This window comes from Pedobacter polysacchareus (genome assembly GCF_019802255.1).
In the GTDB taxonomy this organism is placed as follows: Bacteria; Bacteroidota; Bacteroidia; order Sphingobacteriales; family Sphingobacteriaceae; genus Pedobacter; species Pedobacter polysacchareus.
Genome location: NZ_JAHYSS010000002.1, coordinates 1 through 115,343 on the forward strand (window position 1 = coordinate 1; position 115,343 = coordinate 115,343).

Here is a 115,343-nt window from a genome sequence, read left to right on the forward strand (position 1 = left end):
GGTGGTGACATCAAAGTCGAGTAATACTAATCATCCGAAGCTTTCAAGAGCAATAAACTGTTGTTTGTTCTTCATAACTAACTTCTTTCAATAATATGTCAAGTTTGTGGGCCATAGGATATGGTTCGTGTATTTGGGATACCGATAGCTTGTGCTAGAGGTAGCTGATACGAAAAAGCAAACAATAAAAATATTTAGGTGCCTATATCGGCGGTGTCTACCTCTTCCCATTCCGAACAGAGAAGTCAAGCCCGCCAGAGCCGATGGTACTGCGGTAACACGTGGGAGAGTAGGTCGGTGCCAAATCTTAAAGAAAGCCTGTAGGAAACTACAGGCTTTTCTTGTATACAGCCTTTTTTTATATGCTGAAATGATTCCCATGCGCTGTATAGCTGCAATTCCACAAAGTAATTTAAATTGTATCTCTGTTTTAGTCTTTGGTCTGTATTCGTCCTAACTTTAGTTAATAATCAATTTAGGCTTAGAGTTCCATTGTGGACGTTTATCCTATGAGTATAGATTCCACTCAGAAGCTATTATCCTGAAAGCTAAGAATGGCTATTCTGAATATTGGTCATCACTTTTGTATTGAGCTTTATTCAATTGATTGTTATGATATTTCTATAACTTATTCATGTTTTCCTGAAATAGTAATCTCAAGGTATTAGGAAATTGGTTTAATTTCGATTCTTTTTAGGATTTTTTGTTAAGAACTAGGCATACCTGTAAGGAACAGCTCTTTGATATAAGCCAAATAATAATTTTTAAAAGGCAGCAGTGGCTTAAGGTACTATTATGAATCATGAAGATTTAATGGCTTTATGATTAAATATATAGGACTTCAAGAGATAGAATGTTGAAAAATGATGCTTATAGTAAATATACCCAATGGATTAAGGTATGAATTAACAACATTCCGGTTGAACTATGTAATATATTGAAATTAGGTACTAATGCGATTCTAGAGCAGTATTAGTCTTTAGGAGAGAACTGAGCGTATATAAAGGTATTTTTTGATGGTAGTGACAGTGGTACATTGTTAATTGCCTACAAAGCGCTAAAACTTGTCTGAATCTATTCAAACATAGATAAGGGCCAGGGATTTAATCATAATTGCTTTGGATTATTGACCAGGTGGGCTTAACTTATTTTGTGATTTGTGTTATAATGTACAAAAACTAATGTTGAGTGCTCATATGTGATATTATTTAGATTTTTATTCGTTGATTTTACTACATCTTTCTGTTGGGGTTATAGATTTGTTTTGTATTTATTTCCTTAAAATTTATCCAATGGTTATTGGAATCTGGATTGCTATTTAATTATTAATTTGCTTGTTGAATGTTTCACAAGATTCTGTCTTATTGGTCTAATTTTTTGAGCTAAACAAAGAATAAAATATTTTTAATTGACATCAAAATTTTGCTGAAATCCCTCTTAATTTTGTACAATATTTTGGTTATTACGAGATTTTTCTGGTCATAACGATCAAAAATAATTTTCAATTTTAGACTTAAGTGTCTAATTCCGTCTTGAAAACGCTCAGGTCTTGTCTTTTTTGGTTTAAGTAAATAAGGAGTTTTTTGAAGTGTTTTAGCTTTATTTGACGATAGGTATTGGCTAACTTTAGCGTAAAATGGAGAGTTTTTTTGAGCAAAAATCCACTAAAATTGCAATGAGATTTTTCGTAATTAACTGATAATAAATGGCTTTAAACATAGAAAAGCCCACATTTCTGTGAGCTTTTAACAGTAGCGGGGAGCAGGATCGAACTGCCGACCTCAGGGTTATGAATCCTGCGCTCTAACCATCTGAGCTACCCCGCCGGGCGATCTTCTTTTCTAAAGAGTTGCAAATATAGAAAAAAATACTTTCCTTTAGAAATAAATAAAAAAAAAATTGTCCATTAGTTCAGAATGTAAGGATCCATCGATGTCAGAAAAGAAAAAGTTTACGTTAGAATATGAATTGAGATCATCCCCACGAATTTTGTTTAGCTTTATTAGCGAGCCAAATGGCTTGTCTCAGTGGTTTGCCGACGATGTAATTTTCCGTGACCAGGTTTATACATTTACATGGGATGATGAAGTACAAAAAGCGAAGCTTTTAAGTATTAAAGAGAATAAATTGGTGAAATTTAAATGGCTTGATGATGAACCGCATTGTTATTTTGAAATGGAAATCGTTCAAGACGAATTAACGAACGATGTTGCACTTTCTATTACAGACTTTGCTACTGAAGATACACTTGCAGAACGTACCTTAATATGGGATAACCAGATAACCTATTTACATAGTGTGCTTGGAGCATAATTTTTCAGTTGCTTTGTTTACCTTTGCATATTGAAAAAGATTCATTTACTTCTGCTCAAAGCGTTTATTAGGCCTTTTTTCGTCACATTTTTTATTGTGATGTTTATATTATTGATGTTCTTTTTATTTAAGTACGTCGATGATTTAATTGGAAAAGGTTTTGAATGGTATGTAATTCTAGAGCTGATGTACTATGCATCAGCTGCTAATGTTTCCATGGCACTTCCACTTTCGATCCTATTGTCGTCTATAATGACTTTTGGAACTCTAGGGGAGAACTATGAGCTGGTTGCTATAAAGTCTGCTGGAGTATCACTTCAAAAGGCAATGATGCCTTTATTGGTATTAATTGTATTTATAGCCATTGGTTCTTTCTTGTTTTCAGACGTGATGCTTCCAAAGGCCAATTTAAAGTTTGGCTCTCTACTGTGGGATATACGAAATAAGAAGTTATCTTTTCTAATTAAGGAGGGGGTATTCAATAATAGTATTCCAGGGTATTCCATAAGAGTAGATAAAAAGGGTGAAGATGGTGTTACTTTAGAAGGGGTAATGATCTATGACCATACGAGTAATAGTGGAATAGCAAAAATCATCATCGCAAAAGAGGGGAAAATGGCTAGTGATGACAAGAACCTTCTTTTAAAGTTAAAGAATGGTGTAAGGTATGAGGAATCCAGTGGTGAAAATACTTCTTATAACCCAAGGCAGCAATTCACTCGTATGCGATTCAAAGAAACAGATCAAAAATTTGATATATCTAGTTTTAAAATGAACCGAACAGATGAGCAAGGTTTTAGAAATAATACCCAAATGCTCAATCTAAAAGGGTTAGTCAAAAAACAGGATTCTTTAACAAAAGAATTAGATAGTATCAATAAATTTGCTGGTATGACTGTCGCTAGTTACTTTAAACAGAATAACTATGTGAAGGGCTACACTAAGGTCAATACCCCTGAAAAGAAGATTACAGCGTCTGTATTGAAGGCTTTGCCGGATGGAGATCGATTACGGTCTATTCAGTCTGCAATAGATCAGGCTAAGATTATTAAAGAAACTGTATCAGGTAGATTAGCTGATCATTCGGATAAGGTTCGTAATATTATTAAAGTTGAGATTGAGTATCAAAAGAAATTCACTCTAGCGGTGTCATGCCTACTCTTGTTTTTCATTGGTGCACCATTAGGTGCAATTATTAGAAAGGGAGGATTAGGCTTACCTGTGGTGATGGCGATCGTATTCTTTTTAATTTATCATATCATCGCTACAGTGGCTGAGAAATCTGCGATAACAGGCACATTAGCTCCTTTCTTCGGACCTTGGCTTGCGATTATTATACTATCACCTGTAGGGGCATTTCTGACCTATAAAGCGACTGTTGATTCTGCCTTATTTGATATTAATGCGATTAAACAATCGATAACGGGTCTTTTTAAAAGGAAAAAACAGCGATCAAAATCCAAGGTGTAACGTAAGCTAACTATAAATTATACTGGCAAATATTCATTACTTATTTATGATATTTTAGCGAAGGATATTGAATAGGAAGGTTGTAACTTTGTACTTAATCTTAATAGTTAAACAAGCAGCTAATCTTAGTGTTTGTACATAGATATATTTCAAAAAATGGAAATCAAACTTAATGCAATAGAAGAAGCTATTGCTGAAATACAAGCTGGTAAAGTGGTTATTGTTGTTGATGATGAGGACAGAGAAAATGAAGGAGACTTCCTGACTGCTGCTGCAAATGCAACTCCTGAAGTAATTAACTTTATGGCGACCCATGGAAGAGGATTAATATGTGCTGCTTTAACAGAAGAGAGATGTGACGAACTTGGTTTGGAACTAATGGTAGGCAAAAATACGGCTGCTTACGAGACAAATTTCACTGTTTCTGTGGATTTAATTGGCTACGGCTGTACTACTGGTATCTCTGCATCAGATAGATCAAAGACGATTCAGGCATTGATTAACCCAAATACAAACCCTGATGAATTAGGTAAACCAGGACATATTTTTCCTTTGAGATCTAAAGATGGCGGAGTATTAAGAAGGTCAGGTCACACCGAGGCTTCAGTTGATTTAGCAAGATTGGCCGGTATGGAGCCAGCTGGAGTTTTAGTAGAAATTATGAAGGAGGATGGTGAGATGGCCAGGCTACCTGATCTTGTAAAGATTGCTGCACAGCATAACCTCAAAATCATTTCAATAAAAGATCTTATTGCTTATAGGTTGAGTAAAGAAAGTTTAATTCAAGAAGAGGTGACAGTTAATCTTCCTACTCAATGGGGAGATTTCAAGATGACGGCCTATACACAATTAGATACTGGTGCCACCCATTTGGCAATAAGTAAAGGAGAGTGGACGGCGGATGAACCTGTTATGGTGAGAGTCCATAGTTCCTGTGTTACAGGAGATATCTTTGGCTCTTGTCGCTGTGATTGCGGTCCACAGTTGCATAAGGCAATGGAAATGATCGATAAGGAAGGCAAAGGACTAATTGTATACATGAACCAGGAAGGAAGAGGTATTGGACTAGTTAACAAATTAAGGTCATACAACCTTCAGGATGCAGGATTTGATACTGTAGAAGCTAATATAAAATTAGGTTTTAAAGGAGATGAGAGAGACTATGGAGTTGGGGCGCAGATCCTAAGAGCTCAAGGTATTTCAAAGATGAGATTGATGTCGAATAATCCTACAAAACGTGCCGGTCTAACTGGATATGGATTAGAAATTTTAGAGAATATTTCGATAGAAATTGAAAGTAATATACATAATGAACAATATCTGAGAACCAAACGTGATAAAATGGGACATCAGATTATGAAAGGATAATCACCTATCTTTTCGGATTGTTTTTTTGCTGTTCATTAAGAATAGCCTCTTTATTAATTAATTGCCTGGTTTTTGGGGTTTCCCCATGCTGGGCTTTTTTCTTTTGTTCTCTTTTGTATTGTCCAGTGATCTTTTTCAAAAACTCTCTAAAACTGTCAAACTGCTGTGTGTAAACTAAGCCCAAAGCGGTTACATTGTTGTTCTGATTGATACCTGAAGTTGTAAAGATCGTTTGCTGCGTTGGAGGTTTATTAGATAATTTTCCCACCAGAGTCCCATCCTTTTTGATTAAACCAAGAATCTCGACCTCACCACCTACATTATTTCTGGAAAATCCATTTAATGACAAATCATTGGTGCTTCCTCTGTTTACTATACCTGCATTTAGGACCACGCGGTCATTAAACAATCTAAAGGAAGCATTCGCTTCAGTTAATGAGCGGACATTAAAATCAACAAAGTCGAGATTTAAAGAGGAGAGTACATTGTTAAGCTGATTAAACAATAACTCTGTTGCTGTACTGGTTACTCCACTGGTTAACTGTTTTCCTAAGTCCTCATTTCCTGTTCCTGGAGCAAAACTCCTTCTAATGATTAAGCTTAGTGCTTGTAGATTAAGGTTGTTTGAATCATTGAAATAAGCTTGCATTTCTTCTTTAATTGCCGGATTGGATGGAAAGAAGATATCCAGTTTGATGTCAGGTTTCAATAATAAGCCCGATAAGCCCATTTCTACTTCCGTTAACACACGTTCATCCTTATTATTACCATCTCTATTCGCTGCAGTATATAGATCTCTTAAACTTGTTCTAAGGGAATAAATGGCTTTCAATTGTATTTGGGCCATAGTTGGATTGCCTGTCCAGCGGATGGTACCACCTTGTCTTATGTTGAACTTTTTATTAATAACTTCCTGAGCAGTAAAATCGAAACTACCATTTTCAATGATGTAGTCTCCTGTCATATCGAAGTCACCCTGGCTATTAATTTTTAAAGTGAGGTCGGTTGCATTTCCTCGTCCACTCAGGTTACCTAGGCTGGTGAATATATTGGCGACACTATTAGGGTCTACATCCAGTTTTAAATTCATGGTAAGTCCATCAAAACTGTTTTGTTTTTTCACTATTTTAGTAGTGTCTTTACTTACAAAGGTGATGAAATCCTTACTGGAAACTGTCTCAGAGCTATTCAGCGGCAGATTAAATACCGTTCCTTTTTCTGTTTTGGCGTCAATATCGATGTACATACGATTAGTTGGACCTTTGAAAATGAAAGTTCCTGTACCGTAAGCCTGACCATAATAAACAGGATTATCTTTTTCTGTGGTATTTAATGCCATGAAGTTCGTCGCTTTGATAACAGCGTCAATAGTAGGATTATCCAAGTTGTTTAAATCTACAGTACCGTTGGCAATAGCCTGATTATTGTCTACATCTAAAAGTTTTAAATTATGTATTTTAATTATACTATTGTCGATGGTGACCTGATCATTTAGTGTATAGGCTGTTTGCAGATAATTAATCGTCATTTTCCCTTTATCAAATGATATTTCTCCATTGATAGCGGGTTTTTCGAATGGGCCTTTGACGGCGAGATCCGCAGAAATATTACCTTTTAATTTTGAAACAAGTTTCTTAACAAGGGGTTCTAATACGGCCATCTCAGTTTCATCTAGCTTAATATGTAGGTCTATCTCTTTCTTCTCCAGATCAAGACTCCCCCTTGCTTTTAAGGTTTCTTTATCGTGGCTCATAATACTAGTATAGATATTAGCCACATTTTCTGCCTGATGAAAAGATGAAGTATCTGTGAGACGTCCAATATAAGTGTCATTAAAACTTAAGGAATCAATTGTGATATGATCTGATATTTTAGGAGATTTTAAAACATGGTATAGTTTTGTTTCACCGTTTAATTTTCCTGCGAGTTTTACACCTAAAGTCTTTACAAAAGGGTTTATTGTTTTAAGGTCAAATTGGTTAAAACCGACCTGAAGTAAGTCTGTGGGATCATTGGATAGAATGCCATCTATGGTTAATAACTGCGATCCGTTACTAAGGTCAAAATTACTGATTTGAGTTTTTCCATCATGAAAACTGATTCTAACTTTCTCTTGAATTTTCCAGTCTTCATTATTTATTTTCAAAATAGAAGGTAAGATCGTGATACGACCTATAGTATCTGTCGCAAATTCAACCAGTCCGTTTAAATCCAATGAGTTGGCGTCATCCGCATTTGCGAGTTTAACATTCAGACTTAAGCTATCATTTCTAAGAATATTCGAAATATTCACATTTTTAATATACAAACTATCATTAAGATCAACGCGATCTGAGGTGATAATGGCCTGTAACTGATTTGTAGAGGTGTTTTCATCCACAATGATGTTATTGACTATTATACCTTTATACTTCAGTTTTTTTACAAATCCATTTATAGTGGCGACATTTTTTTGTGAGTCAAAGTTTCCAAGAAAAACTGCCTGATCTTCTATTTCCAGACCTGGCACTAAGAGTTGTGCAACAGGTTCAAATTTTTTGATTTTAAGGTCAAATTTGAAGATCTGATCTTTATAATTGACAATATCTGCTTTTAATGATGGAATATATGTTTTTGCGAGTGCTTTATAATAGGATGGAAGTGTATTTAGATCATACTGGCCCTTGATGCTTGCATCTAATATATCTGAATTGACAGTCAAGCTTCTATCTTTTCCCATTCCATTGGCACTCAATTGGATTGAATCGATATGGTATATACCTTTAACATTATTAAGTTGAACGTGTTGTAAAAGAAGATTTCCCTGAATATTATCTAAATTATTCCCTGTAAAATTAGTGCTGAATACCGCATCAATCTGAAGTGAATCCTTATAGAGTTTCAGTGCCTTTAGTCTGGCATTTTTAATGTTAGCTTTAAAGTTAAACTCCGGAAGTTTTCCATTTAAGTTTACTCCACCATCAAAAACCATCTTAAGATTTTTGTCATCAACTTTTAGACTGCCATCAAAATATTTTTTCTCAAAGGTCCCATCTATCTCAATATTTCTATACCTGTAATTGTTAAAATCAATGTAGTCAATGTTGCCATCTAATCGTTCAGTAAGATTTTTGATTTCTGTTCCTCTGCCTTTGATGTTTAGCGCTGCTGTAATTTTTCCCAGGCTCTTTTCATTGATCAGGTCACCTAAATTAAAATCATAGGTTTTTACATTGCCAGAATAGGAAGGAACTCCTTGTTTATCAATTTTCATATTGACATCGGAGACCAGGCGGCCTATTTTTGTTTTAAACTCCCCATAGGCGATAAAATCATTTTGGAAGCCAGTAAAGGAGCCATTAAAATTGACGTTACCAAATTTGGAAATGATTTCAGGGATTTTCTTCGCTTTTTTTCCTGTCACACTGGTAATTAAATCGTCCAGATCTTTTTTATTGGTTCCTGCCATCTCGATTTTAAGGTCCATAAAGGTCTCCTTAAGGATTGGTAAACCTTTAAGTGCAAAATCTCCCTTAATGTGGGTCGCTTTTCCTGCCTTTATTGATAGCTTTTTAGCACGTAGGTTTTTGACCAAACCCGTTATTTGTCCATCTACGTCTAGTTCTAAATTCATTTGATCTAGTTCAGAAGTAAAATAAGATACATCTCGGGAAGCAATATGACTATCCTTAAAACTGGCTTTCATTCTTACCTTGTTCACATAGTCTCTGAAGTCTCTGTATCGGCTAAAGCTCATTTTAAAGTAATCCTTTAACTTGGAATGATTGGTTTCCAATAACAAACGTTCCAACTCTATTTGATTAGAATCTACTGTAGCGAATGTGGTTAAGTTTTTAAGATAGAATCCGCTTTTCTCCTTAAATGTCAGATTTTTGATATTTGCTTGAAGAATGTGGTCTGTGGTATTTAATTTTTCAACAATGCCGTTCAAATTACTAAGCTGAACATCTTCAAAATTAACACCCCTCATTACAGTGTCGTATTTATAGTTTTTATACCTAAAACCAAAATTGTTGAGGATAACCCGATCGAAAGTGATTTTGAAAGGTTGCTTCTTTTTTACGGTTGGTGCCCCAGAGTCAAAGTAATCGATGATAAAATCTAGATTTGTAGTTCCGTCTTTATAGGTTTTAAGGAAAAAAGCGCCGTTATTTAACTGTACGGTATTGACGTCTACAATTCTTTTTTTGAGAGAAAATTGGTTTAGATCAACTAAAAATTTGGGGGTGTTTAACAGTGTATCCTTTTGCTGATCGAGTACTAATAAGTTTTCTAGTACAAGGGATTTAAATGGTTTGATGTAAATTCCCGATAAGGATATAGTTGTATTTAGTTCTTTAGATAAATAATCAGCTGCTTTTTTTGCGACAAAAGTCTGCACAGGCTTGAATTGAAGCGCGAATAATAGAATCGCAACTAGTAATAACACTGATGCAACAAACCAAAGAAGTATTTTTAATAGTTTTTTAATAGTTTTGTAGCTTAATAATAATAATCATTGTGCCAATAATCCTCGCTATAGAATCTTCTTGTGATGAAACTTCGGTTGCTATTTGTAACAACGGCAAAATTACTGCCAATGTTATTGCAAACCAAACAATTCATGAAAATTATGGTGGTGTAATCCCTGAACTTGCTTCAAGGGTGCACCAACAGAATATTGTCCCTGTTATACAGCAAGCCTTAATTAATGCTAATGTAGACAAAAAGGAGCTAAATGCTGTCGCTTTTACCCGTGGACCTGGCTTATTAGGTTCATTGTTAGTTGGCGTTTCGTTTGCAAAATCTTTCGCTTTGGCGTTAGATTTACCGCTAATTGCCGTAAATCATATGCACGCACATATTTTGGCTCATTTTATTGATGATCCAAAACCTGCTTTTCCTTTTTTATGTCTGACAGTTTCTGGCGGTCATACCCAGATTGTGTTGGTAAAGGATTATTTTGATATGGAAATTGTGGGCGAGACACTCGATGATGCTGCAGGAGAAGCGTTTGATAAAACTGCAAAAATTTTAAACCTTCCATATCCTGGTGGACCATTGATTGATCGACATGCAAAATCAGGAAATCCTCTGGCTTTTAAATTTCCAGAGCCTCAGATTAAGGATTTAGATTTTAGTTTTAGCGGTTTAAAAACATCGATCTTATATTTCATCCGAAAGCAAGAAAAGGAAAATCCTGACTTTATATCGGAACATTTAGATGATATTTGCGCTTCAGTTCAATATAGTATTGTTCATATTTTGTTGAACAAATTGAAGAAGGCTGCTCAGCAATATGGAATTAAGGAAATTGCAATTGCTGGTGGGGTTTCTGCAAATAGTGGCTTACGTGATGGGTTGGAAAAAACAGCTCTGGACTTAGGTTGGAATGTTTACATTCCAGCTTTCGAATATTGCACGGATAATGCAGCAATGATTGCTATTGCTGGTTATCAGAAATACTTAAATGCGGATTTTGTGGGACAGGATACTGCGCCATTATCCAGAATGAATTTTTAATATAAGAACAGCTAATTATGAGTGCTACGAGTTTTATTTTTTTCGGCTTAATGCTGATTCCCTTCATCATTTTTATCATTTGGTTGATAAAACAGGATAAACAGAAAAATTACCTTGGTTTAGCTGTTTTGCTAGCTGCAATTATTGTCGCTATTATTGTGGCTATTTATGTTGATGCAAAATACATGAAACTTCAGTAGTCAATCAAGATTCATTGGATGGATCCAGAAGATAAACATAAAAAAAGGGGTAATCAATTGATCACCCCTTTTTTATGTTACGCCCATTAAGCGCCCAGTATTATGCTTGTGCAGGAAGTTCTTCCAGTTTATCGCCGGTTACTTCTGCTCTGATTTTTGCTTCAATTTCTTCAGATAATTCAGGGTTATCCAATAACAATTGTTTTACCGCATCTCTTCCCTGACCAAGTTTCGTTTCTCCATAAGAGAACCAAGAACCTGCTTTTTTAATGATATTGAAATCAACACCTAAGTCGATAATCTCACCTACTTTAGAAATACCTTCTCCGAACATAATGTCGAATTCAGCAATCCTGAAAGGTGGAGCAACTTTATTTTTTACAATTTTCACTTTTACTCTATTTCCAGAAACTTCATCAGAATCTTTGATTTGAGAAGTTCTACGGATATCCAAACGTACTGACGCGTAGAATTTTAATGCATTACCACCAGTAGTAGTTTCCGGGTTACCGAACATCACACCAATTTTTTCACGTAATTGGTTGATGAAGATACAGCAACATCCTGTTTTTGCAATTGTTCCGGTTAGTTTACGCAATGCCTGAGACATTAAACGTGCTTGTAATCCCATTTTAGAATCACCCATTTCACCTTCAATCTCTGCCTTTGGTACCAATGCCGCAACCGAGTCAATTACAATGACATCAATAGCTCCTGATCTGATCAGGTTATCAGCGATTTCTAAAGCCTGCTCACCATTGTCTGGCTGAGAAATCAATAGGTTATCTACATCAACGCCTAATTTCTTTGCATAATTTTTATCAAATGCATGTTCTGCATCGATAAAAGCTGCAATTCCACCTTTTTTCTGCGCTTCTGCAATAATATGCGTTGCTAAAGTTGTTTTACCAGACGATTCAGGACCGTATATTTCTATTACTCTTCCTTTTGGAACACCGCCAATGCCTAAAGCAATGTCTAAACTGATAGATCCTGTGGAAATAGATTCAATAGGCTCTACAGCATTGTCGCCTAATTTCATTACGGTACCCTTACCATAAGACTTCTCTAACTTATCTAAAGTAAGTTGTAATGCTTTTAATTTGTCTGCGTTTACGCTCATATTGTTAAATTCTGGGAGTAAGATAAAATATTACCGTTGGAAGAACAAATAACTTTACTTACATGCTAATTATCTTAGCAAAGATAACGATTCTTTAATCTAAAGCAAGAAATAAAATAATTATTATTTGATCAAGCCTGTATGTCGCTAATTATTTTAGTTTTTTTATTATTTTGTTGAAAATATTTACAAATATTGGTGATCTCGCAAATGCTGCATTTCGGTGATCTGGCCAGGCAAACATATCTTCCATGTAAGATTAACCAGTGGTGAGCCACATGAATGGTGTGTTCAGGTAGGTTCTTTACCAGGTCTTTTTCTACAGCGAGCGGAGTTTTTCCTGCTGAAAGGCCGATTCTCCTGGAAACTCTATATACATGGGTATCCACAGCCATTGCAGGGGCATTGTAAATGACAGATGCGATTACGTTTGCCGTTTTGCGACCTACACCCGGCATCTTTTGTAATTGATCAATATCAGAAGGAACCACATTATTAAAATCATTTAATAACATCTGAGCCATTCCTACCAGGTGTTTTGCCTTGTTATTCGGGTAACTCACACTTCTAATGTAATCAAAAACAATATCAGGTGTAACCTCAGATAAAGCCTTTGCATTTGGAAAACGTTGAAAAAGTGCAGGTGTTACCTGATTGATTCGTTTATCTGTGCACTGAGCAGAAAGAATTACGGCCACTAATAATTGGTATGGATTATTGTAATGCAATTCCGTTTCAGCATTGGGCTGTTTGGCTGCAAAGTGTTCGACAAAAAGTTTATACCGGTCTTTTTTGAGCATGCGCAAATATAATGAGAAGAACTTAGGATGGATTCATAAATCCATAGGAAAAAGTAGCGGATTATAAATATTGGCTTACAGATGATATACCATTCAAAGTGGTCTCGGTGTTTTCCTCCAGAATAGTTGGAATTGCTAAAGAAAATAGAATAAACTGCTACCGAGTTGAAAGCAAGTAGCAAAGCCTTTAAAATGAAAAAGCTGCCAGTAAGTCTGGCAGCTTCAATTCGTTTTTAAATTACTTGGCTCTGGAGTAGGCTAAAATTTTCGCGATGGTTTCATCGGAAGGATTTTTCTTTAAACCATCCAATTGGTGCCTAATTTGGTCATAGAACATCATGTCGAGTTCTATAACTGCATCTGCAGCAGGTTTTTCCTGCTTTTGCATTGAGCAATTTAACTTGTTAAAAGAAGTAAAAGTTTCCATCATAAGCAACAATAAATGTTTGTTCACTAATATAAACGTTATTGTTATACATTTATTTTAACCTAAACTACATTTTATGTAACTAGTTTGTTGCATCTTTTCCGGTTCCTCACTCCGCTTTTTAAGAAGGGGAGTATTGCTGATTTAAAGGGCTAATTACAGCTCATTTAAGCCATAATTTCAACATTTATCAAATAATGATCAACGGTATGCGATATGGATTTATTAGGAAATTTCTTTCACTTTCATCATTTTTCTAAGATTACTCAAAGCATAGCGCATTCTTCCCAAGGCAGTATTGATACTTACGTCTGTAAGTTCAGCAATTTCTTTAAAACTCAGATCGGCATAATGGCGCATGATGAGCACTTCTTTCTGATCATCCGGCAATAAATGAATCATTGCGCGAAGGTCAAAATGTGTTTGTTCTCTCAGCATCTTTTCTTCTGCACTTTCTTCATGAATCTGAAGTAAGTTAAAGATGTCTGTACCATCGGCGCTAGTAATGATAGGTGCACGTTTTTCACGTCTAAAATAATCGATTACTAAATTATGTGCAATTCTCATTACCCAAGGTAAGAATTTACCTTCTTCATTGTATCGACCAGATCTAAGCGTATTGATCACCTTTATAAAAGCATCCTGAAAAATATCCTCTGCGAGGTATTGATCTTTTACTAAAAGATAGATGGAGGTGTATATTTTCGACTTGTGTCTTTTGAGAAGTTCTTCTAAAACCGATTCCTCACCGGTAAGATATGACTTCACCAAGTCCTGATCACTATATAATTCTAATTTCATAGGAGTATCCGTACTAATAAGTTCCCTGCTAATTGCTATAAAATACTTAGTAGATGTTTTAATCGATATCTTTCTCCTGTTAGTTAGTGGTTTAGTTTGTCTGTTAGTTCCCCAAAAGAACCAATTTTTTATCAGAATCCAATAGAAAAAATGTTAAAAAAAATTAAAACCGGATCGAAGGCCTTATTTTTGCATGATCTCAAAAACGGCAATATTGCTTTTTTTGGGTTATCTTAGCACTATTCTATCCATATTCAATGAATAACGAAATCGATAAAGATCCACATCAACATATAATCATAAAGGGTGCCAGAGTCCATAACCTGAAGAATATAGACGTCGCAATCCCTAAAAACAAACTGGTGGTCATCACCGGAATGTCGGGCTCAGGGAAGTCATCCCTGGCTTTTGATACGCTATATGCCGAAGGCCAAAGACGTTATGTAGAAAGTCTTTCCTCTTATGCCCGCCAATTTATGGGTAGAATGAACAAACCGGATGTAGATTATATTAAAGGGATCGCACCGGCAATTGCGATTGAGCAAAAGGTGATCACTTCAAATCCGAGGTCTACAGTAGGTACTTCTACAGAAATTTACGACTACCTGAAGTTATTGTTTTCCAGAATAGGCAAAACCTTTTCACCGGTATCGGGCGAAATCGTGAAAAAAGATACGGTGAGCACAGTGGTGGATTTTATTTCTGGTTTGGAGCCGGAAAGCGTAGTCACGATTTTCTGCCCATTATTTCCGCACAACAACAGGTCTATTAAAGAAGAATTGGCGGTATTACTGCAAAAAGGTTTTCTTAGAATCCTTTATAAAGGAGAGATTTTGAAAATAGAAGGCATTCTTGAGGATACTTCATTTGAAGATTTTGAATTGTCGGATGCCGATACGGTGCGAATTCTGATTGATCGGATTGTGGTCAATACCGATGAGGAGACCCTAAGTCGCGTAGCGGATTCCGTGCAAACCGGTTTTTTCGAAGGAAAAGGTGATTTATACGTAGAACATGATGGCAAATCGAATCATTTCTGTGATCGTTTTGAACTGGATGGCATTCGTTTCGATGAGCCAACTCCAAATTTCTTCAGTTTCAACAACCCTTATGGTGCCTGTAAAAAATGCGAAGGCTACGGAAATGTAATTGGAATTGACGAAGATCTCGTGATTCCTGACAAGAGTAAAAGCTTATATGACAATGCAATCGCTCCATGGCGAGGAGAAAAAATGCGCGAATGGCTGAATAAGCTCATCAAGAACGCAGATAAATTTAACTTCCCTATTCACCGTCCTTTTAATGAGCTTACTGAAGAGCAGCAAAGGTTGATCTGGACTGGAAATAAGTATTTTGCTGGATTAGATGCCTTTTTCAAGGAATTGGAAGAGCAGACCTTTAAAATTCAATACCGGGTGATGCTGTCCAGATATCGTGGAAAAACCGTTTGTCCCGATTGTAAGGGATCAAGATTACGCAAGGATGCTTCCTATGTGAAGATCAACGGCAAGTCGATTATTGATGTAGTTTTGATGCCTTTGGAAACTATTCTTGATTTTTTCAATCATTTGAAGCTATCTGATAATGATACAAAAATTGCAAAGCGACTATTGGCAGAAATCAGCAGTCGCGTACTGTTCCTAAATAACGTAGGGTTAGGCTATCTGACCTTAAACCGCTTATCTAATACCTTATCGGGTGGAGAATCGCAAAGAATTAACCTGGCCACTTCCTTAGGAAGTAGTTTGGTCGGTTCTATTTATGTTTTGGATGAGCCAAGTATCGGTTTACACCCAAGAGATACCAATAAACTGATTGAAGTACTCATCTCTTTGAGAAACGTTGGGAATACGGTTTTGGTGGTCGAGCATGAAGAGGAAATGATGAAAGCTGCAGACCATATTATAGATATAGGTCCTGAAGCGGGAACTCATGGTGGTCACCTGGTGTTCAGCGGGACTTATAAAGAAATTATAAAAGATAAAAACAGCCTTACTGGACGTTACCTTTCCGGAGCTGAAAAGATTGCAATTCCTACGATGAGAAGGGCGTGGAAGGACCATGTGCTGATTAAAGGTGCCAGGGAAAACAACCTAAAAAATATTGATGTGAAATTTCCTTTAGGTGTTTTCACAGTAGTGAGTGGTGTTTCTGGAAGTGGAAAAACCAGTTTAATCAAAAAGATCTTATATCCTGCTTTACAAAAGGCGATAGGTAACTATGCTGGTGAGCAAACCGGTGCTTATGATGGGATTTACGGGGATTATGAATTGGTTAGTCAGGTAGAAATGGTGGATCAGAATCCAATTGGAAGATCATCCAGATCCAATCCTGTAACCTATGTAAAGGCTTGGGATGATGTAAGGGCATTGTTTTCAGCTTTACCTGCTTCAAAAGCTGCTGGATTAAAGCCTGCGGCATTCTCCTTTAACGTAGAAGGTGGACGCTGTGATGTTTGTCAGGGGGAAGGCGAAGTGAAAATTGAAATGCAATTCATGGCCGACATTTATCTTCCTTGCGAAGCTTGTGGCGGAAGAAGGTTTAAACAACAGGTTCTCGACATCACTTATAATGATAAAAATGTAGCGGATATCCTGGATATGACCATTGATGAAGCCGTTGGGTTTTTCAAGGGAGAACCAAAAATATTAACTAAACTACAGCCCTTGGTAGATGTGGGCCTAGGTTATGTACACCTTGGTCAGTCTTCAAATACCTTATCTGGCGGAGAAGCACAGCGTATCAAACTCGCTTCATTTTTGATCAAAGGAAACAATGCAAACAAGACCTTGTTCATCTTTGATGAACCAACAACTGGTTTACATTTCCACGACATCAAGAAACTGCTGATCGCTTTGAATACTTTGATTGAACAAGGAAATACAATTCTGGTGATTGAGCACAATATGGACATGATTAAATCTGCGGATTGGATCATTGACATCGGTCCGGAAGGTGGCGATAAAGGTGGTCATGTTGTTTTTGAAGGTACGCCAGAGGATTTGGTGTCCGCTAATTCATCATATACTGCGAAGTATTTATCAGCACACATGAAATAATTGTATCTTCGCGCATGCTATTTTTAACACTCTTTTTAGGGATAATTTTGAATATGGTTGGATACATTCCTCCGGGAAATATCAACCTGACAGTAGTTCAGATTACGATTACCCGAGGAATCAGACAGGCACTTTATTTTATTGGCGCCTTTTCTGCAATAGAGATACTGTTCACTTTTGGGGTGATGAGATTTGTACAATGGCTTTCCAGTGAGATTCAATTGGGCAGTATTATTGACGTGGTGATGGTCTTCATGTTTGGGATTTTGGGAGTGATTACCTGGAGATCAAGAAAGGAGATGCCGAAGGCCGACTATTCAAAAAAAGACAGTATAAAATATGGAATGCTGCTTGGGGTAGTAAATCCTATGCAAATTCCATATTGGTTATTTGTTGGAACTTACCTGATTTCCAAAGAGTGGATCGACATTGGTTACCTTTCTTTAACGGTTTTTAGCATAGGATCAGGCATCGGTGCTGCCTTAGCATTATATGGTTTTGCGCGTTTTGCACAGTATATACAAGAGAAATTCACATTAAGCAGTTATGTAGTGAACAAAGGCATTGCCTTGTTGTTTTTTGCATTATCTGCTTATCACATTGTGAAAATCATCTACATCTATGGCTTCAAAAAATAGAAATGAACCTTTCTTTTGAAGCCAATAGGTATTCTTCAAGCCTTAATTATTGGGATTATAGAATGGATTCGACCTTCTTTATTGCTTAAGAAATTCGAGGTTCCATATCTTTTCCGCTTTTCTTCCGATGATCCAGAACGATGCTGCAAGCACACAAAAGAAAAGTGCTTTATGCCAGCTGTCCCAGAAATATTCGAAATAGCGGGTATAAAGATTGATGAAAAGAAAAGTAATACCGAATTCCCTTGCAATGTCATCTCTATATTTTAAGCCAATAAATATACTGATGACGCAGGCTGCTGCTGAAATTATGGCCCAATAGAATAAGCTCAGCTGTTTTACGCCATACCACTCCTCTAGTGTTCCGAAGTTTCCAAATACAGAAAGCAACCATAATGAGAAGAAAAGATACATCATCCCTATAATGTAAGTGATCTGAAAAAAGTGTCCCAGACTTCTATCAGAAGGGATGGCTGATGATTCTTTTGCAGTAAGGGATTCTCCTTCTTTTGTAGCTTCAGGTGATGTTCTATGCAATGCTGATGGTGGTGACGATGATGCTGTATCTAATGAATTGACCTCTGAAGCTGTTGCGTTTTCTGTTAGACTTGTTTCTGAGAATGTTCTTTTGCGAAATAAAGAAAAGCTTTTGATAGGTGTGGAAGCACCTTTCATCAGGAAGGAAGATGCGGTGAGTACCAAACCAAAGCATACAAAGCGTAAGGGGTAATTCATACCTATAAAGTACCAGTTTCCTCTGGATAGGTAGCCGCTTTCTGTCCCAAACCAGGCGCCTAAAGAAATCAAGGCAAAAGCCCAGATTAGTCTGGATTGAAAAATATAAGCGAGAATACCATAAATGAATACTGCAATGAGGAGTAACAAGGAAAAGTGTGTGCCGCTGGCATGAATCGCCTTTCCTAAATAAGCGATGGCATTGGCCGTGAGCATCACAGCAGTAAAGCCCAATGCTTCATTGCTAAATACTTCCTGCGACTTCGTTTTTTTTCTTTTGAAACTAAGGTAATACAGGTAACCTGCAGCAACTGCAGAAAGTAAACTGATCACACCATCAGAAGTCTGATACAAGCTTTCCAGATATTTGAGCACTTTATTGTCTACCAGTAATGCGCCAAGGGAAATAACCCCACAAGCCATTGCAATCCAGAACGAATATTGAGCTAACCTTCTCCAATCAAAATGCTTTGTTTCATAGCTGCTGCGTAGCTTTTCGACGTCTGCCGGACTCAATAATTTTTGTTCCTGCCAATGTTCGAGCATCTCCTCTAAAAATTCACTTTTCTCAGCGTCTATTTTCATTCAAATGTAGGGGTGATTTTTAAAAGCATAGCTCTAAATTAAGCTTATATATATGATTTATCGTATAATGATCCCGATTAATTCCTTTTTTTAGGAAAACTGTTTTGTGTATATCATTATGCATTAAAATATAAACACTGTAATCCTGGTACAGGTTTTCTGGTTTACGGAATAAATAGAATTAAGGATCTAACAGGCAAAGGATCCGTTATTCACCTGTTACTTTAAATGCCCTAAAAATAAAAAAGCCCCAAAAATATTTGAATTTTGGGGGCTGGGCATTATAAATTTTATCCGAACTGGAATTGCTTTGTCAGGTGATAGGTTTAAACTTACCTCAAGTTTGATAACAATTCTGGTACTTTCTTGCTGTTACCAACAATCCATACGATATCTTCATTTTCGAATACCAAATTAGAATCCGGATTTAATATCCTTTCTCCTTTTCGTTCTACGCCGACAACCAGTCCCTGGGTTTTTTCACGGATTCCAGAACTGCGGATACTTTGTCCATAGACAGGAGAACTGCTGTTAATGACAATTTTTTGTAATGTCATATCCTTTTTAGGGAAATGGGATTCTTCCAGTAACTCCTCTTTTGCTCCTTCAAATAACGGCTTGATGGTGGCCAGCTGGTCATCCGTACCAATCACCAATACCTTATCATTTGGATATAATCTTTCGTCCCTTCCTGGCGTTGGAATCATAATTTTTCCACGTTCAATCAAGGCAATATTGATCCCATATTTTTCTCTGATCGACAAGTCGATCAATGTTTTTCCAACCAATTCTGATTCCGGAGCCACTACCAATTCGGCAAGGTGGGTATCCCAAGGCAAAATTTCTGGCTGTTCATTTTGTTTCTCACGGGCATTCAGGTTCAACAGGAACCTGCTTTCCATCTTATTATAGAATCCCTGCAGCTTTCTGGAGAAGATAAACATGCCTAGAATGATCAATGCAATGGCCACTACTACAGCAATCCAATTGCTATAAAATTGATAAATCAGGAAGCCAACAAAAAATAGTGCCAATGAAATTCTCAGCACCTCTAACGCTACCAATGGACCGCGCGTATATTTTTTATTCAGCCATAAATGAGAATAGGCTTTTTTCTCTATTTTTCTAATCGCCAATGCCCATAGGAAAGGCGTCATCAGGATCAATGTCAGGATTAAACTGATGATAATTCCATTATGACCGTTGATGATGTTTTCCGTGATAAAAGGCTGCAGGTATTTTGAACCCAGAAAAACAATGGCAATAATGATCACTGAGTGAATAATTGTATTAAAAGTATAAGATTTCAAGAGTACTTTCCAGTCGCTCATGGTAGTAATACCAGCTGTACTTGAACTGTATCTATTGATCGCTTCCACCCATTTTTTAGGCAGCGTACGCTCCAGGAAATTGTAAAAAGGTTCAGAAGCCTGGATTAAATAAGGCGTGGTAAAAGTAGTGATTGCAGATACTGCTACCGCGATAGGGTATAGGAAGTCACTGGTCACTTTAAGTGTTAAGCCAAGTGTGGCGATAATAAATGAAAACTCTCCGATCTGTGCTAAACTTAAACCTGTTTGCACAGAAGTTTTTAAAGGCTGACCGGAAAGTAAAGCGCCCATACCAGAGCTCAGGAACTTTCCTAAGATCGTAGCGATGGTAATCACAAAAATTGGTACTGCATAATCGATCAGGATACTTGGATCAATCATCATCCCTACGGATACGAAAAATATCGCTGCAAAAAGATCTTTCACAGACTTCGTCAGGTGTTCTATACGTTCTGCCTGAGTAGTTTCTGCCAGGATGGAACCCATAATAAAAGCACCAAGAGCCGGAGAGAAACCGACTTTAACGGCCAGCAATACCATTAATAAACACAAAGCAATAGAGACGATCAGCATTGTCTCATCATTCATCAGTTTCTTCGTCGCCTTCAGGAAAGTAGGTACTAAGAAAATACCACCAATGAACCATAAAATCAGGAAGAAACTAAGTTTTAGAATAGAGATCAGCATGTCTGCACCTGCAAACTGCTGACTCACGGCGAGGGTAGAAAGTAATACTAATAACAAAATAGCAACTAAATCTTCTACAATCAGTACCCCGAAAACCAGTCCGGCGAACTTCTTATGTTTCACGCCAAGCTCTTCAAATGCACGGATAATGATCGTTGTAGAAGAAACAGAAAGAATACCTCCGAGAAAGATACTGTCCATCGTAGACCAGCCCATGACCTTACCAGCGGCAAAACCAATCAAGAGCATAAATACGACTTCCACAATTGCGGTAATAGAAGCGGAACCGCCTACCTTGACCAGCTTCTTGAAACTGAACTCCAGTCCTAAGCTAAATAGTAAGAAGATTACCCCGATTTCTGCCCAGATCGTGATGCTGGCATTGTCGGTAACAGTAGGGATGAAATTAATATGTGGGCCAACCAGAAGTCCGGCTAGGATGTATCCCAATACCAGTGGCTGTTTTATTTTTTTAAACAATAGGGTAGTGATCGCAGCTGCGGCAAGTATTAAACCTAAGTCGGTGATTAATACGGGTAAATGTATCATAGAAAGTATGTTTTTTTAAAGTTATAAAATAATATCGATGGGATTTCGACAATATTTAGCTACCAAAAAACATGTTTAGGATATAGAAAATTGAAAATATATGCATATCCAAAATTCTGAAATACGTGATACGTTCTGGTAATGACCAGTGGAATATAAATAGTTTTATCCGAATTCCTTAGAAAGAACCAAGGCGTGTAGGATTGTTTTTGTGTCGGATGACTGATATAGGAAATGTCCTCAAAAAAGACCTTCTTTAAAGAAGTACGTGCTTTAGAAAGTGGATTGAAATAGTGTTTCTTGGTGCTGAAATTGGATTTGCTCACATAAGGGCTCACCTGATCGACACCTTTTCCTTGTGCGGTTTGCAAGGAAATTACCTGGCTGAAAAATAAAAATATAGCAGATAATAAAAACCTCATTGCCGTAAATATAGCAAAAAAAAGCCTTTTTTAAGAGTAAAAAGGCTTTTAAATGTGGATTACTTCATTTTCTCGAAATAAGCCAAAGTGTCTAATTTATCCTGATGAAGCTGAATTTTAAGCGTCTCTAATCCTGTAAATTTCACATCATGACGTAAAAACTCCAGGAAAGTCATCGTGATATATTGACCGTAGATCTCTTTATTGAAATCAAAAATGTTGACTTCAATATTTCTGGTCATGCCGTTAATGGTTGGCCGCTGCCCGATATAGGCCATTCCTTTATAAGATTCATTGCCCATATCAATAGTTACGGCATAAATCCCGTCTGAAGGGATCAGTTTATAAGTCTCTTCGAGGAAGATGTTTGCTGTTGGAAAACCAATCGTCCTACCGATTTTATCGCCTTTAATTACGCGGCCATGGATAGAAAAATTATAACCTAAATAATTTGCAGCCAAGGCCACCTCACCATTCAGCAATGCTTTTCTGATTTTCGTAGAGCTTACTCCTACATCATCCACATCTTGTTCCGCGATCTCTTCAATTTTATAGTCGAATTGTTTGGATAACATTTCAAGTTCCTGCAATCCCCCTTTACGGTCCTTCCCAAAGCGATGGTCGTAACCTACAATCAGCTGTTTAATGCCTATGGTATCCACTAAAATGTTTTTAATGTATTCTGCTGGACTAAGGTTAGAAAAGTCTCTGGTAAAAGGAGTGATGATCAAATGATCAACGCCTAATTCAGAAAGGATCTTTATTTTCTCCGCGATCGTGTTGATCAGTTTCAAATCCTGGTTTTCAGGATCGATGATCATTCTTGGATGTGGAAAAAAGGTCAGGATTACACTCTCGCCACCAGTAGATTTTGCTAGTTCACAAAGTCTTTTGATGATTTTCTGATGTCCATAATGTACCCCGTCGAAAGTTCCTATTGTGGCAACGGCGTTGTCTAATTTTTTAAACTCAGAAAGATGGTGATATGTTTTCATCAGCTTGTTTTATGAATGTTGTTTTTGCTGCAGGTTTAATTGATGGTTCTGGTTTACTATGTGTTGTTCTTTACGATTACTTTGGTCTTATTTTTTATAAAGGAGCTTCATCTTTTTTGCATATGCCTTAGCGAGTATGCTGTGATTATCTATTGTGAATACGGCCTCAAATTAGTTAATGTAAAGACTGGCGTTTCAACACTACTCCACCTTTAATGTCTGCAATCTGCTGCTGGACTACAAAAGCATCCGGATCAATGTTCCTGATTTCTGTTTGCAGTTTTCCCATTTCCAGCTTGGTCAGTACGGTATATAAAATGTCTATGTCTTTCTTTACGCCGTAACCGCCTTCCCCTTTATAAATGGTAACGCCGCGTTTCATAGTTTCAATAATGTATTCTTTAATCTCATCACTCTTATCAGAAATGATCGTAACGCCCGTATATTGTTCCAGGCCGTTCACTACAAAATCAATGGTATTGGTGGCCGATAGATACGTTAAAATCGCATACATGGCCGTTTCCATACCTAGGAATATCGCGGCAAAAGAAAATATAATGATGTTTAATATCAGGATGATATTTCCTACGGTGAGCATGCTATTTCTACTGATGTACAAGGCCAATACTTCTGTTCCATCAATCACGCAGCCACCTCGCATGGCCATTCCAATTCCTCCTCCAAGAAAGAATCCCCCAAAAAAGGCGATCAGTAATGGAACATGGGTAACCGGCTGAAAAGGGAGTACCACCAGGAAAACCGCCAGTGCTGTAATTGCCAGGGCAGTTTTTAGGGCAAATGCTTTCCCGATTTGCTTATAACCGAGAAGAATAAAAGGAATATTGATCAGTATGATGAGGTAGGAGAGTTTCCAGCCGGTCAGTGTACTGATCAAAAGAGAAATACCTGTAACCCCACCATCAATGAAATGATTAGGTATCAAAAAGCTTTTCAAACCAAAACAGGCAGACACTACGCCACAAGTAATCAGTAAGAAGTCTTTTAGTGATCTTGCGTTTTTACTTTTAAAGTGGCTTTGCATCACATATTAGATTTGTGGCGCTGCTGGAGCGACCGGTAATTCTTTTTTACTACGTAGGTGAGCCACTAAATCTGCCACTTCATAAGCATTCTCTAAAGAGAAATTTCCGCTTCGTGTACGTGTTAAGGCAGATAGGTAAGCACCATTGTTTAAATGTTTTCCAAAATCAGAGATCAACGACCTGATATAGGTTCCCTTACTGCAAACAATCCTGAAGTCAACTTCCGGAAGCGCAATACGTGTGATTTCAAATTCAGAAACCGTCACAAAACGCAAACGAAGTTCTGTTTCTTCACCACGACGTGCTTTTACGTATAAGCGTTCACCATTTACTTTTACGGCAGAATGCGCCGGTGGGTATTGCTGAATATCGCCTGTGAAAGGTGCAGTAGCAGCATAGATCGCCTCCTCAGTGATTTCGTCCATAGGATATTCCTGATCCACTACAGTCTCCATATCGAAAGAAGGAGTAGAAGCCCCCAGGATCATTGTTCCTGTATATTCTTTATCTTCCGCTTGAAATGTATCAATTTGCTTGGTTAATTTTCCGGTGCAAAGGATTAGTAATCCTGTAGCCAGAGGATCCAATGTACCCGCATGACCCACCTTCACCTTTAAAGGTTTTAGCGAGTTTCTAATTTTTCCAACTACATCAAAGCTGGTCCACTGATAAGGCTTGTTGATGAGTAACAATTCACCTTCAGCAAAATTAAAGTCTGGAAAGGTCTTCGTATTTAAGTTATTTTCACTCTCTGTCATTGCAATACACGCTATTTTTTAATACGTTTTCTTTGTAATATTTTTTTGGTTGATCAGGGTTTTCAATTGAGCAACCCAGTAGGCAACCTGTTTGTCAAACTCGCTTGTCGCTTGGTCAAAGTTATCAAATGAGAAACCTACCAAGCAGCCTTTTTTGCAACAGGCAGATTTTTTTCAATCAAGTATGGATCTAGCCAGTTTTAACGCTCATTAAATCGCCAGGTCAATTCCCGAGAAATAAAGCGCGAGAATAACCACCCCAATAATAATTCTATAATAACCAAAAACTCTGAACCCATGTTTCGATAAAAATCCAATAAATGATTTTATCGCAATAATCGCTACAATAAAAGCAATCACGTTACCAAAAAGCAAAAGCTTGATGTTATCTCCATTTAACAAATGAGCACCTTTTAAAAGCTTATAACCTGTTGCTGCGCACATCGTTGGAACGGCTAAAAAGAAGGAGAATTCTGCGGCTGCATGTCTGGTTAATTTCTGCTGCATACCACCGATAATGGTAGCTGCACTTCTGCTTAAACCTGGAAATACGACTGCCAATACCTGGAAACAGCCAATTTTAAAGGCAGACATGTTGGTGATGTCGGCTTCATGATCAATCTCTGGATTTTTAAATACTTTGTCGATGAAGAGCAGCACAATACCACCTAACAACAAGATTACCGCAATAAAGATCGGGCTTCCCAGTTTATCATCAATAAAATCGTTCAGTAAATAGCCAAATCCCAACGCAGGAATGACGGCGATCAGGAGTTTCACATAAAATTGCCATTTGCTGAAGTCAAAAAACTTCTTCCAATACAGCACTACAACAGCTAGAATTGCGCCCAGTTGTATGGCAACTTCAAATAGTTTTACAAATTCATCATTTCCAATTCCCATTACGGCACTGGCAATCACCATGTGGCCGGTAGAAGAAACTGGCAAAAACTCCGTTAACCCCTCTATAATAGCGAGGATAAGGGCCTGTAAATAGTTCATAGAGGCAGGTTATTTTTTTAGAATGGCATAAACTCCGAAAGCAAATCCAAATAACACCGTCATTGGTGCTAAAGTGGTTTTTCTGAAGTCGTAAATATCAGTGGTCCCCATCATTAAGATAAAGCCCAATACTACAATTGCGATGCTGATCAACAGCAATTGATAGTTCTTTTTTGTAAAAACAAGTTCAGATTTGCTTTCCTGATTTACAGGAGCTGTTTTTTTCTCTGTCATTAGTTATAAAGGTCGTAAATTTTTAAACGTAAATATTTGCTGACTGCAAACGCAGTGCTGATGGCGGTAATAAAGATACCAATGCCTACTAAGCTCAGCAATACAATACCAAATTCTGTATAATTTCTTAGAATAATGATTTCAGGAATCTCTCTTTGTGCATAATATAAAATACCCAACAGAATTAAAATCGCAATAAATGCAGCGATTAAACCATGTAATGCGGCCAATAAAATGAAAGGCTTGCGGATAAAGTTTCTGGTAGCACCAACCAATTGCATGCTTTTTATTAAAAAGCGCTGCGAATAAATGGCCAGACGGATGGTGTTGTTAATTAAAGCAATGGAAATCACCAATAGAATTGCTGCAAAAGCAAGGATAATCAAACCAATCGTATTGATGTTCTTATTGACCATATCAATTAAAGAGCTTTGATAAATCACCTCTTTAACCACCGGATTTTTTGCAATGCTTGCTTTTAGTGCCTCAATACTTTTATTATTCGCATAATCTGCTTTCAAGTAAACATCCACAGTGGAAAGTAATGGGTTATACCCTAAAAAGTTTACGAAATCTTCGCCCAGATCGGTGGTCAGATTTTTTGCCGCCATCTCTTTATTCACATATTGTGTGTTTTTGATCGCTGGATTGGCATTCAACTCCTTTTGAAAAGCTAAAACATCCGCTTCTTTTGCGCCTTCATCCACAATGATGTTCAATACGATATTCTCTTTAACGTAGTTGGAAAGATTTTTTGCATGTACTAAAATCAAACCCAACATACCCAGCATCAATAGCACCAAAGCTATACTGAAAATCGTAGAAATATAAATGGTTTTTGTCTTCTTAGAAGCATCGCTATCTTCAAATTCTTCCATGTATGTGTTTTTATGTTGTGCGAAAATAAAAAAATATAAGCAACTAATTTAAAATTATAGCCTTTATCCCTTTTTAATCTTTAAAACTACAACGTCTGATCGCTTAAAATAGTTTAGAACACTTGGTTATATCCTTCCAATTTTAGAAAGAAAGCCCAGTCTACGCAAATCTTGTGTAACATTTTTGTACCAAAAGGGAGTTTTTAGCGTTATTTTCGTGTTGTCGATCAGATTGGAGCCCAATAATGAACAACATATTGTGTTCGGGATTAAATCTGAAAACCAATAAAAATTAATCCAACCTATTTAGTAAAATCATTTGAAAACAACAAAACCACCTATGAAGAAACAACTTACTTATGCTGCAATACTGCTATTTTTCATGGCAGGGATCGCCACGGGATGTAAAAAGGAAACGGGAGCAGACAGGCCATTAAAAAAGAAAATAGAAGGCAAATGGCAGGTCGCCAAAGTAGAAACAACAATTGAAGGAACAGCAATGACGACCTATACCGGCATCCCAACCGATTTTTTTGAATTCCGTACTGACGATAATGACCAGGTAGAAGTGAGTATCGGGGCGCAGCGGACACTTGGAACTTATGCTACTCTGGCAAATGGCGACCTGACCCTGTCTTTATCCGGAAAAATACTCAAAAGTGCAGTCAACACCATTACCGACAATAAGTTTGAATTCACAGCCACAGTGGAGGGTTCCAGCCCTAAAGAAGTTAGAAAATACTACTTGAGCAGATAAAATTAAAGACAATAGCATCCCTATTCGCTAAACGCTGCCCTTTTGTTTTCAAAAACAATATGGGCAGCTTTTTTTATATTTGCCTGAAGCCTTCCAATCTGAAAACCTCAAGGCTGGTATATGACGGAAAACAACGGCAACTTTTTAGGCGACTTACCCAGATTTCTTAACCAGAATACCATTTTTTGTTACCTGTTAAAATGGACCATCATCTGCATTTTGGTGGGTGCTGCTGCGGGAACACTGTCCGCCTTGTTCCTTAGCCTTTTAAATTTAGCAACAGATTTTAGAAACAGTCATCCTCAGATGGTCTATCTGCTGCCATTAGCTGGTTTTTTTATCGGCTTCATTTATTATCATAAAGGAAAGGGGGTAGAAAGAGGAAACAACCTTGTTTTTGATACGATCCACAATCCTAAAGATGTGATCCCATTTAAAATGACACCCTTAGTGTTATTTGGCACCATCATCACCCATTTGTTTGGTGGTTCTGCAGGAAGGGAAGGAACGGCTTTACAAATGGCTGCCGCAACCGCTGATCAATTACACGAGCCTTTTAAACTCAGTCCTTCCGACCGGAAAATCCTGCTGATTGCTGGATTAAGTGCCGGTTTTGCCTCCGTTTTTGGTACGCCATGGGCAGGTGCTGTATTTGGAATTGAAGTGTTACTGATGGGGAAAATTCCTCAGAAATCTATATTCCCTGCAATTGCAGCCGCATTTATTGGCGCCTATGTCACCGGATTATGGGGCGTAGGACATACCCATTATCACATCAACCTTGTGCCCAGAATATCCATGATGGGTGTGCTTTATAGCATGGTGGCCGGCCTTGCCTTCAGCATTGCTGCAGTTTCCTTTGTCAGGATCACCGATTTACTCTCCTCCATTTTTAAAAAAATAAAATATCCGGCAATTCGTCCCGTCATTGGCGGTTTTATTGTGCTTGGAATGGTGCTGCTGCTCGGTACTCATAAATACATCGGATTAGGAATTCCGGTTATTGTAGGTGCTTTTCAACAAGCTTCGCAACCAGCCGACTTTGCCTTGAAAATCTTACTCACCGCCATCACACTTGCCGCCGGATTTAAAGGCGGAGAGGTGACCCCATTGTTTTTCATTGGTGCCACACTTGGCAGCGCGCTTTCTGTTTTTCTACCTTTGCCAGTTGCTCTGCTTGCCGGAATGGGCTTTGTAGCCGTATTTGCCGGAGCTGCTAAAACGCCAATTGCCTGCTGTATCATGGCTTTCGAATTGTTTGGTATTTCCTGTGGATGGTACGTTGCCATTGCCTGTGTGATTGCTTTCCTCGCCTCTGGACACCATAGCATCTACAATGCGCCTGAAAATAAAAGCCCTAAACATTTACTTTTTGGCAGGCTTGGAATTTAATAAGGGCAATCCCGCCAGGAAATCCTTCAAAACGAAGCCCCTAAACGACCTATTTTAGAAAGCGTTTCTAATCCAACCTTTATTTCCTTATTTTCGCGCTATATATAAGGATATAAGGCAAAGCTGTAATGGATTATCAATTTAAAGAAATAGAACAAAAGTGGCAAGAGTTTTGGGCTAAAAATCAAACGTTTAAAGCAGAAGATCAGTCTGCGAAACCTAAGTTTTACGTACTGGATATGTTTCCTTACCCTTCGGGAGCAGGCTTACATGTGGGTCACCCGCTCGGTTATATTGCCTCCGATATATTTACCAGATATAAAAGGTTAAAAGGATACAATGTATTGCATCCGATGGGATATGATTCTTTTGGTTTGCCGGCAGAACAATATGCGATTCAAACCGGTCAGCATCCGGCATTAACTACGGAAACCAATATCAATACTTACAGAAGACAATTAGATCAGATCGGTTTCTCTTTTGATTGGAGTAAAGAAGTACGTACCAGTGACCCTGAATATTATAAATGGACACAGTGGATCTTTATGCAGCTGTTCAATTCCTGGTATAACAAGGAAACTGACCGCGCGGAAGACATCACCAGCTTAATAGAAAAATTTAATGCTTCGGGCAGCGCTGATGTAAAAGCAGTTTGCGATGAAGATACAAAATCGTTCCTGCCTAGCGACTGGGCCACAATGACCCCAGAAGAAAAACAGGAAGAACTGTTAAAGTACCGCTTAACTTATCTTAGAGAAAGTACGGTAAACTGGTGCCCGGCATTGGGAACAGTATTGGCAAATGATGAGGTGATTGGTGGTTACTCAGAACGTGGTGGCCATCCGGTAGAGCAAAAGAAAATGATGCAGTGGAGTATGCGTATTTCTGCGTATGCAGAGCGATTGCTGCAAGGCTTAAACACCATCGACTGGCCTGAACCGGTTAAAGAAATGCAGCGCAACTGGATTGGAAAAAGTGTGGGCGCAAGCGTTCGCTTTAAAATCGAAGGCGCAGCAGACCTAACTGGACTAACCCAGGATTATATTGAAGTTTTCACTACTCGTGTAGATACAATTTTTGGAGTTTCTTACCTGGTACTAGCGCCAGAACATGAATTGGTGACTGCCTTGACTAAGCCAGAACAACTGGATGGTGTAAATAACTACATCGCTCAAACGAAGAAAAAGTCTGAGCTAGACCGTATGTCTGATGTAAAAACTGTTTCTGGTGCATTTACAGGTTCGTATGTGATCAATCCGGTAAGCGGCGAACGCGTGCAATTGTGGATCGCTGATTACGTATTGGCAGGATATGGAACGGGTGCCGTAATGGGCGTACCTAGCGGTGATCAGCGCGACTGGCTATTTGCAACCCATTTCAATTTGCCGATTGTGCAGATCTTAGATAGTCAGAAAGACATCGAAACACAAGCAGATTCAACCAAAGAAGGTAAATACATCAACTCTGGTTTCATCAACGGAATGACTTATGCGGAGGCGACAGAAACCTTGAACAACTGGTTAGAAGCGGAAGGCGTAGGAAAAGCGAAAATTAATTACCGCATGCGTGATGCAATCTTTGGTCGCCAGCGCTATTGGGGAGAGCCAATTCCAGTATACTTTAAAAATGGATTGCCATACCTGATCAAGGAAGAAGAATTACCTTTATTGCTTCCTGAAATCGATAAATATTTACCTACAGAAAGCGGCGAACCACCATTGGGAAGAGCTGAAAACTGGAGCTACGATGACCAATACGAATATGAACTGAGTACTATGCCAGGTTGGGCAGGTTCCAGCTGGTACTGGTACCGCTACATGGACGCTAATAATAAATCTGCTTTTGCTTCGGAAGAAGCCATTGAATATTGGAAAGATGTAGATTTATATATTGGTGGTGCAGAACATGCTACCGGACACTTGTTATACAGTCGTTTCTGGAATAAGTTCCTGAAAGATCTTGGACACGTAAAAGCGGAAGAGCCTTTCAAGAAACTGATCAACCAGGGGATGATTCAGGGAAGATCTAACTTCGTATACCGTGTGGTAGATGAAGAAGGAAAAGGAACGAACACTTTGGTTTCTTACGGACTAAGAAAAGACTATAAAACTACGCCGCTGCATGTTGATGTAAACATCGTAGAAAATGAAATTTTAAATATTCCTGCTTTTAAATTGTTCAGACCTGAATTTGCTGATGCAGAATTTATCCTGGAAAATGGAAAATACATCTGTGGTGTAGAAGTAGAGAAAATGTCTAAATCTAAATTCAATGTTGTAAATCCTGATGTATTGATCGCCAGTTATGGTGCTGATACGTTGAGAATGTACGAAATGTTTTTAGGACCATTGGAGCAGAGCAAACCATGGAATACCAATGGGATTGAAGGCGTATTTAAATTCCTTCGTAAATTCTGGAGATTATTCCACAATGATGCATGGGTGTTCAATGTAAGTGATTCAGTTCCTGCAAAAGCAGAATTAAAAGCATTGCATAAAATCATTAAAAAAGTACAGGATGATGTGGAACGTTTCTCGTTCAATACTTCTGTTTCCAGCTTTATGATTGCTGTGAATGAGCTGACTGAGCTGAAATGTAAAAACCGTCAGGTATTAGAAGATCTGGTGGTGGTACTTTCTCCATATGCACCGCATATCTGTGAAGAACTTTGGGCAAATCTAGGCCATGATGCAGGAAGTTTATCTTATGCAAAATATCCGGAATTCAATCCTGCATATATGGTAGAAGATGAGTTCTCTTATCCGGTATCCGTAAATGGGAAAACTAGGTTGAACCTTAATCTAAGTCTGACTTTAGAAGCTAAAGAGATCGAAGAGATTGTATTGGCGGATGAGCAGGTGCAAAAATACCTGGAAGGTAAAACCCCTAAAAAGGTGATTATTGTGAAAGGACGTATTGTGAACCTTGTGATCTAATCAAATGATCCTATTTTGAATAAAAAGGCGCTGGGCATTATGTTCAGCGCCTTTCTGTTATAATAGTGTTTATATTTACCAGGGCTTCTATAAAGTTTTAGCAAAGCCGAGCGTCGGTCTTACTAGAGCATTGGGCCCTACAAGGCCCTACCAGCCCCCTGCAACACCCCTCTAAATACCCTGAAAAGATAAAAGTATATTAGTCGACTTTTAGGTTTCCTTTTCCTTTTTTCTTTCGGATTTTTTTTTGGATTCTTTTCACCGGTCAAAAAATGCGATTCACCGTAAAATAATTGCTAGAAATCTAAAATCTCTAGTCCTACATTGTAACAATAGATACCTTCGGTAGACTAATTAACAAACCGGAAAGCGAGTGGTGAACTGATTGATCTGCAAGCTTCAAAATTAACATCTAAAATGAAAAAACTAATACTCTTATTTTTTGGTCTGGCACTTACAATTGGGGCAAATGCTCAGTTTCCAATGGGCGGGGGAACTGCAAAAAAAATGGTTACGGGAAGGATCACCGCCTTAATACTGGACTCTCTAACTAAAAAGCCGATCGACTATGCCACCATTTCTTTAATTAAAAACAAAGACAATAAATCCGTTAACGGAGCGGTAACCGATGAGCGTGGGAAACTAACCATGTCCAATATCAGTCCGGAAGAATATAAATTGTCTATCGGATTTATGGGCTATAAAACAAAAATTATACCCGTTAAAACCACCCCGGAAAAACCGGATTTAAATGTGGGAACAATTTACCTGAGTCCAACAGCCAGCAACCTGAAAGAAGTAGCCATCACCGGTCAGCAGTCATTGATTGAAAACAAAGTAGATAAAATTGTTTACAATGCAGAGCAGGACATTAGCAATGCTGGTGGAGATGCAACCGATGTGATGCGTAAAGTACCTATGTTATCGGTAGACGTTAACGGAAACCTTCAAATGAGAGGAAGTGCGGTGCGCGTGCTGATCAATGGAAAACCATCAGGAACGATGGCAAACAGTGTAGCTGATGCTTTAAAAATGATTCCTGCAGAGCAGATTAAAAGTGTAGAAGTGATCACCAGCCCATCGGCAAAATATGATGCGGAAGGTTCTGGCGGAATTGTCAATATCATCACGAAAAAGAAATCCGCGGAAGGGACCAGTGGAAGTGTGAATGCTTCAGTAGGTACCCGTTCCAACAATGGGGCCTTCAACCTGAATGCAAAAACCGGACGTTTATCGCTCAATACAAGTCTTGGTGTAAACCATGCTTATCCTCAAAACTCACTGGTACGGTCTTTAAATAGTTCCACAAGACCTGACGGGAGCTTGAGTACAGTGTCTCAGGATGGCTTTTCAAAATGGTCACGTATAGGCTACAATGGAAGTGCAGGCCTGGATTACGACTTTAATAACTACCACAACATCAGCAGTACTGTTAAAATAAACAGATTTTCTAATGGTGGCCCAGGAAGTTCCGCAATTTTAACCAATGGTTACCCATCTACGAATATTAGAGATATGGATATGGGATTCAATAATTTGGATTGGAATATCGATTACAGGAAAACCAGTAAAAAAGAAGGAGAAGAGTTCAGTGTTTCTGCTCAGTTAACCACCGGAAGAAATACCAGCGAATATAGCAATAGAACTGTTTTCGACCAATTATTTTACCCGGCGAATGGTGATCCGGCATATATCCCTGCTGATATTGTGGACGCAGGATCAAATACCGGAAAAAACAATGAGTATACCTTACAATCGGATTACGTGTATCCCTTCAGTAAAACGACAATTCTTGAAACTGGTGTAAAAGGGATTTTTAGAAACATCCTGAGTACCTATGGAGAGTCGCTTCAGGATTTCGATTACGATCAGAATGTGGCTTCGGCTTATGCAGTATTGGGTTTTAAGCTGACTAAGAAAATCACTGCTAAAGCAGGGGTAAGAGGGGAATACACCAATATTAGTGCAGTTTCTGGTCATAAAGACAAGTTCAGTAATGACTATACCAACCTTTTTCCAAGTTTGATTTTATCACAAGCTTTAAAAGGTGGAAGTACCATCAAATTAAGTTATAACAAAAGAATTCAACGTCCGAGTTTATTTTATTTGAATCCATTTGAAAATAAAAGTGACCCATACAATACCTTACGTGGTAATCCGGAATTAGATCCTGAATTGACACATAATATGGAATTGGGCTACTCTACATTCATCAAAGGATCGGTGATCAATGCTTCTGTTTTTTATCGTACCACAGAAAATGTGATTGAAAGTGCCATTTTGCCAGTCGATGGAACATCGGCCACAGGCCAGCGTTTTTTAACCACTTATCTAAATATCGGAAAAAGTCAGTCTTATGGAGTGAATGTTTTTGCAAGTTATAATCCTAAGCCAAAATGGACTTTAATGACCAATCTTGGCTTGAATACCTATGAAGTAAACAACTCTTCCAGTAATATAAATACCGGAACATTTGTAAATTATACGGTCTTTGGACGTTCCGCTTATGCGCTTCCTGGTGGCTGGAATACGGAAGTCTGGGGAGTAATCAACTCTCCAAAAAGAACTTTTCAGGGTAAAACAGATGCGATGTATTTCTATGGTGCGGCACTGAAAAAGGAGATCATGAAGAAACAAGCCAGCATCGGACTAAATGTCTTGAACCCTTTCAGCCGTGATTTAGTGATCAATACCGTGAATAAAGGAGCTAACTACGAACAATCTACCAATATCCATTATCCATTGCGTTCTTTTGGCATCAATTTCAGCTATAAATTCGGTAAGTTGAAATTCACACAACCTAAAAAAGGAGTGAAAAATGATGATGTGAAAAAAGAAGAACAAGGAGGAATGGGCGGAGTTCAAAACTAAGCCTGTTCGGTTCCGGAATTCTTTTAAAAGATTTTGCTGTTAAGACGGCAGACCTGATGATTAAAATAAAAAGACCTTTCCCTGAAAAGCGGAAAGGTCTTTTTTATTGTTTTTTTACCCGCTTTAAAATCATCAGGTTTAAAGGATTCGAAGGGTACCCGCTAATGTTATTTTGCAGCATCACCAAAGATTGATCATAGAGGATGGGAACGATATTCGCATAAGTCATCACCATACTGTCCATCTTTTGATAAAGTTTAAACCTTTTCTGTGGATCACTTTCATAATAACTGCTTTCGAATAATTTGTCGTAGTCTTTATTGAAATATCCGGTATAGTTAGGGCCATCAGGTACCTTGTTTTTGGAATAAAATACTGCGAGGTAATTCTCGGCATCGCCATAATCTGCAATCCAGGAGCCCCTGAAAAAGTTAACCGCATTCTTCGACATCATATCCCTTAAACTGGCATTTGGATTGGCATCCACTTTTACTTTAATGCCAATTGCTGCCAATTCACCTTGTATAAATTCCATCAGGTCTTTATAAGTGGTAGAGGTGCTCAGGGTAATTGGCGGCATTCCTTTTCCATTCGGGAAGCCTGCTTCTGCCAATAACCTGGCTGCTTTTTCAGGCTCATAATGGTATCCTTTTACCACGGTGCTGTCAAAACCAGGCATGCCTTGTGGCATAAAACCTGCGGTAGCCGGAATGCCAATGCTGTTTCTAAGGTATTTGATCAGCTTGGGCTTGTCGATCGCATAATTAATCGCCTGCCTTACTTTTAAATACTTTACCGGAGAATTTTTTGAAATACTTTTAGAAGTGTCTACTAAGAATCCCAGGTACTCCGTGCAGAGGTAAGGACTTTTGATCATTTGAAACTTTCCTTTGTATTTGCGCGTCATATTTCCGCTTTTGCTGAGGATATCGTCACGATAGCTCCCATCCACTTTATCAAAAAAATCAAGGTCTTTTTTGATGAAATTCATGAAGGCGCTTTGCTTATCGCTGATAAAAGTAACTTTTACAGCATCCAGATAAGGCAGTTGGTGACCATTGTCTTTTTCCCAGTACTTTTCATTTTTTAAGAGCACCAGGATCTCATCTTCTTTCCAATATTTAAATTTAAAGGGTCCGGTGCCGATCGGATGGTTCCGAAAGTCTTTTCCGTAATGTTCTACCACTTCTTTGGGCACTACTGAGGCATATTGGGCGGTCAGCAGACTCAAAAAAGGAGGGAAGGGCTTGGTCAGTTTGATTTGAAAAGTAGAGTCGTTGAGGGCGATGAAACTATGCTGGTCTTTTACTTTATCGCTAAAAATCCAGCTTCCGGAAGAGGCCACTTTAGGGTCTATCAATCTGTAAAAGCTATAGGCAAAATCATCTGCCACTACTTTTCTGCCTTTTCCTCCAGCAAATATAGGATCGTCATGGAAATAGACATCGTCTCTCAAATGAAAAGTATAGCTCAAACCATCATCAGCAATTTCCCAGCTTTTTGCAATGCAGGGTACGGTATTCAACACACTGTCGATCTGCACCAGGCCATTGAAAACCTGGTTCACCATCCATAATGCATTCTGGTTGCGGGCAAAGGCAGGATCAAGGGAAGTCAGGTTTTGGTCCAGATTGATATTGAACACTTTTTTTTCCTGCTCTTCGGCCTTTCTGCCGCATGCTGTGAAGACAAACAGTAATAATCCGTAAAAAATATGGCTGATAATACGACGCATCGGTGTAGGAATACTAATTTTGCACAAAGTAATAAATAAAACAATATGTCTTTTTTAAATGCGGTTATAAATAAGGTGGAAGATGAAGCGCTTAATGAAATGCTTCAGGAGCGTGTGGATCTTGTCCAGCATAAAATAAAATTTATGGAGCAGGTATCTGTGGCCTGTCTGGATACCGAAAATCATTTAAACTGTGATCTGGAAGGCGTAATTAAGGATGCTGGCGGCATTTTGCAGGCAGATATGAATCAGGCAAGGGTGATCATCTATGTGGAACAAGGCGCAAGTATGCTGGGAATGATGGGTGTGGTTCCTTCTTTGCTTCAAAAAGAATGGCCTGCTGTAGAATACAACAGGGTTTATTTATTAGATGATCAGGCTGCAGCAGCTGCTACTCCGGAAGAATGGGTAGCCTTACTGGAAGACATTGCAGAAATGTTATACCCAGGTTATTTTGTTTTCGGTAATGAAGGCAAAAGCTGGAGCAGTTTCGGTGTATAACCGGATTCAAAACGATTTAAAACGCAATAAACTTATCCATTTGCTGGTTGGTGAACTTTAAGGTGTCTTCCTTGAAAATCTCATCCAGCTCATTCAGCTCGGTTTTGATAATGGAAATGTGGATCCTTAATGGCAGTACATTTAGGTGGAGGTAGCTGCAAACGCCGCCGAAATGATCAATGCCCCGGATATTCCCATATTTTCCAGAAGACAGCCCTACTAAAGCGGCTTTTTTATCGTAGAAACTGTCTGGAAACTGACAGGCATCAATGAATGTTTTTAGCACGCCTGGGAAACTCCCATTGTATTCCGGGATGACGAACAAAAATTTACTGGTCCTGGTCATCATTTCCTGGATGGGTTCAAACTCCGGACTGCGTTTTCCATACAGGTCGGAAGCGATCAAATTGTCTGGTAATTGTTCCAAGCTGAAAAGCTGGGTTTCTAATCCTTTTTCTGCCAGGACTTTTTGATAATATTTTGATACTTTCAGCGTATTACTTCCAGGTCTATTGGTTCCAGAGATGATGGTGATCATGTAAAAAATTGTTAATAAGATGTGTAAAACACTATATTGGCGCTATGCAGTAAGTGTCAAATTGTTTGTATCTTAGCTAATCGTTAAAATGTGCCTAAATCAATACAAAAATAGCATTTTTTATAGATTTAAATCGGGTAACAATAAGCCTTCAGTAAATAATTGGTAATTATTAGAAAGATAAATGAGTAAAATTATTGCATTGGCAAATCAAAAAGGTGGTGTAGGTAAAACGACTTCATCTATAAACTTAGCCGCAAGTTTAGCCGTACTGGAATACAGAACTTTACTGGTTGACGCAGATCCACAGGCTAACTCAACCTCAGGTATCGGCTTTGATCCGAGAAGTATTAAAAATAGCATCTATGAGTGTATCATTAATGATATCGAACCGATGGATGCCATTCAAAAAACAGAAACCCCTAATTTGGACCTGCTGCCGGCGCATATCGACCTGGTAGGAGCGGAAATAGAGATGATCAATCTCAATAACAGGGAATATAAAATGAAAGCGGTGCTGGAGAAGGTAAAGGATCAATACGATTTTATTATCGTGGATTGTTCTCCATCATTAGGTTTAATTACCATCAATGCGCTGACTGCTGCGGATTCGGTAATTATTCCGGTGCAATGCGAATATTTTGCATTGGAAGGATTAGGTAAGTTACTGAACACCATTAAGATCGTTCAAAACCGCCTGAATCCGGAGTTGGAAATTGAAGGGATTTTACTGACGATGTATGACGTGCGTTTACGCCTTTCAAACCAGGTGGTAGAAGAAGTGAGAACGCATTTTCAGGACTTAGTTTTTGAAACCATTATTCAAAGAAATACACGCCTGAGTGAGGCGCCAAGTTACGGTATATCTGTGATCATGCACGATGCCAACTGTAAAGGGGCGATCAACTATTTGAACCTGGCACGCGAAATCGTTCGTAAAAACGGATTGGTAACGGAAGTGCAGGATGTAAATAAAGCAATTATATAAAACTATTTTAATGACATCTTTTCAGCGAAAAACAGGTTTAGGTAAAGGATTAAGTGCGCTTTTAGATGACAGCGATTCGGTGAACCTACCGAAAAACGGAGTCAATCCTGTAAGCGAAAACAGGCAGGAAAATAGCAATAACAGCGCTATTGGACACATCAAAATCTCTGATATTGATACCAATCCTTACCAGCCGCGTACGGAGTTTGATCAGGTTGCTTTAATTGAACTTTCTGAGTCGATTAAGGTACAGGGTCTGATTCAGCCGATCACCGTAAGAAAGCAGGCAGGAAATCGTTTCCAGCTGATTTCAGGTGAACGCAGGTTAAGGGCATCGAAGCTGGCTGGCCTGACGGAAATCCCTGCCTATGTGCGCAATGCCAATGATCAGCAAATGCTGGAAATGGCTTTAATTGAGAACATTCAACGTGAAAACCTGAATGCAATTGAAGTGGCATTGTCTTTCCAAAGAATGCTGGAAGAATGTAATTTAAAACAAGACCAGCTGGGCGAACGTGTAGGTAAAAACCGGACTACGGTAACCAATTACTTAAGGCTGCTGAAATTGCCTCCATCGATTCAAATCTCGATCAGAGATCAGAAAATATCTATGGGTCACGCCCGCGCATTGATCAATGTGGAAGATGTCGAAAAACAACTTTACATCCACCACGAAATCCTGGATAAAGGCCTTTCTGTAAGGAAAGTGGAAGAATTGGTGAGAGGGATCAACAGTTTAGACCTGAATGCGAAGCGTCCTAAACAATCCAATGGCGTATCTTTTGAATACCAGAAATTGCAGAAAGACCTCGCTACAAAATTCTCAACGAAAGTGAAATTGAAAGTGGGAGAGAACGGTAAAGGTGCAATTGAAATTCCTTTTATGTCGGAAGACGACCTGAGCAGAATTTTAGAATTATTAGATTGGTAATGTCAAAGGCTTTTCTTTTGTCAGGATGCTTGTTTTTTGCTGCGATTGCAGTGAAGGCACAGGACGTGACACCGCTAAAAAAAGACAGTACCGCTGCAGTGGCAGCTCCGGTTAAAAGTAAAACAGATACTTTAAAGCCTAAATATATAAATCCTGGCAAAATTGCCGGTCGACAGGCCATGTTGCGTTCTGCAATGTTACCAGGTTTGGGGCAGATCAGAAGCGGTTTAAACGTGTATCGTGGGTTAAAAGTAGCTGGTATTTATACTGGCGCAACTTTACTGACCCTTTCTTATATTGACAATAACAATAGTTACCACATCTTTCTTACGGAATTACAAACGAGGGCAAAGATAGCAGCCTATAATCAGGCAGTGGCAGCAAATGGTGGAACCCCTCCACCGGGCCTTGTGAAGCCGGATGTAAAAGCAGATCCAAATTACGCGTCAGTGAGTGACGCCAATCTGGTGACTGCAAAAGATACTTATAGAAGAAATAAAGATGTCATTCTGTTCTCTTTTGTAGGATTGTATCTTTTAAATATCGTGGACGCCTATGTAGATGCCCGATTAAAATATTTTGATGTAGGTGATGTGTCTGTGAAGCTGGCTCCTACTATGATAAACAACAGCAGCATGTACGGCAGCAATAGCATCAATGGGTTAAACCTGCCTGTACCAGGAATTAAATTAGCCGTCCGTTTTTAATTGACCAGGACGATTACAGCATAAATTATTAATTGAACCAAAAAAAAATGAAAATAGCACTATTGGGTTATGGTAAAATGGGTCAGATTATTGAACGTTTTGCTCTGGAAAGAGGCCACGAGGTGGTTTTGAAAATCAGCTCATCCAATTTGGATGACCTCAACACCGCTAACTTATCTAAGGCAGATGTAGCCATAGATTTTAGTATTCCAGCTGCCACAATAGGAAATATTTACCGTTGTTTTGAAGCCAATGTACCTATTGTTGTAGGTTCTACAGGATGGTACGGACAATTGCAGGAAGTAAAAGATGAATGTTTAGCCAGTAACAATACGCTGCTGTATGGGTCAAACTTCAGTATTGGGGTAAATATATTTTTCCATATCAATCAGGTTTTAGCGAAAGTAATGAATAACTTCCCCGCCTATGACGTGCAGGTAGAAGAGATTCACCATACTCAGAAGCTGGATTCACCAAGCGGAACCGCCATGACAATTGCTGAGGGGATCATTGATGCCTTAGACAGCAAGAAAGAATGGGTAAATGAGTTGGTAGGAACTCCTTTTGAGGACGTGATTAAAAAAGATCAGGTGCTGATTGAGTCACACCGTATTGAACATGTTCCAGGAACACATACCGTAGTGTATAGTTCTGAAGTGGACGATATTGAGATTAAACACACCGCACACAACCGTGCTGGTTTTGCTTTGGGTGCTATAGTTGCAGCGGAGTGGTTGCAAAATAAACAAGGCTTTTATAACATAGCCGATATATTTAATTTTAAATAAAAAAGTATGAATTGGAAATTCTGGCAAAAGAATAAAGATGCCAAGCCAGGTAAGAAAAAAACTAAAAGCCGCGAATGGTTTGATGCCATTTTATTTGCGGTCATAGCAGCTACCATCATCAGGGTGTTTTTCATTGAAGCCTATACCATTCCTACCGCCTCGATGGAAAGGTCGCTTTTAGTAGGCGATTTCTTATTTGTGAGTAAAGTGAATTATGGTGCAAGGATTCCGATGACACCTGTTGCCTTTCCTTTTGCCCACCATACGATGCCAATTACCGGTACTAAAGCGTATTGGGATGGCGTACAATGGAAATTCCGTAGGCTACCAGGTCTTTCTGACATTAAAAGAAATGATGTAGTGGTATTCAATTACCCGCAGGGAGATACGGTTGCAGTAGAATATCAGGATCAGGATTACTACCAGATGGTACGTTCTTTAGGATGGAAACAGGTGAACAGCCAGTTTACCATCGTGAGCAGGCCAGTAGATAAAAGAGAGAATTATATCAAAAGATGTATCGGTATTGCCGGTGATACCATCAGCATGAAAGGCGGTTTGGTTTACCTGAATGGCAAGGCTGATCCACTAAAAAACACTGGACAGATTTCTTATGAAGTAGTTTTTAAAACTTCCGATGTGAACTTCAAAGTGTTTGAAGATATTGGATTTAATGTTTCTGACGAAATTTCTGCGATCGGTCAAAATAATTACCAGTTTACAGGTACTGCTGAGATGATGGATAAAGTGCGCAAACTGGATTTTGTACAGTCGGTAAAGGAGATTACTGAACCAGCAGGTAAAAGAGATCCGGACATTTTTCCGTTCGACCAGAACAGAGATTGGAATGTCGATAACTTCGGGCCAATTATTATCCCTAAAAGGGGCTGGACGGTTAAATTGGACAGTGTAACGATGCCGCTTTACGAAAGAAGCATTCGTATTTATGAAGGAAATAAAGTAGAAAAATCTGGTAAAGGATGGTTGATCAATGGCGTCGCTGCGGATAGCTATACTTTCAAAATGGATTACTATTGGATGATGGGGGATAACCGCCATAGGTCTGCGGATTCCCGCTACTGGGGCTTTGTGCCGGAAGATCATATCGTAGGAAAAGCATTGTTCATCTGGATGAGCTATGATACCAACGGATCTTTCTTCAGTAAAATCAGATGGAATAGGTTGTTCAGAGGAATCAACTAATTTTACTAAGCTATTTTTATGGACGGCTGATGCATTGCATCAGCCGTTTTTGTTTATAATCGATTTTCCAGCCAATAGCACCGGCTCTATACGCTTCATCGCTAAATCTTTATGTGATTTCAATTCAAGTTAGCTTTACTTTAAAAATAATTTAAAAAGTATGCTTGCTTTGTGATAAATATATTTTAAGTTTGAGCCATTAAACCATAAACTTTTGACAGCTAGTACCAAAAAATATCGTCAGTTGAGGACAGATGTGATTAAGCACTTGTATTACGGTAAGATGTTAACTCTTGCCGAATTGAGTCACCTTACACATAAAAGTCTGCCTTTGATTACCACCATGGTGAACAACCTGATGGCTGACGGATATGTGCTGGAATATGGCTTGGCACCTTCAACAGGGGGTAGAAGAGCATTGACTTTTCTTTTGAATAAAGAAAAACAAAGCTATATCATCGCTGTTGCCATGGATCAATTGGTGACTCAGGTAGTGATCTATGATTTACTGAATGAGGTACGTATAGCCGCTGAACTTTTTCCATTTGCACTGAATGGCGATCCGGCAAATACGGAAACTCTGATTGAATTCCTGAAAAATTACATCATCAGATCCGGCATTCCACTGGAGCAAATATTAGGTCTTGGCATTGGTATGCCAGGTTTTGTAAATGCGGCGGAAGGAGTGAACCATACTTTTTTTAAAATAGAAGGGCAGGGGAATCTAAAAGAACATTTGACGAAAGAATTGGGCCTGCCCGTATTTATCGACAATGATTCCAGTCTGATTGCATTGGCTGAACTGAAGTTTGGGGTGGCTAAAGAGCGGAAGGATGTGATGGTAGTGAATGTAGGCTGGGGGATTGGCCTGGGGATGATCATCAATGGCAGCTTGTTTAGGGGACATAGCGGTTATGCAGGTGAGTTTAGCCACATTCCATTGTCGCAGAGCAATAAATTGTGTGCTTGTGGTAAACAGGGCTGCCTGGAAGTTGATACCTCTTTATTGGTATTGGTGGAAAGGGCCAAATCGCAAATTGAAAATGGTATGAAATCTAGTCTGGAGTTAAGTTTTTTGGACGAAAGTAAACTCGCAGGAGATCATTTTCTGGAAGCAGCTAAAGCGGGGGATCCTTTAGCAGTTTCTATTATGGCAGATGCTGCTTTTCTAATCGGAAAAGGGCTGGCCACTTTAATCCACATCATTAATCCCGAATTAATTGTGTTGGGAGGACGAGGCGCAATCGCCGGCAAAATGATGATGGCGCCAATTGAGCAGGCCATTCATGAATTTTGCATCCCCAGACTGGCAGAACATACAGAGATCAAAGTATCCGCATTAAATACGGAATCTGCTCTGCTTGGCGCCGCAACGCTCGTTATTGAGAACTGTAATTTTAACTAAATATATGTGTAACCGCTTTTAGTGTAGGGATAGGCTAAAAGCATTTAACGTAACAGGATTAACAACTATTAACCAAATTTTAACAATTAAATCTTTATAAGATGAAACAGATGTACTTGAGGTGTATGGCCGTTTTGTTATTGAATGTAATAACAATAGCTGCTTATGCGCAACAAAAGGTTACTGGAACGGTAACGGAAAAATCAGGGCAACCCATCCCTGGTGTGAGTGTCACAGAAAAGGGAACAAAAAATGGAACCTCTACAAATGGAGAAGGAAAATTTAATATTTCTGTGAAGTCTGGTGCAGTATTGGTATTCTCTTCGATTGGTTTAACCACAAAAGAAGTAAGTGTTGGTACGTCAGCAACCTTAAATGTTGTGCTTCAGGATGAAGAAAATAAACTGAATGAAGTGGTAGTAACTGCCCTTGGTATTAAAAGAGAGAAAAAATCTTTAGGATATGCCATGCAGGAACTTAAAGGAGAATCTTTGGTAGAGGCTAGAGAACCTAACTTGGTAAACGCATTGTCAGGTAAGGTTGCTGGTTTACAAATTACCCGTTCTAGTAGTGGTCCGGCTGGTTCATCCAAAATTACGTTAAGAGGTAACAACTCACTTACGGGTGAGAACCAACCTTTAATTGTGGTAGACGGTGTGCCAATGGATAACTTTACAGGTGCTAAGAATAATGATTTTTCTAATCCTAGTTTGGATATGGGTAACGGTTTAGCTGATATCAATCCAGAAGATATCGAAAGCATGTCTGTTCTAAAAGGCCCAACGGCTTCGGCCCTTTATGGATCAAGAGCAGGTAATGGTGTGATTTTAATTACCACAAAATCAGGTAAAGCACAAACTGGTGTTGGAATCACGGTTACTTCCTCTTTGGGAGTGGAAAGTATTGCTACTGGTCCGAATCTTCAAAATTCATTTGGACAAGGAGCAAATAGCCTTTATGAAAAGATTTCAAATGGAAGTTGGGGTCCTAAAATTGAAGGCCAACTGGTTACAAAATGGAATGGTGAACAAGCACCACTTCAAAGTTTTGATAACATAGGGAATTACTTTCAAACTGGTATCTCATTAAATAACGGGATTTCATTCCAGCAACAATACAAAGGAACTTCTATTTATACTTCCCTAAATCGTACTGACGATAAAAGTATTATTCCTGGTGTTAAATTGACCAGAACAAATTTAACAGCAAGAGCCGTGAGTAAATTTGGAAAGGACGACCGTTGGACAACAGATACTAAAGTTCAGTACATCAATAGCAACGCAGAAAATAGACCTTTATTAGGTTCAAGAAGTGAAAATGCTTTTGCCGCAATTTATAACTTGCCAAGATCAATGGATATCCGTGATTTTAGTGCTGCGAAAAAAGCAGATGGCAATATGTTGTGGTACGGTGGAGGAAATCAGATCAACCCTTACTGGGCACGTCAATATAACTTGAATCAGGATGTTAGAGATCGTTTCTTAATGAATGGATCATTGAAATATCAATTCAATAATTGGTTAACTGCAGAAGTAAAAGGTGGTGCGGATATGTATACGACCAACACGGAGACTAAGGTGTATGGCGGTAGTCCAATTGTTACTACAGGAAGATATGGTGCAGGTAAAAATGTTTTCACTGAAACAAATTTCAGTACTTTAATTACTGCTAAACAAGATAATTTATTCAGCAAAGTTGGTGGTGCAATGACCTTGGGTGGCAATTTAATGTCAAGTAAAGCTACTGGCCTGGCGGCAAACTCAGGTGAATTAGTTGTGCCAGACTTTTTTTCGTTAAACAACGGTGTAAACAGAGCAACCATAGAAGAAGAGTTCAATACAAAAAAGATCAACTCGGTATATGGATCAGGTCAGCTTAATTGGGATCAGTATTTATTCCTGGATGTGACTTTTAGAAATGACTGGACGTCTACTTTGAACAATAGTAACCGTTCTTATTTCTATCCTTCTGTGAGTACCTCTCTCGTTTTTTCTGACATGATTACTAAAACAGGTGGAACATTGCCTTCTTGGGTGAGCTACGGTAAAGTGAGAGCTTCTTATGCTGAGGTAGGCAATGACCTTGGTGCTTATAAGCTATACAATACATATACTATCGGTAAGGATCCAAATGGAAATACAACAGCCTCAAGAGGTAAAGTTTTAAATGATCCAAATGTAAAAAGCGAGTTGATTAAAGCATTTGAAGTAGGTGCGGAGATGAGATTTTTCGATAGTAAGTTTGGTTTTGATATTGCTTATTATAAATCAAATGCAACGAGACAACTGCTTGAAATCTCGATGGACCCACTGAGTGGTTATGAGAAAAGAAGGGTAAATGCTGGTGATATTCAGAATACTGGATTTGAAGCAATGTTAGATGCAAAAATGATGTCAAATCAAAATGGTTTGAACTGGAATATGTTGCTGAACTTTTCAAGAAATAACAATACGGTTAAAGAAATAACACCTGATGTTCGTGAATATCAATTAGGAGGCTATGATGACGTATATGTTTTAGCAGTAACCAATCAAAAATATGGAGAGATTTATGGAAGTAAATACCTTAGAGTAGAAGATGCTGCCAGCCCTTTTAATGGTCAGTTGATTCTTGATGCAGATGGTTTGCCTCAAAGAGGTGTGCAAAAAACAAGATTGGGAAATCAGCAGGCAAACGCTTTACTAGGTTTAACCAATAGTTTTGCTTACAAAGGATTTGGATTGTCATTCCTTGTAGATGCACGTTTCGGCGGTCAGATCTTCTCTGGAACCAATGCTGCAATGCAGGAGAACGGAACTGCAGCAGTTACCGCACCTAATGGTTTAAGAGAAAACATGGTAGTGGGTGGCGTAATCTTAAATGGTAGTGGTCAATATGTTCAGAATAGCATCGCGGTAACCCCTGAAAGATATTGGGCCAAAGTTCATAGTTACGGAAACCTAGGAATTGGGGAAGAAAATATATATGATGCAACTAATATTCGCTTAAGAAATGTTCAGTTAAATTATTCTATTCCAGCCAAATTCCTTTCTAAAACACCTATTCAACGCGCAAAGATTGGTGTTTCCTGCAATAATGTATGGTTAATTTCAGGTGATATGAATGGTATTGACCCGGAATCTGTATATGCAACAAGAGGCAACGCTACTGGATTTGAAAATTTCAGTGCGCCAACTACACGTACATTTTTATTTAACTTAACACTGGGCTTCTAATTTTTTTAACAAAGGAGATTTCCTTTATAAATCAAGATTCTGATGAAAACAATTATAAAAACTTCATGCATGCTTTTAACAACAGCGTTGTTATTGGCATCATGTAAAAAATTCGAACAAATCAATGTGGATCCTTATGCTGCTACCGCTGACCAAGCGCAAACAGAGTATTTCATCAATGGCTCTATTATTGGTGCCCAGATGAACCCGGATATAGCAGAGCGTTCATTTATCCTTTACTGGAAAACGGCAGGACATCAGCACAGTAACGGGGGGCTTTCTTCAGGCTCTTATAATGACGGCTGGACCAGTGCTTATTATGATAAGATCGCTGCATGGTTAAATAGTGCCAATACAGCGATTCAAATTGGTGAGGGACAAATTGCAAATGGAACAGCGAAAGCTTATACCCCTAACTTGGTACAAGTGGCAAGAATCTGGAGAGCTTACTTAATGAGTGAAATGACAGATAATTTTGGACCAATTCCTGTTAAGGCCTTTAATGGTACTAACCCTGAATTCTCAGATGTAAAAACTATCTATTATTACCTGTTGACTGAATTAAAAGAAGCAGGCACTAAGCTTGATTTAACTGTTGCAAATACGGATGCATTGAAAAAACTGGATCCTGCATATGCCTACGACTATGCAAAATGGAAAAAGTATGCAAACTCTATGCGTATGCGTTTAGCGATGAGGTTATCCGAAGTAGATGCAGAAAAAGCAAAAACTGAATTTGAACTGGCAGCAGCAGGAAGTGATTTTATTAAAGCATCAGATGAGACTTTCCAGGTAGCGGAGAGACCAGGATGGGATGACCTTACTGGAGTAATGAGTAGAGAGTGGAATCCACAGTTTATTTCTGCGTCTTTAAATAATATTTATTTAGGCCTTGGTGGGATTAAAACAGAAACTCAGCTTGGAGCAAGTTATTTGTCAGCGATCAAACCTGCAGATTACCTGGGCTTAAAATTTGATGATCACTTTACCTCTAAAACCAATAACCCGTCTGCCGGATATTGGTTTGATGGTCTTCCAAATGTAATTGATCCACGTGCTTATAAAACGTTTATCATTCCTGGCGATTTCTCTAATGCTAATTTTAATTCATATCCTTCCTGGACTACTGATGCGAAAACGACTACCAGAAATCTAATGAGTGCAACAAATACAGTGGTAAAAACAATTGATGCTAAAAACACCTGGAATGCTTCCAATACTGGCGACTGGGGTGCAAAAGGAACAAAAAATGAGCTGAGAGCCTATGAAGGTACTATGCCGCGTCTGTCTAACCAATTTAGAGCAAGTACCAGCAAACGTATTTTCTTTGCACCATGGGAAACGTATTTCCTATTGGCCGAAGCGGCTGAGCGTGGATGGGCAACCCCAATGGGCGGAAAGGCTGCATATGAGGCTGGTATCCGAGCTAGTTTTGAGTATTGGGGTGTAAGCAACTCAGTTGGTAATTACTTGACATCAGATGACTTCAATAGAGTAGGTACATCAGTAAATTGGGATCACATCACTGAACCTCCTGCAAGCCATGCTATGAATTACATTAATGGATATACAAATGAAGCAGGAGTTGCTAATGTATTGTATCCGGTAAATAACCTATATAAAAATGGTACAGTTAAAAATGATCATTTAACAAAAATCATTACGCAGAAGTTTATTGCTCAAACTCCTTGGCTTCCATTAGAAGCTTGGAATGATCAAAGACGTTTAGGATTACCTTTCTTTGAAAATCCAGCAATCGAAAATGTATTACCTAATTTACCAGCTTTAAACAGCGGTAATTATATGACGAGCAACGTTAAGTTCTTCCCTCAACGTTTGAGATATCCTTCAAGTTTGCAAACTACAAACAAACCTGGTTACCAACAGGCAGTAGCTGCTTTAGGTGGTGCTGACGAAGTGTTGACTCCATTATGGTGGGCTAAGAAATAAGTTTTCTTATTCACGAAAAAAACCTGCAGATCTAAGATCTGCAGGTTTTTTTTGTACATGGGTATTTTTTATAATGATTTTATCCAGGTTACCAGCTCATCGCGGGTTTTGCCTGTTTTCTGTTGCAATTTGCCATACATTTCATCTTCTTTACCTTCTTCGTACTTCAAATCGTCGTCGGTTAAATCGGCGTAAGCTTGTTTTACTTTTCCCTTAACTTCGTTCCATTTTCCTTTTAATTCCAACTTATCCATAACTCTTTTTTTTTAATGATTAACAATAAATAGATACTTAAAGAACAGCCGTTAAAAATATTTGTTTGATTTTATGTAACCTTTTGCGCTTTTCGTTCATCTGCTGTATAGAGATTCCCTTATACTTAAACACCGCAACCAGATGAAAAAAATCATTTATTTCCTCTTATTTACCACTTGTATTACCCATACTTCCTGTACGATGATGATCAAAGGACTCGTCAAAAAGGTAGTCAAGCATTACGACGATCACATCGATTGGAATGTATCTTCCTTCCAGCTGATGGATAAAAAAGAAAAAGTACAGTCTTTCGCAGACCTATATTCCGGAAAGACCGTTTACTTATACACCTGGGCAGATACGAGCAGTCGCCCGCCGCATGATAAAGATTACAATAACCTGAAAGCACGTTTCGCTCCTTATCCGGATGTGGTGTTTGTAGACTTATTTATCGGATCAAATGAAAAGGCATGGCTGGATTTTGAAAAGAAAAAACCGGGTACCGATCAGTATTTTCTAGTTAAAAATGGGGCTTCCGAAGCATTCTTGTCGGATTTAGAGGGATCTACTGTTGTTCCATTTATTATTGGAAAAGATGGAAAAATGCTGGCCTTTAAGGCACCTAAGCCACAAGATAAGATCTTAGTTGATTACGTGCTTTTCGAGGCAAGGGAAGGTATTGATGGCACCACTTCAGCGAAGCAACTGATCAAAGGAGTGAACAGCCAGCAAAAGTTCAAAACTGAAGCGCTGAACAATTGGTATAAACAGCATTTTAAGGTGACTGAAATAGATAAATTGTCTTTTGGAGTCTCCTCCACTCAGTAAAATATTTAACTTAAAAAGGCCAGCTCAGATTTTTCTGAGCTGGCCTTTTTAATGGTGTTATTATTTAAGATCGAGCTGGTTATTTCTTAGACTTTTCGATGATCTCTTCTACAACTGTTGGATCCAGCAAGGTGCTGATGTCTCCAAGATTGCTGATGTCGCCTTCTGCGATTTTTCTTAAAATGCGTCGCATGATTTTACCTGATCTTGTTTTAGGTAATCCGCTTACAAAAAGAATTTTATCTGGTTTAGCAATGGCACCAATTACACGTGTTACGGTTTGTAAGATGTCTTTACGGGTAAGGTCCGCATCACTATGGATATTAGGAAAAATGACGAAAGCATAAATACCTTGTCCTTTTACTTCGTGTGGGAAGCCTACTACCGCACTTTCCACGACACCTGCATGCATATTGATGGCATTTTCAACTTCCGCAGTGCCGATACGGTGACCGGATACATTGATGACGTCATCTACTCTGCCCGTGATTCTATAATAACCATCTTCATCTCTTAAGCAGCCATCACCGGTGAAGTAAAGGTCTTCGTAAGTAGAAAAGTAAGTCAGTTTGCAGCGCGCATGGTCACCATAAGTGGTTCTGAGCATTCCTGGCCATGGGAACTTGATACAAAGGTTGCCATTCACGCCGTTTCCTTCAATTTCTTTCCCGTTTTCATCCACCAGGATCGGTTGGATACCCGGCAATGGTAAAGTAGCGAAACTAGGTTTTGTTGGGGTGACGAAGGCAATAGGAGAGATCATGATGCCACCGGTTTCTGTTTGCCACCAGGTATCTACAATCGGACATTCTCCTTTTCCAATGTTCTCATCAAACCAATGCCATGCTTCTTCATTGATGGGTTCTCCTACGGAGCCCAATACGCGAAGCGAACTCATGTCGATGCCGTTTAAAGGCTCCAGTCCGAAGCTCATTAAAGAACGGATCGCCGTTGGCGCAGTATATAAGATATTTACTTTATGTTTTTCTACCACCTGCCACATTCTGGAAGCATCAGGGTAAGTAGGGATGCCTTCAAACATCAGCGTAGTTGCGCCTTGAGAAAGCGGGCCATACACGATGTAAGAGTGACCAGTGATCCAACCAATATCAGCTGTACAGAAGAATACTTCGTCTTTCTGGTAGTTAAATACGTTAGAGAACGTATAACCAGCATACACCATATAACCGCCAATGGTATGTACTACCCCTTTTGGCTTACCGGTAGAACCGGAAGTATATAAGATGAACAGCAGGTCTTCGGCGTCCATTTCTTCTGCCGGACAGTTGGTATCTACCAGTTTAATTTCATCCTCCCACCAGATGTCACGGCCTTTCAGCATAGATACTGGAGTTCTGGTATGGGTTAAAACGATCACACGTTCTACGGTTGGGCATCCGATCAGGGCATCATCAATCACTTCTTTCAATTGAATCTGCTTGTTTCCTCTAAATGCACCATCCGCGGTGATGACCACTTTACATTCCGCATCATTGATCCTATCTGCAATAGATTTAGCAGAAAATCCACCAAAAACTACGGAGTGTACTGCACCAATTCGGGCACATGCCAATACAGCAACCGCAAGTTCCGGTACCATTGGCATGTAAATACAGACACGGTCGCCTTTTTTAACGCCATTCTTTTTCAGCACATTTGCGAAACGGCAAACTTGCTCATGCAGTATTTTATAACTTAGGGTAATGCTGTCTTTTGTAGGATCGTTAGGCTCCCAGATAATGGCTGGTTTATCTCCATTTTCTGCCAGATGACGGTCGAGACAGTTTTCTGTGATGTTTAATTTAGCGCCCTCGAACCATTTGATGTTTGGTTCTGAGAAGTTCCAGGATAGTACTTTATCCCATTTCTTTCTCCACAAGAAATTATCAGCGATCCCTGCCCAGAATTGTTCAGGTTGGTCCACGCTCAACTTATAAGTTTCTTGATACTCTTCAATCGAATTAATTTGCATGATTTGGTTTATGTCAACAACTAAAACTCAAATATAACTTTATTCAGCCCCTATCAAAATTTTAATATGATCTTTTAGTCTTGTTTTTTATATGATTTTTGTAAGAAAGGTGGAATATTGATGCTTTTATCGTAATTTATTGGGTATAAAGGGGAAATCTTTATGCTCCACATGTTCTCTCTGCATAATTTGTTCCGCCTGCTTTACAATATCCGGCTGAGCTCCAGCTAAATTGTTGTTTTCCTGTGGATCAACAGTCAGGTCATAGAGTTGAATCTGGGCATTTGGGTTTTTGATGACACCTTCTTTTATCGCTTTCCATTTTCCGATTCGTACCGCTTGACGGCCACCATCTTCATGAAATTCCCAATAAAGAAAAGAATGCTGGGGTTGTTTTCCCTTTTTTAATAGGGTAGGCAGGATAGAGATGCCATCGGTATTGGGAGGTGCCGGCTGTCCGGTGATTGCTGAAAAGGTAGGGAAGAAGTCCCAGAAGGCACCAATATGAGCTGATACTTGTCCGCTTTTAATTTTTCCAGGCCAGGAAATGATCATGGGTTCCCTGATGCCGCCTTCTGTAAGCTGTCTTTTGATTCCTTTAAATCCAGCGCTGCTGTTAAAAAACTCCGGTTCATTTCCTCCTTCGCGGTGCGGGCCATTATCGCTGGTAAAGACCACCAATGTATTTTTATCTAAGCCCAGGGCTTTTAGTTTCGACAATACTGCGCCTACATAGTTGTCCAGGCGAGTCACCATTGCAGCATAAGCGGCATGAGGATAGGCTTGTGGCTGGTATCCAATACCATTCCAATCTTTTTTAACTCCTTTGGGCTGTTCATTGAATTTTTTCTTATAGTATTCAAGTGAGGGATCACCATCTGGTAATTGGAGTGCGGCATGTGGCAGGGTATAGGACAAATACATGAAGAATGGCTTGGATTGATTGGCTTCCATGAAGGATAGGGCACGCTGCTGTATCATTTCCGGCGCATAATCATTTTGCTGGCTGGCTGTATTGTTGAGCTCCACGCATTTTTCATTGTCCCATAGGTGATCGGGGAAGAAGTTGTGCGATTGACGCTGGCAGTTATAACCATAAAACTGATCTATTCCCTGTTTTATAGGATCCCCTTCTGAACCTGGAAATCCCATTCCCCATTTTCCAAAGCAGCCGGTGGTATAACCTGCCTTTTTGAACATTTCCGGCATAATGAAAGTCGCGTCGGGCAATGGCAGCTGACCTTCCGGTTTAATTTCATAGTTTCCTCTGATCGGGGTATGTCCGGTATGTAAGCCGGTCATTAAAGAGGCTCTTGAAGGCGCGCAAACAGATGTTCCCGCGTAAAACTGGGTAAAGCGCATGCCATCGGCTGCCAGTCGGTCGATATTTGGCGTTTCAATCAGCTGCTGTCCATATACACCGATATCTCCATAACCCATATCATCCGCCAGTATAAAAATCACATTTGGCTTTTGCTGCGCTGCTGCCAACAGGGAAAAGGTGCTGATCAGTATTGTAAAAAATGATCTTTTCATATTTTTGCTTTCTTTGTAAGGGAACAGCATTGCTGCTGCTCCCTTAGTATAAATTAATAACCTGGATTCTGTTTCAAGGCTGGGTCTGCTAATATTTCTTTTAATGGGATGGCGTATAAATACATTTTTGGCGCCGTAAAACTCAGCTGATCTACAACAATTGGGGTATAGGTAAAGGTGTTGCCTTGTTTTACAATCCTCATTCCCCTTACGGAAGCGTTTCCTACCTGTTCAGCAATTTTCCAGCGCCGGATATCCCAGAAACGCTGTTCTTCAAAAGCCATTTCAATCCTTCTTTCGTTTTGAATCGCTTTGCGCATTTCTGCCTGATTCAGGTCTGTTCTTAAGCCATGAGCATAACCGGTAACTGCTCCAAGCGGTATTCCTGCACGGTTTCTGAGGAGTTTCAATTGTGTTAAAGCTTCCGCCTGATTTCCTGTTTCGTTGATGGCTTCCGCATAGTTGAGCAGAATTTCTGCATACCTGAAAATAGGGAAATTATGTGTTTGATCCTGATAGGCAGTTGCGGTACCGAAAAGGCCAAGGAACTTACGCATATAATAACCGGTTCGGGTTTGTAAACGCATTCCTCCGGGCCTGTCTAAACCTCCATCAAATGTTTCGACTGCTCTGTTCAGCCAGCTGGCGCCGTTGAAGAAAACGGTTAAGCCTAACCTTGGATCTCTATTGGCATAGGGATTTTGTGGATCATAAGGCAGTGTAGGAGCGGTCGCATCAATCGCTCTGCCATCACTCATAGGGAAAGCATCTACTAAATTTTGCGAAGGATTAACATAGCCATTACTGGCATTAGGTTCGGCAAAGCCGATAGGCGCATTTGCTGTTTCTAATGTTCTGTTTTGTCCTTTCTGGTAGGCCAGGATGACTTCCGAATTTTTCCTGTTCAGGAATGCGCTGGTAAAGGCAGGAGTTAGGCTGTAAACATTTAAATTGATCAGGTCTTTGGCAGCATTTGCTGCCGCGAGCCATTTGTTCTGATCATTAGTAGGATTGTTAAGCGGGCTGGCCGCATACAAAAGTACTCTTGATTTTAGAGCATAGGCGGCTCCTCTGGTAATGCTGCCTAGAAAAGTGTCCAATACCGGCTCTGTTCTCAGCAGTGGTTTGATGGCCTCACATTCGCTTAGGATATACTGCAAACACTCGTCGAATGTGTTTCTGGGGATATTGCTCAGTTGATCATGTAAACCAAATACCTGATCGCCGAGCAAGGGCACGCCGCCATATCTTTTGAGGAGTTCAAAATAATTCATAGCCCTGATGAAGCGGGCCTCAGCTTTCCAAAACTTGATGGACACAGCATCATAGGGTACCACGTCAATCTTAGAAAGAAATATATTCACTTTTCTAATGGAGGCATAACTCGTTGCCCAGCGGTCGTCTGGATTTGTTCCGGCAGTGATTCCTGATTTTGCCAGCAATTCTATTGGGCTTCCGTATCTTGAAGCCAGGGCATCATCGGTAGCCGCATCCAGCACCACATTGTCTATCCGGTTAAATCCATCCGGCAAATAAGTATACAGGTCATTTCTTACCCATTGGGCATAGGTACCATTCTTATCAAATTGATCGTAGATGATATCCGGGTTTACCAATTCATTTGGTACCTCTTCATATTTTTTGCAGGAGGAGGCCAGTATTCCTATAAAAAACAGGATTATAATTTTCGCTTTCATAATTTTTTCTTTGATAACTCCTAAAATTTAACTGTTAAACCACCGTTAATCATCCTTTGTAAAGGGTAATCCAGACTCAATCCTTCGGGATCAAAGCGCTTAATTTTTGAGAAAGTAAGCAGGTTGGCTCCATTGACGAACAAGCGTACCTGTTTCACTTTTATTTTTTGCAGGAAACCAGCCTGCAGTTTATAGGCGATTTCTGCATTTTTTAACCTTAAAAAGTTTGCTTTTTGAATCCAATAAGAAGAACTGACGTTATTGTTGATGTTGGGGCCTACAGATAAGCGAGGATAGGCTGCGGTATTGGCTGTTTCTGGGGTCCAGCGCTCGAGGTGCTGCTCAAATGCGTTACCTGTGCCGTTATTCTGAAAAGCCCATTCTCCTAAACCTGTCACCATCAGACTTCTGTTTGTAATGCCCTGGAATAAGACAGACAATTCGAAGTTCTTATAGTCAAAACCCAGGCTAAATCCATAGTAAACTAATGGTTTGTTGCCTCCAATCGCGGTTACATCGTATTGATTGATGACACCGTCATTGTTTAGGTCTTTATATTTAATGTCACCTGGCTGAGATTTATAACCTTCTACAACCGGGCCCTCACCAGCCATTTGTACATAGCCATCGGCTACATATCCATAAAGCTGTTCCATTGGCTGTCCTTTTTTTGCCATCCAGCTATAAGGCATGGTAGGCTCATCGTTTTCAAGGACTTTGCTGCGGTTTACAGAGACATTGCCACTGATGTGATAGCCAAAATCACCGATTTTATCCTTCCATCCGGCAGTAAATTCCAGACCTGATAATCTGGTTTTTCCCAGATTTTCTAAAGGGTAAGCGATGCCTAAAAGCGAAGATGCTTGTCCGCGGATTTGTAATACATCCGAATAAGTATTGCTGAAATAATCAGCTTGTAGGTATGCTCTGTTGCCTGCAAAGCCCATATCTAAACCGGCATCAAATTTTGTAGATTTTGATGCGGCCACTGAAGTAGGGAGGCCTGCTTCCTGAGTTCCTTGTACTGCCGAAGGGCCTGTGCCAAAGTAATAAGCGCTGCCTGTGTTGATGTAAGAATATAGATACGCATAGTATAATGGGTCGATCATCCCCACTTTACCGTAAGTGGTCCTCAGTTTTAAGGTATTTAGGAATCCATCTTTACCAAAGAAATCTTCTTTGTTCATATTCCAGCTTAGACCAGCTGCAGGATAAAAGTCGTATTGTTTTCCTTTTTTATACCAGTTGTTTCCGCTATAAGAAGCGGAGGCCTCCAATATATATTTATCTTTAATGCTGTAATTTGCAGAGACTCTTCCGGTATTGAAATTTTGAGGCAACTGGCTATTGCTTCTATAAGTCTGCAGGTTATAAGCCATGACCACATCCAGTTTATTGCCATTCGCTTCAAGACCATATCCTGCAGAACCTTCTGCAAAGAATTGCTGATTTCTATTGGTCACCGAAGAAGTGTTTACCTGAGAGGTTTGTGTCCCATATCGCTGGTAGTTAGGCTGACCTGTAACCGGATCAATCAGCAATTGGAAAGTCTGAAAGTTTTTACTGCGATCGATTAGCTGTAATGATTTTGCATAAAATGAAATATTGGCTTTGACCCATAATCCCTTCCAAACATCATCCATCTGCCGGGTTAGGGCAAGGTCGCCAAATCCGTCTGATGTGGAGTTTCGCGTATACCCTCTGTAAACAGACTGGCCATAGATGTTATTGCTGAATAATGCATTTCCACCCAAAGATCCGTCTGGATTGAGCACAGGATAGGCACTTGAAGGCGTGTTCAATAAACTGTTGTAAATCGCATTACCTGTTGATCCGGGCGAGTTTTGATCCGCAATGCTTGAATATAGGTTAATGCTTCCTTTCAGACGCTGCGTCAGCTGCATTTCCAGATTTGTTCTGAACACAAAACGCTCATAATCCGTATTGGTATTATAGGTGTTCTGGGGAAGGGACTTTAATAAACCCTCCTGCTTCAAATAATCCAGAGAGATAAAATAATTGACGTTTTTATCTGCCCCTTCTGAGTTCAGGTTGTACCTACTAAATGGGGCGTTTTCTTTAAAAATCTGGTCTTTCCAGTTTACGTTGGGATAGAGAAAAGGATCGGAACCGTTTTTATAGGCTGTAATTGCTTGGGGGCTATAAATTGGCTGACGGCCATCGTTTCTGAGCGCTTCATTGTAAAGTGTGGCATAATCACCTGCTGAAAGCACTTTACGCTCTTTCATACTATTGCTCAGCCCGGTTTGTGCGGTCGCCTCAAAAGAATAACCCGCAGCTTTTTCTCCTTTTTTTGTGGTGATGAGTAGGACGCCATTTGCACCTCTGTTGCCATAGACTGCAGTAGATAATGCATCTTTTAACAAGGTTACTGAAGCAATTTGTTCTGGATTGATTCCGGTAAGGTCTCTGGGAATTCCGTCTACGACGATCAAAGGTACACGGCCTCTAAGCACCACAGTTGGGGCATCCAGCCCGGGCTGTCCGGTAGCTTGCAGGGTGTATAATCCGGCCAGTCTACCTGATAACGCATGGTAAATGGAGGAGGCTGGGTTGGAAGTAAATGCTTTTCCACCTTCCAGCAGGCCGATTGCGCTGACTTGTCTGAGTTGGAGACTGTCGGTTTTCTCCTGTGCTTTTCCTCCGGCGACTGTGAAAATAACGATGCCTGTCTGCAGCAATAACAATCGCTGATGGCGTCGAATGGTATGATATAAATATGAGATCATGAGTTACGGTTTAAGATTGATTGATAAATTCCAAATCCTGCTGGATTACCACCCTGGATTTTGCTTTACTTCCCTGTTGATGCTGATTTCGGCAGTTGGAATAGGGAATAAGTAACTGTTTACTTTAAAGTAACGGGGGGTTCTTACGTTGATTTCCGCATAGGTATAAGTGTTACCGGTTTTAGTAATCCTCATTCCTTTCAGGAATTTACCATCATATTCTGCTCCCAGTTTCCATCTTCTTAAATCGAAGTAGCGCTGTTCCTCAAAAGCCAGTTCAATAAATCTTTCGTTTTGAATGAGCAATCTGGCATTGTCCTGCGTCATTGAAGCTGGGATCCCATACCTGGAATCGGTTCCAGCATTTATTCCTGCACGTTTTCTCAGGGCGATTAATTGATTCAATGCGGTGTTTGTCTGCCCGCTTTCATTGGCTGCTTCTGCATAATTTAGTAGAATCTCCGCATAACGGATGAGTGGCTGACAGCGCTGTGTGTTTGCGGTACTGTTTCCATAAACGAGTTCATCACACATTTTACGGCAATAATATCCGGTATTTGTAGCCGTATTTGCTGTTGCAGCCTGAATGCCATCCTGAGCAGCACCAACGTAGGTATATACCGGCGCCATGGCATTGACGCGGCCATCAAAATACATTGCCCCATTGTAAATTACGGTGTAATCCAACCTTGGGTCTCTGTTTGCATAAGGGTTTGCCGCATCAAAACCTGATCCTGCTTCTCCTTTGAGTTTGCCGTTTTTCATTGGAAAGGCGTCTACCAATTGCTGAGAAGGATAGATTAAGAAACTCCCTCCTCTGGTAGGTGGCAGCCAGTTGCCTTCAAACAGTTTATTGTTGCCCAGCATTCTTTGAAAAATAGCTTCCGAATTGGCTCTATCCAGGAACATTTTATAGAAACCATTTCCTGGTCTGGTGGCATTGTCTTCTACCAGTTGGTATTGATTCAGGTCCATCACCGCTTTACTTGCGTCCATTGCCTTCTGCCATCTGCTCGCATCAGCATTTGGATAGGCGGTTAGTGGAATTACGGCGGCATCGGTGGCGAGACTTCCTCCATTGAATAGTGGGCTGGCAGCAGAAAGTAATACTCTTGCTTTCAAAGCCAATGCGGCTCCTTTAGTCACCCTTCCGTAATCCAGTCCCTGATTGGTTAAAGGCAATTGGGCCGCAACTGCATCCAGTTCCCCAACCACATAATTTACACAGGCTTCATAGCTTGACCTTGGATCTGTATTGGGTGCAGCCAGTCCTTTCACTTCATCTCCAACCAATTGTACACCACCATAAAATTTCAGCAGAAAATGATAAAAATAGGCCCTTAAAAATCTGGCTTCTAATTTCGATTTTGCTTTCAAATTCGCTGATAATGGAGCATTGTCAGCATTTTTAAGGTAAATGTTTGCCATTCTTATCCCCGTGTATAAAAAGGACCAGTCGTCATTGTTGGATTTTGTGAAGGCAGTTCCAAAACTACCTTGAAACATTTGGATGGGTACATTCTGACCACCTGGCCAGCGCGATTCCGCTTCATCTGTTGCGGCAGCAAAAGGTGCCCCCAGACTGTTTACTTCTACAGGATCCGATTGAAAAGCTACGCGGCTGTAAATTCCCAGCAGAAAAGCCGAAGTCCTTGCGCTATCTGCAAATACCGTAGTTTCATCCAGATCATTAGTGGATTGGCTGTCCAGGAAACTGTTTGCTTTTTTACATCCTGTTGAAAGCCCAAGAAATAAGGCAATACCTATTGTAAGTGTATAATATATCTTTTTCATAATTGTCCTATTTAAGCGTTACCGATAATCCAATGTTTATTAACCTGGTAGTTGGGTATACATATCCATATACATCACTGGCTACTTCAGGGTCAAACTGATAGCGCTTGTAGAAATCGGAAATGGTAAAAAGGTTGTAACCATTGGCATAAATACGCACTGCACTTAGTCCTAATTTATCTGCAAATCCTTTTGGCACCCGGTACCCAATCTCGGCAGAGCGCAGACGCAGGAAGTTGGTGCTCGTTGCCCAGAAAGTGGAAAGGTTGCCTGATGGGTTCATATAAGTTCCGGCAAAAGTGGTGGTCAATGCCGGGAAAGTAGCGGTGTTTGCAGTTTCCTGGGTCCACCGGTCTTTATGAAACTCCTGCAGCTGAGTTTTGAAGGGAACAGCGGAATCAAAACCGGTATAAGACTCTCCATTTAGGTTAGATTGGAATAACATAGAAAGGCTAAAACCTTTATAGTCGAATCCGATGGTGGTTCCGATCACGGTATTTGGCACGTTGGGGTTACCTACGTAAGCCATATCCTCTTTATTGATGATGCCATTGCCATCTAAATCCTGATATTTTAACCAGCCTGCTTTAATTGTTCCCGGAGGTCTGGCCACTGCAGGGTTATCCACTTCTTCCTGGCTATAGAACTGCCCGGTCCAGATGTATTTTTTGGCAAGCCCTACAGAAAGACCTGTTCCTCTTTGCCATGGCTTTGAGGGATCCACTTCCGGCTCATCCATAAATACGATTTTGTTTTTTGCATAGCTGAAATTTGTTTTAATGCTGTAACCCAGGTTACCGATTCTTGATTTATGAGTCAGCTCAATTTCAAAGCCTTTATTGGAAACGGCACCAAGATTTACGGGAGGCAAGGTTTCCTTAGGGACCCCATACGCTGCGGGAACGGTTTGTCTGTTGATCAGGATTTTATCCCTGAAGTTGTCAAAGTAATCAAAACTACCACTCAGCTTGCCGCCAAACATGGAAAAGTCCAGACCCACATTTGCTTTGCGTTCTGTAGCCCAGGTCACGTCGTTATTTCCAAGTTTACCTTCAAAGATGGTCGGGAAAGCATTGGCTGTTTCTCCGAGATTATAGCCAGATCCATTGCTGTAATAGCTTTCGTAACCATACTGGTAACCAGCAATATCATCACTTCCGGTATAGCCATAAGAGCCTCGGAATTTAAACATCTCCAAAAATGGAAGGGCATGCTCCATAAAAGATTCTTTGGAAATGTTCCACCCTGCGGATACTGCTGGGAACCAGGTATATCGCTTTTGAGAGGTGAAATTGGAAGAACCGTTATAAGCACCACTTACCTCAAACAGGTATTTTTCTTTAAAATTATAGGTTCCTCTGAAGGTATATCCCAGGAAGTTGTTTGGTGGTTTGGCAGCCACAACTTTACTGGAACGGTTGTACAGGAGAAGCCCGGCTACGTCATGATCGCCAAAAGTTCGCTGGTAGGTTAAAATCCCTTGATAGGTAATGATTTTAGCCGGGAGATCTGTACCTGCTCCAGTATAACTAAGGCTTAACGGAGCTACACGATATACGTTAATGTCTTTTGGGGTATAACTCCCATCTGTGGGATTGTAATAAAAGGAAGGGATTGCACCCCTGCTCAGCGTTCGTGTGGCAGCATTGTTATTTGAATAGGCGAATAATCCTTTTAAAGAAAGCCCTTTTGTGATGGCGTCTAATTTCTGAACTGCAGAAAAGTTAGCGCTCAGGAAGTTGTTGAAATTTCTGTTGTAGCCACTTAATGCAACAATGGCTGCCACACTATTCATTCCATCTCTGGGCGAAAAGACCGCTGGATTGGCAAAGCCAAAACTGCCGTCAGGATTGTAAACCGGATAGGCGTAAGCGTTCACATATTCATATTGGGTCATCTGGAAGCCCAGATTTCCTACATCCGGAGCATTTTTCTCACTGAAAGTACCGTTTAGATCCAGGCTTAATTTTAGGGAAGGCGTGGCGTCAATGTCTAAATTAGACCTGAATTTATAACGTTTAAAATAGTAATTCGTATTGATTGGTGATTTGTCTGGAACCGGCATTGCACCTTTATATTCCAGTTTATTGAATAAACCATCCTGAAATAAATAACCTACGGAAGTGAAATATTTCACTTTTTCGGTACCTCCGGAAATGTCTACATTATGATCTGTCTGAATGGCAGATTTGCCGAAAACTTTGTCGTACCAATTGATGTCCGGATGCCCGTATGGATCTGTACCGGATTGAAAAAGGTCCAGGTCTTGCTGTGTAAACTGCGGTTTCTCATTGTCATTTGCCAGGGCTTCATTACGAAGCAATGCTGCATCATAAGAGCCGAGCGCTTTAAAAGGAGAAATGGCAAGATTTAGTCCGACTTCCGACCTCACATTGATCACTGGCTTACCTAATTTACCCCTTCTTGTGGTCACGAGAATAACGCCATTGGCTCCTTTAATCCCATAAATGGAGGTGGAAGCAGCATCTTTCAGAATGGAAACATTTTCAATCTCATTTTGGTCAATCATTGCAAACTGACTCAATTCATATTCGATATTGTCCACCAGAATCAATGGAGCAGTAGAGAAACCGGAAAGCGTGCTGACACCCCTTACGTAAATCTGTGCGGCATCATTACCCGGTTGGCCGGTTCTCTGCAAGGTGGTTAAGCCGGTCACTTTACCGGTAAGCATGTTCTGCAAACTTGCACCTGGTGTACTATTGATTTCTTCGCGGGTTACCTGGGCCACAGAAGAGGTGACAGTCGCTTTCTTTTGTTTGCCATATCCTACAATAACCACATCGCCGCCTAATTCCATAGCAGCAGGAACCATTTTGATGAGCACATTATTGGTCGCTTTTACTTCCTGGGTATTATAACCTACATAGCTGATCACCAGGATATCATCATTTAATAAGCCTTTAATGGCAAACTTTCCCTGACTATCGGTTATGGCGACTTGTCCGCTGCGCTTTACTTTCACAGTTGCACCAGGAATGCCTTGTCCGGTTTCATCCAGTACTTTTCCAGCAGCATCATTCATCAGGATCATCTCCAAAGGGGAGGAGAGTTCCACTTTGCGGATTTTGACCGTAATGATTTTATTTTTAATGGAATAGGTTAAAGGCTGATTGACGAATACCTTCTCTAAGGTTTCTTCTAAGGAGAGCTTGTCTACGTTAATATTTACCGGGTTGGCTTTTTTTATGGTACTGGAGATATAAACCAAATCATATCCACTTTGCTTTCCAATTGCCTTTAATACCCGTTCCAGTGAAGCATTTGTTCTGGATAAAGTGATTTTATTTTGAGCATAGGTGGATGCACTGACCTGCATCAATACCGTAAAACTCAATAACAGGGTTAATTTCATGGTTAGTAGTATCTTATCCTTGACATAGGATGCCCTATACGAGTTAAAATCGTAAAATTTCATACATTTGGTTTGTTTAGGTTTGAGACAAACGCCGGCACATGAGTATGCACCGGCAATTCATCAATTTTGATTCTCTATCTTATTTTTGAACAGGGCCTGAACACCATAGGCCAGGAGCGCTCCAACGCTTCTGGTCCTTATTCAGTCCATCGATTCGAGGTGTAAAGTTTACTTCATAACGGTGATCCTCCTTCCTTCTACTTTAAATCGAACTTGTTCCAGGGATTCCAATGTGTTGAGGATTTCTGAAAGGCTTCTTGATTTTGAGACGATTCCTCCGATTTCCACATTTTCTATTTCGCCCTGATAAACGACAGTTACATTGTATACCCTTTCAATGTTTCTCATGATGGTTTTTAGCTCTCCATCAAGAGAGATATAGCCATCTTTCCAGGCTAATGCTTCTTGCAGGTCGACTTTTTTAACGTTTAATTCATCATTTTCTAAAATGGATTGTTCACCGGGTACCAAGGTTTTGTATTGGCTTGCAGCGGATTGTTTTTTGCTTCCTGAATCCATATTGACGAGTACACTTCCTTCTGCAAGGGTAGTTTTTACTGCGGGTTCATTCTGGTAGGCATTGATGTTAAAATGTGTGCCTAAAACTTTTACGACCTGCCCTCTGCTGATGACTTTAAAAGACATCCCCTGGTGTTTTGCCACTTCGAAATAGGCTTCCCCGCTGAGGATAACGCTTCTTTCTTTGCCCATAAACTGTGGTGCATATTTTATGCTGGACATCGCGTTTAGCCATACTTTAGTCCCATCAGGCAGGTTGATCTGATATTTACCTCCTGCAGGAGTGGAAATGCTATTGTAATCGGATTGATCCTCTTTTTGGCCTTTTGAAGGATGGGTTATTTGTTCCCCAGTAATATCGTAAATCAATTGCCCATCAGAAGTTTTAGTGATTTTTATACCCGATTGCTCTGCGATTTTACCATTTGCAGCATCGGTGAGGCTGATTTTTTTGCCATTGGCCAGGGTGAGCACTGCTTTATTTTCCGGTGCATTGATGGCGTATTTCTGGTGTGCTCCATATTGGACTGCCTTTTCCGGACTCGAATCCTGCTGCGTGAATAGATAGACAGATAAACTGATCAGGACGATTGCTGCGGCGGCATATCGATAAATTGTTTTCAGCCGGTAACGTTTAACCGGTTTTGGAAGGGCTTTATCTTTTATTTTATCCAATAACTCCGGGTCAGGAAGGTCATAGCTGAGCGTGTCATTCAGCTTTTTCTCATACCTGGAAAGCAATGCCGAATAGGCATCATCGTCCAGCCCTACCAGGTATTCATTGAATGCCTGGTGTTCTGCTGCGGAAGCAATTCCTTTGGAGAACTGATCTAAAATGTTTTCTATTTCCTGCTTTTCCATGTCTTCGATTACTTGTAAGACGGAGCCGATTGAAAAAAGTACACCTGCTTTTCTGAAGAATTATTGAAATAAAATTCTAGCTAGAAAAGACGATGGAAGAAGTTAAGAAAGGATAAAAATAAACCAACACAATAATGGCCAGCCGGTTTTATGACGCAGCTCCTTTTTAATGATGTTGATGGCTTCATAAAGCTGCTTTTTTACAGCGGATGAAGAAATATGGAGTGCCTCAGCGATTTCATCTATAGACATCTCCTCCTCCATGCGCATGTCAAAAATCCTGCGTCTTTGCGGAGATAAGCCCTGTAGTGCCCCCTTTGCAATTTTATAATACTCGTCATAAACCAATTGATCATGGACGGAGGCGAGCTCTTGGCTGGCCGCATTTCCTACCTTATTGATCAGGCGTAACTGTGAATCCTGACGCCCCCGTTGGTCCAGCAGTTGATTTTTCGCCATTTTAAAAAGATAGGATTCAAAAGAGCGCAATCCCTGGATCTTTTCTTTTCGCATCCATACTTTAAGGAATACGTCCTGAATCACCTCTTCTGTATCCTCCTTGTTCTGATTGGCAAATGGATAAATAAAACGGTAAAGTTTAGGTACATAGGTATTATATAGAGCAGCAAATGCTTCCCAGTCCCCTGAAGCTACCTTCTCTAATAATTCCTGATTTTCAATATTCGTTTGCAACCCCCTAATGTTAACAATAATATTACATCCTATAAAACTTGCTCAAGTTACATTTTATTCAGACTCAGATGTTATTTTTTTGGGATATACATCAATTTATTTAGCAGGGTTGTTTCTGTTAAATCAGCGCATAATTCTTGTATATATTATCACTGTCGTTAAACTTTAAGGGGGGATGAGTTGTCTATGGATAGATACTTAATCATAAGCTATGAGCAAACAGTTGTACGATCAGATTTCAGGGACGTTAAGAAGGGCGGAACTGGCAAACCAGCATTACCAGACGGAATCTTTAAAATGGAACCTTGATCCGCATAAATCTGCTCATCAGGAGATGAGGGCTGCATTAAAAGAAATCTATGAAATACGGATCCCGCTCAGGATTGTATCGATCATGAAAGCGATTGCGCTTCCGGGGTTAAATCAATTGATTTTACATGAAGTAATGCATCCGGAACTTCATACTGCCCAGCCGGCTTATGGTGTAACCCCAACTTTATATCATTTAGAAGAATATAAACCGATATGGTTACAGCAATTGGGGGCTCAGGAAAAGCCGGAACTGATCCATTATATCAACGATTTGCGAAGATATGTGTTACAATTTGAAAACCTGCTGGGTGATTTAGAAGAATCTGTCACTTCATAATCCGTATAAATGTTGTATATTGCACCCCGAGAGCATCCACGGTAGGGATCTGGGCAGCAGTCCGTAACACGCTGTAAATAAATTCAAAATATTTTAGATACCTACTTGATGATTACAAATATTTTATTGATATTTGCACACTCTTAAAAAAATTAAGAAAACATAATTAACACTATATTTAAAGGCATGTCTAGAGTTTGTGATTTAACCGGAAAAATGGCAATGACAGGTTTTAATGTTTCTCACTCAAACGTTAAAACTAAGCGTAAGTTTTATCCCAACTTACAACTTCAGAAATTTTATATTCCTGATGAGGATCGTTGGATAACCCTGAAAGTTTCTACTTCAGCTATCAAAACCATTAATAAAATTGGTATTACTGAGGCGATCAATCGCTTCATGAAAAAAGGATATTTGTAAATAACATTGGTTGATGTGAATCGACCTTAAGATTAATAAAATGGCAAAAAAAGGTAACAGAGTACAAGTTATTCTAGAGTGTACGGAGCATAAAACTAGTGGCATGCCTGGTATGTCTAGATATATCTCTACTAAAAACCGTAAAAACACTACTGAGAGATTAGAATTGAAAAAATTCAATCCAGTTTTGAAAAAGGTAACTGTACATAAAGAAATTAAGTAATACATTTAGTATTTAACTAAATACAATCTATTTAGATCATGGCAAAAAAGGTAGTTGCAACCCTTAAAACGGGAAAAGGTAAAGAATATTCGAAAGTTATTACGATGACTAAATCACCTAGAACAGGTGCATATTCTTTCAAAGAAGTTATTGTTCACAACGATCACGTTCAAGATGCTATTGCATCCAAAAAATAATTTTAATATTTAATTATATTAAAGCCGTCCCTTTTAAATGGGAGGGCTTTTTTTGTTTAATTAGACATTGTATGGGTTTATTCGATTTTTTCAAGAAAAAGGAAACTGCTCCCGAAGCGCAGGAAGCTCTAGACAAGGGTTTAGAGAAGACTAAAGAGGGCTTTTTGAGTAAAATCACAAAGGCCGTTGCGGGTAAGTCGACAGTAGATGATGATGTGCTCGATAGTCTTGAGGAAGTTTTAGTGACTTCCGATGTTGGTGTAACTACCACCCTAAAAATTATTGACCGTATCCAGGCTCGTGTAGCTAAAGATAAGTATTTATCCACCTCAGAACTGCACCGTTTGCTGCGCGATGAGATCCAATTGATGCTTTCTGAAAACAATAGCAATGACTTCCGTAAGTTTGAATATGGACAGCATAAGCCTTATGTGATTATGGTAGTTGGTGTAAATGGGGTAGGTAAAACCACCACCATTGGTAAACTTGCCCATAAACTTAAAGCTGAAGGGCTGAGCGTAGTTTTAGGTGCAGCCGATACTTTCAGAGCAGCAGCAGTAGAACAGATCAAACTTTGGGGAGAACGTGTTGGCGTAAGAGTAGTGGCACAGGCAATGGGTTCAGACCCTGCTTCTGTGGCTTTCGACACTTTGCAATCTGCAGTCGCCAATGGTGAAGATGTAGTGATCATTGATACTGCCGGACGTTTACACAATAAAATTGGCCTGATGAATGAATTGGGTAAAATTAAGCATGTGATGGAAAAGGTAATTCCTTCTGCGCCACATGAGATATTATTGGTATTGGATGGTTCAACAGGGCAAAATGCCTTTGAACAATGTAAACAGTTTACTGAGGCGACCGACGTAAATGCATTAGCCATTACCAAACTGGATGGTACCGCTAAAGGTGGTGTCGTGATCGGTATTTCTGATCAGTTTAAAATCCCAGTAAAATATATAGGCGTTGGCGAAAGCGTAAACGACCTGCAATTATTTGACAAAAAAGCATTTGTAGACAGCTTGTTTAACTAATTTTTAGTTCAACAGAAGAATTCTACTCCAAATAAAAAATCATGAATACAAAAACCACATCTAAAATCATTCCTGTTAAAAAACCTAAAATCAATGTCATTACTTTGGGTTGTTCTAAAAACCTGTATGATTCAGAAGTTTTGATGGGTCAGCTTCGTGGCAATAGCATGGATGTGGTCCATGAATCCGATAAAATGGGAAAAGATGATATTGTAGTCATCAATACCTGCGGTTTTATCGACAATGCCAAGCAAGAATCAATTGATACTATTCTTCAATATAGCGAACTTAAAGACGCCGGTAAAATTGCCAAGGTAATTGTAACCGGTTGTTTATCTGAAAGGTATAAGCCAGAATTGGAAGCGGAAATCACTAACGTAGATGCTTTCTTTGGTACCAACGATCTAAACAATATCTTACATTCCTTAGGGGCTAATTATAAGCATGAGCTGATTGGAGAAAGGTTATTGACCACTCCATCTCACTTCGCTTATTTTAAAATTGCAGAAGGCTGTAACCGCCCATGCTCTTTTTGTGCCATTCCTTTGATGCGTGGAAAACACGTTTCCAGAGACATGAATGAATTGGTAAATGAAGCAAAAATTCTAGCTGCTAACGGTACCAAAGAATTAATTCTGATTGCACAGGATCTGACTTATTACGGTTTAGACATTTACGGAAAACGTAACCTGGACGAATTGTTAAGACGCCTTTCTGATGTCAATGGCATCGAATGGATCAGGTTACAATATGCTTATCCTTCAGGTTTCCCAATGGAGATTTTAGATGCGATGAACGAACGTGATAACATCTGTAAATACCTGGATATGCCTTTACAGCACATCACAGATAACATGCTGAAATCTATGCGTCGTGGTATCACGAAACAAAAGACCATCGATATTGTGAACCAAATCAGAGATAAAGTGCCTAATATCGCTATGCGTACTACTTTAATTTGTGGTTACCCAGGCGAAACAGAAGCAGATTTCGAAGAGATGCTAAGTTGGGTGGAAGATACCAGATTCGATAGATTAGGTTGTTTCACTTATTCTCATGAAGAAAAAACTCATGCGCATGACCTGGTTGATGATGTACCTGCAGAAGTAAAACAGGAGCGTGTGGATGCCATCATGGAATTACAGCAAGGGATTTCTTATGAAATCAATCAGGAAAAAATCGGTCATACCTATAAAGTACTGGTAGATAGAAAAGAAGGTGATTTCTTTATTGGAAGAACTGAATTTGACTCTCCTGAGGTTGATAATGAGGTTTTAATTGATGCTAAAACAGGTTATGCTGCGAATGGAAGCTTCGTTAATGTGAAGATTGACAGAGCTGAGGATTTCGATCTATATGGACAAATTGTAAAATAAATTTGTGATGTATTGACTTCTGGTTTATTAACTTAAATTCGTAGCAATGCAGGCCAAATACATCTCTTACCAGGAAACCAATGCCTTCTCCACCGCTGTACTGGATTACATCGACGGAAAGGACCAGTTAAGTGCTTTTTATAAGTACACACCGGATTTCGAAGGCTTTGCTAAAGCCATCGCTAACCGCGACTTTAAAGGAAATAGGTCTGTATTGACCGAGGTTCTAAAAAAGCAATATACTACCATTGAAGCACCCGCTTTAGTGGAACAAAATATACAACTTCTAGCTGATGACCGGACTTATACCATTACCACCGGTCATCAGCTTAATATCTTTACCGGTCCACTTTATTTCATTTATAAGATTGTCACTGCCATTAACCTTGCAAAAGAGTTAAAGGAGAAGTTTCCGAATGAAAACTTCGTACCCGTTTATTGGATGGCTACAGAAGACCATGATTTTGAAGAGATCAACCATGTGAAAATCGAAGATAGGAAGCTCAGCTGGAATAAAAATGCAGCCGGAGCAACGGGAAGATTAAGCACCAAAGACATCACAGAAACTTTATTGGCTTATAAAGGTTATCTCGGTATTACCGAGAATGGCTTGCAATTGGCCGGATTGGTAGAAAAGGCTTATGGAACACATGAAAAACTTTCTGATGCCACCAGAGAGCTGGTCAATGGCTTATTTGGAAAGTATGGACTGGTTTGCGTAGATGCAGATGAACCCGCGTTAAAAAAGGAATTTGCGCCTATTATCGAAGCAGATATTATTGGCCAGCATAGCTTTAAACATATTTCTGAAAGCAATGCTGCTTTGGAAGCCAAAGGTTATAAGACTCAGGTAAACCCCAGGGAAATCAATTTCTTTTACATGACAGACCAGTTAAGGGAGCGCATTATAGAAGAAGATGAAGTGTATAAGGTCATGAACACTGACATCCAGTTCAGCCTTGATGAATTAAAAAAAGAAATCAATGACTTTCCTGAACGCTTTAGTCCGAATGTAGTAATGCGTCCGGTATATCAGGAAGTGATGCTGCCAAACCTGGCCTATATTGGTGGAGGTGCAGAGTTGACTTATTGGTTACAGCTAAAAGCAAACTTCGATTATTATCAGGTAGATTTTCCGGTTTTGTTGCTTAGAAACTCCGCATTGGTGATCGATAAACGTTCTGAACTAAAAATGCAGATTCTTGGTATCAGTCATAAAGATTTGTTTAAAAATAACGAAACACTTAAAAACGATTGGATCAAAGCCCATGTTAATTTACAGCTGACATTGGGGGATGAGCAACGTACATTGAGCGCCATTTTTGATCAGATTAAACTCAATGCTTATAAAATAGATAAAACACTTTCGCAATCGGCTGATGCTGCTAAAACTAAAGCGCTAAAATTGATTGTCAGCCTGGAGAAGAAAATGCTGCGCGCTGAAAAGCGAAAGCATGATACTTCTTTATCACAGATAGACAATTTGAAAGGGAAACTTTTCCCAACAGGGGTGCTGCAGGAGCGGGTGCTGAATATCGCACCTTTGTATGTAGCCTATGGCGATGAGTTTATCGCTTCCCTGATTTTGAATTTCAAACCATTGGACCATCAGTTTACGGTTCTATTTGCTTCATAAATAATGATTTTTCACACTTTTACAGAACAAAATTTACGTCAATTTACGGAAAGGGTATTCCTGAAAATGGGCTGTCCTGCAGTCGATGCGCAATTGGCAGCAGATGTATTGCTAAAATCAGATTTGCGTGGAATAGATTCTCATGGAGTAGCCAGGTTAAGCGGCTATGTTAGATTATGGGAAAAAGAACGCATCAATGCGACACCTAATGTGCGTGTGGTTCATGAAACGCCAACTACTGCCACAGTAGATGGAGATGCAGGACTAGGACTGGTGGTTGCTCCTTTTGCCATGAAAGTAGCGATAGAAAAAGCAAAGATTTATGGGAGTGGATGGGTAGCGGTTAAAAATTCTAATCATTTTGGAATTGCCGGATACCATGCTTTAATGGCGGTAGAACAAGATATGATTGGGGTAAGTATGACCAATGCAAGTCCGTTGGTTGCACCAACTTATGCGAATGAAAGGTTACTGGGGACCAATCCGATGTGTTATGCTTTTCCTGCTGGAAAGTATCCTCCTGTAGTGGTGGATATGGCTACGGCTGCGGCAGCAAATGGGAAATTGGAAATTGCTCAAAGAGCAAATCTGCCAGTCCCTGAAGGTTGGGTACAGGATAAAGATGGGAATGTTTCTACAAATCCACATCAATTGAAAGATGGCGGGTCTCTTTTGCCTTTAGGCAGTGATAAGGACCATGGCAGTCATAAAGGTTATGGGCTAAGTGCTACAGTAGATATTTTATCAGCAGTGCTGTCAGGGGCGAATTATGGTCCTTGGGTGCCTCCTTTTGTAGCTTTCCTGGAACCATCGGCCAATCCTGTTGGACAAGGTATCGGACATTTCTTTGGTGCGATGCGCATTGATGGCTTCCGTCCGGCAGCAGATTTTAAAGACCATCTGGACAATTGGATTGAACGTTTTCAATCTGCAAAGACGGTAAAAGAAGGTCAAAAAGTAGTGATTCCTGGAGAGCCGGAGTATGCTTTTGAACAGGAACGTAGGGTCAAGGGGATTCCAATTATCGATGTGGTCGTTCAGGACCTGAATGAACTGGCGGAAAAACTAGGGATTGAAGGCCTGGCTTAAATTTAATATCTTATTCCATTGTTTGAGGTGGAACCTCAGCTCATAAAAAAACCTGATCACAACCGTGATCAGGTTTTTTATTTTAGTTACCTGGAGCTTAAGCAGTCGATTATGGTTAATAACCAAATATTTGCTCTAAGCTCAGTTTGTTGAAGGTTCCGAATTTCTCCATATCTTCTAATTTTACTTTCTTATCAGAAGCCACAATACAGTAATTATATGGTTTGCCAGCCACGCGTGCTGCATGGAAAGCTTTGATATCTGTAAAAGTTAAAGGTTTCAATTCATTGTATTCATCGATTCTTCCATCATGGTCGATTCCTAGTTTTTTATTGGCAAAATAGGCTGCTATAATGCCATCTTTAGTGATTCTGCTGGTTTCGATCGAATTCATAGCATTGTATTTTGAAGCCTCAAATGATTTTTCCGATTCAGGAAGATCGTTTAACAACTCATTCATTCCTTTTACTGCATCATTCATTTTATCGGCCTGACTGCCCACATAAGCAACCATTGCATATTGTTTGTCGTCACGGTCAGGAGCAGCGAAAACTGCAAAAGTAGAATAGGCAAGGGCTTTAGATTCCCTGATGGTCTGGAACACAATAGAACCCATACCGCCACCAAAATAACTATTGAAAAGTGTCACTTTTCCTGCAAGATCAGCTTCATATTTACCTGCATTTCTTACCCAGCGCACTTCAGACTGCACCATGTCATAGTCTGCAAAATAAACCTGACTATTTGCATTTTCCGTGTAAACGAATTTCTTTGCTACTGGTGTAGCAACGAATGCTGCAGGTAATTTATGCAGCTTACTGATGTTTGCACTGAAAGTAGCTTCATTTTCCGGACCATAATACGTGATCGTATGCTGATAGTTTCTCAGGTTATGCAAGATGGCCAATAGCTCAGCAGAGCTAATGTTGTTTACCTCTTGATTGGTTAAAGTAAAGTTAGTTGGATTAGCTGAACCAAATTGTGCATAGCTCATCAAGCCGCTTAGGATAGCTGCTTTATTTAGCTTATTGTTTTCTCTTGATTTAAGAATTCTACTTTTTAGTTCCGTTAAAGCCTGTTCGTTAGCTTTACAGTTGGTTAGGATATGCTCTACCAAAGTTACCGCCTTATCAAAATTCTCCTGTAAGCCGCTGATATTAATCGTAGCGACTTCATTGCTCACATTAAAAGTATAATTACAAGCAATGTTATAGAATTCTTTACTGATTTCTTCTGCGCTGTATTTATCAGTAGCTAAGAAAGCAAGATATTGAGCTGCATAAGGCATTAGTTTGTTGTTGTAGGCACCCATATCAAAGCGATAAGATAGGCGGAAAATGCTGTTTTCTTTATTCTCTACGGTGATGACCTCTGCGATTCCTGCTTTACCGAAGTTTAGGTCTTTCTGGAAATCGAGGAATTTAGGAGCAATAGGTGCTGATGGTAATGCCAATAGGTTTTTAGCAAATGGAGAGGTTTCTGTCGCATTGGTTTGTACCGGAGTGATGGTTGGTTTCTCTACCTTGGCGATGCTTTTATCTTCTCCTTTATGTTTATAAGTGACCACATAATTGTCTTTGAAAAACTGGTTGGCAAATTCAATCACTTGTTTTTTAGTGATTTTTGCCATCGCATCCTGTCCATTTAAAGACTTGTCCCATTTAGTGGCACGGTTTAAGATAAACTCATTCGTTACGGCCTCAACACGGAAAGCATTCTCATCAAAAGACTGTAATAAGCTCAGTTTCTGATTGGCAACAGTTGCCTTAATCAAGCTTTCATCAAAGTCTCCTTTTTTAAGAATATTCAGCTGATCCAATAACAATTGCTGCGCCTGCTCTAAAGTTTGTCCTTGTTTAGGCTGTGCAGTAAGGAAGAATATTCCGTAATCCTTCATCTGTTGATAACCTGCGGATGCACGAAGTACTTTTTGCTGTTTATTCAGGTTAATATCCAGTAAACCAGCTTTACCATTAGAAAGGATACTGGAAATCAGGTCTAACAACAAGCTTTGCTGCGTGTTTTCTGCAAAACCTCTGTAAGACAATCTTACACTTTCTGCGCTAGGGCCATAAATGTCTAGTTTCTGAATTTTCGTCAATGGTTTTTCTGGTGCTGGCTGATACAGTTCAACCGGTTTTGCTTGCATGAAAGAGAAAGACTGATCTACCTTTTTGATCATTTCATCAGGATTGAAATCTCCGGCCATAGCAATAGCCATGTTATTTGGGACATAGTATTTGTTGTAATACTTTCTGATTTCTACTAATGAAGGATTCTTTAAGTGTTCTACGGTACCAATGGTCGTCTGCTGACCATAATTATGAGTCGGGAATAACAATTCTGCTGTTTTCTCATTAATTTTCCATGAATCATCATCTAAGCCCCTGTTTTTCTCTTCATACACTGCTTCTAACTCCGTATGGAAAATACGGAAAATAGGATTACGGAAACGTTCTGCTTGTAAAGCAAGGAATTTATCAGTTGCATTTGAAGGGAAATCTTCATTGTAAACCGTTTCCTCATACCAGGTGTGTGCGTTAGTCGACTGTCCACCGATTGCTTTCATCATTTTATCATACTCATTGGCGATAGAATAATTAGAAGCTTCACCAGAAGTTTTATCAATCTGTGCGTAGATTTCTTTTCGTTTTGCCGGATCAGTTGTTTTATTGTATTGCTCATAAAGACCATCGATTTTATCCAATAATGGCTTTTCTTTTGCGAAGTTTAGGGTGCCGAATTTATCTGTTCCTTTGAACAACAAGTGCTCCAGGTAATGCGCCAGTCCGGTTGCAGTACGTGGATCTGTATTACTTCCCGCTCTTACACTCATACGGAATTCAATGGTTGGTTCTTTTGTATTTGGTGATAAAATCACTGTTAAGCCGTTCTTCAACGTATAAAAACGTGATTTTGTCGGGTCATTGGTCACATACTTATAAGTATATCCACCCGAGCTCGCCGTTTTCCACTGAAAACCGGATTGAGCCATTATACTCGACCCTGCAATTAGAAAACAGGCGAGTAACAGTAATTTTTTCTTCATGTTTAATAAGTTATAATTCAAATATACTGGGAAAGTCGATTATGTCCTTAACATTCTATCTAATTCTCGTATTTTTGTGGGTATGAAGAAGCAAAATTCTAAACCTAATATTTTAGTGGTAAACGATGATGGAATCACAGCTCCGGGCATTAAAAACCTGATTGAAGTGATGAGTGAGCTGGGGAATGTAGTGGTGGTTGCACCAGACGGCCCACAATCTGGAATGGGGCATGCCATTACCATCGGAAAACCATTGCGTTTTGATCGCGTTGATCTTTACGAAGGCGTAGAAATGTACAAATGTTCGGGAACTCCTGTAGACTGTGTAAAGCTGGCGGTAAATAAGATTTTTAAAGGTCAGAAACCTGATTTATGTGTTTCGGGGATTAACCATGGACTGAACAATTCCATCAATGTAATCTATTCAGGAACGATGTCTGCTGCGGTTGAAGGAGCTATTGAAGGCATTCCATCGATTGGGTTTTCATTGGATGATTTCTCGGAAGGTGCTGACTTCAGTCACTGTAAGAAATTTATTAAAGTAATCTCTGAAGAGGTATTGAAAAATGGTTTGCCGCAAGCCACCTTACTCAACGTAAACTTCCCAAAAGGAGCAGATTTGAAGGGAATAAAAATATGTCGTCAGGCGAATGCCAAGTGGGCGGAAGATTTCGACGAACGTAAAGATCCTTACCAACGACCTTATTATTGGCTGACCGGAGTTTTCCAAAATAACGATAAAGGAGAAGATACAGATGTGTGGGCATTGGCACATGGTTTTGTATCCGTAGTCCCTGTACAATTTGATTTAACGGCACACCATGCCATTCCTGTATTGAACAGCTGGACATTTGATGTTTAGAAGAGTTAAAGATTCGGTATTTATAGGACTGGGAGTCGGCATACTGGCTCCCGGTATCCTTGGCAGCATTTCCTGGTACCTGATGCACCGTTATGCTTTTTTAGCCAAGGCTGATTTATTACTGATCGCCTCTATCGCCGTTAACGCTTTATTACTCCAGTACTTTTTTAAACTTAACAAGGAAAATACAGGAAGAGGCATTATCAGTGCCACATTCCTTTGGGCTTTCCTCTTCTTTTTTTATAAAATCAACCAATAATGAGATACTATTTAGTAGCTGGAGAAGCCTCCGGAGATTTGCATGGTGCCAACTTAATGAAAGCACTAAAAGCGGAAGATGCAGCTGCGGAGTTTCGCTATTATGGGGGGGATAAAATGAAAGCAGAAGGAGGTGAACTGAGAAAGCATTATTCCGAAATGGCTTTCATGGGCTTTACTGAGGTCCTCATGAATTTGAGAACCATTTTCAGGAATATGAAAGCCTGCAAAGCAGAGGTATTGGCTTACCGTCCTGATGTATTGATCCTGATTGACTTTCCGGGCTTTAACCTTAAAATTGCAGAATTTGCCAAGGCGAATGGGATCAAAGTAGCTTATTATATCTCTCCTAAAGTATGGGCATGGAACCAGAAAAGGGTATTAAAGATCAAGAAAATTGTAGATCAGCTATTTTGTATCTTACCTTTTGAGGTTGATTTCTATAAGAAATGGGGGATGGAGGTTAATTATGTAGGAAATCCTTTACTGGATGAAATTGCACTATTTGTTCCCGATCCTGAATTTAAAGCTAAATATCAGCTGAATAAAGATATTGTTGCCTTGTTGCCAGGCAGCAGAAAACAAGAAATTGAGCGATTGCTGCCAGATATGTTAAGTGTGACAGCTGCTTTTCCTGATCAGCAGTTTGTAGTAGCTGCAGCGCCAAGTTTTGACGCCGCTTATTACCAGCAATTTATCAATACGGCAAACGTAACCCTTGTTTTCGGACAAACGTATCAATTGCTTCATGTGGCTAAAGCAGCCATTGTCGCTTCCGGAACAGCCACCCTGGAAACTGCATTATTCCATGTGCCGCAGGTGGTCGTTTACCGCGGGGGTAAAATATCCGTCGCAATTGCCCGTATGCTCGTAAATATCCGCTTTATTTCCCTGGTAAACCTGATCATGGACAGAAAAGTTGTGACAGAGCTTATTCAGGAAGACTGTAATACTCAACAGATCACCAATCAGCTAAAAGACTTACTTTATACAGAGGTTAGGAACACGATGTTGGCAGATTACGCAGAATTATCTGATAAAATGGGAACAGCCGGGGCCTCCGAAAGAACCGCAAAACTCATAATTTCCGATCTAAAAGGCCATTAGATGGCTCAATAACCTGATTTTTATTTAGTTTCATATAATATTTGATATTTAGGATTTATTCTTTATCATTGATTTAGTAAAACGTATTAGTTCTTTACTGGTACTTTTTAATAAAACGATCATTAACCAAAATATAACCAAATATGAATGATTCTACTTTTATTACACTCCCCTTTGGCCATTTTTTAAAACGTATTAGCTAAAGTTTTAGCGATAGCCATTTCCTTTATTAGATTTTAAACAATTCCCATTCTATGGGTACCTGAACTTAACATCGGGAGGGAATTTTTATGTCTTTTTTTTAGGAATAGTAATTAATTAGTAAAAGGGTTTACTATGCGGAACGTACCAATTAAATTAACCAAATAGACAACTGAGTATTCACTTTAACCGAGCACTATGATTAAATAAGCTAACTCAACTTTTTATACTAAATCATTAAAACGGTTTAGTCCCTTTACTCCAAATCACTTCAATAATGGAGATTGCATATAGGGAATGCAAATCAACCTAATAACGAACCTAAATATAAATACTAATGAAAATTAAAAACTTAGTTTTTGCAGGGCTTCCTTTGCTCTGTTTAACGGGAATGCAGGCACATGCTACACCAGCGGAGCTGATGCTAAGGGCCGCTAAATCCCATTCTACTTTTTTGTTTCCTAACGCAACTCAGAAAATACTAATTACCGGAACAGTAGTAGATGAAAATTCTCAACCTGTCCCTGGTGTAGGTGTTAAATCATTGAAAAACAATAAAGCTACAGTAACTGATGCTGCGGGTAGATTCAGTATTGAAGTAGAAAATGCGACAGACCAGTTGACATTTAGCTATATCGGCTATGAAACTCAAACTCGCCAGGCAGGAACAGGTACTGCTCCACTACAAATTAAGTTGAAACCAGCCTCTGGGGTAGACCTGGATGATGTGGTGGTAGTAGGATATGGAACCAGAAAAAAATCTGACTTAACAGGAGCGGTCGGTTCTGTAAAAGAAGAGCAGTTGAAAGAACGTCCGGCAGCGTCATTAAACCAGGCATTGGCAGGACGTATTCCTGGAGTGCAGGTGAACTCTAACTCTGGTCGCCCGGGTGGACAAACTAATATCCGTATCCGTGGTTTTAGTTCCATCAAAACCACCAACAACCCTTTATATGTTGTCGATGGTGTAATTCTTCCAGTGGGCTCACAAACGCAAAGCAGTAATGCGATCGACTTCCTGAATCCTGGAGATATTGCCTCTGTAGAGGTGCTTAAAGATGCTTCTTCGGTAGCAATTTATGGTGCCAGAGGCGCCAATGGGGTAATTATGATCACCACCAAAAAAGGTTCTGCTACTGGGAATAAGATCTCTTATGACGTAGATTTTAGTGTGCCAACTATTGGTCCAAAGCGTGTTAAAATGCTGAATGCCCAGGAGTTTATTGATGTAGAAAATCTAGCTTATGATAATGCTAAAATCTATGATCCTGTAGGATGGGCGAATAATTTATATAGCGATCCAAGAATCAAAAGAAAGAACTTACCGCTGCTTTTTAATGCGGATGGAAGTCCAATATATGATACCGATTGGTTTAAGGAATCGACTCAGAATAAGCTCTCTCAAAACCATCAGCTAGGTTTTACCGGTGGTAATGCTGAGAATTCTTATGGTTTATTCCTGAATTATAGAGATGACAATGGATTACTCAAAAACTCCTACCTGAAACGTTATTCTGGAAGGTTCGTGATGGATAGCCAAATGAAGAAATGGTTGAAAGTAGGCGGAAGCTTAAACTATACCAATCAAACAGAAAATCTGGTAGATATCGGTACTGGTGGATTAAATTCGGTAAGGATGATCACAGAAAGTTTCCCTTTTCTACCTGTTAAGTATCCTGATGGCACCTGGGCAGATAATCAAAATTATCCGGGTGCAGAAGGTGGATCCAACCCAGTGCATATCCTGACCGATCGTAAGTATCTTTTGCAAACACAGAATGTGTTAGGGAATGCTTATGCGAACCTAAACCTTGCAGAAGGATTGGAATTCCGTTCAGTTTTAGGCGCGAATGTGGTCACTCGTGGTCGTTCTGAATACAATGGACGTAGTCTTTACGGAATATCTTTTGACCAGAAAGGAACGGCTACTTTAGATAATAACAGAGAAACCTATTGGTCATTTGAAAATTACCTGACTTACAATAAACGTTTTGCCAAAGATCACGCCGTTACTGGTTTGTTAGGGATATCATGGCAAGAAACTAATATTTTTGGCTTCGCTACAGGTGCAGAAAATTTCTCCAGTGATTTTCCACAATACAATAACCTGATCGGAGGAAGTAAACCTACTCCGGGAACATCCAGAGCAGAACGATTTGGATTTAATTCTTACTTCGGTCGTTTAAACTATAGCTACAAAGATAGATACCTTTTCACTGCTACTGGTCGTGCGGATGGTTCTTCTAAATTCGGAGAGAATAGTAAATATGCTTTCTTTCCATCTGCGGCTGTAGCGTGGAAAGTCTCAGAAGAAGATTTTATCAAACAAAGTAAGGTCATCTCTAACTTAAAACTACGCGCCAGTTATGGGGTGACAGGTAACTCTGAGATTCCTAGTTATTTATCAAAAGGTGTTTTGGGTTCAGGTTATGCCGCTATTATCAATGATACAAGAGTAGCGGGTGTAGGTACAAACCGTCTGGCTAATCCAGATTTGAAATGGGAAAAAACCGCACAGTCAGACATAGGTGTGGAATTGGGATTATTCAATAACAGAGTGAACCTAGAAGCAGATTTGTATTACCGTAAAACGACTGATATGCTCCTTGATGCACCGGTGCCTTTAACCAGTGGTTATTCTTCAATTACCAAAAACATTGGCAGCATGGAAAACAAAGGGTTGGAATTTGCGATCAATACGGTAAATATTAGTACTGATGATTTTAGCTGGAATACCAGTTTTAATATTTCAATGAACAGAAATAAAGTGCTTACATTGGCCACACCAGCAGATATTTTTGGTGTAGGAAATCCTGGATTTACCAATGAAACCGGAATTATCCGTGTGGGTGAGCCTGTAGGATCTTTCTGGGGACTAACCCGCCTTGGAACCTGGAGTGAGAGCGAACGTGCAGAAGCTGCTAAATACAACTATAGAGCAGGTAAACCAGTTCTTCCAGGCGATATTAAGTACCTGGATAAAAATGGAGATTACCAGATTAATGATGATGACCGTGGCATCATCGGTAATGGCAGCCCTAAAGCCTGGGGTGCTTTCTCTAATACTTTTAAGTATAAAAAGTTTGATCTGACTGTAGAGATTCAGTATTCTGCAGGTAATGATGTATTGGATATGACGAAACACTCTGCTGAAGACCGTGTGGGAATTGCAAATAGCTATGCTTCAGTATTAAATGCATGGACTCCGCAAAATCAAAATACACCAATCGCTGCAATTCGTGATACCAGAGCTGGTTATGTAACCAACGTAGATAGCCACTGGGTAGAAGATGGCTCGTTCATTCGTGGCAGAAACCTTTTACTAGGTTATACATTCGCAGAAAGCATTACTAAAAAACTGAAAATAAACCGATTGAGAGTTTATGGTAGTGTTCAGAACTTCTTCCTGGCCACTAAATTCTCTGGTAATGATCCTGAAGTAACTACTTATTCCAATGCTTTTGCACAGGGACAAACGTTCTTCGATTATCCTAAGCCAACTACTTTTATGCTGGGCTTAAATGTGAGTTTATAGTTCTAAATATTGTCAATACTAAATAAAAGATCATGAAATTAAATATAAAATCTTCAAGCAAAATCCTACTGATTGCAATGGTGGTGCTTGGAACCGGATGTAAAAAATTCCTGGACGAACAAGATCCTTCAAACTTAACTCCGGAAACTTATTATACCATTCCTGAACATGCAGAAGCTTCTATCGCTGCTGGATATGCACAGACTCGCTTTATCGGAAATGGTGCAGGTATTTTCGCTGCCAATTTCTCTATGCTGGAACTGGTTACTGGAACTGCAAAGACTGAAACCGGGCAAAACTCCGACTTGAACAATCTTGCTGGTTTATCATTTACAGGAGAAAACCTATTGGTTAGAAACTGGTGGGCTGGTTTATATAATGTAATTGCTCAGACAAATCTGACTTTGCAGAAAGTACCGGGAATTAACCCAATGGATGCCACAAGAAAAGCACAGATTCTTGGTGAAGCCAGGTTTTTACGTGCATGGGCTTACTTTTATCTGGTGAGGTTATATGGAGATGTGCCATTAATTTTATTACCACAAAGCACAAGTTCCCCAGATTTTTATCCTACAAGAACGGCTACAGAAGCAGTGTATGCACAAATTGTTGAAGATTTGACAATAGCAGAAACAGCAGGCTTGCCTTGGCAGCAGGCAAGTGGAACTGCAAGTAAAGGAGCAGCGAAAGCATTATTGGCTAAAGTCTATTTATCAATGGCTGGATTTCCTTTAAATAAAGGTACTGCATACTATAAACTGGCTGCTGATAAGTCGCTGGAAGTCATTAAAGATGGTGGTTTCGGATTATTTGATACTTATGGAGAACTGCATAGCTTAGCCACAGAAAACAAAAAAGAACACATGTTCGAAATTCAGTATCTGGCTTCTGTAGCAACTAATCCAATGCAGCAGTTATTACTGCCAAATTTCAAAGACGTTTCTGCTTATAGTGATGAGGTAGGAAGTACAGTGCCAACAGCGAATTTCTACAACTCTTATGAGGCTGGAGATTTAAGAGCAAAAGACAGAGAGGGATTCTTTTACACTTCTTATTATACAGGTGGAAATGGTCCTTTGAAGCAGTTAAATGCGCCTTACATCTTTAAACATTTTGATGTTGTTGCCAACGGGACTTTAGGAACGGCTGGTACGGCTCAAAGTAGCTTAAACTGGCCTCAAATTCGTTATGCGGAAGTGTTATTGACTTATGCAGAAGCACAAAATCGTGCAGATGGAACACCAAATCAAGCGGCTTACGATGCTGTAAATACCATTAGAAAGCGTGCATTGTTAACCCCATTGTCTGGTTTGGGTCAGGCACAGTTTGAAGAGGCGGTATGGCGTGAACGCTGGCATGAGCTATGCTACGAAGGAATTACCTGGTTTGATATGGTGCGCTTAAGAAAAGTGTACAATGAAACGACTAATGGTTTTGATAATTTCGTTGGGCATGCTTTTGCAGCAACACCTAATGTAATTTTGGGAGAGAAACATTTATTGTTTCCACTACCAACAGTAGATTACAAAAATAACCCTAATCTGAGGCCTCAGAATCCAGGCTATTAATTGATTCTATAAAAAAACGGATGCTCATAAGGCATCCGTTTTTTGTTTTCAACCTGATTTGATAGGGAATAATTGTTTAATCTATGATCAAATTATTCTTAATTGCAAAGTCATACAAAGCAAGTGTAGAATCTCCAATTTCTAGTTTACGCATGATGTTTTTTCGATGGGTATAAATAGTGAATTCGGAAAGGTACAGTCGCTCTGCAATTTCTTTAGTTCTCATATTCTGACATACCATGCGAATAATTTCTACCTCTCTTTTACTGAGTTTATGCTTTCTCAGGAAATCATCCAAATAGGAAGGAGATGCAGTTTGTTCTTCTGGTTTTGGAAAGAAGGATTTTCCATTAGCCACCTTTTTAATGGCTTCGCTGAGTAATGTTAATTTACCAGATTTAACCAGGTATCCAGCAGCACCTTTTAGCCGGCAATCTTTGATCAGCTCTGGTGTGTCATAATTAGTCATGATGATTACCCTTGCTTTTATTGGTGCTTTTTTTAATTCTTCCAGGACTTCCAGGCCGTCCAGACCAGGCATATTCAGGTCTAGCAAAATTACATCTGCTTCATTTAACGAGTTGGAGTTTAACAAGTCCAAACCATTATTTACGGTGTCAATGATGCTAAACCTAGCGTCTTTTTCCAGATAAGCTTGTATACCTTCTAAAATAGCAGGATGGTCATCTGCCAGAATGATAGAGATCTTCATTAGGGTCGAATTGTCTGTATTCAACCCTAAATTAGAAAATGTAATTGAGTTTACGGTGTCAAACTGTTTTTCTTTTTTACTGATTCGAGCATGTTATCCAGTGTGTTACGGTCTAATAATGATCCTTTTGTAACCACAGCATAGATTTTTTGAGTAGCACTGATGTTTTGTAATGGGTTTTCATTGAGTAAAATAAGGTCTGCTTTTTTTCCTTTTTGTAGACTACCATAAGCAGTCTTATTTAAGAAAGCCGGGGAGTTAATCACCGAAGCCTGGAGTGCCTGCAAAGGTGTTAGGCCATACTTTACCATTAATTCTAATTCTTTATGGAGGCCGATGCCCGGATAAGTATAAGAGTTCAGATAACCGGCATCTGTTCCCGCCATAATTTTCACACCTGCTTTTTGTAGGAGCGGAAGCGTTTGTACGGTTTTTTCAAACAACTTTTGTCTGAATTGAATGGCTTCAGCATTATCTTGTTCTACTCTTTTTACACGGCCTACATAAGTTTGCTGCAATCCTTTGCCAATGTATTTCAGATAATCATCATTTTTATGATTGTTTTGATCAAAATAAGCAAGGATATAACTCAAAGATAGGGTAGGTGTCAAATACATTCCATGTTTCGCCATATTCTTATAAGTGGCCAGGGCTGCGGTTTCGTCAAAAGTATCCATCACTTTTTGATTGAAGGCTTTTCCTTTTAGTTTTCCTTCTGCTACTTCTTTAGAAATTTCTTTTTCTACTTTGGAACCGGCTTTTAGTGCATAACCCAGATGTTCTACTGAGCTTAATCCAGCCGCGGCGATTTGTTCCATCGTAATTGAATTTGGAATATGTGCCGATACCCGAAATCCTTCGGCACGTGCCAAACGGATACTTTCTAAAAACAGTTCCGGACTTAAAGTATTGTCTGTGATCTTTACAAAATCTACTCTTATTTTTTTCAAAGAATCTAAAGCGGATTTGATTTCTTTGGTGTTTCCAACTTCTATGTCGCCAATCCAGCTGGAGTTATATCCTTCTAATTTCGGACCTGAGGTCAGGATAGTTGGTCCCTGCAGTTTTCCAGCTGCAATTTCGTCCCTCCACTGCAATACACTCGGACTAATATCTGCGGCAGCATCGCGAATGGTGGTGATGCCGTAAGCAAGATATAAAGGCAATAGGTTTTTGTTTTCTTCAATCAATGCTGTCCCGCCACCAAAATGCATGTGGTTATCCCATAAACCGGGCATAACATATTTTCCTGTGGCATCTACCGTTTGGGCAGCGGTATATTTAGAAAGCTGGCTTTCTGGAAATACGGCCGCAATCAAGCCGTCTTTTATGGCAATACCTTGCTTAGGAATTAGTTTTCCTGTTTTTATATCAATAATTGTCGCAGATTTAATCAATAAATCAACAGTTATTTTTTGTGCAAAGGTGATCTGGGCAAAAAAGAGCCCAATTAAAATCAGTGATAGTTTTTTCATGTTTTATTTTCTTACGGCGGCGTTTTCCAGAATGGTTATAATCTCTTTAAAATGTTTCTTTCTAGCATGATCCAAAGCAGTCACACCATCTTTGTCTTTAATACTGAGTGTGGCTCCGGCATCTACCAGTAGCTGTACAATTTTTACGTGTTTTGGTCCGCCATCACTTAGGATCACGGCTTCTAATAGTGCAGTCCAGCCCAGTCGGTTGACATGGTCAATGGGGTAGGATTTATCTTTCAGTAATTCCTCCACAACGGCGAGGTGACCCTTTTCACAGGCAGGAATTAACGCAGTTCCATTGTATCTATTGAAAACCTTATAATCTGCTCCTGATTTTAGGCACAGTTTCAGGATTTCGAGCTGTCCTGCGGCTCCGGCATATAGAAAAGGACTATTTAGTAGGTTATCCTGAGCATTTACATTGGCTCCGGCATCAATTAGCAGTTTGGCTAGCTGTACCTGATTCAGGTAGGTAGCCGCCATCAGCGGTGTTTCTCCTTTTTCATTTTTCAGTTCCAGATTTGGCTTTTTACTGAGCCATACCTTCATTTCTGGTAGGTTTTGTTGGGCTATGATCTGGAAGATCTCATTTGTGCTGCTAGTCATGGTTTTTTCCTGGGAACAGGCGGTTAGGGTGTTTAAGCTGAAAAACAGCGAACACAGTAATAAAGTCATGCGGTATTTCATACACAAATTTATCTTTCTAAAAAGAAATAGAGTAGGACAGGTTAGCACATCAAGGGTACTAATTATTCATCTTGCGGAATTCTTGGGGGGAGAGGTCTGTATATTTCTTGAAAAATCTCGAAAAATAAGAAGAATCGTTAAATCCGAGGGTATAGGCAATCTCTTTAATGTCGAGCTGTGTCAAGCTCAATAATCTTTTTGCCTCCAGTAAAATCCGATCTCTGATCAAATCACCAGCGGTAATTCCGGCTTTTTTTCTACAGACCTGATTCAGGTAGTTTGGGGTTACACTCATTTCATTGGCATAAAAGCCAACTTCACTATGTGCTGTATAATGCTGTTCTAGTAAGGCCAGGAAATTATTAATTATCCGATGATCCGGTGCATATTCATGCACATCAAAATTTTCAGAATACCATCTTTTCAGGAGTAAGAGAATGATTTGTAAGCGGGTTTGAATCAGGTCGATGTGAAGGTCGTCGGAAAGTAGTTCTTCCTCTTCAATTTGTTTCAACTCTAGAATTAAATTTTGGTATTGCGTTGCTGTAAGGGGTAAATATGGTGCCGCTGATAAATTAAAATAGGGAAAACGCTGACTTCCTGAAAGCAAAAACTTCATGGAAAACAGGATTTGATAACCTGAAGTATCGGGAGATAGGTTCCATTGATGTGCTTGTCCCGGAGCAAGAAAAAACACCATCTGATCCTTTACCTGATGTTCTTTAAAATCTATAGTATGGGTACCGCTTCCTTTTTCAATCAATAAGATCATATAAAAATCATGCTTATGGGCATGAGGAATAACTGTCATATTGATGGGTTGGTGGTGGACGAGTTTAAAATCCTCCTTGGTATAGGGAAGGTTGAAGATTTGTTCAATGCCTACAGTTGGTAATAGCATTTTAAGGGCCAATGAATAGGATCAGGCAACTTAAAGGTATAAATAATTGTAATATGGTCTATAATTTTGTAAAACTATCTTTTTTTTATCCTGGCTTAGCCATTTTCTTTTGAAAAAGTATAAGTCATCTTATGAATGTGGTAACTGATGTCTTTATGAACCATTGTCATCGCAGGATCCGGACAGAACTTGAAGCCAACTGATTCGTAGCATTTTATTGCCGCATCATTCTTTTCCCAGGCAAATAAGTCAACAGCAGGAGCAGGGTAATGTTTCTTGATTTCTTCTAGCAGCAATCTTATAAAATATCGTCCTAATCCTTTGCCCCTGAGTGCCGGCTTTCCAACTAATATTCTTGCTAGTCTGGGTTTACCACTTTCCTGGGGGATAATTTCTCCAAACGCGAATGCAGTTTCCTCGCTGGTATAGCCGATATAAAAACGACGTTCCGGATGTGAAGCCTGATATGCTGTAATTTGTTGTCTGCTCAGTGGATAAGAAAAATCTGTTCCGGCAAATTGAAGTAGGATTTCCTCATCAGTTACCCAGGAAGTAAGGAGGTCAAAATCAGAAGATTCATAAGGTTTCAGCATAGTGTTTGTTTTTCACAAGTTATAAAAATTACCTACATATCTAAAGTGAATGGGGTTTTCAATCATCGATAACGACTATGTCAAAAGGATTGGTTTCTAAGTTTCCTTTTTATTAAGGAACCAGAAATGAGGTGTTGCATTAGGTATGCTGATTTTTATGAATTGTGGATGTTTTTTTTTTTAAAAAAAATCCTTCAGTTTTTACCGAAGGATTTTTACTATACGTATCGTATATAAATCAACAACTATTTACACTCTAAAGTTAATTTTTCTTCATGATTGAATTCATAACTGTTGGAGCCAGAAACAGATGTCTGTTTATCCTTTATGCTGATGATGTTTCCTTTAGCGTCCTTCTGATAATTAAACTCAAAGGATTCAATGGTGTTAACTGAATTTTCAGAATGAGTGTATACGGATATCACTTTTGTAGCAAGGTTTTTAGATTTTTTACCAAAAAAGCTGACTAATATTTCATTTACATCATCATGTAAAACTGCATCAAATACTTTTCCAGCAACGATATCATTGGAGAGCTCATCTGTACCGTAAGTGATGGTTGATGAGGTCTTTTCAATTACTCCTGCAGCAGCACGTTCAAAAACTACATGGGTTAAATTGCCAGCAGTGTAGGTGAATGTTTGTGTTTCTGTAGTGGCATTGTTTGTTTCAGGATCTGTATATTGCTTTTTTATCATTGATAAATAACCATCAGAATTGTAGGTGACATTTGAAACGGTTTGCAGGTAATCGTCTGGGTAACTTGCAATTCTTCCTTGTGCGTCCAGCGTGTAAACCAATTGCTCAGTTTCTTTCTCACCGTCATAAATCAGTTCAAAATTCATCGTGATTTTATTTTTTTCATAAGTAATCGTTGCAAATTCTGTTGATTTCAAGGTATGAAAATCTATTCTTGTCACTTTCTGTTTTTCATTATAGCTGAAGAATCTTTTATAGGAATTTATCTCTGTACCCAAGTTGGTTAAGTAGTCACTATTGGTAACCAGGCATTCGCTTAGTTTTTCAATAGGTTCTTCCCGTGTAATTTCGGGGATGCTTTTTGAGCATGAAGCAAGGGTCAGCAAGCTGATTGTAGAGAGCATTAAAAATACTTTTTTCATCTGTTGTTTTAATTTTTTAATCGAATGTCCCTATTCGACTGGTTCTGGTTTTAGTCGCATGGAACTTAACTGGGCTCTGAAAATGACGTCATCTACCAAAAGGGAAGAGTTGTTTATTCTTCCTGCAGTATAGTAAAATAATTACTGAAGTTTTTTTGAGATTTTGGTTAATGCGAGCGTAATTTCTTTTTTTTGGTAAATAGGTTGGTTAAATGTACGGATGATTAATCGAAATTACTGTTATTATTTCCAATAACTATTTAATGAAATCTTTTTTTGAAAGAAAGAGCGGATTTTAGGTTAATTGTAAACAAATTTTGAGCTATCTTTTAATATCTGGTCTCGGATCTGAAGTACGGAGTTACTAAAAGCATCATTGATTCTAACATGTTGATTCATAAGGAATTTATTGATGCCGAATAATGATGGTACTTTGTTCTCTATAATGGATTTACCAGAATATGTGCTCACAAGCTTCCCATCTCGGGTATAAATTTTACACTCTAAATCGATATATATTTGCTCTTTGCTTTTAAAAAAACTGCTTTTAAAATTTTTCCTGAAATTCTTGATTTCACCTTCCATTATGTAATCTGACGTATCCATCTGCATTCCGATTTTTTTGAACACTAAATTTTTGGAGAAGTCATTGATGATAGCATTGGTTATTTCAACAGGTAAGTCTTTTATGTATCGAGGTGGGTTTACATAGCCGTTGGGATCAAGCTTATCCTTAATTGATCTATTATCAGTAAAATTGTTAATGGTTATTGTTTTGTTAATTGTAGATAAAGATTTCTCTAATTTTACCTCAGGATTGTAAGTCCTATAATAATTAAGTGGTCTCCCACAGGAAGAAAGTAAACCTATAAATAGTAAGAATGTGCCATGTAATAAAATAGATTTTCGAGTTTTGTATCCTTTGAGAGTTAATTTTAGCATGGAGATTAATGAGGATGTTTTTATAAAACTACAACTATAATTAGATTATGAAGTTTAATGGACGCAGATTCGATCTGCTTTAAACGAGAAAAACCTTTCTGTTTTCAAGAAAGGTTTTTATTGGAGTGGGGGGAGAAGGATTCGAACCTTCGAAGTCTTGCGACAACAGAGTTACAGTCTGTCCCATTTGGCCACTCTGGTATCCCCCCATTTTGTCTTTCCTGAAAATAAACGAGATCGCTTATCAACGGAACCGACTAAGTAAAAACTAAAAGCTTCAGATCCCTGAAGCTTTTTAAGGGTGGAGAATAGCGGAGTCGAACCGCTGACCTCTTGCCTGCCAGGCAAGCGCTCTAGCCAGCTGAGCTAATCCCCCTTGTGGCTTATGCTGGCAAAAATAGCAATTAGTTCCTGTAAAGCAAATTAAAACATATAATGGGCTAAAAAACAGGTTATTATTTTTTAAGAGGTTCAATAAATTCATTAGTAGGTGTTAAATTCTTTTACAGATGGTAGTCATAAGAAGGACATCCACTCTATTTGCTGCTGTAGACCAATGGAGCGATTGAGATTAAAAATTGTGCTGATCAGCAGGTCCAGGATTAAAAAGCTGTGACCACCCACAACTCTTTTTTGTAGATTCTTTTAATGTTATCATTTTTATTTGCTTATGCATTATTGTGTGTACTATTCTAACACAGTCGTACATAAGTTATCCTGATTGAATATAGAAATGGGCTGAAACCACTGATATATGGGCTGAATCTCAATTGCCTGATTTTTTAAAAAATCGCCTGTATCATGATCTTGTTCATTTTTTTCCTTGTAAAATACCTGCTTTTCATCAGATTGACCATCATAATGACTGAAAATACCTAGCTTAGAATCAGCTAACCAAATTGAGCATTAAAGAATGATGATATCAGATATATACAGAGAGAAATCTCCGCTGTCAGAAAAAGATTGTTTTGTAGTTTTTGACCGTACTAAATCATCATTTACCTTCCCTGTACACGTGCATCCTGAGTATGAATTGAATTTTGTAGAAGGGGCAGCCGGTGCACAGCGCATTGTTGGTGATTCCATTGAGACGATAGGAAATAAAGATTTGGTTTTCATTGCTAATCCCGAATTAAAACATGCCTGGAAAGATGGAGAGGGTATGGCTACTGATATTCATGAAATCACTTTACAGTTTCACCCTTCTTTAATCGAACAATGTTTAGATAAAAAGCAATTTCAAAGTATTCAGGAGTTGTTTCGAAAAGCGGCTAAAGGAGTGATTTTTGGCCGGGAGACGACGGAAAGGGTTCTTCCGCTTTTGAGAATAATTACCATGGAAAAGGATGGTTTTTATGCGGTGATGAAGTTATTTATTTTACTGTATGAATTGTCAAAAGGGGAGGATGTCAGAGAGCTTTCCAGTGCTTCATCTCCGGAAATGACCACTAATGAAATTATGGTTAATAAGCTACACGGTTATATTTCTGGTAATGTTTCCAGGATGATCTGCGTATCCGATGCTGCTGCGGCCTTAAACATGAGCCGTTCTACTTTTGCCCGCTTTATAAAAAGCAATACGCAAATGAACTTCAGTGATTACCTGTTGGATTTCAGGATCAAAATGGCCATGCAAAAGTTGAAAAAATCTACTCCTATTGCAGAAGTGGTTTCGCATTGCGGATTTAACAGCATCTCTTATTTCTACCGTGTATTTAAAAAAGCAAAAGGGATCACTCCCGCCGAATTTCGAGACAGTCACAAACAACAGCAGCAACTGATCATTTGAGGCAATAGTTCATGATTTGATATCAGTTCCTTTCCCCTATAAAAATCTTCGATTTGAGTGTTAAAGCCCATGTACATTGGAGGTTAAAACTTGTTCATATTCATAAATCAGCACTTTTAAGGGGAATCACCTGGAAATAGCTCAAAGAAAAGAGCGAATAGTTCAAGTCTGTTGAGCGAATTGTGCAATCAAATCTTTGCTGCTTTTGTTTTAATGTGCTGATTTCAATGTGTTTGCCGCATTTTTTAGGCCTTGAAGAAAATCAAGACCCTCGCTGCCTATTGTCTGTTAGATCCCTGATATATACCCGATATCAGTCCTTTTTACCCCTGTTTTACATGATTTCGTGCTAAATAAAGAACTAAAAGTCCAATTCAAATGAGCAAATTATGCAATTTCTCAATTTCGTTTTCGGCTAACTTTATCCTATAAACCAAATCAATATTAAAGTATGAGATAGCAGTGCTTATCGCTCGGTTGCCGAAAGGTGATCGGAGGAGGTCTAATGCCTTGTTCCTTAATAAACCAAATAAAAACCAAATATGAAAAGAATTGTACTAATGCTATTCCTTGCTGCAATAAGCCTGTGTTCATGGGCACAGCAAGTGATGACTGTGAAAGGCACGGTCAAAGACACCGGCAATAACCCTTTGTCTGGTGTTTCTGTCGTAATAAAGGGCTCTCCCGGGGGGACGATGACAGATGTCAATGGAAATTTCAGCACTACTGCTGCCAAAGGAAAAGTGCTGGTGTTTTCTTATGTAGGTATGCAGAAAACAGAAGTTACGGTAGGAAACTCCAGTAACCTTCAAATAGTCATGGAAGATGATGATCAGTTGAATGAAGTGGTGGTGGTAGGTTATGGTACGGTTAAAAGAAAAGACCTGACTGGTGCTGTCGCTTCTTTAACGGGTAAAGAAATGCAGGCAGATGTAGCAAAAAGTACGAGTGGTGCACTGCAGGGCCGGATTGCAGGAGTTTCAGTTTCTAGTGTAAGTGGACAGCCGGGCGCTGGAATGAGTATTGACATTCGCGGTTTGAGCTCATTGGGTTCAAATACTCCTTTATATGTGATTGATGGAGTATATGGCGATATCAATATGGTAGATCCTTCAGATATTGCTTCGCTAGATGTCCTTAAAGATGCTGCGGCTGCAGCGATTTACGGTTCACGTGCCGCCAATGGCGTAGTATTGATCACCACCAAAGGTGGTAAGAAAAATACCGCTGCTACCATTACTGCCAGTTTATATACCGGTGTTCAGAAGATTGCAAAGAAACTGGATGTACTGGATGCTCAGGAGTGGAAAAATATCATGAACCAAAGCGGGTATCTGCCAAAGGAGGCAATAGATTTTCAAGGCCCAGGAACAAACTGGCAGGATGAAGTTTATCGTACTGCTCCGATTTCAAAAGCAAATGTAGGCATCACCGGAGGTTCAGAAACAAGCACGTATAATGTTTCTGCAGGTTATATCAACCAAAAAGGAATCTTGATCAATTCAGGATATGAATCTGTTAACTTGCGCACAAAAAACACCTTCTCTTTCTTTAATAATCATTTACGTATCGGAAATACGTTGATGTTGAACACCTCAGAGAAACAAGACAACCGATTGACGATCACAGATGCATTGCGTCAAAATCCATTGTTAGCGGTATACGATCCAAATCAGCTGGGTGGATATGCAGGGATCTTACCTTGGATGAAAAATATGGACAATCCTGTAGGAGCTTCCAGGTTATTTGATAACAAACTAAATAAAACAGACATTCTCTTGAATGCTTATGGAGAGGTAGACCTGGGCATTGAAGGATTAAAATACAAATTGAATTTTGGATATAACAGGAACATAGGGAACTATTATAATGCGAATGCTCCCTATAATTTTGGATCAGGTGCAATACAATCCAGACTCAGTCAATCTGCCAATTTTAACACCCAATGGTTAATTGAAAACACTTTGCATTTTGACCGTACTTTCGGTAAACATACCATCTCGGCCCTATTAGGTTATTCTTCTCAGGATAATAAAAATCCTGCTTTTGGTGCCAGTCGTACCGATATTCCTTTTGGAACAAGTACGATCGGCGCAGGTTCTACGCTTCAGCAAGGAACTTCTGGCTCTTTACAGGAATATTCATTAGTGTCCTTATTTTCCAGAGCCATGTATAGTTATGATTCGAGATATCTATTCTCTGCTTCCGTTCGTAGAGATGGATCTTCACGCTTTGCAGACGGCCACCGTTATGGCGTGTTCCCTTCTGTTTCTGTGGGCTGGAATATCATGAATGAGCAATTCTTTGGCAGCTTAAAAAACACGATTAATGAATTAAAAGTACGCATGAGTTATGGGGTACTGGGAAATCAGGAAATTGGTAACTATGCGACTCAAAGTATCAGCAGCAGCGGAATCAATTATATTCAGGGTGGAACCTGGTGGATGGGCAGCAATACCGGTATCACCTGGCCATCACCGAAAAACTTAACCTGGGAAGAGACTAAAACCAAAAATATAGGTTTGGACGGCAGCTTCTTTGGAGGTAAGTTGTCGCTGACCGCTGATTATTATATCCAGCAAACTGACGATGTATTATTGAGTATCGCTATGCCGGGTTCGACAGGTATCAATGGCAGTCCGACAATGAACGCAGGTATCATCAAGAATAAAGGTTTTGAGATGTTGTTAAATCATAAAAATACGATTGGTGAAGTCAGTTATAACATCGGTGTCAATGGATCTGTGGTCAGAAATAGAGTAGAAGCAATTACTGTAGGTAGCTCAAAACAGGAATTTGGAGGTTATAATCCACAAGGAGAAGGTACCATTACCTGGGCAAAAGTAGGTGATCCGATCGGTGCATTTTATGTGATTAAAACTGCTGGTTTGTTCCAGACAGATGCAGAAGCACAAGCCTATAAAACTCCAGCGGGAAAAGTAATCCAGCCGAATGCTAAAGCTGGTGATATCCGCTTTATAGATTACAATGGTGATGGACAAATTACTGATGATGATCGTCAATATGCAGGCAGTCCATTCCCGGATTTCAGTTACGGTATCCGTGGTAGTGTAGCTTACAAAGGTTTCGATCTGGGTATTTTCTTTGATGGCATGAAAGGAAATAAGATCTATAACTACACCCGTGCGCGCATGGAATCCATGAATGAGTTTACCAATTTCGGTGCCAACGTATTGAACGCCTGGACCCCTGACAATAGAGCTACTGATGTTCCTCGATTTACACAGCAAGATGAAAATAAAAACAGCCGCCGTGTGAGTGACCGCTGGTTAGAAGATGGTTCGTTTTTCCGCTTGAAAACCGTAGAACTTGGTTACACTTTCTCTAATCACTTGTTGAGCAAAATCCATGTTAGAGACTTAAGAGTCTTTACTTCCATGGAAAATGTGTTCATCGCAACCAAATACAAAGGGTATACTCCTGACCTTGGTCAAAATGACGATCAGAATGGCGGCGGATCAAGCACCATGTCCAGAGGAACAGACCATGGCCGTTTTCCTTCTTCAAGGACCCTGATTTTTGGTCTCCAATTAAGTTTATAATCAAAAAAAAGCTAAGCATGAAAACGAATATATTAAAGCAACTGTCTTTTGTTGCAGTACTGACGATCTCTATAGGGGCTTGTAAAGAAGCTGATTTCCTGGATAAAGTGAACCCAAATCAAGCTGTAGAGAAAACTTTCTGGGTTTCCGAAGCGAATGCACAATCTGCAATAGCTACTGTTTATTCTCCTATCCGCGGACAAATGTATGGTTACTATGGTGGCTATACCGGATGGCATACCATGAACCGAGCAGATGATGTCTGGTTTATTTTAGGAGAGGAGATGCTGAATTGGGAACCGGCTACTTATACGAATACTGCGAATACCGCAGAAAGTGATTTTGGCAGGTTATACAATACCATCAACCGCGCAAATGTAGTGTTGAACAACATTAAAAAAGTGCCAATGAGCGAGGCAAAAATCAATGAACTTTCTGCCGAAGCAAGCTTCCTGAGAGGTTTCGCCTATTTCCTATTGGTGACCAATTTTGGAGATGTACCATTGCGCCTGATTCCTGCTACAGAAAGTACAGATGAAATTATGAAGCCATCTTCTCCGGAAGAAATGGTATGGAAACAAATAGAAGCTGATTTTAAAACAGCAAAACAATATTTACCAATTGTACGCCCGGCAGCAGAAGCAGGAAGGGTGACTAAAGGTGCTGCAATTGCTTATTTAGGGAAATCGTATAATTATAGAAAGATGTATACGGAAGCGGAAGCAGAATTGAGCATCATCATGAAAGCCCCTTACACCTATGACCTGACCACTAAATTTGAGGATAACTTCAATGAAAATACAGAGCTGAATAAAGAATCTGTTTTTGAGTTAATTTATGACGGAAGTTTTGGTAGTGGCTCCTGGGGTTCTGAAGAAGCCACCAGTACACAAGGTTTTGTGATTCCGAACTTTGTGGGTCCTCAGGGAACAGGAGGCTGGTTTAAATGGATGCCAACAGCAGCTATTGTAGCAGACTTTGTGGCGGAAGAAAGGCCCGCTGGTTCAGATACCAGATTCGACAAAAGGATGTATACCAGTTTCTTCTGGAAGCATTCTGATTTTGAAACGACCATACCTGATGGTGCCTGGTTTGGAAATTTATCCTTTGATCAGATCTGGGATGCTTCGGCTACGAAACGCTTGAGAGGAGAGCCGGATTATCCAACGATCAATGGCAAAAAAGGTCGCTTCCTAATCAAGAAATTCACCAATTTTTACAAGAATGAGGCTGATGCAAACAGCATGTACAATCAGAAAAATCAGAACAATAACCTGCGCTTAATGCGTTTTTCAGAGGTGCTTTTATTGCATGCAGAGGCTGCGATAAAAACGGGTAAAACAGGTGATGCAGCCAATGATTTGAAGCGGATCCGCGACCGTGCAGGCCTGGCTAATAAAACATGGACTGGGACAGATGATTTATGGAAAGAAGTAATTCATCAGAATGAATTGGAGTTCTTCTTTGAAGGTCACCGCTTCTTCGATCTGAAACGTTTTTATACTTATCCTGAAATGAAACAAATTTTGGTAAATAATAAAAAACAAGGCGCTGATAACTTCCAGGCTAAACATTTTTACCTGCCAATTCCACAGAATGAACTGAATACAAACACTGCGATTCAGCAGCATCCTTTGTGGAGATAATTAAATGAATTGACAAATAAAAAGGTGGGCCGGATATTTATTCTTTCCCGCCTTTTTTTAATAGATCATAAAATGATTGGAAATAGATGTTATGGGCTAAAAATTGGAATATTGAGTGTTGTATTCCTATGCTTTATGGCTTGTAAGAAAGACGAGGTGCTGGTTCCTCCTGCAGGTGCTGAGTTCCAAAATTCACTGGAAGGGATGGTGAATAATGGCATTCTCCTCAACAGTTACAGCAAAGAAAAAGAAAACTATGTTTTTCATTTTGAGACCGGAGATATTGAAGTTCCAGGAGCACTGGTACTGACTATCCAGGACCAGCCTGAACTTTGGAAAACAGTAATCCAGTTTAAAGATAAAGTCAGTCTTGCGTTACCTTCAAAAGGAAGTTCTTTGGATTTTATGGTAAAAGATAAAGCGTTAAACCCTTCGGGCTTTAATCCTTTAGCAGCAACCGTTGAAGTAGTGCTGCCCGGACGGGGAAGGGTACAAGTAATTGTAGAAGGAAAACCCGGTACAAATGGCAGTATACAGCATTTGTTTCTTGCTTCAAACCCCCGACAAACGATTCCCATATTTGGACTTTATGCCAATTATAACAATCGGGTGGCCCTTGTCTTTACAGATATGGAAGGTAAGGAGCGTGGACGTACCTATATTCAAATACAAACGGCGGCATTGGATCTGAAGGCTTTTCCTACTTTCGAAACGGTTGTGGCACAAAAGAGCCGCATGGAGCCTGGATTAAACCTGGTGAGCTATCCAGGCGAAAGTGAAATCGATACCTCCTGTCCTTATATGGTTGATGCAGATGGCGAGATCCGTTGGATACTGCTATTGAAACAATCGCCGAAACTACAAAGATTAGCGGCTTCAATAGGTTTAAAACGAATGAAGAATGGGAATTTCCTAAGCGGAGACGGACAGGAAAGCCGTATTGTAGAGATCGATCTGTTCGGAAACCTGGTTAAAGAATGGGACTTGAAAAAACTAGGTTATACCTTTCATCATGAAGTAACAGAAGCTGTCGATGGCAATTTTCTGATTACTGTTTCTAAATCCGCAGCGCGTCTGCCCAATGGAAAACCTCGAATCAACGACCACATCATCGAATTAAATCCATTGTCGGGGATGGTTGTGAAAGAATGGGATTTAGCCAACATGCTGGATACTGCCCGTTACGACCATCAAGGTAATTTGTCGGGCGTAGATTACAGTCAGACACCAGTAAATTGGGCACATAACAATTCCATTGCAGCAATGGGACCAGATTTTCTAGCCACAGTACGTTTTCAGGGCATCATGTCTTTTACAAGAGGAGGAGCATTGAAATGGCTGATTTCTCCACATAAAAACTGGAGTAGCGCTTATCAGCAATATTTATTATCACCCTTAGATGCAAAAGGACAATTAATTACTGATCCAAAGGTAATTTCTGGTGAGATCGCACATCCAGATTTTGACTGGTCTTGGGGAATGCATACACCTGTATTGATGCCTAATGGCAATATTCTGGTTTTTGACAATGGATATAACCGTCATTTTCAGCCCAAAACGCTTGGCAGTCCAGACGGTTACAGCCGGGTAGTGGAGTATAAGGTGGATGAAGTAAAGAAAACGGTACAGCAGGTATGGGCTTATGGAGAAAGCAGGGGAGCTCAAGGTTTTTCTGCGGCACTTTCCGGGGTGCAGTATTTGCCGGAAACAGGGCATGTTTTGTTTTGCCCGGGGATGGGGGTGAAAACGAATAAAGGATTAGGAGGAAGAGTGGTAGAACTTGATCCGAAGACAAATGAAGTAATTTACGAACTGGCAATTACAGCGCCTAGTGTTTCCGCATTTCACCGGGTAACGCGTATGCAGATGTATCCGGATAATAAGTGATTGTTGCTCAGCTATTGAAATAAGCCATGGCTTCCATTACGGAAGCCATTGGTGTTTAAATCCGGGCTGCTCGCCCATGTGATAGTCGAAACTAATTTTACGGCCTGCATATTCCAGCACATCACAAATGCGGACAGGCATATTTAAACTACATTGATAAATTCCCAGACGCTCTTCTTCAAAAGTGGTAATTTCCGTGAGGAGCTGGAGCGACTGTTCCTGAATCACTTCATCGGGAATTTGAATACATACCTGTTCATGAACTTTACATTCTGCTCTTCCAATAGAATAAATATCTCCCAGATTGATCCTTTCAGGATTGAAATCTGATTGCGTTAGCCTGGCGTTTTCCTGTTTGTAATTTAATAACTGAGCGGATACCCGTATGTTTTCTGGGATGAATAAAGCTTTTTCCTGCATCTGAGGGATCAGGTTTAGCATGATAGCTACCTGAGGCTCTTTTCTTAATGCATTTAACATCGTTTCAGAGATGACCAGATGAATGGCCTGATCTGCTGGAAAGGTATATTGAGTCGCGTCAGCACAAATCCATTCCTCAACATAGGCTTCCAGGTCTAATTCCTGGTATAATTTTTTGGATGCAGCTAAAGAACGTTCATTGATGTCTAGCAAGTGGAACCTGATTTCTTCAGGACTGAATAAAGTAGTAAAGGGGGTCACTAAAGTTGCATAAGGTCCACATCCTGCATAAAGAATGTGTAATTGCTCAGCAGGAAAAGATTGCTGAAGTTTTAGGATCGCTTTATGGATGCCCCGGATGAACACCGCTGTTCGCTGTATTTCCAGTAAACAATGTGCTGCACCAGTAGGTGAAATGGCCTTTCCGGAAGGTAAAAATAGGTCTGTGTCGTTCATGTCTCCTGCCGAAATAGCAGTGTGTGAGGCGTAGAGCTGATGTAACTCATGAAGGTCATCGTAGATGTCTTTAAAGTTGTTGGGTTTGAATAAGAGGGTCTCTGTCGACTGTTTTAATATCATTGTGGCGTTATATTTGATTTGAAAATACACAAAAAGAATTTAGGTTATAAATTATCTATATCTTCCTGCCATGAAAAGAGCGATGATCTGTAGTTTCTTAATGATCGGCATGATGGGTTGTCGGAATAGCCAGCCAGTTACTTCGCTTCATCAGCAGACAGTACCTGTCATCAGTCATTACGTAACCAACAATTTCCCCCATGATGCGAGCTTATTTACAGAAGGATTCCTGTTTCATGCAGGCAGGCTGGTAGAAAGTACCGGTGCTCCGCTGGAACTGACAAATACCCGTTCTCTAATTGGTATACAGGACCTGAAAACCGGAATGCTGGATATTAAGGTGGTACTGGATAAAGCAAAGTATTTCGGAGAAGGAATTGCGATCTTAAAAGGTAAATTATATCAGCTGACTTATAAAAATCAGTTGGGGTTTATTTATGATGCCACTACATTTAAAAAGATCTCGGAGTTTAAATACGCGAATTTAGAAGGCTGGGGCCTGACTACAGACGACAGGAGTCTGATCATGAGTGACGGGACTGATAATTTAACCTACATCAGCCCGAATACCATGTCGCCATTAAAAACGATTTCAGTAACGGAAAATGGACAGCCAGTCACACATTTGAATGAGCTGGAATTTATTAAAGGCTATATCTATGCAAATGTATATAGGACCAATTTTATTGTTAAAATTGACCCTTCAAATGGTGATGTCGTGGGTAAACTTGACCTTACTAAGGTATCCATCACCGAGAAAAATATGAATTCCAGTGCTGCGGAAATGAATGGGATCGCTTATGATCCGATCGCCGATAAGGTATATATCACCGGGAAATTATGGGCGCATATCTACGAAATTGACTTCAATAAGTAAATTCCAAAGGAAAAAGTCTACTACTTCGCCAATTGTTATCAAACGTAAAATAGTGCTGAGGATTTTGAACCCGCAAGAACAGAGCTCAACTTTCGGATTCTTAATCAGTTGAATTTTTTGAAAAATAACCTCCTCCTTGTCCTAAAACTCAGTTATTGGTCGGATTTCAAGCAATGATATCGGTAGAAAATTTAAAAAGTATAAAATAGAGCATAGCCGATGATAATTAAATTTTTTTAGAATATTTATCATCATTAGCGCACTATATACCGTATTGTTGTGTAAAAGTAAAAGTTTTGTAAAATAAATATGCGTAAGTTCTTGTGTATTAATTACACTATGATTATATTGGATTAACAATGTTTTTATTAACGTGCTAAAATATTGTGTGAGTAAACGGAATTATTACTAAAACCCTACAGCCTATGTAATGTAATATTGACTATCCTGATTATTAACTATCCTAACCAAATATCTTATGCTTAAAATCACACCAACTCTCAAAAGGGGCTCTCTCCTTTTGCTGGCTTGCCTGTTCCTATCCTTTGGAGTCAGTGCCCAAGTCAAAGTCACCGGTAAGGTTACCAGCAGTGACGACAAGTTACCCATTATCGGTGCCACAGTAAAAGTCAAGAACACGGCCCAGGGAACACTGACAGATCCTAATGGTGCTTTTGCAATCAATGTCAAACCTACAGATATTCTTAGTATCTCTTTTGTAGGGTATATTACCAAAGAAATACTAGTAGGTAATCAAAGCAGTTTAAATGTTGTATTGAATCCAGATGCCAGTAATTTGAACGAGATCGTGGTAACGGGTTACACCAGTCAGCGTAAAAAAGACCTAACAGGTGCAGTCTCCGTAGTTAATATTTCTCAGTTAAAAGAACAGCCCGCCGCAAGTGCCGTGGAAGCTTTACAAGGTAAGGCTCCTGGAGTACAAATTGTGAATGATGGTGCGCCAGGCTCTACGCCACAAATCCGTATCCGTGGTATAACTACTATCGGGAATAATGATCCTTTGTATGTAATTGATGGAGTACCTTATGAGGGGAAACTGAGCTGGTTAAATCAGAATGATATAGAGTCGATGCAGGTGTTGAAGGATGCCTCGTCTGCTTCCATTTATGGTTCAAGAGCGAATAATGGGGTAGTGATCATTACTACCAAAAAAGGAGTATTAGGCCCACCACGTATTACTTTTGACACCTATTATGGCTCTCAGGTTCCGAGAAAGGGAACGTTCCCAAAAATGTTGAACCCAATGCAGTATGCTGAATACATGTTCTCGGCTTATAGAAATGCAGGGAAACCAATTGAAGCCGGTGCCAACTATGGTAATGGAGCAACACCTACGCTTCCTGAGTACTTAGTGGCAGGTACTGCATATGGACAGCTGATCACTGCCGCTGATGTCGATCCTGCCAAATACAATTATAGCAGGGATCCGGCAACTTTCTATCAAATCACCAAGGCCAATAAGGAAGGAACCAATTGGTTTGATGAAATTACTAAAAGCGCACCCATACAAAACTATCAGCTAGGTGCAGCAGGAGGAGGAGAGAATGCTACTTATAGTTTTGGAGCAGGATACCTTAATCAGCAGGGTACAATTAAGTATACCGGATTTAAACGTTATAATGTACGTGCAAATACGAGTTTTTCGGCCCTGGATAAAAAACTGCGCTTTGGGGAAAATATTCAATATTCCTACTCAGAAGGTTTTGGTGTTGGGGTAAATCCAAATGTTTCCGGCGAGTATCAGGACGAAGGTAGTCCGATTGGCTGGGCTTACCGGATGAATACTATTGTCCCTGTGTACGACATCAAAGGAAACTTTGCTGGTACCAAGGGCAGTCAGCTGGGTAATTCAGAAAACCCACTGGCAACGTTATTCCGTGGTAAAGACAATGTCAATAAGAGTAACTTTTTCTTCGGAAACCTTTTCGCTGAATTAGACCTGGCGGAAGGTTTGACCGCTAAAACAAGTTTTGGTCTTCGTTATGAGAATTATAACGGAATGAGCATGCGGTATCCCAATCTGGAATTTTCCGAAGGAAATAATTCTAATAATTTAGCGGAGTATCAAGGTTATACTACCGAGTGGACCTGGACAAATACCTTAGTATATAGTAAGGTGTTTGCAGAGAAACACCGTGTCAACCTACTCTTGGGAACAGAAGCGATCAAAAATAGAAACCGACAGCTAAATGCCGGACGTAATGATTTCTTCCTTTTAGGGGATATGGATTATTACTACCTGAATGTGGGTACCTCTAACATTAACAATGCGAGTACAGGTACAGTGGGTAGTTTATTCTCTTTGTTTGGACGTGCCGATTATGCGTTCAACGACCGTTACCTGGCCAGTATTACCCTTCGTAGAGACGGTTCTTCTAACTTCGGACCTGAGAATAAATACGGTTATTTCCCTGCGGGAAGTGTAGCCTGGAGACTTTCGGAAGAAGGATTTATTAAAGGCAAAGTGAAATGGATCGAAGATTTGAAATTAAGAGTGGGTTACGGTGAAACCGGAAATCAACGCATTTCTTCAAATCAATACTTGAACAGATTCCAGTCTTCATTGGTGAGCTCTGCTTATGGCTTAGATGGTGGAAATGCAGTATCTACCGGAGTATGGCAAAATGCTTATGCAAACCCAGCTATCAAATGGGAGTCTTTAAGCTCTTTGAACATTGGTTTAGATTTCAGTTTGTTTAAATCTGCAATTGATGGATCCATTGACTGGTACGACAAGAAAACCAGCGACATGCTTTTCACAGTACCATTACCTGCTACAGCAGTTGGAATGGGCGCCTCTCCATTTGTGAATGCCGGAGATATGAGCAATAAAGGTATTGAGCTTAACCTTGCTTATCACTACGGAAAAGTAGATAACAAGCCTTTTAAATTTGATGTAGGTGTGAATTTCTCAAAAAACACCAATAAAATTGTGAAACTGGCGCCAGGAATTAATGAGCAATTGTACGGTACTTTTAGAAGTATTACCACCAGTATTCTTAAAGCAGGTCAGCCATTCGGTTCCTTTTATGGCTATGATGTAGCGGGAATTTATCAGAGTGCCGCGGATGTAGCAGGAAGCCCATCTTACACTGGTGCCAGAGTTGGAGGTCTAAAATTCAGAGATGTCAATGGCGACAATGTGATTACTCCTGAAGACAGAACTATTATTGGAAATCCAAATCCAGATTTTCTATATGCTTTGAGCTTCAACGCTTCCTATAAAAATTTCGATATCTCTATGTTCTTCAATGGAGTGCAGGGGATCGACCTTTATGAAGCGACCAGGTATTTCACTGACTTCTCTACTTTTACCGGTGCGAAAAGTATTAGAATGCTAGATGCATGGAGCCCTACCAATACTGGCAGTCTGATTCCATCACCAAATATTAGTGCCAGTGATTTTGAATATGCGTCCTCCAGCTATTATGTGCAGGATGGTAGTTATTTACGCATGAAAAATCTTCAGATTGGCTATTCTCTACCTGTTGAAAAAGTATTTGGACCGAAATGGGGTGTAAGTAAACTTCGAATTTATGCAAGTGCAACGAATTTGTTTACCATTACCAAGTACAAAGGACTTGACCCAGAAGTGAGTCAGGAGACAGAAACCTATTCTGCAATAGGTGTAGATCGAGGAATTTATCCTAGTCCACGTCAGTTTCTATTGGGTTTAAGTGTTGGCTTTTAATGATTAAATGAGAAACGTATGAAAAAGATTAACTATATCATATTCGCAATATGCATACTTACTGCAACAGGTTGTAGCAAGTCATTTTTAGAGAAGAATCCCCAGGGGGAGCTGATTGTCCCTCAACTGACCACACAAGAAGGTGTGGAAGCGACATTGACGGGTGCTTATGCGCTTTTAAATGGAAACACGAATGGTACCTGGGGAAACTATGGGGCCGCACCAAGTCAGTGGTTATTGGGTGAGGTAACCTCAGATAATGCCCATAAAGGAAGTGAAAACGGGGATCAGCCCAATATGAATTTATTGGAAAGGCACTCGCCAACCAGCACCAACGATAACCTCGAAAATCTTTGGAATCGCTGTTTTGAAGGGATACAACGTTGCAATAATACCATAAGGATTCTGGCATTGGTACAGGGGACTGATAAAAAATTCCCGGATGCCAGAGCCAATGAAATTCTTGCAGAGGCTAGAATGTTACGCGCACATTATAATTTCTTTTTAGTAAGGGCTTTTAAAAACGTGCCTTTAATTACGGAAAGTACCACTGAACCTGCAGTAGACAACATGAAGGATATTTATCCTGCAATTGTAGATGACCTGAAATTTGCAGTGGCCAATCTTACCCCTGCTTTTCCTAAAGGACAAAAAGGTCGTGTCAATCAGGTTGCTGCAAAGGCTTATTTAGGAAAGGTGTATCTGTATCAAAAGAAATATCTTGATGCATTGCCTTTATTTAATGACGTGATGGCGGCGAGACCAAGTATTGAAACGATTCCTTACACGGATGGTTTTGATGTGACCAAAGAAAATGGTCCGGAAGCAGTGTTTGCTGTGCAGCACTCTGTAGGTACTGATGGGTCTGGTGGCGACAATGGCAATGTGGGGGATATGCTTAATTTCCCTTATAATAGTAGTCTTCCTATCACTTGCTGCGGTTTCTTTCAGCCATCTATAGATCTGGCGAACTCTTTTAAAGTGAATGCGGCTGGCTTACCTTATCTGGATGGTTCCTATATAAATAACCCTTATATCTCTGATCGTGGATTGAGTCCTGCTGATAAACTTACTTATCAGGTAGATAAAAGCATTGCTTTTGACCCTCGTATCGATTATACTTTGGGTAGAAGAGGAGTGCCATTTTTGGATTGGGGTAATATGGCAGGTGATTCCTGGATCAGAGATGCTTCTAATGGTGGTCCTTTTCTTGCTATGAAAAATGTGATTAAGGCATCTGAGATTTCTGGAAATACCGGTCCAGGGAATACCAATGTTACCGGACTAAATGTGAATATCATCCGCCTCGCAGATGTATACCTCATGGCCGCAGAATGTGAAGTGGAGGCAGGTAGTATACCAAACGCCTTAACACTGGTGAATAAGGTAAGAGACAGGGCTTCAAAATTGCCTAAAAAACAAATAGGTGGTGTTGATGCAGCGGCTTATAGAGTGAGTCCTTACCTGGCTTTCCCGGATCAGGTTTATGCCCGGAACGCAGTTCGCTTTGAACGTCGCCTCGAACTATCCCTTGAAGGCCATCGCTTTTATGATTTAGTGAGATGGGGAATTGCAAAACAAAGAATGAATCAGTACTTCCTGTTTGAAGGTGGATTTTTCAATTATCTGCAAGGAATTGTGATGGAAGACCGAGATGAATATTATCCTATTCCTCAAACTCAAATAGATCGTAGTAAAGGTATATTGAAGCAAAATCTAGGCTATTAGCCCAAGATTTTATGTGGAAACCGGTTGTTCCTTTTTCAGGAGCAACCGGTTTTTTTTTGGATTAGAAATCCAAAAAAGGGAATCAAATAATGCTAACTTTGGTTGAGTACCACCTTAACCAATACAACCACTACAATTACATGAAGAAAATTATTTTATTGTTTTTTGCCCTGTTGATCTCTGTATCTGGGTTTTCACAAGGCATATTATCATTGTTTGCACGTTCTGAGGAATTTATGAAAACGATGGAGCAGGAGAAATTTCAGGAAGCACAAGGCTTTTTTGATGTCAGCGTACAGTCTAAGATCTCTGCAGAAAATCTACAGACCATTTGGAGCACCTTAACCACCAACTACGGAAAATATGTGAGCATGGATGCTGTTCAAAGTAAAACCGAAGGAGAATATTTCACAGTATCTGTGGATGCAGCGTTTGAAAAAGATACACAAGGTTTTCTATTGGTCTTCAATAAAAATGAAAAGTTAGTAGGCCTTTTCCCTCGACAAGTGCAAAAGGCTTCTTCTTATGTTAGACCTGCCTACGTGGACACCGCTGCCTATAAAGAAAAAGAAATCAATGTGACTACCCCCGGACATAGTTTGGTTGGTTTGTTAACCACACCTGCTAAAGGAGCCAATTTCCCATTGGTGGTATTTTTACATGGCTCTGGCCCTGCCGATATGGACGAAACTGTAGGTCCAAATAAACCTTTTAAAGATCTTGCTGGTGGTTTAGCCAGTCAGGGAATTGCCAGTATCCGTTATGTAAAAAGAACATTAGCGTATTCAGGTGATTTTAGCAAAGCATTTACCGTAAAAGAAGAAGTGCTGGATGATGCCCTTGCAGCCATCGCATTAGCGAAAACTATTCCTGGCGTGGATAAGAGTAAAATCTTCTTATTCGGACACAGTATGGGTGGGATGCTGGCGCCAAGATTGGCCCTGCAGGTTCCAGACATTAAAGGAATTGTACTTGCTGCGGCACCGGCAAGAAAGCTGACCGACCTGATTGAAGAACAGAATAAATATGCTGTCGCACAGGCGAAGGATACCACAGGAAAGTTACAGAAACAATTGGAGGAGGTGTTAAAGCAAACCGCACAAACGAGGTTTACTACCATAGGAAAGATGAAACCGGATTCTTTAATTCTAGGTTTGCCTGCTGCTTACTGGGCAGATATCAACCAATATGATCAGGTTGCAGCTGCGAAAAAGCTGACCAAGCAAAAGATTTTTGTAGTTCAGGGAGCTTTTGATTTCCAGGTTGCTCAACAGGATTTTGACTTATGGAAAGCCGCATTAGGTAAGAAAAGCAATGTGACCTTGAAGTTATATCCCGATTTAAACCATTTGTTTATCCCTCAAACAGAAAAGGGAAATACGTCCCAGTATGGAATACCTGGTAGTGTTTCAGGAACTTTAGTCGAAGACTTAACCAATTGGGTAAAAGCTAAATAAAAAAAAGGGGGATTATTTCCCCCTTTTTGCCATGACTAGTTTGTGCCATTGTTTCATCACTTTTCGGCCTGCAAGCTCTGCTTTTGCTGCGTTTTTATGGCTGGAATCCAGCTGCTTAAAAACGACGTCTGCCAGCTCGTTCATAAAAGGCTCATGTTGTTCCATCTCCTCTTCTGAACGCTCTTGCTGGGCAAGGTAATGAAGAAAGAAAAGGGTAGCCCAGCGCTCATCGCCGTCTGGCTGACTATAATAAAAAGGGAAGGAAACCCTATCCACAAATTTTTGAAGAAATGCCTGCGGTTCTACTCTAAATAGATCGCACAGCACGCTAAAGTCTTCCGGGGGATCAATGGTGACATTTATTTTCATTAGCTTATATATTTGGTTAATTTTAACTGATGGCCAGGAGCCGCTGATAGTAGCGATAGTAGATTTCCTGATATTTCTTGACGCGCTGTTCATGATCCCTGATGATAAATAGCCAGAGGTGCAGCTCTTGTATCTGGTCTATAAACTGCACTTGCAGCATTCTAAGGGCATTGTTGCTGGGCAGCTCCTTACTGATATTTAAAACCTTATAAAAAAAGCCCATCGCTTGATTTTCTACCACCCGTTTGAGTCCCACATTGGCATGGACAATCGGCAGGGAAATCTGCGACATAAAATGCTGCAGGTATTCTTCCGGAGAACAGTTGTGAAGTTCACAAAGCAGGCAGAAATCCATTTTAAGCTCCAAAGTCTTGCCATCCTCCATCACCAAAGTGGTTTGCTGAGTTCTGGAGCGTTCCATAATCCCATAGATTTTTCTTACTAAAGGCGCACACATTTTCCTTTTTCTCGAAGGAGCTAAGTCAGGTGTCACCGAAATCTTAATGATTTCCCGAATGTACCTTAGGATCGGCTCCCGATGCTTTATAAAAGCAGAGCCACTTTCTCTATGGATGGAAATAGAATAATTTAAAAGCGTATTGGTTGCACATCGGTAAATGTCGTCAGACTTCTGGCTCAAGGAGTCATAAAACGAAACATGGTCTATGAAAAGTTGCAATACCTCTGGAATAGGTAATTGATAGGTTGCACAGGCAATCTTAAAATCCAGTGGAATAGTGGGGAAAGTTGGTGTCTTGGTTTTCATGGTTTGAATTGTTCTAAGTCATCACGTTTTTTATTCCGGTCATTCCTGTGTCCTACAGGATGCCCACATTATTCAAATACTTTTTCATACATACAGCCATTGTCTTTAGACTTGATTCTTTTCAGTTTTGGGAAATCATTCTTTTTTGTCAAGTTGAGCAAGGCAGCCTGGAGGTGTCTCGGTGAAAGGGACGCTGATGTCCTGCTTCGGCATTTCTGGTAGATTTGAAGCGGAGACTGGGGGATGTAAAACAGTTTGCCTTCAAAAAGTACATGGAGAATGGCTATCGCCTGAGCTTCAATGGAGAGCTCAGTGACTTTATGGGCATTGCCCTTTGTATTATTCTCTATAAGGTGAAAAATTGACGTTTCCTGGCCATCTTTTTCCAGCCTGATCATCATGAATTCTATTTTTGCCAGACCACTGATCTTTATCAGCTGATATTCGCACTTACTGCTCCCGTTCTCAATACTTGGGATCAAACCCCTTAAAGATGGCTCTTCCACCGTGTGCTGGAAACAATGCATGTCCTCATAAGTAAAACCAATGCTGTTGAGCTCTTCTTTTTGTTTCATATAATCATTGGTATAACCCATTAAAAAAGAAACTTCTGAAGTGCTGTAACCCTTGGCTATTCTTTTAATCATGAAGCTGTATAACATTCCCACATTTACCGGGGAAAGCATCGCTTTATAAATTAAGGGTAACGAAGAATTGTGCTTATTTTTCATACTATAATCCTGTAAATTCTATTATATGTATAGATAATCAATACAAACGTATGTATAATATGTCTATTTAACCAAGTTGTGTATAGTTTATCTTTCTCATTTATATATTTATCTATACTTATTATTAGAAAAACCATATTTATCATGACAAAATTAGGAGAGTATCTTGCGAAAAGATCTGTGAATAAATCGCAGGTAGCCAAAAGAACAGGTCTAACAAAAGCAAGAATGAACGAGCTTACTTTAACGGATACGGCCAAGTTGAGAGCAGAAGAACTTTACCTCATCGCATTGGCCATCAAGGTAAACCCTTGTGAGATGCTCAGCGATCTATGTGAGGGGGTAGCCTTGGTCTCGGAAAGTTAAATTATCTTTAAGCTTATGCGCAGAAAACCGGCTTTCATCACACTCGTATATCTTGCCCTTGGAGCTTTATGGCTAATTTTGGGCAGTGAGTGGATTCGCTACCTGGATCAAAGTATGCCGGAAAGAGATATGCGCTTTCTGTATGGCTATAAAAACCTCATTTTTCTATTTATTTCCGGACTCATTTTATTTGTGCTGATAGAAATGTATCGGAGGAGTATCTCCAGAATGGAAAATAACTATAAACAGCTTTTTGAGGGTTCTATTGCCATCATCTATGTTTTTGACCGCGAGAGTTTCCGATTATTGGAGGTAAATGAACGGATGGTAGAACAATACGGTTATACCAAACCAGAATTGTTAAACATGACAGTAATGGATCTGAGGCCGGAAACGGAGTTTAGTAAACTGACCGAATACCTTAAGTCTCCACATAAGGAGGGGCGTGCAACAGAGGTCTGGCTTCACAAAACAAAAGGTGGAAAAATCTTTCATGCACTCATTTCTCACCATAGAACTATCTACAAAGGTCAGGAGGCTTACACAGTGATTGCGATTGATATTGAAGTTTACGTGAAAGCAGAAGAGCGGATCAAAGAACTGTTAAAGGTATATGAAACGGTTACGAGTGTAACGAATGATGTCATCTGGGAGTATAACCCCGGAACAAATGAACTCAAATGGCAAAATGGTTTCTCGGAAATTTTTGGCTATACTGAAGACTTAAGGGAAAATACCAAAGAATGGATCCTGAGTAAGGTGCACCCGGAAGACCAGGAGTATATGGAACAAAGCATGGCCGAAAGCCTGGAGCAACTGAGTAATTCCTGGCGTTGCGAATACCGCTTGCAATGTGCGGATGGCAATTATAAATATGTCTCAAACCAGGCCTTTATCCTGCTGGATGCCCATGGACAGGCAGAAAAAATGGTAGGCGCCTTGAGAGATATTACGATCCGCAAGAATTATGAACATCGTCTGTTGCGTAAAAATGAAATACTTAAAAACATTGCCTGGGAGAATTCTCATAAGTTCCGCAAACCAGTCAGTAACATTATAGGAATTCTGAACCTGATGAAAATCGAAGAAAAAGGTACGGATGCGACCTGGTTAACCATGCTGGAACGTTCCGCATTGGAATTGGATGAAATGATCGGTCAAATCAATGAGCGCACCAATGTCATTGGAGAGGACGATTAGTTTTTCCATTTTATATCATATTTATATCATCATTATCGCCGTTTTTTAATATGTGGCAAAATTGTTGCTAGTACTTCGCCGAAGTTCAATTTAAAAACAATTTAATATGATCAAAAGAATACATGTGCTTGAAGATGATGAAGATATCAGGTATATCATTGGCGTTTTACTTAAAGATGAAGGATATGAATTGCAACTATCGTCTACTTTTTCAGAGCTAAAAGGGAAACTGAAAGATTCAGTACCTGATTTATTCATTTTGGATGTGATGCTGCCTGATGGAGATGGAGCCGAAATCTGTAAAGATTTAAAATCCGATATGTTTACCAAACACATTCCAATTATTGTCATGTCTGCAAACGATCAGAATAAAGAATTGAGTATCGCTGCTGGTGCTGATGATTATGTGAGCAAACCCTTTGATATTGACTACATCGTGAAAAGAATTAAAAAGTTATTGCTGGATTAATTCCCGGAATACTACATATAAAAAAGGCCCTGGATATTTAAAATATTCAGGGCCTTTTTTTTAAGCAAAGCTCAGCAATATTGGTCAGGCCTTAAAATAGAAACAGGGATAAACCTTGGAGAGGTATCCCTGTTAATTGATAGTTGGCCCACCACAGACCAACCTAAACCAAACAAACTATGACTATAACGGATATAATTATGTGATAGTTTTAAGTATTTGAAATTAAACATTTCTATGACAATAGGTGGTAGTTCTCCTCCTAAGATCTTGAAGCTACGTCTATGAATAATCTTAAAGCGAAGCTCGCGTAATGATCACCATTGATAGATTCTTTAGGTGCTAATAATGGGTATTTTTAATTCGGATGCGCTGAACTACAGTGATTTGCGTTAATCCTATGCCACAACACTTATTTTACATCGATATATATTATATTTGGCCCAAATACGAGAATAAAATGTCAGATCAGAAAAAAGAAATATTTGATGGCGTAGCTCAACGCTTAAAAATTGAAGGATTTAATGTGGTCAATCGTGATGAAAGCCGCCCATGGGGAGGTTTTTTCGTAATTGATGAAGACCAGGCACAACAATTTGCCAATGTTTATTTCGATGGACTAAATGTTGATGAATTGAAAATATCAGGTAAACTGAGCCCTAAAATATTAATTGTTGCTCCAAACACACGCTTATCATGGCAATATCACCACCGCCGTGCCGAAATATGGAGAGTGGTAAATGGTACAGTAGGTGTTTGCACCAGCGATACAGACGAACAAGGTGAAGTAAAACAACTGACACCTGGTCAAACTATTAAGTTAAAACAAGGCGAAAGACACCGTTTAATTGGTTTGGACGACTGGGGAATTGTTTCCGAAATCTGGCAGCATACAGATCCAACTAATCCATCAGATGAAAGTGATATTGTAAGAGTACAAGACGATTTCGGAAGATAAAACCGAATAGACCTGATTTAATCCCGTATAGGTAAAACTTTTACGGGATTTTTTTTGCTATTTTGCAAGCCAAACACCAGATCTGCCATAGGTCAATATTACGTATATACACAAATATGATTATTTTAGTTTTCTTCCTTTTACATTGGTTCCTCTCCTTATTTTCACAAACTTTCTTTTTACATCGTTATGCCTCGCATAAAATGTTTAAAATGAATGCTTTTTGGGAGAAGTTCTTCTATGCCATTACCTTCTTGTCGCAAGGCTCCTCTTTCCTCAATCCAAGAGCTTACGCCATCCTGCATCGGATGCACCACGCTTTTTCTGATACAGAGAAAGATCCGCACTCTCCACATTTTGTTAAAGATGTATGGGGAATGATGATCAAGACCAAAAATATTTACCTGAATTACTCCAAATTTAATGTGGAGCCAGAAGAGCAGTTTAGAGATAAATATCCTTCATGGCCGATCATTGATAAAATTGGAGATTCCTGGATCACCAGATTGGTCTTTATAGGCTTCTATGTCTGGTTCTACGTAACTTTTGCAACTGCTTGGTGGATGTTCCTTTTATTGCCGATCCATTTCTTAATGGGACCGATTCATGGTGCTATTGTCAACTGGTGTGGACATAAATATGGTTATTCGAATCACGATAATGATGATCACAGCAAGAATTCCCTTCCTTTAGACTTCCTGATGCTGGGAGAATTGTTTCAAAATAACCACCATAAAAAACCAAATAATCCAAACTTCGCTTCGCGGTGGTTTGAATTTGATCCTACTTATCCATTGATGAAGGTGATGCACTGGATGCACATCATTCGAATAAGAAAAGTCTAAAAACAACTAATATGGCAACACCCTATCTTATCTTAATTTGTTTAGTAGCGTGTTGCCTGGTCATGGCACTGGTTTGGTGCTGGGCCATTAAAATTAACAATGCCGGGGTAGTTGATGTCGTTTGGGCACTCAACTTTCCCCTGATTGCCATCCTCCTTTATTTCCTGGCTGAAGGATTTGAACTCAGAAAACAGCTGATCTGCAGCATGGTGGTCATCGCCGGACTTCGTCTCGGTGCGCACCTATGGCAAAGGGTCATCGGTCAGCTCCAAATCGAAGAAGGTCGTTATCAGCAGCTCCGTAAAGAATGGGCTCCCCATGAAAATAAAAAGTTCTTCTGGTTTTTTCAGTTTCAGGCTTTATCCAATGTAATCCTTGCTATTCCTTTTTTTCTGATTGCCAGCAATAAGGATACGCAGATCAATACCTCCGAATATTTCGGAATTGGCCTTTGGGTGATTGCCGTGCTCGGAGAAGCCATCGCGGATATGCAGCTGAGCCAGTTTAAAAAAGAGGCATGCAATAAAGGCAAAGTTTGTCAGCTGGGGTTATGGAACTATTCCCGCCATCCCAATTATTTCTTCCAGCTGCTCCTATGGATTGCTTATTTTCTTTTTGCCCTGAATGCACCATGGGGATGGATCGCGATCAGCAGTCCGGTCATCATCGGTTACCTGCTGTTCAAAGTAACTGGCATTCCTGCCACAGAAGAACAGGCCATCCGTTCCAAAGGCGAATTATACCGCCAATATCAGCAAAGTACCAGCGTATTTGTTCCCTGGTTTAAAAAGCAGATTTCTAGTCTAAAATAAAAACCATTGTCACTTAAATAACGTATAGTTAAAGTAATCAGCGATACTTTAACACAAAGATTCATGTGGTACAATACTTTAATTGAACAGAACAAATTACCAGATTTTATATTACGCACTGGGATTCGCAGATTGCTGAAAAAGCGCCTCCAGGATGAAACAATAGGGGATGCAGAAGCTCAGCAGCATCGGCTGAATAAACTGATTGCAAAATTGAAAACCGAACCCATTGCCGTTCATACACAAGATGCCAATCAGCAGCATTATGAAGTGCCCACTGCTTTTTACCAATATTGTTTGGGGAAACATTTAAAATATTCGAGTGGGTACTGGAATCCAGGGGTAACCTCTTTGGATACTTCTGAGCAGGATATGCTCGAGCTCACTACCAAGCGTGCAGATCTGAAAGATGGTCAGGATATTCTCGAATTGGGCTGCGGATGGGGATCTCTTACCTTATTTATGGCTCAAAAGTACCCCGCCAGTCAAATCACGGCAGTCTCCAATTCTGCAACTCAAAAGGCTTATATCGACCAGACCGCAAAAGAAAGAAAGCTGCATAACATTACGGTCATCACCGAGGACATCAATGTGTTTAAAAGCCCCATTCAGTTTGATCGTATCCTTTCCGTAGAAATGTTCGAGCACATGCGCAATTATGAATTGCTGATGGGCAAAATTGCTTCGTTTATGAAAGATGATGGCCGACTGTTTGTTCACATTTTCAGTCACCATACTCTAGCGTATAAATTCGAGGTGAAGGATGAAACTGATTGGATGAGCAAGTACTTTTTTACCGGGGGGATCATGCCTTCCAATCACTTGCTGCTTTACTTTAATCAACACCTTACCGCAGCGAATCATTGGGTAGTAAACGGGACAAATTATGCAAAAACATCCGAAGCATGGCTTAAAAATATGGATGCCCATAAAAAAGAAATTATGCCTATTTTAAGGGAAACATATGGCGCAGACCAGGCCTTGAAATGGTGGGTCTACTGGCGCTTGTTTTATTTGTCATGTGCAGAATTATTTGCCTATAACGAGGGCAATGAATGGATGGTTTGTCATTACCTGTTTAAAAAGAAAGCCTGATGGAAAAAGTAGCAATTATAGGTACTGGTATTGCCGGAATGGGTTGCGGTCACCTGCTCCAATATAAATACCACCTTACTTTTTATGAAGAACAGGACTATATTGGTGGACACACCAATACGATTACGCTCGAAGAACATGGGGAACCCGTTTATATAGATACCGGATTCATGGTATTCAATCAGCAGACTTATCCTCTGCTGTCCAGGTTATTCGACAAAATACATGCGCCGGTAAAGACAACTGATATGTCTTTCAGCGTACAATACCTGCCCGATCACCTGGAATATAGCGGTTCAAGTCTGAACCATCTTTTCGCACAGCGAAGGAATTTATTCAACCCTGCCTTTTTAAAGATGCTGATGCAGATCAACCGCTTTAATAAAGAAAGCGTGGCTATTCTTGACCAGCCGAAGTATGAAAATTACTCCATAGGCAAGTACATCAGCGAATTTGGTTATAGTCAGGATATGCTCTGGAAATACCTGATTCCGATGAGCTCCGCAGTATGGTCTACACCAATGGAGCAAATTCTGGACTTTCCTGCCGTATCATTGATCAGGTTCTTTAAAAATCATGGTTTCCTCGGACTAGACACCCAGCATCAATGGTATACGCTTCACAATGGCAGTCAATCTTACCGCGAATTATTGATCAAGCCTTTTAAAGATAGGATTCAGCTGCGGAAGAAAGTAGTGGAAGTATCAAGAATGGCCGACGGAAAAGTCAGTGTACTTGCTGCGGATGGTAGTTCCGCCATATACGACCGCGTCATTCTAGCTTGCCATGCCGATCAGGCATATGAGATGGTAAAGGATAAAACCCCAGATGAACTGCGCCTGCTTTCTAAGTTTAGATACCAGCCCAATAAAGCAGTGCTGCATACTGATCGTAATTTAATGCCTAAAAAGAAACTGGCCTGGAGCAGCTGGAATTACCGGGTAGAAAAAGAAGGAGAAGCCTTGGTGCCCAGTACCATCTACTGGATGAACCGACTGCAGCAAGTGTCCAATCATCAGGATTATTTTGTGTCCATCAATCCTTCCAGTTCAATTGATGCAAAAAAGATTATCCGTGAAATTGATTATGAACACCCCTTATTTGATGTTCCTGCAATGCAGGCGCAAAAGGAGCTGCCCATTCTCAACCAGCATGGCCCTCTTTATTATTGTGGAAGTTATTTTAAATATGGTTTTCATGAAGATGCCTATGCCAGCGCAGTTGCACTTTGTGAAAATTGGTAATGATCATTGAT

General features: G+C 39.6%; 86 protein-coding genes, 3 tRNA genes and 1 rRNA gene. 50 read left to right on the forward strand and 40 right to left on the reverse strand.

What is annotated here, in order from left to right:
* Positions 1–194 precede the first annotated feature (194 nt).
* Positions 195–306 (forward strand): 5S ribosomal RNA (gene rrf, locus K7X70_RS03930).
* Positions 307–1,752: 1,446 nt separating this feature from the next.
* On the opposite strand, the gene K7X70_RS03935 is transcribed toward rrf, so the two are convergent.
* Positions 1,753–1,826, reverse strand: a tRNA-Met gene (locus tag K7X70_RS03935).
* A 106-nt stretch (positions 1,827–1,932) separates the two neighbouring features.
* On the opposite strand from K7X70_RS03935, the gene K7X70_RS03940 reads away from it, so the two are divergent.
* The 3 genes from K7X70_RS03940 (at position 1,933) to K7X70_RS03950 (ending at position 5,151) form a co-directional block, all read left to right on the forward strand.
* Positions 1,933–2,313, forward strand: a complete 381-nt coding sequence (locus tag K7X70_RS03940) for an START-like domain-containing protein (protein ID WP_062546920.1) — start codon at positions 1,933–1,935, stop codon at positions 2,311–2,313.
* Positions 2,314–2,343: 30 nt separating this feature from the next.
* Positions 2,344–3,783, forward strand: coding sequence for an LptF/LptG family permease (locus K7X70_RS03945; RefSeq protein WP_222535858.1), 1,440 nt, complete (start codon positions 2,344–2,346; stop codon positions 3,781–3,783).
* Positions 3,784–3,939: 156 nt separating this feature from the next.
* Positions 3,940–5,151, forward strand: coding sequence for a bifunctional 3,4-dihydroxy-2-butanone-4-phosphate synthase/GTP cyclohydrolase II (locus K7X70_RS03950; protein ID WP_062546922.1), 1,212 nt, complete (start codon positions 3,940–3,942; stop codon positions 5,149–5,151).
* 4 nt (positions 5,152–5,155) lie between these two features.
* On the opposite strand, the gene K7X70_RS24515 is transcribed toward K7X70_RS03950, so the two are convergent.
* Positions 5,156–9,532, reverse strand: coding sequence for a translocation/assembly module TamB domain-containing protein (locus tag K7X70_RS24515; RefSeq protein WP_281032036.1), 4,377 nt, complete (start codon positions 9,530–9,532; stop codon positions 5,156–5,158).
* A 119-nt stretch (positions 9,533–9,651) separates the two neighbouring features.
* On the opposite strand from K7X70_RS24515, the gene tsaD reads away from it, so the two are divergent.
* Positions 9,652–10,653 carry a tRNA (adenosine(37)-N6)-threonylcarbamoyltransferase complex transferase subunit TsaD gene (gene tsaD, locus K7X70_RS03960; RefSeq protein WP_222535860.1) on the forward strand — a complete coding sequence of 334 codons (1,002 nt, stop codon included), beginning with the start codon at positions 9,652–9,654 and terminating at the stop codon, positions 10,651–10,653.
* 300 nt (positions 10,654–10,953) lie between these two features.
* Here the strand turns inward: tsaD and recA are convergent, their stop codons facing one another.
* The 4 genes from recA to K7X70_RS03980 form a co-directional block, all read right to left on the reverse strand.
* Positions 10,954–11,976 (reverse strand): recombinase RecA, encoded by a 1,023-nt coding sequence (gene recA, locus K7X70_RS03965; protein ID WP_062546926.1) that lies wholly within the window; start codon positions 11,974–11,976, stop codon positions 10,954–10,956.
* A gap of 131 nt (positions 11,977–12,107) precedes the next feature.
* Positions 12,108–12,776 (reverse strand): endonuclease III, encoded by a 669-nt coding sequence (gene nth, locus K7X70_RS03970; RefSeq protein ID WP_222535861.1) that lies wholly within the window; start codon positions 12,774–12,776, stop codon positions 12,108–12,110.
* Positions 12,777–13,014: 238 nt separating this feature from the next.
* The gene (locus tag K7X70_RS03975) at positions 13,015–13,164 is read right to left on the reverse strand and encodes a hypothetical protein (protein ID WP_222535862.1); all 150 of its coding nucleotides are present in this window, start codon (positions 13,162–13,164) and stop codon (positions 13,015–13,017) included.
* A gap of 264 nt (positions 13,165–13,428) precedes the next feature.
* Positions 13,429–14,004, reverse strand: coding sequence for an RNA polymerase sigma factor (locus K7X70_RS03980; RefSeq protein ID WP_062546929.1), 576 nt, complete (start codon positions 14,002–14,004; stop codon positions 13,429–13,431).
* 257 nt (positions 14,005–14,261) lie between these two features.
* On the opposite strand from K7X70_RS03980, the gene uvrA reads away from it, so the two are divergent.
* Both uvrA and K7X70_RS03990 read left to right on the forward strand, forming a co-directional pair.
* Positions 14,262–17,063, forward strand: a complete 2,802-nt coding sequence (uvrA, locus tag K7X70_RS03985; protein WP_222535863.1) for an excinuclease ABC subunit UvrA — start codon at positions 14,262–14,264, stop codon at positions 17,061–17,063.
* A 53-nt stretch (positions 17,064–17,116) separates the two neighbouring features.
* Positions 17,117–17,701: a lysine transporter LysE gene (locus K7X70_RS03990; protein WP_231635017.1), complete on the forward strand. Its 585-nt coding sequence runs from the start codon at positions 17,117–17,119 to the stop codon at positions 17,699–17,701.
* 78 nt (positions 17,702–17,779) lie between these two features.
* Here K7X70_RS03990 and K7X70_RS24380 read toward each other — a convergent pair whose 3' ends face one another.
* The 9 genes from K7X70_RS24380 to K7X70_RS04040 all read right to left on the reverse strand — a co-directional run bounded on the left by K7X70_RS24380 (position 17,780) and on the right by K7X70_RS04040 (position 26,920).
* Complete coding sequence (locus K7X70_RS24380) at positions 17,780–19,021, reverse strand: DUF2157 domain-containing protein (RefSeq protein WP_255606900.1); 1,242 nt, start codon at positions 19,019–19,021, stop codon at positions 17,780–17,782.
* 332 nt (positions 19,022–19,353) lie between these two features.
* The gene (locus tag K7X70_RS04005) at positions 19,354–21,588 is read right to left on the reverse strand and encodes a cation:proton antiporter (protein WP_222535864.1); all 2,235 of its coding nucleotides are present in this window, start codon (positions 21,586–21,588) and stop codon (positions 19,354–19,356) included.
* 59 nt (positions 21,589–21,647) lie between these two features.
* Positions 21,648–22,010, reverse strand: a complete 363-nt coding sequence (locus tag K7X70_RS04010; protein ID WP_222535865.1) for a hypothetical protein — start codon at positions 22,008–22,010, stop codon at positions 21,648–21,650.
* A 59-nt stretch (positions 22,011–22,069) separates the two neighbouring features.
* Positions 22,070–23,005: a bifunctional riboflavin kinase/FAD synthetase gene (locus tag K7X70_RS04015; protein WP_222535866.1), complete on the reverse strand. Its 936-nt coding sequence runs from the start codon at positions 23,003–23,005 to the stop codon at positions 22,070–22,072.
* A gap of 175 nt (positions 23,006–23,180) precedes the next feature.
* Positions 23,181–24,047, reverse strand: a complete 867-nt coding sequence (locus K7X70_RS04020) for a YitT family protein (protein WP_222535867.1) — start codon at positions 24,045–24,047, stop codon at positions 23,181–23,183.
* Positions 24,048–24,053: 6 nt separating this feature from the next.
* Positions 24,054–24,806 carry a tRNA pseudouridine(55) synthase TruB gene (gene truB / locus K7X70_RS04025; protein WP_222535868.1) on the reverse strand — a complete coding sequence of 251 codons (753 nt, stop codon included), beginning with the start codon at positions 24,804–24,806 and terminating at the stop codon, positions 24,054–24,056.
* A gap of 210 nt (positions 24,807–25,016) precedes the next feature.
* Positions 25,017–25,808 (reverse strand): undecaprenyl-diphosphate phosphatase, encoded by a 792-nt coding sequence (locus K7X70_RS04030; protein ID WP_062546938.1) that lies wholly within the window; start codon positions 25,806–25,808, stop codon positions 25,017–25,019.
* A gap of 9 nt (positions 25,809–25,817) precedes the next feature.
* The gene (locus K7X70_RS04035) at positions 25,818–26,042 is read right to left on the reverse strand and encodes a DUF3098 domain-containing protein (protein ID WP_187667648.1); all 225 of its coding nucleotides are present in this window, start codon (positions 26,040–26,042) and stop codon (positions 25,818–25,820) included.
* Positions 26,042–26,920 (reverse strand): cell division protein FtsX, encoded by an 879-nt coding sequence (locus K7X70_RS04040; RefSeq protein WP_222535869.1) that lies wholly within the window; start codon positions 26,918–26,920, stop codon positions 26,042–26,044. The genes K7X70_RS04035 and K7X70_RS04040 overlap by 1 nt, the downstream gene beginning before the upstream one ends.
* A 340-nt stretch (positions 26,921–27,260) precedes the next feature.
* On the opposite strand from K7X70_RS04040, the gene K7X70_RS04045 reads away from it, so the two are divergent.
* The 4 genes from K7X70_RS04045 to K7X70_RS04060 all read left to right on the forward strand — a co-directional run bounded on the left by K7X70_RS04045 (position 27,261) and on the right by K7X70_RS04060 (position 34,876).
* Positions 27,261–27,677 carry a lipocalin family protein gene (locus K7X70_RS04045; protein ID WP_222535870.1) on the forward strand — a complete coding sequence of 139 codons (417 nt, stop codon included), beginning with the start codon at positions 27,261–27,263 and terminating at the stop codon, positions 27,675–27,677.
* Positions 27,678–27,797: 120 nt separating this feature from the next.
* Complete coding sequence (locus K7X70_RS04050; protein ID WP_222535871.1) at positions 27,798–29,069, forward strand: chloride channel protein; 1,272 nt, start codon at positions 27,798–27,800, stop codon at positions 29,067–29,069.
* 128 nt (positions 29,070–29,197) lie between these two features.
* A complete protein-coding gene (gene leuS / locus K7X70_RS04055; RefSeq protein WP_222535872.1) occupies positions 29,198–32,005 on the forward strand; it encodes a leucine--tRNA ligase in 2,808 nt (935 codons plus the stop codon).
* 417 nt (positions 32,006–32,422) lie between these two features.
* Positions 32,423–34,876 carry a TonB-dependent receptor gene (locus K7X70_RS04060; protein WP_255606903.1) on the forward strand — a complete coding sequence of 818 codons (2,454 nt, stop codon included), beginning with the start codon at positions 32,423–32,425 and terminating at the stop codon, positions 34,874–34,876.
* 103 nt (positions 34,877–34,979) lie between these two features.
* Here the strand turns inward: K7X70_RS04060 and K7X70_RS04065 are convergent, their stop codons facing one another.
* The gene (locus tag K7X70_RS04065) at positions 34,980–36,611 is read right to left on the reverse strand and encodes an ABC transporter substrate-binding protein (RefSeq protein ID WP_222535873.1); all 1,632 of its coding nucleotides are present in this window, start codon (positions 36,609–36,611) and stop codon (positions 34,980–34,982) included.
* A 45-nt stretch (positions 36,612–36,656) separates the two neighbouring features.
* On the opposite strand from K7X70_RS04065, the gene K7X70_RS04070 reads away from it, so the two are divergent.
* Positions 36,657–37,112 (forward strand): substrate-binding domain-containing protein, encoded by a 456-nt coding sequence (locus K7X70_RS04070; RefSeq protein ID WP_222535874.1) that lies wholly within the window; start codon positions 36,657–36,659, stop codon positions 37,110–37,112.
* A gap of 16 nt (positions 37,113–37,128) precedes the next feature.
* Here the strand turns inward: K7X70_RS04070 and K7X70_RS04075 are convergent, their stop codons facing one another.
* Positions 37,129–37,650, reverse strand: a complete 522-nt coding sequence (locus K7X70_RS04075) for an NADPH-dependent FMN reductase (RefSeq protein WP_222535875.1) — start codon at positions 37,648–37,650, stop codon at positions 37,129–37,131.
* A gap of 184 nt (positions 37,651–37,834) precedes the next feature.
* Between K7X70_RS04075 and K7X70_RS04080 the strand changes: the two genes are divergently transcribed.
* The 8 genes from K7X70_RS04080 to K7X70_RS04115 all read left to right on the forward strand — a co-directional run bounded on the left by K7X70_RS04080 (position 37,835) and on the right by K7X70_RS04115 (position 48,837).
* The gene (locus K7X70_RS04080; protein ID WP_062546947.1) at positions 37,835–38,638 is read left to right on the forward strand and encodes a ParA family protein; all 804 of its coding nucleotides are present in this window, start codon (positions 37,835–37,837) and stop codon (positions 38,636–38,638) included.
* Positions 38,639–38,648: 10 nt separating this feature from the next.
* Positions 38,649–39,569 (forward strand): ParB/RepB/Spo0J family partition protein, encoded by a 921-nt coding sequence (locus tag K7X70_RS04085; RefSeq protein WP_222535876.1) that lies wholly within the window; start codon positions 38,649–38,651, stop codon positions 39,567–39,569.
* Positions 39,569–40,276 carry a DUF5683 domain-containing protein gene (locus K7X70_RS04090; RefSeq protein WP_222535877.1) on the forward strand — a complete coding sequence of 236 codons (708 nt, stop codon included), beginning with the start codon at positions 39,569–39,571 and terminating at the stop codon, positions 40,274–40,276. Before K7X70_RS04085 ends, K7X70_RS04090 begins: the two co-directional genes overlap by 1 nt.
* A gap of 47 nt (positions 40,277–40,323) precedes the next feature.
* A complete protein-coding gene (dapB, locus tag K7X70_RS04095) occupies positions 40,324–41,064 on the forward strand; it encodes a 4-hydroxy-tetrahydrodipicolinate reductase (RefSeq protein WP_222535878.1) in 741 nt (246 codons plus the stop codon).
* A gap of 6 nt (positions 41,065–41,070) precedes the next feature.
* Positions 41,071–42,267 carry a signal peptidase I gene (lepB, locus tag K7X70_RS04100; protein WP_222535879.1) on the forward strand — a complete coding sequence of 399 codons (1,197 nt, stop codon included), beginning with the start codon at positions 41,071–41,073 and terminating at the stop codon, positions 42,265–42,267.
* Between the two features lie 214 nt (positions 42,268–42,481).
* Entirely contained in the window at positions 42,482–43,672 is a 1,191-nt protein-coding gene (locus K7X70_RS04105; protein ID WP_255606907.1) for an ROK family protein, read from the forward strand.
* A gap of 101 nt (positions 43,673–43,773) precedes the next feature.
* Positions 43,774–46,887, forward strand: a complete 3,114-nt coding sequence (locus K7X70_RS04110; protein WP_222535880.1) for a SusC/RagA family TonB-linked outer membrane protein — start codon at positions 43,774–43,776, stop codon at positions 46,885–46,887.
* 69 nt (positions 46,888–46,956) lie between these two features.
* Positions 46,957–48,837 carry a SusD/RagB family nutrient-binding outer membrane lipoprotein gene (locus K7X70_RS04115; RefSeq protein ID WP_255606909.1) on the forward strand — a complete coding sequence of 627 codons (1,881 nt, stop codon included), beginning with the start codon at positions 46,957–46,959 and terminating at the stop codon, positions 48,835–48,837.
* A gap of 68 nt (positions 48,838–48,905) precedes the next feature.
* On the opposite strand, the gene K7X70_RS04120 is transcribed toward K7X70_RS04115, so the two are convergent.
* Positions 48,906–49,091, reverse strand: coding sequence for a CsbD family protein (locus K7X70_RS04120; RefSeq protein WP_062546955.1), 186 nt, complete (start codon positions 49,089–49,091; stop codon positions 48,906–48,908).
* A 142-nt stretch (positions 49,092–49,233) separates the two neighbouring features.
* On the opposite strand from K7X70_RS04120, the gene K7X70_RS04125 reads away from it, so the two are divergent.
* Entirely contained in the window at positions 49,234–49,920 is a 687-nt protein-coding gene (locus K7X70_RS04125; protein ID WP_222535882.1) for a TlpA family protein disulfide reductase, read from the forward strand.
* 79 nt (positions 49,921–49,999) lie between these two features.
* Here K7X70_RS04125 and acs read toward each other — a convergent pair whose 3' ends face one another.
* The 8 genes from acs to K7X70_RS04165 all read right to left on the reverse strand — a co-directional run bounded on the left by acs (position 50,000) and on the right by K7X70_RS04165 (position 65,181).
* Complete coding sequence (acs, locus tag K7X70_RS04130; RefSeq protein WP_222535883.1) at positions 50,000–51,892, reverse strand: acetate--CoA ligase; 1,893 nt, start codon at positions 51,890–51,892, stop codon at positions 50,000–50,002.
* A gap of 126 nt (positions 51,893–52,018) precedes the next feature.
* On the reverse strand, positions 52,019–53,428 hold the full coding sequence (locus tag K7X70_RS04135) for an arylsulfatase (protein ID WP_222535884.1): 1,410 nt from the start codon (positions 53,426–53,428) through the stop codon (positions 52,019–52,021).
* Positions 53,429–53,481: 53 nt separating this feature from the next.
* A complete protein-coding gene (locus K7X70_RS04140; RefSeq protein WP_222535885.1) occupies positions 53,482–55,125 on the reverse strand; it encodes a RagB/SusD family nutrient uptake outer membrane protein in 1,644 nt (547 codons plus the stop codon).
* Positions 55,126–55,145: 20 nt separating this feature from the next.
* Positions 55,146–57,875: a SusC/RagA family TonB-linked outer membrane protein gene (locus tag K7X70_RS04145; protein WP_222535886.1), complete on the reverse strand. Its 2,730-nt coding sequence runs from the start codon at positions 57,873–57,875 to the stop codon at positions 55,146–55,148.
* A gap of 45 nt (positions 57,876–57,920) precedes the next feature.
* Positions 57,921–59,669: a RagB/SusD family nutrient uptake outer membrane protein gene (locus K7X70_RS04150; protein WP_222535887.1), complete on the reverse strand. Its 1,749-nt coding sequence runs from the start codon at positions 59,667–59,669 to the stop codon at positions 57,921–57,923.
* Positions 59,670–59,676: 7 nt separating this feature from the next.
* Positions 59,677–63,045: a TonB-dependent receptor gene (locus tag K7X70_RS04155; RefSeq protein ID WP_222535888.1), complete on the reverse strand. Its 3,369-nt coding sequence runs from the start codon at positions 63,043–63,045 to the stop codon at positions 59,677–59,679.
* 231 nt (positions 63,046–63,276) lie between these two features.
* Positions 63,277–64,488 carry a FecR family protein gene (locus tag K7X70_RS04160; RefSeq protein WP_222535889.1) on the reverse strand — a complete coding sequence of 404 codons (1,212 nt, stop codon included), beginning with the start codon at positions 64,486–64,488 and terminating at the stop codon, positions 63,277–63,279.
* A gap of 102 nt (positions 64,489–64,590) precedes the next feature.
* Positions 64,591–65,181, reverse strand: coding sequence for an RNA polymerase sigma factor (locus K7X70_RS04165; protein ID WP_222535890.1), 591 nt, complete (start codon positions 65,179–65,181; stop codon positions 64,591–64,593).
* A 211-nt stretch (positions 65,182–65,392) separates the two neighbouring features.
* Between K7X70_RS04165 and K7X70_RS04170 the strand changes: the two genes are divergently transcribed.
* From K7X70_RS04170 to K7X70_RS04205, 8 genes are all read left to right on the forward strand, one after another.
* Positions 65,393–65,830: a hypothetical protein gene (locus tag K7X70_RS04170; protein WP_222535891.1), complete on the forward strand. Its 438-nt coding sequence runs from the start codon at positions 65,393–65,395 to the stop codon at positions 65,828–65,830.
* A gap of 186 nt (positions 65,831–66,016) precedes the next feature.
* Positions 66,017–66,250: a 50S ribosomal protein L28 gene (gene rpmB / locus K7X70_RS04175; RefSeq protein ID WP_039866682.1), complete on the forward strand. Its 234-nt coding sequence runs from the start codon at positions 66,017–66,019 to the stop codon at positions 66,248–66,250.
* A gap of 40 nt (positions 66,251–66,290) precedes the next feature.
* Positions 66,291–66,473 carry a 50S ribosomal protein L33 gene (gene rpmG / locus K7X70_RS04180; RefSeq protein ID WP_008242799.1) on the forward strand — a complete coding sequence of 61 codons (183 nt, stop codon included), beginning with the start codon at positions 66,291–66,293 and terminating at the stop codon, positions 66,471–66,473.
* Positions 66,474–66,511: 38 nt separating this feature from the next.
* A complete protein-coding gene (locus K7X70_RS04185; RefSeq protein ID WP_082461406.1) occupies positions 66,512–66,670 on the forward strand; it encodes a DUF4295 domain-containing protein in 159 nt (52 codons plus the stop codon).
* A gap of 71 nt (positions 66,671–66,741) precedes the next feature.
* Complete coding sequence (gene ftsY, locus K7X70_RS04190; RefSeq protein WP_222535892.1) at positions 66,742–67,704, forward strand: signal recognition particle-docking protein FtsY; 963 nt, start codon at positions 66,742–66,744, stop codon at positions 67,702–67,704.
* Positions 67,705–67,745: 41 nt separating this feature from the next.
* Positions 67,746–69,080 carry a 30S ribosomal protein S12 methylthiotransferase RimO gene (gene rimO, locus K7X70_RS04195; protein ID WP_062546966.1) on the forward strand — a complete coding sequence of 445 codons (1,335 nt, stop codon included), beginning with the start codon at positions 67,746–67,748 and terminating at the stop codon, positions 69,078–69,080.
* 46 nt (positions 69,081–69,126) lie between these two features.
* Complete coding sequence (gene bshC / locus K7X70_RS04200) at positions 69,127–70,716, forward strand: bacillithiol biosynthesis cysteine-adding enzyme BshC (RefSeq protein ID WP_222535893.1); 1,590 nt, start codon at positions 69,127–69,129, stop codon at positions 70,714–70,716.
* Between the two features lie 3 nt (positions 70,717–70,719).
* On the forward strand, positions 70,720–71,805 hold the full coding sequence (locus tag K7X70_RS04205) for an Ldh family oxidoreductase (RefSeq protein WP_222535894.1): 1,086 nt from the start codon (positions 70,720–70,722) through the stop codon (positions 71,803–71,805).
* 115 nt (positions 71,806–71,920) lie between these two features.
* Here the strand turns inward: K7X70_RS04205 and K7X70_RS04210 are convergent, their stop codons facing one another.
* Complete coding sequence (locus K7X70_RS04210) at positions 71,921–74,854, reverse strand: M16 family metallopeptidase (protein WP_222535895.1); 2,934 nt, start codon at positions 74,852–74,854, stop codon at positions 71,921–71,923.
* 82 nt (positions 74,855–74,936) lie between these two features.
* Here K7X70_RS04210 and surE point away from each other — a divergent pair, with 82 nt between their 5' ends.
* The 5 genes from surE to K7X70_RS04235 all read left to right on the forward strand — a co-directional run bounded on the left by surE (position 74,937) and on the right by K7X70_RS04235 (position 82,385).
* Entirely contained in the window at positions 74,937–75,716 is a 780-nt protein-coding gene (gene surE, locus K7X70_RS04215; RefSeq protein ID WP_222535896.1) for a 5'/3'-nucleotidase SurE, read from the forward strand.
* Positions 75,709–75,975 carry a stationary phase survival protein SurE gene (locus K7X70_RS04220; RefSeq protein ID WP_187667669.1) on the forward strand — a complete coding sequence of 89 codons (267 nt, stop codon included), beginning with the start codon at positions 75,709–75,711 and terminating at the stop codon, positions 75,973–75,975. The genes surE and K7X70_RS04220 overlap by 8 nt, the downstream gene beginning before the upstream one ends.
* A complete protein-coding gene (gene lpxB / locus K7X70_RS04225; protein ID WP_222535897.1) occupies positions 75,975–77,081 on the forward strand; it encodes a lipid-A-disaccharide synthase in 1,107 nt (368 codons plus the stop codon). The genes K7X70_RS04220 and lpxB overlap by 1 nt, the downstream gene beginning before the upstream one ends.
* Before the next feature lie 538 nt (positions 77,082–77,619).
* Positions 77,620–80,817, forward strand: coding sequence for a SusC/RagA family TonB-linked outer membrane protein (locus K7X70_RS04230; protein WP_222535898.1), 3,198 nt, complete (start codon positions 77,620–77,622; stop codon positions 80,815–80,817).
* A gap of 32 nt (positions 80,818–80,849) precedes the next feature.
* Positions 80,850–82,385, forward strand: a complete 1,536-nt coding sequence (locus tag K7X70_RS04235; protein ID WP_222535899.1) for a RagB/SusD family nutrient uptake outer membrane protein — start codon at positions 80,850–80,852, stop codon at positions 82,383–82,385.
* A 76-nt stretch (positions 82,386–82,461) separates the two neighbouring features.
* Here the strand turns inward: K7X70_RS04235 and K7X70_RS04240 are convergent, their stop codons facing one another.
* From K7X70_RS04240 to K7X70_RS04280, 9 genes are all read right to left on the reverse strand, one after another.
* Positions 82,462–83,097, reverse strand: coding sequence for a response regulator transcription factor (locus tag K7X70_RS04240; protein WP_222535900.1), 636 nt, complete (start codon positions 83,095–83,097; stop codon positions 82,462–82,464).
* 50 nt (positions 83,098–83,147) lie between these two features.
* Positions 83,148–84,572 (reverse strand): amidohydrolase family protein, encoded by a 1,425-nt coding sequence (locus K7X70_RS04245; protein WP_222535901.1) that lies wholly within the window; start codon positions 84,570–84,572, stop codon positions 83,148–83,150.
* Between the two features lie 3 nt (positions 84,573–84,575).
* Complete coding sequence (locus K7X70_RS04250) at positions 84,576–85,262, reverse strand: ankyrin repeat domain-containing protein (RefSeq protein ID WP_255606913.1); 687 nt, start codon at positions 85,260–85,262, stop codon at positions 84,576–84,578.
* A gap of 58 nt (positions 85,263–85,320) precedes the next feature.
* The gene (locus K7X70_RS04255; protein ID WP_222535902.1) at positions 85,321–86,163 is read right to left on the reverse strand and encodes a helix-turn-helix domain-containing protein; all 843 of its coding nucleotides are present in this window, start codon (positions 86,161–86,163) and stop codon (positions 85,321–85,323) included.
* A 95-nt stretch (positions 86,164–86,258) separates the two neighbouring features.
* Positions 86,259–86,756, reverse strand: coding sequence for a GNAT family N-acetyltransferase (locus tag K7X70_RS04260; protein WP_222535903.1), 498 nt, complete (start codon positions 86,754–86,756; stop codon positions 86,259–86,261).
* Between the two features lie 245 nt (positions 86,757–87,001).
* Positions 87,002–87,877 carry a hypothetical protein gene (locus K7X70_RS04265; protein WP_222535904.1) on the reverse strand — a complete coding sequence of 292 codons (876 nt, stop codon included), beginning with the start codon at positions 87,875–87,877 and terminating at the stop codon, positions 87,002–87,004.
* 300 nt (positions 87,878–88,177) lie between these two features.
* A complete protein-coding gene (locus K7X70_RS04270) occupies positions 88,178–88,819 on the reverse strand; it encodes a hypothetical protein (RefSeq protein WP_222535905.1) in 642 nt (213 codons plus the stop codon).
* Positions 88,820–88,945: 126 nt separating this feature from the next.
* Positions 88,946–89,028 (reverse strand) — tRNA-Tyr (locus K7X70_RS04275).
* 93 nt (positions 89,029–89,121) lie between these two features.
* A tRNA-Ala gene (locus K7X70_RS04280) sits at positions 89,122–89,195 on the reverse strand.
* A 537-nt stretch (positions 89,196–89,732) separates the two neighbouring features.
* Here K7X70_RS04280 and K7X70_RS04285 point away from each other — a divergent pair.
* The 4 genes from K7X70_RS04285 to K7X70_RS04300 all read left to right on the forward strand — a co-directional run bounded on the left by K7X70_RS04285 (position 89,733) and on the right by K7X70_RS04300 (position 97,704).
* Positions 89,733–90,608 (forward strand): AraC family transcriptional regulator, encoded by an 876-nt coding sequence (locus tag K7X70_RS04285; RefSeq protein WP_255606914.1) that lies wholly within the window; start codon positions 89,733–89,735, stop codon positions 90,606–90,608.
* 542 nt (positions 90,609–91,150) lie between these two features.
* Positions 91,151–94,171: a SusC/RagA family TonB-linked outer membrane protein gene (locus tag K7X70_RS04290; RefSeq protein ID WP_222535906.1), complete on the forward strand. Its 3,021-nt coding sequence runs from the start codon at positions 91,151–91,153 to the stop codon at positions 94,169–94,171.
* 17 nt (positions 94,172–94,188) lie between these two features.
* Entirely contained in the window at positions 94,189–95,817 is a 1,629-nt protein-coding gene (locus K7X70_RS04295; protein ID WP_222535907.1) for a RagB/SusD family nutrient uptake outer membrane protein, read from the forward strand.
* A gap of 72 nt (positions 95,818–95,889) precedes the next feature.
* Positions 95,890–97,704 (forward strand): aryl-sulfate sulfotransferase, encoded by a 1,815-nt coding sequence (locus K7X70_RS04300; protein ID WP_222535908.1) that lies wholly within the window; start codon positions 95,890–95,892, stop codon positions 97,702–97,704.
* Positions 97,705–97,740: 36 nt separating this feature from the next.
* On the opposite strand, the gene K7X70_RS04305 is transcribed toward K7X70_RS04300, so the two are convergent.
* Positions 97,741–98,703 carry an SAM-dependent methyltransferase gene (locus tag K7X70_RS04305; protein ID WP_222535909.1) on the reverse strand — a complete coding sequence of 321 codons (963 nt, stop codon included), beginning with the start codon at positions 98,701–98,703 and terminating at the stop codon, positions 97,741–97,743.
* Positions 98,704–98,773: 70 nt separating this feature from the next.
* On the opposite strand from K7X70_RS04305, the gene K7X70_RS04310 reads away from it, so the two are divergent.
* The 4 genes from K7X70_RS04310 to K7X70_RS04325 all read left to right on the forward strand — a co-directional run bounded on the left by K7X70_RS04310 (position 98,774) and on the right by K7X70_RS04325 (position 106,477).
* Positions 98,774–99,580 carry a glutaminyl-peptide cyclotransferase gene (locus tag K7X70_RS04310; RefSeq protein WP_222535910.1) on the forward strand — a complete coding sequence of 269 codons (807 nt, stop codon included), beginning with the start codon at positions 98,774–98,776 and terminating at the stop codon, positions 99,578–99,580.
* 478 nt (positions 99,581–100,058) lie between these two features.
* Complete coding sequence (locus K7X70_RS04315; RefSeq protein ID WP_222535911.1) at positions 100,059–103,292, forward strand: SusC/RagA family TonB-linked outer membrane protein; 3,234 nt, start codon at positions 100,059–100,061, stop codon at positions 103,290–103,292.
* Positions 103,293–103,310: 18 nt separating this feature from the next.
* Positions 103,311–105,020 carry a RagB/SusD family nutrient uptake outer membrane protein gene (locus K7X70_RS04320; RefSeq protein ID WP_222535912.1) on the forward strand — a complete coding sequence of 570 codons (1,710 nt, stop codon included), beginning with the start codon at positions 103,311–103,313 and terminating at the stop codon, positions 105,018–105,020.
* 140 nt (positions 105,021–105,160) lie between these two features.
* The gene (locus K7X70_RS04325) at positions 105,161–106,477 is read left to right on the forward strand and encodes an alpha/beta fold hydrolase (RefSeq protein WP_222535913.1); all 1,317 of its coding nucleotides are present in this window, start codon (positions 105,161–105,163) and stop codon (positions 106,475–106,477) included.
* A 12-nt stretch (positions 106,478–106,489) separates the two neighbouring features.
* On the opposite strand, the gene K7X70_RS04330 is transcribed toward K7X70_RS04325, so the two are convergent.
* The 3 genes from K7X70_RS04330 to K7X70_RS04340 all read right to left on the reverse strand — a co-directional run bounded on the left by K7X70_RS04330 (position 106,490) and on the right by K7X70_RS04340 (position 108,343).
* On the reverse strand, positions 106,490–106,846 hold the full coding sequence (locus K7X70_RS04330; RefSeq protein WP_222535914.1) for a hypothetical protein: 357 nt from the start codon (positions 106,844–106,846) through the stop codon (positions 106,490–106,492).
* A gap of 22 nt (positions 106,847–106,868) precedes the next feature.
* A complete protein-coding gene (locus K7X70_RS04335; protein WP_222535915.1) occupies positions 106,869–107,612 on the reverse strand; it encodes a hypothetical protein in 744 nt (247 codons plus the stop codon).
* Positions 107,613–107,680: 68 nt separating this feature from the next.
* Positions 107,681–108,343, reverse strand: a complete 663-nt coding sequence (locus K7X70_RS04340; RefSeq protein ID WP_222535916.1) for a hypothetical protein — start codon at positions 108,341–108,343, stop codon at positions 107,681–107,683.
* Positions 108,344–108,487: 144 nt separating this feature from the next.
* On the opposite strand from K7X70_RS04340, the gene K7X70_RS04345 reads away from it, so the two are divergent.
* The 8 genes from K7X70_RS04345 to K7X70_RS04380 all read left to right on the forward strand — a co-directional run bounded on the left by K7X70_RS04345 (position 108,488) and on the right by K7X70_RS04380 (position 115,332).
* Positions 108,488–108,709 carry a helix-turn-helix domain-containing protein gene (locus tag K7X70_RS04345; RefSeq protein ID WP_222535917.1) on the forward strand — a complete coding sequence of 74 codons (222 nt, stop codon included), beginning with the start codon at positions 108,488–108,490 and terminating at the stop codon, positions 108,707–108,709.
* Between the two features lie 15 nt (positions 108,710–108,724).
* The gene (locus K7X70_RS04350) at positions 108,725–109,909 is read left to right on the forward strand and encodes a PAS domain-containing sensor histidine kinase (protein ID WP_222535918.1); all 1,185 of its coding nucleotides are present in this window, start codon (positions 108,725–108,727) and stop codon (positions 109,907–109,909) included.
* Positions 109,910–110,015: 106 nt separating this feature from the next.
* Positions 110,016–110,378 carry a response regulator transcription factor gene (locus tag K7X70_RS04355; protein WP_187667702.1) on the forward strand — a complete coding sequence of 121 codons (363 nt, stop codon included), beginning with the start codon at positions 110,016–110,018 and terminating at the stop codon, positions 110,376–110,378.
* 460 nt (positions 110,379–110,838) lie between these two features.
* On the forward strand, positions 110,839–111,336 hold the full coding sequence (locus K7X70_RS04360; RefSeq protein WP_062546997.1) for a cupin domain-containing protein: 498 nt from the start codon (positions 110,839–110,841) through the stop codon (positions 111,334–111,336).
* A gap of 116 nt (positions 111,337–111,452) precedes the next feature.
* Entirely contained in the window at positions 111,453–112,181 is a 729-nt protein-coding gene (locus K7X70_RS04365) for an acyl-CoA desaturase (protein ID WP_222535919.1), read from the forward strand.
* An 11-nt stretch (positions 112,182–112,192) separates the two neighbouring features.
* Positions 112,193–112,993, forward strand: a complete 801-nt coding sequence (locus K7X70_RS04370) for a DUF1295 domain-containing protein (protein ID WP_222535920.1) — start codon at positions 112,193–112,195, stop codon at positions 112,991–112,993.
* 63 nt (positions 112,994–113,056) lie between these two features.
* Positions 113,057–114,088 carry an SAM-dependent methyltransferase gene (locus K7X70_RS04375; protein ID WP_222535921.1) on the forward strand — a complete coding sequence of 344 codons (1,032 nt, stop codon included), beginning with the start codon at positions 113,057–113,059 and terminating at the stop codon, positions 114,086–114,088.
* Complete coding sequence (locus K7X70_RS04380; protein WP_222535922.1) at positions 114,088–115,332, forward strand: NAD(P)/FAD-dependent oxidoreductase; 1,245 nt, start codon at positions 114,088–114,090, stop codon at positions 115,330–115,332. Before K7X70_RS04375 ends, K7X70_RS04380 begins: the two co-directional genes overlap by 1 nt.
* The last annotated feature ends 11 nt before the right edge of the window (positions 115,333–115,343 follow it).

Bases quoted from the DNA above. Each gene is read 5' to 3' on its own strand.
- bshC (WP_222535893.1), top strand. From the start codon at position 69,127: ATGCAGGCCAAATACATCTCTTACCAGGAAACCAATGCCTTCTCCACC.
- K7X70_RS04010 (WP_222535865.1), bottom strand. From the start codon at position 22,010: ATGAGGTTTTTATTATCTGCTATATTTTTATTTTTCAGCCAGGTAATT.
- K7X70_RS04065 (WP_222535873.1), bottom strand. From the start codon at position 36,611: ATGCGTCGTATTATCAGCCATATTTTTTACGGATTATTACTGTTTGTC.
- K7X70_RS04375 (WP_222535921.1), top strand. From the start codon at position 113,057: ATGTGGTACAATACTTTAATTGAACAGAACAAATTACCAGATTTTATA.
- K7X70_RS04285 (WP_255606914.1), top strand. From the start codon at position 89,733: ATGATGATATCAGATATATACAGAGAGAAATCTCCGCTGTCAGAAAAA.
- K7X70_RS04210 (WP_222535895.1), bottom strand. From the start codon at position 74,854: ATGAAGAAAAAATTACTGTTACTCGCCTGTTTTCTAATTGCAGGGTCG.
- K7X70_RS04360 (WP_062546997.1), top strand. From the start codon at position 110,839: ATGTCAGATCAGAAAAAAGAAATATTTGATGGCGTAGCTCAACGCTTA.
- K7X70_RS04340 (WP_222535916.1), bottom strand. From the start codon at position 108,343: ATGAAAAATAAGCACAATTCTTCGTTACCCTTAATTTATAAAGCGATG.
- truB (WP_222535868.1), bottom strand. From the start codon at position 24,806: ATGACAGAGAGTGAAAATAACTTAAATACGAAGACCTTTCCAGACTTT.
- K7X70_RS04335 (WP_222535915.1), bottom strand. From the start codon at position 107,612: ATGAAAACCAAGACACCAACTTTCCCCACTATTCCACTGGATTTTAAG.
- K7X70_RS04070 (WP_222535874.1), top strand. From the start codon at position 36,657: ATGTCTTTTTTAAATGCGGTTATAAATAAGGTGGAAGATGAAGCGCTT.
- dapB (WP_222535878.1), top strand. From the start codon at position 40,324: ATGAAAATAGCACTATTGGGTTATGGTAAAATGGGTCAGATTATTGAA.
- K7X70_RS04260 (WP_222535903.1), bottom strand. From the start codon at position 86,756: ATGCTGAAACCTTATGAATCTTCTGATTTTGACCTCCTTACTTCCTGG.
- K7X70_RS04140 (WP_222535885.1), bottom strand. From the start codon at position 55,125: ATGAAAGCGAAAATTATAATCCTGTTTTTTATAGGAATACTGGCCTCC.
- K7X70_RS04270 (WP_222535905.1), bottom strand. From the start codon at position 88,819: ATGCTAAAATTAACTCTCAAAGGATACAAAACTCGAAAATCTATTTTA.
- K7X70_RS03975 (WP_222535862.1), bottom strand. From the start codon at position 13,164: ATGCAAAAGCAGGAAAAACCTGCTGCAGATGCAGTTATAGAACTCGAC.
- lpxB (WP_222535897.1), top strand. From the start codon at position 75,975: ATGAGATACTATTTAGTAGCTGGAGAAGCCTCCGGAGATTTGCATGGT.
- K7X70_RS04205 (WP_222535894.1), top strand. From the start codon at position 70,720: ATGATTTTTCACACTTTTACAGAACAAAATTTACGTCAATTTACGGAA.
- K7X70_RS04120 (WP_062546955.1), bottom strand. From the start codon at position 49,091: ATGGATAAGTTGGAATTAAAAGGAAAATGGAACGAAGTTAAGGGAAAA.
- K7X70_RS04255 (WP_222535902.1), bottom strand. From the start codon at position 86,163: ATGCTATTACCAACTGTAGGCATTGAACAAATCTTCAACCTTCCCTAT.
- K7X70_RS04160 (WP_222535889.1), bottom strand. From the start codon at position 64,488: ATGGAAAAGCAGGAAATAGAAAACATTTTAGATCAGTTCTCCAAAGGA.
- K7X70_RS04170 (WP_222535891.1), top strand. From the start codon at position 65,393: ATGAGCAAACAGTTGTACGATCAGATTTCAGGGACGTTAAGAAGGGCG.
- K7X70_RS04145 (WP_222535886.1), bottom strand. From the start codon at position 57,875: ATGATCTCATATTTATATCATACCATTCGACGCCATCAGCGATTGTTA.
- K7X70_RS04015 (WP_222535866.1), bottom strand. From the start codon at position 23,005: ATGAAAACATATCACCATCTTTCTGAGTTTAAAAAATTAGACAACGCC.
- K7X70_RS04265 (WP_222535904.1), bottom strand. From the start codon at position 87,877: ATGAAAAAAGTATTTTTAATGCTCTCTACAATCAGCTTGCTGACCCTT.
- K7X70_RS04300 (WP_222535908.1), top strand. From the start codon at position 95,890: ATGATTGGAAATAGATGTTATGGGCTAAAAATTGGAATATTGAGTGTT.
- K7X70_RS04350 (WP_222535918.1), top strand. From the start codon at position 108,725: ATGCGCAGAAAACCGGCTTTCATCACACTCGTATATCTTGCCCTTGGA.
- acs (WP_222535883.1), bottom strand. From the start codon at position 51,892: ATGCAAATTAATTCGATTGAAGAGTATCAAGAAACTTATAAGTTGAGC.
- K7X70_RS04090 (WP_222535877.1), top strand. From the start codon at position 39,569: ATGTCAAAGGCTTTTCTTTTGTCAGGATGCTTGTTTTTTGCTGCGATT.
- K7X70_RS04080 (WP_062546947.1), top strand. From the start codon at position 37,835: ATGAGTAAAATTATTGCATTGGCAAATCAAAAAGGTGGTGTAGGTAAA.
- surE (WP_222535896.1), top strand. From the start codon at position 74,937: ATGAAGAAGCAAAATTCTAAACCTAATATTTTAGTGGTAAACGATGAT.
- K7X70_RS04295 (WP_222535907.1), top strand. From the start codon at position 94,189: ATGAAAACGAATATATTAAAGCAACTGTCTTTTGTTGCAGTACTGACG.
- K7X70_RS03940 (WP_062546920.1), top strand. From the start codon at position 1,933: ATGTCAGAAAAGAAAAAGTTTACGTTAGAATATGAATTGAGATCATCC.
- K7X70_RS04235 (WP_222535899.1), top strand. From the start codon at position 80,850: ATGAAATTAAATATAAAATCTTCAAGCAAAATCCTACTGATTGCAATG.
- K7X70_RS04320 (WP_222535912.1), top strand. From the start codon at position 103,311: ATGAAAAAGATTAACTATATCATATTCGCAATATGCATACTTACTGCA.
- K7X70_RS03980 (WP_062546929.1), bottom strand. From the start codon at position 14,004: ATGAAATTAGAATTATATAGTGATCAGGACTTGGTGAAGTCATATCTT.
- K7X70_RS04135 (WP_222535884.1), bottom strand. From the start codon at position 53,428: ATGAAAAGATCATTTTTTACAATACTGATCAGCACCTTTTCCCTGTTG.
- rimO (WP_062546966.1), top strand. From the start codon at position 67,746: ATGAATACAAAAACCACATCTAAAATCATTCCTGTTAAAAAACCTAAA.
- rpmG (WP_008242799.1), top strand. From the start codon at position 66,291: ATGGCAAAAAAAGGTAACAGAGTACAAGTTATTCTAGAGTGTACGGAG.
- K7X70_RS04075 (WP_222535875.1), bottom strand. From the start codon at position 37,650: ATGATCACCATCATCTCTGGAACCAATAGACCTGGAAGTAATACGCTG.
- K7X70_RS04040 (WP_222535869.1), bottom strand. From the start codon at position 26,920: ATGGAAGAATTTGAAGATAGCGATGCTTCTAAGAAGACAAAAACCATT.
- recA (WP_062546926.1), bottom strand. From the start codon at position 11,976: ATGAGCGTAAACGCAGACAAATTAAAAGCATTACAACTTACTTTAGAT.
- K7X70_RS04250 (WP_255606913.1), bottom strand. From the start codon at position 85,262: ATGAAATACCGCATGACTTTATTACTGTGTTCGCTGTTTTTCAGCTTA.
- K7X70_RS04220 (WP_187667669.1), top strand. From the start codon at position 75,709: ATGTTTAGAAGAGTTAAAGATTCGGTATTTATAGGACTGGGAGTCGGC.
- K7X70_RS04030 (WP_062546938.1), bottom strand. From the start codon at position 25,808: ATGAACTATTTACAGGCCCTTATCCTCGCTATTATAGAGGGGTTAACG.
- K7X70_RS04365 (WP_222535919.1), top strand. From the start codon at position 111,453: ATGATTATTTTAGTTTTCTTCCTTTTACATTGGTTCCTCTCCTTATTT.
- ftsY (WP_222535892.1), top strand. From the start codon at position 66,742: ATGGGTTTATTCGATTTTTTCAAGAAAAAGGAAACTGCTCCCGAAGCG.
- K7X70_RS03950 (WP_062546922.1), top strand. From the start codon at position 3,940: ATGGAAATCAAACTTAATGCAATAGAAGAAGCTATTGCTGAAATACAA.
- K7X70_RS04185 (WP_082461406.1), top strand. From the start codon at position 66,512: ATGGCAAAAAAGGTAGTTGCAACCCTTAAAACGGGAAAAGGTAAAGAA.
- K7X70_RS04240 (WP_222535900.1), bottom strand. From the start codon at position 83,097: ATGAAGATCTCTATCATTCTGGCAGATGACCATCCTGCTATTTTAGAA.
- nth (WP_222535861.1), bottom strand. From the start codon at position 12,776: ATGCTCAAAAAAGACCGGTATAAACTTTTTGTCGAACACTTTGCAGCC.
- K7X70_RS04230 (WP_222535898.1), top strand. From the start codon at position 77,620: ATGAAAATTAAAAACTTAGTTTTTGCAGGGCTTCCTTTGCTCTGTTTA.
- K7X70_RS04310 (WP_222535910.1), top strand. From the start codon at position 98,774: ATGAAAAGAGCGATGATCTGTAGTTTCTTAATGATCGGCATGATGGGT.
- K7X70_RS24380 (WP_255606900.1), bottom strand. From the start codon at position 19,021: ATGAAAATAGACGCTGAGAAAAGTGAATTTTTAGAGGAGATGCTCGAA.
- K7X70_RS04125 (WP_222535882.1), top strand. From the start codon at position 49,234: ATGAAAAAAATCATTTATTTCCTCTTATTTACCACTTGTATTACCCAT.
- K7X70_RS03990 (WP_231635017.1), top strand. From the start codon at position 17,117: ATGGTTGGATACATTCCTCCGGGAAATATCAACCTGACAGTAGTTCAG.
- K7X70_RS04045 (WP_222535870.1), top strand. From the start codon at position 27,261: ATGAAGAAACAACTTACTTATGCTGCAATACTGCTATTTTTCATGGCA.
- K7X70_RS04085 (WP_222535876.1), top strand. From the start codon at position 38,649: ATGACATCTTTTCAGCGAAAAACAGGTTTAGGTAAAGGATTAAGTGCG.
- K7X70_RS04355 (WP_187667702.1), top strand. From the start codon at position 110,016: ATGATCAAAAGAATACATGTGCTTGAAGATGATGAAGATATCAGGTAT.
- K7X70_RS04115 (WP_255606909.1), top strand. From the start codon at position 46,957: ATGCTTTTAACAACAGCGTTGTTATTGGCATCATGTAAAAAATTCGAA.
- uvrA (WP_222535863.1), top strand. From the start codon at position 14,262: ATGAATAACGAAATCGATAAAGATCCACATCAACATATAATCATAAAG.
- K7X70_RS04325 (WP_222535913.1), top strand. From the start codon at position 105,161: ATGAAGAAAATTATTTTATTGTTTTTTGCCCTGTTGATCTCTGTATCT.
- K7X70_RS04035 (WP_187667648.1), bottom strand. From the start codon at position 26,042: ATGACAGAGAAAAAAACAGCTCCTGTAAATCAGGAAAGCAAATCTGAA.
- K7X70_RS04005 (WP_222535864.1), bottom strand. From the start codon at position 21,588: ATGATACATTTACCCGTATTAATCACCGACTTAGGTTTAATACTTGCC.
- K7X70_RS04155 (WP_222535888.1), bottom strand. From the start codon at position 63,045: ATGAAATTAACCCTGTTATTGAGTTTTACGGTATTGATGCAGGTCAGT.
- K7X70_RS04345 (WP_222535917.1), top strand. From the start codon at position 108,488: ATGACAAAATTAGGAGAGTATCTTGCGAAAAGATCTGTGAATAAATCG.
- K7X70_RS04245 (WP_222535901.1), bottom strand. From the start codon at position 84,572: ATGAAAAAACTATCACTGATTTTAATTGGGCTCTTTTTTGCCCAGATC.
- rpmB (WP_039866682.1), top strand. From the start codon at position 66,017: ATGTCTAGAGTTTGTGATTTAACCGGAAAAATGGCAATGACAGGTTTT.
- K7X70_RS04305 (WP_222535909.1), bottom strand. From the start codon at position 98,703: ATGATATTAAAACAGTCGACAGAGACCCTCTTATTCAAACCCAACAAC.
- K7X70_RS04150 (WP_222535887.1), bottom strand. From the start codon at position 59,669: ATGAAAAAGATATATTATACACTTACAATAGGTATTGCCTTATTTCTT.
- K7X70_RS04370 (WP_222535920.1), top strand. From the start codon at position 112,193: ATGGCAACACCCTATCTTATCTTAATTTGTTTAGTAGCGTGTTGCCTG.
- K7X70_RS04050 (WP_222535871.1), top strand. From the start codon at position 27,798: ATGACGGAAAACAACGGCAACTTTTTAGGCGACTTACCCAGATTTCTT.
- K7X70_RS04315 (WP_222535911.1), top strand. From the start codon at position 100,059: ATGCTTAAAATCACACCAACTCTCAAAAGGGGCTCTCTCCTTTTGCTG.
- K7X70_RS04060 (WP_255606903.1), top strand. From the start codon at position 32,423: ATGAAAAAACTAATACTCTTATTTTTTGGTCTGGCACTTACAATTGGG.
- lepB (WP_222535879.1), top strand. From the start codon at position 41,071: ATGAATTGGAAATTCTGGCAAAAGAATAAAGATGCCAAGCCAGGTAAG.
- K7X70_RS04290 (WP_222535906.1), top strand. From the start codon at position 91,151: ATGAAAAGAATTGTACTAATGCTATTCCTTGCTGCAATAAGCCTGTGT.
- K7X70_RS04330 (WP_222535914.1), bottom strand. From the start codon at position 106,846: ATGAAAATAAATGTCACCATTGATCCCCCGGAAGACTTTAGCGTGCTG.
- leuS (WP_222535872.1), top strand. From the start codon at position 29,198: ATGGATTATCAATTTAAAGAAATAGAACAAAAGTGGCAAGAGTTTTGG.
- K7X70_RS04110 (WP_222535880.1), top strand. From the start codon at position 43,774: ATGAAACAGATGTACTTGAGGTGTATGGCCGTTTTGTTATTGAATGTA.
- K7X70_RS04380 (WP_222535922.1), top strand. From the start codon at position 114,088: ATGGAAAAAGTAGCAATTATAGGTACTGGTATTGCCGGAATGGGTTGC.
- K7X70_RS04020 (WP_222535867.1), bottom strand. From the start codon at position 24,047: ATGCAAAGCCACTTTAAAAGTAAAAACGCAAGATCACTAAAAGACTTC.